General features: G+C 63.6%; 86 protein-coding genes and 4 tRNA genes (2 of these 90 running past the window's edge). 61 read left to right on the top strand and 29 right to left on the bottom strand.

The genetic code is table 11. The annotated features are described in order from the left end of the window. The 3 genes from ACRQEC_RS05110 to ACRQEC_RS05100 form a co-directional block, all read right to left on the bottom strand. On the bottom strand, window positions 1-184 hold the beginning of the coding sequence (locus ACRQEC_RS05110; protein WP_284889347.1) for a DNA-methyltransferase. Its footprint begins 686 nt before the window's first position; 184 of the gene's 870 nt are visible here — the first part of the coding sequence; its start codon is at window positions 182-184; its stop codon lies beyond the left edge, outside the window. A 229-nt stretch (window positions 185-413) separates the two neighbouring features. Continuing rightward, entirely contained in the window at window positions 414-1,667 is a 1,254-nt protein-coding gene (locus ACRQEC_RS05105; RefSeq protein WP_284889345.1) for an alpha/beta fold hydrolase, read from the bottom strand. 131 nt (window positions 1,668-1,798) lie between these two features. Next, entirely contained in the window at window positions 1,799-3,898 is a 2,100-nt protein-coding gene (locus tag ACRQEC_RS05100; RefSeq protein WP_435734856.1) for a potassium transporter Kup, read from the bottom strand. 123 nt (window positions 3,899-4,021) lie between these two features. On the opposite strand from ACRQEC_RS05100, the gene ACRQEC_RS05095 reads away from it, so the two are divergent. The 7 genes from ACRQEC_RS05095 (at window position 4,022) to ACRQEC_RS05065 (ending at window position 14,629) form a co-directional block, all read left to right on the top strand. After that, a complete protein-coding gene (locus ACRQEC_RS05095; protein WP_284889342.1) occupies window positions 4,022-4,264 on the top strand; it encodes a hypothetical protein in 243 nt (80 codons plus the stop codon). 17 nt (window positions 4,265-4,281) lie between these two features. Beyond that, entirely contained in the window at window positions 4,282-5,919 is a 1,638-nt protein-coding gene (locus ACRQEC_RS05090; protein WP_284889340.1) for a M18 family aminopeptidase, read from the top strand. Continuing rightward, window positions 5,912-7,606 (top strand): class I adenylate-forming enzyme family protein, encoded by a 1,695-nt coding sequence (locus ACRQEC_RS05085; protein WP_284889339.1) that lies wholly within the window; start codon window positions 5,912-5,914, stop codon window positions 7,604-7,606. Before ACRQEC_RS05090 ends, ACRQEC_RS05085 begins: the two co-directional genes overlap by 8 nt. 490 nt (window positions 7,607-8,096) lie before the next feature. After that, window positions 8,097-9,881 (top strand): ABC transporter substrate-binding protein, encoded by a 1,785-nt coding sequence (locus ACRQEC_RS05080; protein ID WP_284889338.1) that lies wholly within the window; start codon window positions 8,097-8,099, stop codon window positions 9,879-9,881. A gap of 206 nt (window positions 9,882-10,087) precedes the next feature. After that, window positions 10,088-11,614, top strand: a complete 1,527-nt coding sequence (locus tag ACRQEC_RS05075; protein ID WP_284889336.1) for an ABC transporter permease — start codon at window positions 10,088-10,090, stop codon at window positions 11,612-11,614. A gap of 51 nt (window positions 11,615-11,665) precedes the next feature. Beyond that, on the top strand, window positions 11,666-12,817 hold the full coding sequence (locus ACRQEC_RS05070; RefSeq protein WP_026428354.1) for an ABC transporter permease: 1,152 nt from the start codon (window positions 11,666-11,668) through the stop codon (window positions 12,815-12,817). Continuing rightward, entirely contained in the window at window positions 12,818-14,629 is a 1,812-nt protein-coding gene (locus tag ACRQEC_RS05065; RefSeq protein WP_284889335.1) for an ABC transporter ATP-binding protein, read from the top strand. It begins immediately after the preceding gene. Between the two features lie 19 nt (window positions 14,630-14,648). Here the strand turns inward: ACRQEC_RS05065 and ACRQEC_RS05060 are convergent, their stop codons facing one another. Continuing rightward, a complete protein-coding gene (locus ACRQEC_RS05060; RefSeq protein WP_284889334.1) occupies window positions 14,649-15,452 on the bottom strand; it encodes a hypothetical protein in 804 nt (267 codons plus the stop codon). Then, window positions 15,449-16,027, bottom strand: a complete 579-nt coding sequence (locus tag ACRQEC_RS05055; RefSeq protein WP_284889333.1) for a PH domain-containing protein — start codon at window positions 16,025-16,027, stop codon at window positions 15,449-15,451. The genes ACRQEC_RS05060 and ACRQEC_RS05055 overlap by 4 nt, the downstream gene beginning before the upstream one ends. 255 nt (window positions 16,028-16,282) lie before the next feature. On the opposite strand from ACRQEC_RS05055, the gene typA reads away from it, so the two are divergent. From typA to fdxA, 4 genes are all read left to right on the top strand, one after another. Beyond that, window positions 16,283-18,205, top strand: a complete 1,923-nt coding sequence (typA, locus tag ACRQEC_RS05050; protein WP_284889332.1) for a translational GTPase TypA — start codon at window positions 16,283-16,285, stop codon at window positions 18,203-18,205. A gap of 107 nt (window positions 18,206-18,312) precedes the next feature. Next, window positions 18,313-18,864, top strand: a complete 552-nt coding sequence (locus ACRQEC_RS05045) for a hypothetical protein (RefSeq protein ID WP_284889331.1) — start codon at window positions 18,313-18,315, stop codon at window positions 18,862-18,864. Next, complete coding sequence (locus tag ACRQEC_RS05040) at window positions 18,840-20,654, top strand: VanW family protein (protein ID WP_284889330.1); 1,815 nt, start codon at window positions 18,840-18,842, stop codon at window positions 20,652-20,654. Before ACRQEC_RS05045 ends, ACRQEC_RS05040 begins: the two co-directional genes overlap by 25 nt. Before the next feature lie 51 nt (window positions 20,655-20,705). Beyond that, the gene (gene fdxA, locus ACRQEC_RS05035; RefSeq protein ID WP_126135113.1) at window positions 20,706-21,035 is read left to right on the top strand and encodes a ferredoxin; all 330 of its coding nucleotides are present in this window, start codon (window positions 20,706-20,708) and stop codon (window positions 21,033-21,035) included. Window positions 21,036-21,103: 68 nt separating this feature from the next. Here the strand turns inward: fdxA and ACRQEC_RS05030 are convergent, their stop codons facing one another. Together ACRQEC_RS05030 and ACRQEC_RS05025 are read right to left on the bottom strand one after the other, a co-directional pair. Continuing rightward, window positions 21,104-22,396, bottom strand: coding sequence for a Maf family nucleotide pyrophosphatase (locus ACRQEC_RS05030; protein WP_320756865.1), 1,293 nt, complete (start codon window positions 22,394-22,396; stop codon window positions 21,104-21,106). 19 nt (window positions 22,397-22,415) lie between these two features. After that, window positions 22,416-24,092 carry a DUF885 domain-containing protein gene (locus tag ACRQEC_RS05025; protein WP_284889328.1) on the bottom strand — a complete coding sequence of 559 codons (1,677 nt, stop codon included), beginning with the start codon at window positions 24,090-24,092 and terminating at the stop codon, window positions 22,416-22,418. A gap of 197 nt (window positions 24,093-24,289) precedes the next feature. Here ACRQEC_RS05025 and ACRQEC_RS05020 point away from each other — a divergent pair, with 197 nt between their 5' ends. From ACRQEC_RS05020 to ACRQEC_RS05010, 3 genes are read left to right on the top strand one after another with little or no spacing between them, the layout of a single operon-like run. Further along, entirely contained in the window at window positions 24,290-25,765 is a 1,476-nt protein-coding gene (locus ACRQEC_RS05020; RefSeq protein WP_284889327.1) for an adenylate/guanylate cyclase domain-containing protein, read from the top strand. A 53-nt stretch (window positions 25,766-25,818) separates the two neighbouring features. Then, window positions 25,819-26,490, top strand: a complete 672-nt coding sequence (locus ACRQEC_RS05015; RefSeq protein ID WP_026428345.1) for a response regulator transcription factor — start codon at window positions 25,819-25,821, stop codon at window positions 26,488-26,490. A 9-nt stretch (window positions 26,491-26,499) separates the two neighbouring features. Then, window positions 26,500-27,573, top strand: coding sequence for a sensor histidine kinase (locus ACRQEC_RS05010; RefSeq protein ID WP_284889326.1), 1,074 nt, complete (start codon window positions 26,500-26,502; stop codon window positions 27,571-27,573). 6 nt (window positions 27,574-27,579) lie between these two features. On the opposite strand, the gene ACRQEC_RS05005 is transcribed toward ACRQEC_RS05010, so the two are convergent. From ACRQEC_RS05005 to ACRQEC_RS04995, 3 genes are read right to left on the bottom strand one after another with little or no spacing between them, the layout of a single operon-like run. Continuing rightward, window positions 27,580-28,098, bottom strand: a complete 519-nt coding sequence (locus ACRQEC_RS05005) for a GtrA family protein (protein ID WP_284889325.1) — start codon at window positions 28,096-28,098, stop codon at window positions 27,580-27,582. Window positions 28,099-28,118: 20 nt separating this feature from the next. Beyond that, the gene (locus ACRQEC_RS05000) at window positions 28,119-29,528 is read right to left on the bottom strand and encodes an LCP family protein (RefSeq protein ID WP_284889324.1); all 1,410 of its coding nucleotides are present in this window, start codon (window positions 29,526-29,528) and stop codon (window positions 28,119-28,121) included. Between the two features lie 2 nt (window positions 29,529-29,530). After that, window positions 29,531-30,904, bottom strand: coding sequence for an LCP family protein (locus ACRQEC_RS04995; protein ID WP_284889323.1), 1,374 nt, complete (start codon window positions 30,902-30,904; stop codon window positions 29,531-29,533). 179 nt (window positions 30,905-31,083) lie between these two features. Between ACRQEC_RS04995 and ACRQEC_RS04990 the strand changes: the two genes are divergently transcribed. Next, complete coding sequence (locus tag ACRQEC_RS04990; RefSeq protein ID WP_284889322.1) at window positions 31,084-31,941, top strand: glycosyltransferase family 2 protein; 858 nt, start codon at window positions 31,084-31,086, stop codon at window positions 31,939-31,941. 174 nt (window positions 31,942-32,115) lie between these two features. Continuing rightward, window positions 32,116-34,497 (top strand): N-acetylmuramoyl-L-alanine amidase, encoded by a 2,382-nt coding sequence (locus ACRQEC_RS04985; protein WP_284889321.1) that lies wholly within the window; start codon window positions 32,116-32,118, stop codon window positions 34,495-34,497. Between the two features lie 118 nt (window positions 34,498-34,615). Here ACRQEC_RS04985 and ACRQEC_RS04980 read toward each other — a convergent pair whose 3' ends face one another. Both ACRQEC_RS04980 and rfbB read right to left on the bottom strand, forming a co-directional pair. Continuing rightward, window positions 34,616-35,782, bottom strand: coding sequence for a nucleotide sugar dehydrogenase (locus ACRQEC_RS04980; RefSeq protein WP_284889320.1), 1,167 nt, complete (start codon window positions 35,780-35,782; stop codon window positions 34,616-34,618). 226 nt (window positions 35,783-36,008) lie between these two features. Next, on the bottom strand, window positions 36,009-37,001 hold the full coding sequence (gene rfbB, locus ACRQEC_RS04975) for a dTDP-glucose 4,6-dehydratase (RefSeq protein WP_016443166.1): 993 nt from the start codon (window positions 36,999-37,001) through the stop codon (window positions 36,009-36,011). 216 nt (window positions 37,002-37,217) lie between these two features. Here rfbB and ACRQEC_RS04970 point away from each other — a divergent pair, with 216 nt between their 5' ends. After that, the gene (locus ACRQEC_RS04970) at window positions 37,218-38,489 is read left to right on the top strand and encodes a gamma-glutamylcyclotransferase family protein (RefSeq protein WP_284889319.1); all 1,272 of its coding nucleotides are present in this window, start codon (window positions 37,218-37,220) and stop codon (window positions 38,487-38,489) included. A 12-nt stretch (window positions 38,490-38,501) separates the two neighbouring features. Then, window positions 38,502-39,287, top strand: a complete 786-nt coding sequence (locus ACRQEC_RS04965) for a hypothetical protein (RefSeq protein ID WP_284889318.1) — start codon at window positions 38,502-38,504, stop codon at window positions 39,285-39,287. A 75-nt stretch (window positions 39,288-39,362) separates the two neighbouring features. Here ACRQEC_RS04965 and ACRQEC_RS04960 read toward each other — a convergent pair whose 3' ends face one another. Together ACRQEC_RS04960 and ACRQEC_RS04955 are read right to left on the bottom strand one after the other, a co-directional pair. Further along, window positions 39,363-40,352 (bottom strand): glycosyltransferase family 2 protein, encoded by a 990-nt coding sequence (locus ACRQEC_RS04960; RefSeq protein ID WP_284889317.1) that lies wholly within the window; start codon window positions 40,350-40,352, stop codon window positions 39,363-39,365. 63 nt (window positions 40,353-40,415) lie between these two features. Then, window positions 40,416-41,717: an MATE family efflux transporter gene (locus ACRQEC_RS04955; protein WP_284889316.1), complete on the bottom strand. Its 1,302-nt coding sequence runs from the start codon at window positions 41,715-41,717 to the stop codon at window positions 40,416-40,418. A gap of 121 nt (window positions 41,718-41,838) precedes the next feature. Between ACRQEC_RS04955 and ACRQEC_RS04950 the strand changes: the two genes are divergently transcribed. After that, window positions 41,839-42,726, top strand: coding sequence for a glycosyltransferase family 2 protein (locus ACRQEC_RS04950; protein ID WP_284889315.1), 888 nt, complete (start codon window positions 41,839-41,841; stop codon window positions 42,724-42,726). Window positions 42,727-42,787: 61 nt separating this feature from the next. Here ACRQEC_RS04950 and ACRQEC_RS04945 read toward each other — a convergent pair whose 3' ends face one another. The 4 genes from ACRQEC_RS04945 to ACRQEC_RS04930 form a co-directional block, all read right to left on the bottom strand. After that, window positions 42,788-43,867, bottom strand: a complete 1,080-nt coding sequence (locus ACRQEC_RS04945; RefSeq protein WP_087070498.1) for an acyltransferase family protein — start codon at window positions 43,865-43,867, stop codon at window positions 42,788-42,790. An 87-nt stretch (window positions 43,868-43,954) separates the two neighbouring features. Next, window positions 43,955-45,022, bottom strand: a complete 1,068-nt coding sequence (locus tag ACRQEC_RS04940) for an NAD-dependent epimerase/dehydratase family protein (protein ID WP_087070499.1) — start codon at window positions 45,020-45,022, stop codon at window positions 43,955-43,957. A gap of 32 nt (window positions 45,023-45,054) precedes the next feature. Beyond that, window positions 45,055-45,429 carry a DUF2304 domain-containing protein gene (locus ACRQEC_RS04935; protein ID WP_234984475.1) on the bottom strand — a complete coding sequence of 125 codons (375 nt, stop codon included), beginning with the start codon at window positions 45,427-45,429 and terminating at the stop codon, window positions 45,055-45,057. Then, window positions 45,404-46,159, bottom strand: coding sequence for a glycosyltransferase family 2 protein (locus ACRQEC_RS04930; RefSeq protein WP_284889314.1), 756 nt, complete (start codon window positions 46,157-46,159; stop codon window positions 45,404-45,406). The genes ACRQEC_RS04935 and ACRQEC_RS04930 overlap by 26 nt, the downstream gene beginning before the upstream one ends. Window positions 46,160-46,285: 126 nt before the next feature. Between ACRQEC_RS04930 and ACRQEC_RS04925 the strand changes: the two genes are divergently transcribed. Next, window positions 46,286-47,704, top strand: a complete 1,419-nt coding sequence (locus tag ACRQEC_RS04925; RefSeq protein ID WP_284889313.1) for a glycosyltransferase family 39 protein — start codon at window positions 46,286-46,288, stop codon at window positions 47,702-47,704. 114 nt (window positions 47,705-47,818) lie between these two features. Here ACRQEC_RS04925 and ACRQEC_RS04920 read toward each other — a convergent pair whose 3' ends face one another. Both ACRQEC_RS04920 and ACRQEC_RS04915 read right to left on the bottom strand, forming a co-directional pair. Further along, the gene (locus tag ACRQEC_RS04920) at window positions 47,819-50,266 is read right to left on the bottom strand and encodes a glycosyltransferase (RefSeq protein ID WP_284889312.1); all 2,448 of its coding nucleotides are present in this window, start codon (window positions 50,264-50,266) and stop codon (window positions 47,819-47,821) included. Continuing rightward, window positions 50,263-51,774 (bottom strand): hypothetical protein, encoded by a 1,512-nt coding sequence (locus ACRQEC_RS04915; protein ID WP_284889311.1) that lies wholly within the window; start codon window positions 51,772-51,774, stop codon window positions 50,263-50,265. The genes ACRQEC_RS04920 and ACRQEC_RS04915 overlap by 4 nt, the downstream gene beginning before the upstream one ends. 240 nt (window positions 51,775-52,014) lie before the next feature. Between ACRQEC_RS04915 and ACRQEC_RS04910 the strand changes: the two genes are divergently transcribed. From ACRQEC_RS04910 to ACRQEC_RS04900, 3 genes are read left to right on the top strand one after another with little or no spacing between them, the layout of a single operon-like run. Next, window positions 52,015-52,941 (top strand): ABC transporter permease, encoded by a 927-nt coding sequence (locus ACRQEC_RS04910; RefSeq protein WP_087070504.1) that lies wholly within the window; start codon window positions 52,015-52,017, stop codon window positions 52,939-52,941. Between the two features lie 24 nt (window positions 52,942-52,965). Continuing rightward, entirely contained in the window at window positions 52,966-54,216 is a 1,251-nt protein-coding gene (locus ACRQEC_RS04905) for an ABC transporter ATP-binding protein (protein ID WP_284889310.1), read from the top strand. A 54-nt stretch (window positions 54,217-54,270) separates the two neighbouring features. Then, on the top strand, window positions 54,271-56,109 hold the full coding sequence (locus ACRQEC_RS04900; protein WP_284889309.1) for a glycosyltransferase family protein: 1,839 nt from the start codon (window positions 54,271-54,273) through the stop codon (window positions 56,107-56,109). A gap of 32 nt (window positions 56,110-56,141) precedes the next feature. Here the strand turns inward: ACRQEC_RS04900 and ACRQEC_RS04895 are convergent, their stop codons facing one another. Continuing rightward, the gene (locus ACRQEC_RS04895; RefSeq protein ID WP_284889308.1) at window positions 56,142-58,193 is read right to left on the bottom strand and encodes a glycosyltransferase; all 2,052 of its coding nucleotides are present in this window, start codon (window positions 58,191-58,193) and stop codon (window positions 56,142-56,144) included. Between the two features lie 304 nt (window positions 58,194-58,497). On the opposite strand from ACRQEC_RS04895, the gene ACRQEC_RS04890 reads away from it, so the two are divergent. The 3 genes from ACRQEC_RS04890 to ACRQEC_RS04880 are packed head-to-tail and all read left to right on the top strand — an operon-like array spanning window position 58,498 to window position 61,699. Further along, complete coding sequence (locus ACRQEC_RS04890) at window positions 58,498-59,616, top strand: glycosyltransferase family 2 protein (RefSeq protein ID WP_284889307.1); 1,119 nt, start codon at window positions 58,498-58,500, stop codon at window positions 59,614-59,616. Further along, a complete protein-coding gene (locus tag ACRQEC_RS04885) occupies window positions 59,613-60,779 on the top strand; it encodes a glycosyltransferase family 4 protein (protein ID WP_284889306.1) in 1,167 nt (388 codons plus the stop codon). The genes ACRQEC_RS04890 and ACRQEC_RS04885 overlap by 4 nt, the downstream gene beginning before the upstream one ends. After that, on the top strand, window positions 60,776-61,699 hold the full coding sequence (locus ACRQEC_RS04880; RefSeq protein ID WP_284889305.1) for a lysylphosphatidylglycerol synthase domain-containing protein: 924 nt from the start codon (window positions 60,776-60,778) through the stop codon (window positions 61,697-61,699). Before ACRQEC_RS04885 ends, ACRQEC_RS04880 begins: the two co-directional genes overlap by 4 nt. Here ACRQEC_RS04880 and ACRQEC_RS04875 read toward each other — a convergent pair. The 4 genes from ACRQEC_RS04875 to ACRQEC_RS04860 all read right to left on the bottom strand — a co-directional run bounded on the left by ACRQEC_RS04875 (window position 61,613) and on the right by ACRQEC_RS04860 (window position 66,419). Then, window positions 61,613-63,247, bottom strand: a complete 1,635-nt coding sequence (locus ACRQEC_RS04875; protein ID WP_284889303.1) for a glycosyltransferase family protein — start codon at window positions 63,245-63,247, stop codon at window positions 61,613-61,615. The genes ACRQEC_RS04880 and ACRQEC_RS04875 overlap by 87 nt on opposite strands. A gap of 57 nt (window positions 63,248-63,304) precedes the next feature. Next, window positions 63,305-64,780 (bottom strand): DUF2142 domain-containing protein, encoded by a 1,476-nt coding sequence (locus ACRQEC_RS04870; RefSeq protein WP_284889301.1) that lies wholly within the window; start codon window positions 64,778-64,780, stop codon window positions 63,305-63,307. 86 nt (window positions 64,781-64,866) lie between these two features. Continuing rightward, window positions 64,867-65,799 (bottom strand): glycosyltransferase family 2 protein, encoded by a 933-nt coding sequence (locus ACRQEC_RS04865; RefSeq protein ID WP_284889299.1) that lies wholly within the window; start codon window positions 65,797-65,799, stop codon window positions 64,867-64,869. Between the two features lie 2 nt (window positions 65,800-65,801). Beyond that, entirely contained in the window at window positions 65,802-66,419 is a 618-nt protein-coding gene (locus ACRQEC_RS04860) for a dTDP-4-dehydrorhamnose 3,5-epimerase family protein (RefSeq protein ID WP_284883091.1), read from the bottom strand. Between the two features lie 166 nt (window positions 66,420-66,585). Here ACRQEC_RS04860 and ACRQEC_RS04855 point away from each other — a divergent pair, with 166 nt between their 5' ends. Together ACRQEC_RS04855 and rfbD are read left to right on the top strand one after the other, a co-directional pair. Next, the gene (locus tag ACRQEC_RS04855; protein WP_284889296.1) at window positions 66,586-68,280 is read left to right on the top strand and encodes a DUF2142 domain-containing protein; all 1,695 of its coding nucleotides are present in this window, start codon (window positions 66,586-66,588) and stop codon (window positions 68,278-68,280) included. Between the two features lie 38 nt (window positions 68,281-68,318). Then, window positions 68,319-69,176 (top strand): dTDP-4-dehydrorhamnose reductase, encoded by an 858-nt coding sequence (gene rfbD / locus ACRQEC_RS04850; protein WP_284889294.1) that lies wholly within the window; start codon window positions 68,319-68,321, stop codon window positions 69,174-69,176. A 144-nt stretch (window positions 69,177-69,320) separates the two neighbouring features. Here the strand turns inward: rfbD and rfbA are convergent, their stop codons facing one another. Further along, on the bottom strand, window positions 69,321-70,211 hold the full coding sequence (gene rfbA / locus ACRQEC_RS04845; protein WP_087070516.1) for a glucose-1-phosphate thymidylyltransferase RfbA: 891 nt from the start codon (window positions 70,209-70,211) through the stop codon (window positions 69,321-69,323). A 301-nt stretch (window positions 70,212-70,512) separates the two neighbouring features. Between rfbA and ACRQEC_RS04840 the strand changes: the two genes are divergently transcribed. The 3 genes from ACRQEC_RS04840 to ACRQEC_RS04830 are packed head-to-tail and all read left to right on the top strand — an operon-like array spanning window position 70,513 to window position 75,293. Then, complete coding sequence (locus ACRQEC_RS04840; RefSeq protein ID WP_425319833.1) at window positions 70,513-70,863, top strand: WhiB family transcriptional regulator; 351 nt, start codon at window positions 70,513-70,515, stop codon at window positions 70,861-70,863. Between the two features lie 36 nt (window positions 70,864-70,899). Continuing rightward, window positions 70,900-73,914 carry a glycosyltransferase family 2 protein gene (locus ACRQEC_RS04835; RefSeq protein WP_284889292.1) on the top strand — a complete coding sequence of 1,005 codons (3,015 nt, stop codon included), beginning with the start codon at window positions 70,900-70,902 and terminating at the stop codon, window positions 73,912-73,914. Further along, on the top strand, window positions 73,914-75,293 hold the full coding sequence (locus ACRQEC_RS04830) for a DUF5719 family protein (RefSeq protein WP_435734857.1): 1,380 nt from the start codon (window positions 73,914-73,916) through the stop codon (window positions 75,291-75,293). The genes ACRQEC_RS04835 and ACRQEC_RS04830 overlap by 1 nt, the downstream gene beginning before the upstream one ends. Here the strand turns inward: ACRQEC_RS04830 and ACRQEC_RS04825 are convergent. Beyond that, window positions 75,290-75,658: a metallopeptidase family protein gene (locus ACRQEC_RS04825; protein WP_081689970.1), complete on the bottom strand. Its 369-nt coding sequence runs from the start codon at window positions 75,656-75,658 to the stop codon at window positions 75,290-75,292. The two genes, ACRQEC_RS04830 and ACRQEC_RS04825, sit on opposite strands and share 4 nt — an antisense overlap. Window positions 75,659-75,763: 105 nt before the next feature. Between ACRQEC_RS04825 and ACRQEC_RS04820 the strand changes: the two genes are divergently transcribed. The 13 genes from ACRQEC_RS04820 to ACRQEC_RS04760 all read left to right on the top strand — a co-directional run bounded on the left by ACRQEC_RS04820 (window position 75,764) and on the right by ACRQEC_RS04760 (window position 88,403). Then, window positions 75,764-76,153 (top strand): DUF3499 domain-containing protein, encoded by a 390-nt coding sequence (locus tag ACRQEC_RS04820; RefSeq protein ID WP_026428308.1) that lies wholly within the window; start codon window positions 75,764-75,766, stop codon window positions 76,151-76,153. 170 nt (window positions 76,154-76,323) lie between these two features. Next, window positions 76,324-77,007 carry an MtrAB system response regulator MtrA gene (mtrA, locus tag ACRQEC_RS04815; RefSeq protein WP_026428307.1) on the top strand — a complete coding sequence of 228 codons (684 nt, stop codon included), beginning with the start codon at window positions 76,324-76,326 and terminating at the stop codon, window positions 77,005-77,007. Further along, complete coding sequence (gene mtrB / locus ACRQEC_RS04810) at window positions 77,004-78,932, top strand: MtrAB system histidine kinase MtrB (RefSeq protein ID WP_435733281.1); 1,929 nt, start codon at window positions 77,004-77,006, stop codon at window positions 78,930-78,932. The genes mtrA and mtrB overlap by 4 nt, the downstream gene beginning before the upstream one ends. After that, window positions 78,929-80,650, top strand: coding sequence for an LpqB family beta-propeller domain-containing protein (locus ACRQEC_RS04805; RefSeq protein ID WP_284889289.1), 1,722 nt, complete (start codon window positions 78,929-78,931; stop codon window positions 80,648-80,650). Before mtrB ends, ACRQEC_RS04805 begins: the two co-directional genes overlap by 4 nt. Before the next feature lie 137 nt (window positions 80,651-80,787). Then, window positions 80,788-81,822, top strand: coding sequence for a ComF family protein (locus ACRQEC_RS04800; protein ID WP_284889287.1), 1,035 nt, complete (start codon window positions 80,788-80,790; stop codon window positions 81,820-81,822). Between the two features lie 187 nt (window positions 81,823-82,009). After that, complete coding sequence (gene hpf, locus ACRQEC_RS04795; protein ID WP_284889285.1) at window positions 82,010-82,663, top strand: ribosome hibernation-promoting factor, HPF/YfiA family; 654 nt, start codon at window positions 82,010-82,012, stop codon at window positions 82,661-82,663. A gap of 935 nt (window positions 82,664-83,598) precedes the next feature. After that, a complete protein-coding gene (locus tag ACRQEC_RS04790; protein ID WP_284889283.1) occupies window positions 83,599-85,020 on the top strand; it encodes an FAD-dependent oxidoreductase in 1,422 nt (473 codons plus the stop codon). 63 nt (window positions 85,021-85,083) lie between these two features. After that, complete coding sequence (locus tag ACRQEC_RS04785) at window positions 85,084-86,133, top strand: lipoate-protein ligase small subunit (RefSeq protein ID WP_284889282.1); 1,050 nt, start codon at window positions 85,084-85,086, stop codon at window positions 86,131-86,133. A gap of 295 nt (window positions 86,134-86,428) precedes the next feature. Next, window positions 86,429-86,510: transfer RNA gene (locus tag ACRQEC_RS04780), tRNA-Tyr, on the top strand. A 97-nt stretch (window positions 86,511-86,607) separates the two neighbouring features. Next, window positions 86,608-86,680, top strand: a tRNA-Thr gene (locus tag ACRQEC_RS04775). 27 nt (window positions 86,681-86,707) lie between these two features. Beyond that, window positions 86,708-86,781, top strand: a tRNA-Met gene (locus ACRQEC_RS04770). Window positions 86,782-86,820: 39 nt separating this feature from the next. Next, window positions 86,821-86,991 (top strand): 50S ribosomal protein L33, encoded by a 171-nt coding sequence (gene rpmG / locus ACRQEC_RS04765; protein ID WP_016443127.1) that lies wholly within the window; start codon window positions 86,821-86,823, stop codon window positions 86,989-86,991. Between the two features lie 245 nt (window positions 86,992-87,236). Continuing rightward, a complete protein-coding gene (locus ACRQEC_RS04760) occupies window positions 87,237-88,403 on the top strand; it encodes a UDP-N-acetylmuramate dehydrogenase (RefSeq protein ID WP_284889281.1) in 1,167 nt (388 codons plus the stop codon). 16 nt (window positions 88,404-88,419) lie between these two features. On the opposite strand, the gene ACRQEC_RS04755 is transcribed toward ACRQEC_RS04760, so the two are convergent. Further along, on the bottom strand, window positions 88,420-89,445 hold the full coding sequence (locus ACRQEC_RS04755; RefSeq protein WP_284889280.1) for an adenosine deaminase: 1,026 nt from the start codon (window positions 89,443-89,445) through the stop codon (window positions 88,420-88,422). Between the two features lie 199 nt (window positions 89,446-89,644). Here ACRQEC_RS04755 and ACRQEC_RS04750 point away from each other — a divergent pair, with 199 nt between their 5' ends. Both ACRQEC_RS04750 and phoA read left to right on the top strand, forming a co-directional pair. Continuing rightward, on the top strand, window positions 89,645-91,063 hold the full coding sequence (locus ACRQEC_RS04750; RefSeq protein ID WP_284889279.1) for a phosphotransferase: 1,419 nt from the start codon (window positions 89,645-89,647) through the stop codon (window positions 91,061-91,063). A gap of 197 nt (window positions 91,064-91,260) precedes the next feature. Continuing rightward, on the top strand, window positions 91,261-95,049 hold the full coding sequence (gene phoA / locus ACRQEC_RS04745) for an alkaline phosphatase (protein ID WP_284889278.1): 3,789 nt from the start codon (window positions 91,261-91,263) through the stop codon (window positions 95,047-95,049). 202 nt (window positions 95,050-95,251) lie between these two features. Here phoA and ACRQEC_RS04740 read toward each other — a convergent pair whose 3' ends face one another. Beyond that, the gene (locus tag ACRQEC_RS04740; RefSeq protein ID WP_284889276.1) at window positions 95,252-96,466 is read right to left on the bottom strand and encodes a pyridoxal phosphate-dependent aminotransferase; all 1,215 of its coding nucleotides are present in this window, start codon (window positions 96,464-96,466) and stop codon (window positions 95,252-95,254) included. Between the two features lie 195 nt (window positions 96,467-96,661). On the opposite strand from ACRQEC_RS04740, the gene ACRQEC_RS04735 reads away from it, so the two are divergent. The 15 genes from ACRQEC_RS04735 to tuf all read left to right on the top strand — a co-directional run. Next, window positions 96,662-96,734 (top strand) — tRNA-Trp (locus ACRQEC_RS04735). Between the two features lie 55 nt (window positions 96,735-96,789). Continuing rightward, window positions 96,790-97,029 (top strand): preprotein translocase subunit SecE, encoded by a 240-nt coding sequence (secE, locus tag ACRQEC_RS04730; protein ID WP_016443121.1) that lies wholly within the window; start codon window positions 96,790-96,792, stop codon window positions 97,027-97,029. 42 nt (window positions 97,030-97,071) lie between these two features. Beyond that, complete coding sequence (gene nusG / locus ACRQEC_RS04725; protein WP_284889274.1) at window positions 97,072-97,923, top strand: transcription termination/antitermination protein NusG; 852 nt, start codon at window positions 97,072-97,074, stop codon at window positions 97,921-97,923. A gap of 237 nt (window positions 97,924-98,160) precedes the next feature. Beyond that, window positions 98,161-98,595 (top strand): 50S ribosomal protein L11, encoded by a 435-nt coding sequence (gene rplK, locus ACRQEC_RS04720; RefSeq protein WP_016443119.1) that lies wholly within the window; start codon window positions 98,161-98,163, stop codon window positions 98,593-98,595. Window positions 98,596-98,771: 176 nt separating this feature from the next. Next, on the top strand, window positions 98,772-99,473 hold the full coding sequence (gene rplA, locus ACRQEC_RS04715; protein WP_087070531.1) for a 50S ribosomal protein L1: 702 nt from the start codon (window positions 98,772-98,774) through the stop codon (window positions 99,471-99,473). Between the two features lie 174 nt (window positions 99,474-99,647). Next, window positions 99,648-100,979, top strand: coding sequence for a glycosyltransferase family protein (locus ACRQEC_RS04710; protein WP_284889272.1), 1,332 nt, complete (start codon window positions 99,648-99,650; stop codon window positions 100,977-100,979). A 336-nt stretch (window positions 100,980-101,315) separates the two neighbouring features. Further along, entirely contained in the window at window positions 101,316-101,837 is a 522-nt protein-coding gene (gene rplJ, locus ACRQEC_RS04705) for a 50S ribosomal protein L10 (RefSeq protein WP_026428294.1), read from the top strand. 182 nt (window positions 101,838-102,019) lie between these two features. Next, window positions 102,020-102,409 (top strand): 50S ribosomal protein L7/L12, encoded by a 390-nt coding sequence (rplL, locus tag ACRQEC_RS04700; RefSeq protein ID WP_026428293.1) that lies wholly within the window; start codon window positions 102,020-102,022, stop codon window positions 102,407-102,409. Between the two features lie 423 nt (window positions 102,410-102,832). Further along, on the top strand, window positions 102,833-103,849 hold the full coding sequence (locus ACRQEC_RS04695) for a GNAT family N-acetyltransferase (RefSeq protein WP_284889271.1): 1,017 nt from the start codon (window positions 102,833-102,835) through the stop codon (window positions 103,847-103,849). A gap of 436 nt (window positions 103,850-104,285) precedes the next feature. Next, window positions 104,286-107,783, top strand: coding sequence for a DNA-directed RNA polymerase subunit beta (rpoB, locus tag ACRQEC_RS04690; protein WP_016443113.1), 3,498 nt, complete (start codon window positions 104,286-104,288; stop codon window positions 107,781-107,783). A gap of 45 nt (window positions 107,784-107,828) precedes the next feature. After that, window positions 107,829-111,716: a DNA-directed RNA polymerase subunit beta' gene (locus tag ACRQEC_RS04685; protein ID WP_087070534.1), complete on the top strand. Its 3,888-nt coding sequence runs from the start codon at window positions 107,829-107,831 to the stop codon at window positions 111,714-111,716. Between the two features lie 286 nt (window positions 111,717-112,002). Continuing rightward, window positions 112,003-112,377 carry a 30S ribosomal protein S12 gene (rpsL, locus tag ACRQEC_RS04680; RefSeq protein ID WP_016443111.1) on the top strand — a complete coding sequence of 125 codons (375 nt, stop codon included), beginning with the start codon at window positions 112,003-112,005 and terminating at the stop codon, window positions 112,375-112,377. Next, on the top strand, window positions 112,377-112,847 hold the full coding sequence (rpsG, locus tag ACRQEC_RS04675; protein WP_016443110.1) for a 30S ribosomal protein S7: 471 nt from the start codon (window positions 112,377-112,379) through the stop codon (window positions 112,845-112,847). The genes rpsL and rpsG overlap by 1 nt, the downstream gene beginning before the upstream one ends. A gap of 42 nt (window positions 112,848-112,889) precedes the next feature. After that, window positions 112,890-115,016, top strand: coding sequence for an elongation factor G (gene fusA / locus ACRQEC_RS04670; protein ID WP_026428289.1), 2,127 nt, complete (start codon window positions 112,890-112,892; stop codon window positions 115,014-115,016). A gap of 104 nt (window positions 115,017-115,120) precedes the next feature. After that, window positions 115,121-115,343, top strand: the 5' portion of a protein-coding gene (gene tuf / locus ACRQEC_RS04665) for an elongation factor Tu (protein ID WP_026428288.1). 968 nt of this gene lie beyond the right edge of the window; only the first 223 of its 1,191 coding nucleotides appear in the window; its start codon is at window positions 115,121-115,123; its stop codon lies beyond the right edge, outside the window.

Genomic DNA, 115,343 nt, shown 5'->3' with positions numbered 1-115,343 from the left:
CTTTGAAACCAATACGATCCCCGGTGGTGGAACGCCGGGTGACCACCGTGGAGCGGCGCTGGGGCCGGCCGGTATTAAAAGGAGGATCGAGGTAAATAAGCTGGAATGACTCGGCCGGTAGGGCCCGGAGTACCGGTAGGTTATCCCCGAACACCACAGCGTCCGTATCCGCATCATTCCACATATATGTATCCTCACTTTCGTACCGCCGGCCCTCCCGCGCGCGGGCCGGCCATTATTCCTGGAGCGCATGCCCCGTACCCAGTTGTCCGGAAATCCCGGACAACTGGGGGAGCAGCGCCGGGCACCCGCCTAGCGGAGGCCGGTGCACCCTACTAACGCAGCCCAACGCATCCGGCTAGTGCAGCTCAGCGCGCCGGCTAACCCAGCCGTGGCGCGCCCGCCACGCATGATTAGCGCAGCCGCGTGCCATCCGCCAATTCAAAGAGCGTGCGTAGCACCGCCCCGTTACTGGAACGCAAACCGCTGTGCTCGTGGGTGGAGGTCACGTACCGGTGGATCCCGGGAAGCAGCGCCCCCGTTTCAAGGGAGAACTCGAGGGGCACATAGGCATCATTCACGTAAACCGCGGCCGCCCCGCGCGCCCCCGATTCCCGCAGAGCTTCCGGGAAGTAGAGCTGCGGCCACTCCCAGGTGGCCAGTTTTTCAACTACATCTTTCCATGGTTGGAAGGCCGGGACGGTATCCGCCCATTCCGCCCACACGTGTTCGCCGTAGAGGAGCGAGGTATCGGTGCAGAAATCTTCCGGTTGGGTGCGTTCCGCACTCCAGTTGGTGACCACACCATCCGCGTAGGAAGATTCGTGCAGCACGTAGTAGAGCGGGTTACGCCCATCAAAAGGCATGGCCGCGGCCAGGTCATAACGGAAAGCTGTGGACGCCGGATCCTTTTCCAGCAGATAGTACAGTTCCCGCCACCCGTTATCCGAACCGAGGAGGTGCCCGAGGGAACGCAGCCGCGAGGGCGAAACGATTTCTCCGGTGGGTAAATCGATGGCACCGCTACCCGCCAGCTCCACCAGCTCCCGCACCCGGTCGCGGTGCGCGGGGAAACGCCGGTAGTACTCTTCACTGTGCTCGCGCATCTTTTCCCACGTGAGGGAATAGACATCATCAGCGCTGCGGCGCACCGCGGTAAGCCCGCCGGTGAGGAAGGCCTGGTCGATATGTTCGGGCGCTACCGAAAGGTAATGCACGGTGGTGAAACCACCGAAGGACTGCCCGAGGAGGTTGATTTTCTCCACCCCGAGTTCTTGGCGCAGCGCCTCACAATCGCGCACGATGCTATCGGCACGCATATGGCTGAGGTATTCGGCCACCTCAGCGGTGCTTCCGGTGCTGAGAATATCTTCCCCGACGGGTGTGGAGCGGCCCGTGCCGCGTTCATCCACGAACACAACCCGGTAGCGCTCCAGGGCCACGTTCAGCCAGGAGGGCTCCAGCGGGGAGAGGCTGGGCCGCCAGGCTTCATAGCCCGGCCCGCCCTGCAGATAGAAGAGATAGGGGAGCGATTCCCCGCCCGGGCGGATAGCGATACGGGCGAACACCTCAATGGTGCGGGTATCTTCCCGATCCGCGGTGAGCGGGACGGTGAGGGTAAGTTCATCGAGGCGAAGCTGCTCGAGGTAGTGCGTTGTTGTCGTCATACTAGGAACGCTACCAGGCGCTTCGACATTATCAGCGGGCGGGAGGCCCACGCGCCTCGCTTCGCACCGTGAGCCTCCCGCCGAACCCGTGAGCCCCACCGAATCCGTGAGCCTCCCGCCCCGAACCTCACCTACACAATGACCTCGCGGGAAATCTCCACGGTGCGATCCGCCGGGAGGCTCTTCACCCAGGCCGGCGAAGCGGAATGCCGCGCGATGTGCGCGAAAAGCCAGGCCTGCCAGCGGGGCAGCTGCGGAATATCACTGGCGTTACCAGAGTCCGCGCTGTTGCCAGAGTCTGCACCGTTGCCAGAGCCCGCGCTACCAGAGCCCGCACTGCCAGAGCCCGCACTGCCGAAGCACGCACCCTTGCCAGAATCCCCACCGCCGCTAGCTGCGTCGTCGTTCTTCCCGCGCGAACGGACCCCCAGGTGGCTGAGCACCCACTGGGCCTCGCTCAGCTTCCAAGAACCCCACCCGTATTCGCGCTGCGCCCATTCCAAGTCGGCCGGAATATTGCGGATATCCATGAAGCCGTAACGCATCGTGAGGTGAACAACGCCCTCCACGCGCGGGTTCACCTGCGTGCGGGTAATGCGCTCGGCGCGCTCAATATGGGCCTGCGGGGCCGTTTTGATGGAGAGAATAATAACGTGGTCGCGCATACTGCGATGCAGCTCGGTGGTGGCCCGCAAAGCCGCCGGAACCGTGGTAGCCAGGGAATGCGGATAAATAACCGTGCCCGGAACTCGCCGCAGCGGGTTTTTCTGCAAGTGCGCCGCGAACTCGGCGAGGGTGCCTTCGGTGCGCGCCCGGGTGGCCGCCACCACCGCCTCCCCGCGCCGCCACGTGAGCATCACCACCATAAGAACGAGGGCGATGAGCAGGGGCAGCCAGCCACCCGTCACCAATTTCGCGGCATTAGCGGCGAAAAGCGGCACTTCCACCACGCCCAGCACCACCGCCAGCGCGGCGCTCTGCCACCAGCGCCAGTGCCAACCGATCACCGTAAGAGCCAGCAGCATCGCGGTCGTCAGAAGAAAATCGGTGGAGACCGCCAGTCCGTAAGCGGAGGACAGCCGCGCCGAATCGCGGAAAATCACCACCACGGCCGCCACTGCCACCACCAGCAGCCCGGTGATATCGGGCAGGTAAATCTGCCCCGCCCCGCTCGCGGAGGTATAGCGAATCCGCAGGTGGGGGAGGTATCCGAGCCGGGACGCCTGGCGGGCAATGGAATAGGTCCCCGCGATCACCGATTGCGAGGCGATGACCGTGGCGCCGGTCGCCAGCAGCATGAGCACCAGGGCCCACTGGGAAGAAACCAGGTGGAAGAACGGATCGGCAATGGCCTCCGGGTGCTCGAGCAGCAGCGCGCCCTGCCCCAGGTAGTTACACACCAGCGCCGGCAGCACCACCGCGAACCACACCGCGGAAATGGGGCGCCGCCCGAAATGGGCGATATCGGCGTAGAGCGCCTCGGCGCCGGTCACGGCCAGCACCACCGCGCCCATGGCGAGGAAACCGATAGTCGGGTGCCCGCCCACGAACATCAGCGCCTGGTGCGGGGAAAGTGCCGCGATAATTTCCGGATGCGCGGCAATATGCGGGAGTGCGATCAGCACCAGCCCCGTGAACCATAGCAGCATGAAGGGGCCGAAAATCTTGCCTACCCGCCCGGTGCCGTAGCGTTGCATCCAGCCCAGGGTGAGAAGAATCACCAATGCGATGGGCACGATGAGGGTGGAGGGGAAGGTTGGCAGCGCCACCCGGATACCTTCGATAGCGGAGAGCACTGAAATGGCTGGGGTGATGACGGCGTCGCCGAAAAAGAGCGCCGCCCCGAACATGCCCGCCACCGTGAAAAGCGCCGCGGCGCGCGGCCGCCCACCGCTGAGGGTGCGCAGCAGGGTGGCGAGGGCAGTGATGCCGCCTTCGCCGTCGTTATCCGCGCGCAACACAAGGATCACGTATTTGAAGGACACGATAAGAAGGAGCATCCACACCACCAGGGAAATCACTCCGTAAATCGAGGCGTCCGTAAGCGGAACGGCCCCGCCGTGCACGGTGAAAACCGCGCGCACAACATAGAGCGGACTGGTCCCGATATCGCCGAAAACCACCCCGAGAGCGGCCAAACCAAGACCGGCGCGGGCCAGTGCCCCGCCACGGTGGGCACTGTGTTCCCCACCGTCACGCCGCAGCGACGCAGCGCGAAAAATTTTTGTCATGAGCGGGAATCCTAGCCACCCTCGCTGACGAAAATGCATCGAAAAGGTCCGGTGTGATGTTCTAGTCACCCGGTGTACCATCGTCCCAGGAAGCTAATCGTTGCGGTGAGGAGTTCAATAACAATGATGGCAATGCACGGTGGCGCCCAGCTCGCCAATAGCGGGGCGCAGGTCCTCGCCTGGGTGGTTATTAGCGTGTTGGTACTGGCTCTCGGGATTCTGCTGCTGTTCCTGGCGCGCCGTCACGCCGCGCGCGGCACCATGGAGGTCACGCCCGCGGAAGTTGCGGCCGGTGCCGTTTCGGAAAATGATGGGATGGGGAACGACGGCGCAGCTGAGGCCGCCGGCGAACCTGGCAATCACTAGACTGGGAGGCCATGAGCATGTCTGAGTTTGCTGAGTCCACGCCCGATGCCGCGCAGGTGGATACCGCACTGGCGGGTACCGCACCAGCGGATCCGGCGCAAGCAAAGGGGAGTACCGCTGCTGATCGCCACGCCCGCGGATACGCGCAATTCATCGCGGCATCTCCGTCCTCCTACCACGCGGCGGCGCAGCTAGCTCAGATTCTGGAAGCCCACGGTTTCACCGAACAGCTTGAAACGGAAGCCTGGGAGGCACGCGGAGCACGCTATGTGCGGCGCGGCGGGGCGCTCATCGCCTGGGTGAGCCCGCGGGGCGCGGGGAACGGTGAATTGGCGCCGTTCCGCATCCTCGGCGCGCATACGGATTCGCCCACTCTCAAACTCAAGCCGGCCGGAACTTCCCGCCACGGGGGCTACACCCAGGTGGATATGGAGGTGTACGGCGGGCCGCTGCTCAATTCGTGGCTCAACCGAGACCTTGGCCTGGCCGGGCGCATTACGGATATGGATGGCCGGGAATATCTGGTGCGCACCCCGGCCTGCATGGTGATCCCGCAGCTCGCCCCGCATCTCATTTCCGGCAACCGGGATACCCTGAGCTTGGATCGCCAGCAGCATCTCCACCCGATATTCACTGGGGCGCACGCGGAAGCCTGCTGTGCCGCGGGCGCGGATTGCGCCGATAACGCTGCGCACGCGGATTGCGCGGCGCACGCGGAAGCCGAGGCGGACTCCAGCCTCGGCACCGATAGCGATCTTTTTGAAACCCTGGCGCGCTACGCGAAGCCGGGGCCGGCGGGCCGGGAAGCGCCCAGCGCCGAATGGATCGGCTGGCACGATATTTACGCTTATGATGTTGAGCCGCCGCGGCGCAATGGGATGTACCTATCGGCCGGGCGCCAGGATAATTTGTCCTCCGTATACGCCGGGCTGCGGGCACTCCTCGACGGAGTGGCGGCCGCGGGGCACGCCGCAGGCGATACGCGGCAGACGGCAGAAAACGGCGCCGAGCTCCCGTACTTCCCGGTTTTCGCCGCCTTCGATCACGAAGAAGTCGGCTCGGGAACCACCAGCGGAGCCAGCGGGCCCTTCCTGGAAACCGTGCTGGCCCGCATCGCGGAAAGCTTCGGGGTGCGCGGGGATAGCTGGTACCAGTTACTGGCCCGTTCGGCCTGTATGTCCGCCGATGCCGGCCACGCCCTCAACCCCAATTACGCCGAGTTTTACGATCCGGATTCCGCCCCGCGCGCCGGTGCCGGCCCGCTCATCAAAATGAACGCCCAGCAGCGCTACGCCTCGGATGCGGAATCGGTGACCCTCGCCCTGCGCGCGGCCAGCGATGCCGGCGCCACCTACCAATTCTTCATCTCCCGCAACTCCATCCCCTGCGGAACCACCATCGGCCCGCTCACCGCCACCCGCCTGGGTATCACCACGGTGGATGTGGGCGTGCCCCTCCTGTCCATGCACTCCGCGCGCGAACTCTCCCACGTGGAAGACCTCTACCAGCTGCGCCGCCTCATCCGCGGTTTCCTCTTCGGTGAGGGCGCGGCCACTCTTCCAGACGCGGATCTCGCGGACATCGCGGATCCCGCCGATCTCACGGATACCGGTGGGGGAGCGAGCCCGAGCGCAGAAAGTGAGCGCAATGAGTAGCGTCCCCGTCACGAACGTTGCCTATCTGCTTGATCGCACCGCTTTCGCCAACCCGGATCGCACCTGCCTCCACTACGATGCCACCACCCTGACGGTCGGCGAAGCGCGCGATACCACCTCCCGCCTCGCCCAGCTGTTCGTCCAGGCCGGCGTCTCCCACGGGGACCGCGTCATGATCGTGGCCCATAACTCTCCCTACCACTATCTGGTTGCGGTGGCCTGCGCCCGTATTGGTGCGGTTTTCGTTCCGGTGGACGCCCGCCTCCATCCGGTGGAAATACAACGCCTCGTCGATTTTGCGGCCCCGCGCGTCCTCATCGCGTGCGCGGAAATAGGCACCGCCGGCGCCTTCACCTCCACCGGCACCCCCATTCATTTTGTTATCGACGACGACGTCCTCGCGCCACCCTTCACTCCCGCCCTCACCAACGGCTATATTGCTCTGAGCGCGGCAACCGGGAGTTTCACCGCTGATTTCGTCGCCGATGGCACCGCCGGGAATCCCGCTTTTAATACCGAGGGCTACCCGAGCGGAGTGGCCGTCATGATGTTCCGGCCCGCGCCCCCGGAAGCACCCCGGGCCCTCGAACTCACCCACGATAATTTGTGGTGGGCGGATCGTATTTTCCACGATGCGTTGGGCTACGGGCGTGATGACATTTTCTTACACAGCGCGCGATGTTCCTCTATTGCCGGCTTCAACGGCGGCACGCTCTTCCACTTCGCGCGCGGGGGCCGCATTGTTATTGCGCGCACTCCTTCCCCGGCCGGCCTGTTGCACCTCATTGAAGAACACCGGGTCACCACGATGTTCGGCACCCCCACCACCTATTCTTTTATGCTCGACGACGACACCTTCCTCACCCGGGACCTTTCCAGTCTCCGGTACTCCTTCGTGGGCGGGGCGGCGGTTCCGCCGGCTCTCATGGGGCGCCTGGATGCGGCGGGTCTCCATCCTCTTAATATGTGGGGGTCTGTGGAAACGGGCGGCGTCGGCCCCTATCTTCCTACCGCGCGGGTGGCGCACAAAGCTGAAACGGTGGGGCGCGCTATGCCCCACGTGGAGATTCGCCTGGTAGAGCCAGGTACCGATACCCCGGTGGCGCCCGGGGAGATCGGAGAAATGCAGCTGCGCGGGCCGAGCATTTCAGCCGGATACTGGCACGGGGATAATTACCAGCGTTCCTCCTTCGCGGGGGAATGGTTCTGCTCTCAGGACCACGCGCGGGTGGATGCGGACGGGTATATCAGCCTGGTTGCCCGGGTTACCGATACCATCAAAACCGGGGGAGATACCGTTCACCCCGAAGAAATTGAGCGGGTGCTCCACCAGTACCCGGGGGTGCGGGCCGCCCTCGTGACGGGCGTGCCCGATCCGGTATGGGGCCAGGTGGTGGGTGCCGCCATCGTCATGGATTCCCACGAGTCCAGCCCCGAAGATTTCGCCACCCCGGATCCGGCCACCGGCGGTTTCGCGGTGGTGCCCCAAAGTCTGCCGGTGCCCAGCCTCGATCAGCTTCGGGCTTTTGCCGCCCAAGCGCTCGCTTCTTTCAAGCTTCCGCGTCTGCTCGTGGTTCTCGATGAGCTCCCGGTGGACGATGACGGGAAGCTATCCCGGGCGCGGCTGCGCGACCTCTTCGGGCACGGTACCGCCGCGCCGGCTCCCGCGGCGCCGGCAGCCTTCTAAAACGGCTCCGCACACCTTCAGCCGCGGCCGCGGTGCCTGTGGACGCTTCGGCAGCGCCCTAAAACAGCGCCGCATCTCGTTTCTGGAATGATTTTGAGAAAAACTATCTCAGCATATGAGATATGCGCGGCGTGAGACGTGACTCCTTCCTGAAAGTGTCCAGACTCTCGCAACTTAGAAAAACGGCTCTACGCTGCGGATTTCTCCAATTTTTGCGGGCGTGAACATTCGCACATGAAAAAAGCCTGAGCCTAAACGTAAAGAAATCGTCAAGACTCGTGTAGGCTTTTTCCATGGTTAGAGCGGTGGCGCTGGCTATCCGCACAGGATGTCAATGCGTGTTCCATCCTGTGGAGATCGTCAACGCACCGGATTCTTGAGAATCCGGCACCGCTTTTGCATATTCCACGCGCCCACAGCGCGAACATGATCACTCCGTACCGGGGGACTGCCCCCGCGGTACGGAAACAGTCAATGAGGAGGTTCCTTCGTGAAGAAGACCGCTTATCCCTTGGTGGCCGGAGCAGCCGCGCTTGCTCTGGTCATGACTGGTTGTTCCTCCAACGGCAAGGGTGGCCCCACCCAGGTCGAAGGAAATGTCAACCGGACCGCTTCGGTCACCGTCGGTGCCGATGAATTCCTGGGCTACAACGGCTTGACGCCCACTACCTACAGCTCAGCCAACTCCCTTGTTGTTGACCGCATGATGCCCGGCTTCGGCTACTACTCCGCCAATGGCGAGTGGAAGCATGGCACCGCCCTCGGTGACTACGAACTGGTTTCCGAGAATCCCCTCACCGTGAAGTACACCTACAACGATGAGGCCAAGTACCAGGGTGGCGAACTTATTACCTGTGAAGATGCCTACCTGGACTGGGTTTCCCAGAACCCGAAGTGGATCATGGACGGCCAGGCTGCGGCCGGCTCCGATGAGCCGCTGTTCAACCACGTGTCCAGCCCGGATACCTACGCGGACGGCGTTCCGGAAGGCCCCCAGTGCAATGCTGGCGACCGTTCCTTCACCATCACCTACGCCGAACCGAACCCGGATTGGCAGCTCGTTGTTTCCGGTCAGCTTCCCTCGCACGTGGTAGCCAAGAAGATCGGCATGTCCAAGAAGGAGCTTTTCGAAGCTCTGAAGAACAAGGACTTCGAGACCGCTAAGAAGGCCGCTGAATTCTGGAACAACTGGAATTCGCCCACCCCGGGCCAGCTGCCCTCCGCGGAAGATGCCCCGTCCTTCGGTCCCTACACCCTCAAGGAAGGTGGCTGGGAAGCCGGTCAGTACATCACCATGGTTCCCAACCCGGATTGGTGGGGTGAGAAGCCCGGCCTTGATGAGCTCGTGATCCGCTTCATCCCGCCGGAAGGCCAGGTTCAGGCCCTCGCCAACCAGAACGTCAACGTCATTGAGCCGCAGGCCACCAAGGACACCCTTGATGCCCTCAACGGCACCCAGGGCGTGACCGTCCTCGAAGGTAACACCATGATTTGGGAGCACTTCGACTTCAACTTCAAGCCGGGCTCCATCTTCGCCAATGACAAGGGCGGCCTCGCGCTGCGCCAGGCCATGGCCTACTGCATCCCGCGCCAGCAGATCGTTGATTCGCTCATCAAGCCGCTCAACGCTAACGCTGAAGTCCTCAACTCCCGCGAATACTTCCCGGATAACCCCGAGTACAAGGAAGTTGTGGCCGCCTCCTACAACGGCGAATACGATAAGGTCGACATCGAAAAGGCCAAGGCCAAGGTTGCTGAATCCGGTATCGCCAACCCGGTGGTCCGCATTGGTTACAACCAGCCCAACCAGCGCCGTTCCGATGAGGTTGCCCTCGTGACCTCCTCCTGCGCCCAGGCCGGCATCACCGTCCAGGACGTCGGGGCCCAGGGCTTCATGGCCCCGGGTGGCGGCTATGAGAGCGGCGACTTCGATATGGTGCTCTTCGCCTGGTCCGGCTCCGGCCAGATCGTTTCCGGCGCGAATATCTACAAGTCCAACGGTGGCCAGAACCAGACCGGTTACAACAACGCCACTGTTGACACCGAATGGGACAAGGTTTCCTCCAGCCTGGATCCGAAGGTCCAGAAGGAAGCCAAGAAGGTGATTGAGAAGGAACTGTGGAATGACCTCTTCGGTATCCCGCTCTTCACCCACCCGGGCATCGCGGCGTACACCACCGGTATGGAGAACGTTGAGCGCAACGTCACCCAGTCCGGTATCGCCTGGAATGCCGAAAAGTGGAGCTGGGGCTCCGCACCCGCCAAGGCTGAGTAATTAGCCTTATGCATAGGAAGTAATAGTTATTTTCTAGCTGCACCGGAGGGGCCGCGCTTGCGGCCCCTCCGGGCGTGCAGTTTTATCACCTTCCTGTGTCACATCCCACGTCCCATTTCGTCTGGAAATGCTTATGTACTATAGTCACCGAGTAAAATTGTCCGAACCGGCGCCCATCGGCACACAGAACGGAAAGAAGTCTCGCGGTGTATAAATTCATCGCCAAACGAATTGGCATCTCAGTACTTATCCTCTGGGCCGCGTCGCTCCTTATCTTCGTTCTTACGATTAATTCGGGCGACCCCCTCGAGGACCTTCGCGAATCCAATAACCCGAATCGCGAAAACCTCATGCAGCAGCGCTCCTCCTTCATGGGCCTCGATCTGCCCTGGTACGAGCGCTATTGGACCTGGCTGACCGGAGCAGCAAAATGCTTCATCGGCCAGTGCGACCTGGGCGTCAATCGTTCCGGACAGTCTGTCAATGACATGCTCGGTCAGGCCGCTTCCGCCACCTTGCGCCTCGTGCTGGCGGCCACCTTCCTCGCGATCTTCTTCGGAATCTTCTTCGGTGTTATGAGTGCTATCCGCCGTTACACCGGTTTCGATTACGTCGTGACCTTCCTCGCCTTCACCTTCTACTCACTGCCCGCCTTCGTCTTCGCGGTGCTCCTGAAGGAATACGGCGCTATTCGCTTTAATGACTGGCTGGCAGATCCAACAATCTCACTGGTTACGATCGTCATATTTGCCGGTATTTTTGCACTCTTTGTGCAGGCCCTCGTGGCCGGCGGCCCGAAGCGGCGTGCCATGGCCGCGGGCATCAGCTTCGCTATCGCCTTCGGCGTTATGGAATACATTTCCGTAACCCGCGCCTTCCTGGAACCCACCGGCGGGCTGTGGATCGAAGCCCTCATGGGCCTGGCCGGCACGGTGCTCTTCACCGGGCTGTTCCTCGGCTTCTCCAATAAGCGCGGCTTCGCCGTGGTGGGCGCCAATGCCGCAATTATGTTCGTCATCGTGGCGGCCTGCTCGAATATGCTCTGGGAGCCCACGTGGGGCTTCCTCTTCCTCATCCTGGCTCTCGGTGTCGCCGCCTCCGTGGGGGTGTCCTACTTCTTCGGTGGCTACGCCCGCCGCTCGGTCACCTGGGCCTCGATCTGGGCCGTGTTCTCAGTGTGGATCGCGATTATCTTCGATTTCGCCGCCCGGTACTGGTCCACCTACCTGCCGCTCACCCAGAACCGCCCGATTTCCACCATCGGTTCGATGACCCCGAATTTCCAGGGCAGCCACGTCTTCTGGCTCAGCTTCCTGGATTCCTTCACCCACCTCCTGCTGCCGACGATCTCGCTGACGCTCATGTCCATTGCGTCCTATACGCGCTATACGCGCTCGTCCATGCTGGAAGTGCTCGGTCAGGATTACATCCGTACCGCGCGGGCCAAGGGCCTGCCCGAACACACGGTTATCACCCGGCACGCGTTCCGTAACGCCATGCTGCCGCTGCTCACCATTATCGCTTTCGATTTCGCGGGCCTCATCGGTGGCGCGGTTATTACCGAAACGGTCTTCGGCTGGAAGGGCATGGGTGAACTCTTCCGAACCGGCCTGGCCCAGGTAGACCCGGCCCCCGTCATGGCCTTCTTCCTGGTCACCGGCGGAGCCGCGGTGCTCATGAATATGGTCGCGGACATCATGTACGCCTACGTCGATCCTCGGATTAGGCGGTAAGCATGAGCCTGACTACCCCCATGAATCGTCACCAAGCCCGAGGAGAATCCGATGAGTGAGAATCGCTCGAAAACAACCGTCGCGTCGCTCGACCCGGAACACGTTGTTGAGGTCGACGACGCTCAGCTCGCTTCCTCCAGCCCCTCCTATTCCCAGGGGCGCCTGGTGCTGCGCCGCTTCCTGCGGCATAAGCCCGCGATGGTATCCGCCGTCGTTCTTATTCTTGTGACGCTGGTGGCCTTCCTGTCCATTGGCTGGAATATGAGCTTCTTTGGGCTGCACTGGCATTTCTCCGGTTTGTGGCGCCACAATTACACGGATGTTCTGGAAGTCGTCAATAACGGCAAGCCGACCCTGACCTGGACCTCGCTGGGCGAACACCCCTTCGGGCAGGACAATATCGGTAAGGACTACTTCGCCCTCACCATGAAGGGCACCCAGATTTCTATTATTATCGCCTTCGTCGTCGGGCTGGTTTCCACCATTATCGGCACGGTTATCGGCGCGGCCGCCGGGTACTTCCGCGGCTGGACCGAAGCGATCCTCATGCGCATCACCGACCTCTTCATCGTGATCCCGCTGCTCATCCTCGCCGCGGTTATCGGCAAGATGGTGGGAAGCCAGGGCATTTTGTTCCTCGCGGTCATGCTGGGTGTGCTCTCTTGGACGGGCTTGGCGCGCCTGGTGCGCGGCGAAGTGCTCTCCTTGCGCGAACGCGAATTCGTGGCCTCGGCCCGCGCGCTGGGAGCCTCCCCGTGGCGTATTATTTTCCGCCACATCCTCCCGAACTGCCTGGGCACAATCATTGTTTCGGCAACCCTGTCGATTTCTTCGGCCATTCTGCTGGAAACGTCGCTGTCCTTCCTTGGTTTCGGGGTGCGCCCGCCGGCAACTTCGCTCGGCTTGCTTATTTCTACCTACCAGACCACGTTCTCGACCCGCCCCTGGCTCTTCTTCGCCCCGGCCGGTCTGATCCTCATCATCGCGCTGTCCATTAACTTCATTGGTGACGGCCTGCGTGATGCCTTCGATCCGCGCCAGCGTTCTGCGGTTTCGCGCCGCAAGATGAAGGCCCTTGCCGAAGGACATATTGAGAACGACGTCGAAGCTGATCTCATGCCGGTGACCACCGCGGCCACCACCGCGACGGGTGGCGAGCACGCCGCTCCCGCATCGGACGCCACCGAAAGGAAGGGCGAATAAATGCGTCTCGGAAAACGCGCTGCAACAACGCACGATAAAGCTGCCTCCGCGGCCACGCTGAAGGCCGACCAGCCCGTCGTCACCCCGCACCCGAAAACCGATAAGCCGGTGCTCGGCTTCGGTGAACTGGACGTCAAATTCGCCACCGAATTCGGTGCGGTTCACGCCGTACGCGGCGTAAGTATTGATGTGCGCCCGGGCGAAGTGGTGGGCCTGGTGGGTGAATCCGGTTCCGGCAAGTCCGTCACCTCCACCACGGCCCTCGGCCTGCTCCCTTCCAATGCTGTTATTAGCGGGAGTGTGCAGGTGGCCGGGCGGGAAGTGCGCGGGATGACCTCGCGGGGCATGCGCGCCCTGCGTGGTGCCGAAGTGGGCATGGTGTTCCAGGAACCCATGACCGCCCTCAACCCGGTGCTTACCATTGGCCGCCAGATGACGGAAGGTCTGGAAACCCACGGGCTCGCCTTCGGGGAAGATGCCCGCAATCGCGCGGTTGCCATGCTCAAGGCCGTCGGGCTGCCCGATGCCGAAGAGCGCATGAACCAGTACCCGCACCAGCTTTCCGGCGGGCAGCGCCAGCGCGTAGTCATCGCGATCGCGCTCATCGCCAACCCCTCCGTCATTATTGCGGACGAACCGACCACCGCCCTGGACGTGACCGTCCAGGCCGATATCCTCGACCTGCTGCGCTCCCTCAAGGACCAGCTCAATACCGGCATTCTGCTTATTACCCACTCCATGGGTGTTATTGCGGATATGGCCGACCGGGTCCATGTGATGTTCAAGGGTGAGATTGTGGAATCGGGCGACGTCGTTCAGGTTCTTAACCACCCCAAGCACCCGTATACGCGCCGGCTGCTGGAAGCCGTGCCGCATCTGGGCCAGGGCCGCGAGCAATTCGGTTTCTCCCTGGAAAAGGAAGCTTCTATCGACCTCAATAAGAAGGTGCTGGAAGCTAAGGACCTCGTTATCGAATACGAGATTCCCGGCAAGGAGCCTTTCCGCGCGGTTGATCACGTGTCCTTGGATGTTGCCGAGCGTGAAATCGTGGGCCTCGTGGGCGAATCAGGTTCCGGTAAATCTACCATCGGCAAATGCGTGCTCGGGCTCATCCCGGCAGCTTCCGGTGAGGTGAAGATCTTCGGTGAGGACCTCGTGGGTGCTTCGCGTAAGCACGCCCAGGAGCTGCGTCAGCACGTGGGTGTGGTCTTCCAGGATCCGGCCGCGTCCCTCGACCCGCGTTTCCCGGTGGGCGATTGCATTATGGAACCGCTCGATGTTCATAAGGTCGGCACCAAGGCGGAACGCCGCCAGCGCGTGTACGACCTGCTCGATGCAGTGCGCCTGCCGCGTTCCTCCTTCAACCGCTACCCGCATGAGCTGTCCGGTGGCCAGCGCCAGCGCGTGTGCATCGCCCGCGCCCTGGCCCTGCGCCCCAAGCTCCTCATCGCGGACGAACCGACCTCCGCGCTGGACGTGTCCGTCCAGGCCCAGGTCCTCACCATGCTCTCCGAACTCCAGGACGACATGGGCTTCGCCTGCCTCTTCATTTCGCACGATCTTGCGGTGGTCGATATGCTGTCGCACCGCGTGGTGGTGCTGCAAAACGGCAAGGTCGTGGAAGCGGGTCAGCGCGAGGACGTCCTCCACAACCCGCAGGAAGCCTACACTCAGCGCCTCCTGGCCGCCGCTCCGGTTCCCGAACCGATTGAGCAGCGCCGCCGCCGCGAAGAACGCCACGCGCTGCTGCGCAAGCAGGGCCGTGAAGTCTCGCGTTTGCGTTTGAATGAGAACGACGACGCCGCCAACTAGGCGAGAGTTACTCTGGCGCTCAGGTGAATGCCAGGCCGCAGGTCGCGGCTAGGCAAGCCACCCACGCCACACACAGAACCGCTCGGTTACGATCCACGGATCGCACCGGGCGGTTTGTGCTAGGTGCACTCGGCGCTGGGCTGGTCTCCGGTGTGCATGGGCCGGCATCTACACCCGTGCCGCGTTGCCGGCCGGTTTCCCGCTTGGCTGCGCCGGCCGTGCCAGCCGCGCTTTCTTGCGCTGCCCGCAGCTGCTCCGCGGCTCGGGCGAGCGTGACCCAGCGGGTGCGGGCAGCTGCGCTGCGCCCGGGCAGCGCGGGAAGATCAGCGTGGCGAGCGGCCGCCGGATGCCGGGCGGGAAGAAGCCGGCGCCCGGCCGCCAACGCGCCGCCGGCAGGGAACGCCGCCGCATCCCAATGCTGACCGCCCCGGGCGTGGGTGGTGAGATAAAAGCGAGTGGTGAAGCTTGCCACCGCGCCCCAGGGCAGGTAGATCGTGCGCAGCGGGTTAATAATCGTCAGGCCCGCGGCGCTATAGCGCAGCTCGGGAAGGAAGAAAAAAGAATAGGCGGCCCCGGTAACCCCGGCCCCTAGGAAAGCGGCGGCAAGAGCGGAGAGCGGCATAGGAACCCCGGCCGCAATGAGAATCAGGGGCGCGAAGCCAAGGCCACTGAGGAGGCCGCCTTTAACGATCTGGCCGCGCGAACGCAGGGTCACCTCGCCCGCGTGACGCCTCGCTCCGCCGTGCCCGGCCGTTTCGCTCCCATGCCCGGTCACTTCGTTTCCGCGGTGGTCCTCGCCCGCGTGCGTACCTTCCGCACTCACAGCGCCACCGACCAGGCAATACCGCCGAGCACCCCGAGCACTCCGGCCACCGCGAAAGCGAATCGATCCCAGGCCCAGTGGCGCTCCACCCGCGGATGCTCGCTAGGGGCACCCGCGGGAACATAACGGGAGGCCACCGACTCAATGAACTTCCGTACCGGCAGCGTTGCCGTGGTGACCGTATGATCCCCGGAATCGTGGACCGGGACGGCGCGGCGAGTATCCGGGGTAGGGCGCCCGACGGAGCCGAAGGCGCGGGCGTGAATGGCCGCCCCGTCCGTCGTCGTTATAACAAGACCGTACCCGGATTCGACCGCACGTAAACGAGGGAACGGAATCCGCAGGTCGCGGAAGGTATTGCGTATCGTCACCCCGGAACCGTCCACGTCCACGCTGGGCAAATAGAAGAGCGCGTACCCGGCTAGACACATGCCGGCGGCGAACACAGCCGCGGGCGGCAAATAACCCCACCCGCCCTGCCACACCTGCATGACCAGGGCGATGATTCCGATAGCGCCGCACAGCCCGGCGGCGGGGGCGGCCGAGGCGCCGCGAAGACGATAACGTGCAGACATAAGCATATTTTCCCACGTTCGCGCCCCGATTGCCGAAAACTGCGGCCTGGCCACCGTTCGCTGCGCCCCGGTCACCGCCGGCCGTGCCGCAATCACCGCCGAGCGCGCCCCGATCACCGCCCGCCGCGGCCGGCGGTGGTGATTCTTGACATGGTGGCGTATACGGCGGCGGCCAGGCGAGTAACATTGCCAGGGGTTTGCGCTCGCGCAGCCCGTATGTCACAACGCCGGCGCGGGCCGGCAGGGAAGTAGGTTATGGATAGTCGCAACGATCTTCGCAACGTTGCCATTGTGGCGCATGTTGATCACGGGAAAACCACTCTCGTGGACGCGCTCATGTGGCAGGCCGGGGCTTTCGGAGAGCGCGCCACCGTGGAGAAAACCGGGGAGCGCGTCATGGATTCCGGAGAACTGGAACGCGAAAAAGGCATCACCATCCTCGCGAAGAACACCGCGATCCATTACCGCGGGCCGGCCGCGGCTGCGGCTGGTGCACCTGAGGGCATCACTATTAACGTGATCGATACCCCCGGCCACGCCGATTTCGGCGGGGAAGTCGAACGCGGCCTGTCCATGGTGGACGGCGTTATTTTGCTCGTGGACGCCTCCGAGGGCCCGCTTCCGCAAACTCGTTTCGTGCTGCGCAAGGCCCTGGAAGCCTCGCTGCCCGTCATTATTGTTATTAATAAGGTGGATCGCCCGGACGCGCGCATCGCCGAGGTGGAATCCGAAACCCAGGATCTCCTCCTCTCCCTCGCTTCCGACCTGGATCATCCCGATCCGGATATGCTCGATTCCCTCCTGGAAACCCCGGTGATTTACGCTTCCGCGAAGGCCGGGCGCGCGAGCCTGAGCCGCCCGGCGGACGGCCAGCTGCCCGAAAGCACCGATCTGGAGCCGCTGTTCGAGGCGATTGTCAACTACATTCCCGCCCCGCATTTCGAGGCGGACGCCCCGCTGGCCGCCCAGGTCACCAATCTGGATGCCTCGCCTTTCCTCGGCCGTATCGCGCTGCTGCGTATTTATTCGGGCACCATTAAGAAGGGTGCGACAGTTGCGTGGGTACGCGCTGATGGTACGACGTCGTCGGCCCATATCTCGGAACTGCTCCTCACCGAAGGTCTGGAACGTAAGCCGGCCACCTCTGCCCGGGCCGGCGATATTGTGGCGATCGCTGGTATTCCGGATATTACGATCGGTGATTCTCTGGTGGATCCCGAGGATCCGCGCCCGCTGCCGCCCATCCACGTGGATGACCCGGCTATTTCTATGACCATCGGTATTAATACCTCGCCGCTGGCCGGCACCGAAGGCAAGGGCCATAAGCTCACCGCGCGGCAGGTCAAGGACCGCCTCGATCAGGAACTCGTGGGTAATGTGTCCATCCGGGTCCTCCCCACCGGCCGCCCTGACGCTTGGGAAGTGCAAGATCGCGGGGAACTGGCTCTGGCGATTCTGGTGGAGCAGATGCGCCGGGAAGGCTTCGAGCTGACGGTGGGCAAACCCCAGGTCGTCACCCGCACCATTGACGGAACCGTATGCGAGCCGATGCAGCGCACCACCATTGACGTGCCGGAAGAATACCTCGGCGCGGTCACCCAGCTTATGGCCGCCCGCAAGGGCCTCATGGAAACGATGGCGAATCACGGCACCGGCTGGGTGCGCATGGAATTTGTGGTGCCGGCCCGCGGCATGATTGGTTTCCGCTCCGCGTTCCTCACCCAGACCCGCGGCACCGGCATTGCCGCCTCCATTTCGGAGGGCTACGCCCCCTGGATGGGTGAGATTTCTTCGCGGGCCACCGGCTCCCTGGTCTCCGACCGGGCCGGGCAGGTCACCGCCTACGCCCTCCAGCGCCTGGAAGACCGCGGCACATTCTTCGTCACCCCGGGCCAGGAAGTATATGAGGGCCAGGTCGTGGGCGAAAACCCGCGTGATGAGGATATGGACGTCAATGTGGTGCGCGCCAAGGAAATGACAAATATGCGCTCGGCCACCGCCGACGTGTTTGAGACCCTGCAAGCGCCCCGACGGCTTACCCTAGAAGAAGCTATGGAATTCGCTGCTGATGACGAATGCCTGGAAGTAACCCCGGAATCCGTGCGGGTGCGCAAAGTTGTGCTCAGCGCGGTGGAACGCGGCAAGATCGCCGGGCGGAAGAAGCGCGCGAAGAAGTAGCGCCCGCCCGCGGTGCGGCGTGAACGGCTCGCATATAGCGGCTGTTCTACCCGCCCGCGGTTACGGCCCGGCCTACCAGCGGCGCGCCCGCCCAGACAAGGAGTGAGATGAGGAACCGCACCCCGCGCCCGAACACGCCCCGCGTCTCGGGGGACGCCTCGTCCCATACGGCGCGCCCGGTTCACGCGGCGCGCCCAAACGCGCTGGGAACCGCGCTGCGGACGTGCGCGAAGCTCGCCACCGGCCTGCTGCTCGGTGCCTTCGCCGGAGCGCTGGCCGCGGTCACCCACGCGGGGCTGGCGGGAATTCCCGGCCTGGCCACCGATATTGTGTGGGTCGGCCCGCTCCTCGCCACGCTGCTCATTGCCAGTGGCGCATCTTTCGCCCGCGATTGGCTAGGATCATGGTGCTGGGCTGGATTCTGGCTGGGTGAAGTGGCCCTTACCTTCTGGGCATTTGCCGCCCCCGGCTACGGCGACATCGTGGCCTTCCACGGGGTGGCCGCGAATCTCTGGCTTATTCTGGCTCCGCTCGCCGGGGCATTCCCGCTGATCGGCGCCCTGGTGCGCCGCCGGCATTCCACGCCTCCGGGCCCACACCCGCAGGCCAACCAGGATCAACCACAGGAGGACGCATGCGACCTGAGCACACGCCGCTGAGCTTCGACACCGGGGAATTCCGGCAGGTGGAAGCTACCCGCAAGCTGCGCTGGCCCTGGATTGTTTCCGGGGTTATTGCGATCTTGCTTCTCGCTTACGTGGGTTATGCCTGGTACAGCGCCGACCGGGTGGCGCGGGGCACCACGGTGGCCGGTATTGAGATCGGCGGGATGAATACCGCGACCGCCACCGAACACCTCAGCGGCGAGGTCGCCGCGCGGGTGGCCCGCCCGGTCGAGGTGGTTGTGGAAGGCACCAGCGTGAGCGTCAACCCGGGCGATTACTCCCTGGGCGTGGACGCGGCGGCCACGGTGGAGAGCCTGACCGGTTTCACCCTCAACCCCGTGGAGATTTTCCACCAACTCACGGGCAAGGGTGAGGTCGCCCCGAAGGTCACCGTGGACGATGCCGCATTATCCGCCCAGGTGGATACCGTTCGTAATAGCACCGGGGTGGAGGCGCGTAATGCCACCCTCGTGATGGAAGGTACGACGGCGCAGCTCAGCCCGGCGCAAGCCGGGCGCGCCGTCGACCCGGAGGCCACCCGGGCCGCTCTGATTGAACAACCATTGCGCGGCCAGGAACGCATCGAACTGGAAGCGGTACCCGCCGAGCCGGCCATTAGCACCGAAGCTGCCGAAAAGGCGCGCGCGGAGCTGGCCGGGCCGCTGGTCTCCGGCGATCTCACCGCGAAGGTGGGGGACCGGGCCGTGAACCTCAGCCCGGCAACTTTGGCGCAGGCGGCGTCCTTCGTGCCGGAAGGTGCGGCGCTCCAGCTTAAGCTGGACGGTAAAGTGCTGGGCGATGCGGTGCGGGCCGCAGCTCCGGACCTGCTCAAACCGGGTGTGGATGCCCGCATTGAGATCGTGGACCACACCACGCCCAAGATTATTCCCTCCCAGGACGGCGTGGGTATTGACGACGCCGCCCTCGCCTCCGGCGCCCAGGTGGCCGCGCTGCGCACCGCTGCGGCCGAGCGCCTCGTGGAACTGAGCCCCGCCCCGATTCCGGCGGCTTTCAGCACCGCGGATGCGGAAAAGCTCGGGGTGAAGGAAGTGGTCTCGGAGATTTCCACCCCGCTCACCAGCGATTCGGTGCGTACCACCAACCTGCGGGTGGGAACCCGGAAAATCACCGATACCCTGGTCAAACCCGATGAGACGTTCTCCCTGGAAGCAGCGCTGGGCCCCATCGAATACTCGGAAGGCTTCGTTTCTTCCGGGGTGGTTATGAACGGCTTTAATAACGAGGCCCTGGGCGGCGGGCTTTCCCAGCTGGCCACAAATGTTTTCAATATTGGCTACCTGGCCGGTTACGAGGATGTGGAGCACCGCCCCCACACCAAGCATTTTTCCCGCTACCCCATGGGCCGCGAATCGACGCTGTGGTCCGGTTCCATTGACGTGAAATGGAAGAATACCACCCCGTACGGCGCGGTGATCGACACCTACCTTGAGGGCGGGTACGTGGTCACGAAGCTGTGGTCGACGAAGTATTACGACGTCGAAACCTGGACCTCGGAACCGCGCAATTATCGCCAGCCGGTTATGACGGAAGGTAAGGGCCCGGATTGTGAACCCCAGGGTCTGGGCGATCCCGGATTTACTGTGACGGTATCCCGCACCGTGAAATTGGGGGATAAGGTCGTTGAGGATTCGTCCTATGACTGGACCTACCAGCCCGATCACGGCCGCACCTGCCCGAAGCCGGAGCCGGCTACCCCGCCCGCACCCGCTCCGCAAGCCGAAGGGGCTCCCGCACCAGCTCCAGCCCCTGCGCCCGGTCACTAGATTTGGTGCTGGGCGTGAGCTCGGATTACGGTAGAGGAGGAGGTGACACCGGTGGCTTATGTCATTACCTTGCCGTGCGTCGATACCAAAGATCGGGCGTGCGTGGACGAATGCCCGGTGGATTGCATTTACGAAGGGGATCGTACCCTCTACATTAATCCGGACGAATGTGTAGATTGCGGGGCTTGCGAACCGGCCTGCCCGGTGGAAGCCATCTATTACGAAGATGATGTTCCCGAAGAATGGTCAGTATTCACCGCCGTCAATGCGGAATTCTTCTCCGAATTGGGCTCCCCGGGCGGGGCGCAAAGCCTGGGGCCCACCGGCACCGACCACCCCTATGTGGCCGGCCTGCCGGCGAACGTTAACGACGAGTCCTGAGCCGGAGACCTGCTCGACCACGGTTTCCATGCAGCGCTAATTACGCGCGGGAGAGTGATCGCGCGGCGCTAGCCGCGCGCGCCGTCGTTCCAATCGAGGGTGGTGCGGGCCAGCTCGCGCACCTGCGGCCAGGTGGCCGCGAAGGAAGGAAGCAGCGGGTAGGAGGTAACATTCTCCACGTTCACCCAGCGCAACTCCATGGACTCCCCGTCGGCCACCGCCTCGAGCCCATCGCGGCAGCGCGCCACGAAACTGGTATAGGACCAATCCGCATGCGCGGTGGTGAGCTCCCCGCCGCGGCGCAGATCCGTGGGAGCCAGTGCAGTCTCCTCCGTGAATTCGCGCAGGGCGCCCTCCCAGGGCTCCTCGTCCCATTCGCGCGCCCCACCCGGGAAAGCCCAGGTAGCGCCGCCGTGGCTCCAGGGGGAGCGGTGCTGAAGCAGGATCTGGATGCGCCCGGCGTGGCGCCGGAAAGCCGCGATCCCGGCCGCCCCGTTCATCCCCCAATGGCGTTTCCCGCAACCGCATAGCAGGAAACCGTCCGCGCCGTGATGAACCGTGCCGTGGTGGCTATCGGCCAGGAAACGCTGCGCGGCCTCCGGGAGCACCCCGAGGGCCGGGCGGGCCGGCTTCGCCCAGAACTGGGTAAAGGACAGACCCAAGTGCTCCACCAGGGAACGCAGCAGCGGTAGGGAAATGCCCACCACCCCGTGGTAATCACCTTCGAGGCGGTCAATGAAGGGGCCGCCCAAGCCGTCCGCGGTAAAGGAACCGGCTACTTCCAGGGGCTCCCCGGTGGCGATATAGGCCTCGATCTCCGCTTCGCTCAGGTGCGCGAAGGTCACCTTCGCGCGGGAAATCCCGGCCAGGGAACGCCCGGAAGGAACATGGACCAGGCAGTGCCCGGTGTGGAGAATCCCGGAATTGCCGGACATGCGAGCCAGGCGCTCGCGGGCCACCTCCGGGGAATGCGGTTTCCCGTAAACCTCGCCCTCGAACTCGAACATGGAATCGCAGCCCACCACAAAATCGGCGCGCTGGGCCGGCCCGGGGGTGGCGGCCACATCGCGGGCTTTAGCCGCGGCCAGCGCCAGCACCCCCTGGGAAGGACCCCCGTGCACCCGCGCGAGCAGCGCATCTTCATCCACGTGCGAGACCTGCACCAGCGGCTCCACGCCCGCGGCCCGCAAGGTGGCCAGGCGGGCGGGGGACTGGCTGGCGAGAGCCAAGGTAAGGGAGGGCAGCGCGGGCATATGCGGTGCAGGCGCGTGCCCAGCGGACGCGCGGCCTGCGGGCATATGCCCCGCGGGCGTGCGCCCAGCAGCAGGCGTATGCGCCGCGCCGCCCCCGTCATGAATCATCGGCATAGGAAAGACCGGCCTAGCGCGAAAGCTCGCTGCGCAGCACGTCCAGGCCCACCCCGCCCAGGCGCAGGGCCTTCATATGCCACGCCTTGAGGTCGAAACCGGCACCCGCGCGGGCCCGGGCTTCCTCACGCAGTTCCTTCCAGATCCGCGCACCCACCTTGTAGGCGCTGGCCTGCCCCGGCCAGCCGAGGTAACGGTCCAGCTCGTAGGAGAGGAAGGACTGTTCCATGGCAACATTCGCGCGCAGGAAACGCCAGGCGGCGTCGTGATCCCAGGCGCCGGTGCCGAACTGCCCGCCGGCCACCTTCCCGGCGTCCTTACCCAGGTGCACGCCCATATCCACCACGATGCGGGCCGCGCGCAGCCGCTCGGAATCGAGCACACCCATGCGGTCACCCGGATCCTCGTGGAAGCCGAGCTCGGCCATGAGGGCTTCGGCGTAGAGCGCCCAGCCTTCCCCGTGCCCGGAAACCCAATAGGCCTGGCGGCGCCACGCATTGAGCTGATCCTTGAGGTAGACGGCCAGACCCAGCTGGAGGTGATGACCCGGCACCCCTTCGTGGTAGACGGTGGTCTTTTCCTGCCAGGTGTGGAATTCGGTCACGCCTTCCGGCACCGACCACCACATGCGCCCCGGCCGCGAAAAATCATCGGAGGGCCCCGTGTAGTAAATACCGCCCGAATTCGAGGGCGCGATCATGCATTCGATGGTGCGCATCGCCTCGGGAATATCGAAGTACTGCGTGGCCGCGGCCATGGCATCATCCGCGGTGTGCTGCATCCACGAGCGCAATTCCTCCACACCGTGCAGGGTGTAGCGTTCCTCCTGATCGAGGCGGGTGAGGGCCTCGTTCACGCTCACGCCCTCCCCGTACAACTCGCGCGCAATGGCTTGCTGTTCCGCGTCGATACGCTCCAGTTCGTGGATACCCCACTCGTATGTTTCATCCAGGTCGACGACGGCGCCCAGGAATTCGCGCGAATGCAGCGCGTAACGATCCCGGCCCACCGCATCATTTTCGGTAGCACCCGGGAGCAGACCCCGCAGGGTTTCCGCCAGCTCCCCGTAAGCGGCGCGGGCCTGAGCTGCGCCCTGCTCCAAAGCTCCAGCGAGCTGCGGGGCTACGGCCGCCCCGCGCTGGGCCAGGCCGGCGAAACTACCCGAATCAGAGGCGGCAGCGAGGGCCTGCTCCAGGCAGCGCTCCACCTGCCGGGCCGCAAACACGGGGCCGGACGCGGCCCGCTGGGCCAGGGATTCCCGGTAGCCGGCCATGGCCCGCGGCACATCGCTCAGGCGCTCCGCGATGGTTTCCCAATCGGAAGCACTGTCCTGGGGCATCACATCAAAAACATCACGAATTCCCTGAAGCGGGGATTCAATAACATTGAGCTTGCCGACTTCTTCGCCGGCTTCATACAGCTCAATTTCCAGGCCGAGGCGATCACGCAGGCCGGCTGCGGTCACCCGATCCGTGGCATCGCGCTCTTCAAGGTGATCGAGGGCCGCCAGGGTCTCCCGCACGTTATCGATATGCGCGGCAATCCCGGCGGGGGAGTAATCATCAAGTTTGGTTTCGGGGGCACCGGGCAGGCCGGTGAACGTCACCGTTTCGGGTGAGGTATCGAGGACGCGCTGGAAATAGCGGTCCGCGAGGGCATCAATATCTGTGTGTTCTCGTTTATTCTCCACTGCTCCAGAATAGCCCGCGGCTACCCGCCACTCCACTCCCAGCAAAATCCCCGGATGAAAACATGGACGTTAGTGTCAAGGACGACTAGTATACTGTGATGGAAGGCACTTTATTTATAGCCGGCGGTTGGCGCTCCCCGTTCTCCTCACCTGAGGTGGCGCTGCGCCGGTGCTAAGCAGCTAGGGAAGGGGCGAGTGTGGCTGAGCAATTCGCTAGCGCGCCGCGCCCCGCACCCCAATCCGAAACATCACCCGGAACCGGGGCCGGGGCGGGCCGGAGTGCGCGGGAACGCTCCAGCATCGGCCCGGCCATGAGCCCGGATCTCATCGCCTACCTCCTCGGGGGCGGGGCCCAGCCGGCCGCTAGCGCGCAGCTCAGCGCGGATGATATGGCCCAGTTGCGGCGTAATACCGCAGCTGATCTGCCCCTCGGTCCCGAATCGGGGGTGCCGCGCTCCGGGACTGCCGCCCGTATGGAAGCCCCGGTGGATCGTAATTTTGTGCCGAGCCGAGAAACCGCGGCTCGCACCCCGCAGCGTTCGCGCACCTCCCTCCCGGATACTGGTAGTCGGCCCGGGGGCGCCACGCGCGCTTCTCAGTCCGCACTGCCGGCTGCGCCGGCGTCGTTGCCGCACAAAGAACCGCGCAATGAGCCGCAGCCTGCGGAAACGGAAGGCACCGCGTTCTCCGCCTATATGGAACACCTCGAGGGCGGGCTGCCGCGCTATACCCTGCGCCAGGCGGCGGAGCTGACCAATATGGATACGGAAGGGGTGCGGCGTTTTTGGCTGGCCCTCGGTTTCCCCTCCATCGTGGATGAAGATAGCGAACTCGTGTTTACGGACGGGGATATTCGGGCGATGCGGGCGATGGCGGAATCGCTCGGGGAATCCCCGCTTACCGAATCGGCCCTCACCTCGCTGCTACGCGCCAGTGCCCACAACGTGGATCGCATGCTGCAATGGCATGTGGAAACGCTCCTGGAGCTGGCCGAAACTAGCGGCGGGCTCGGGCCGGTGGATGCGCGGCGCTGGGTGCTCGATCATTTCCCGGATATTGAAGAATTTTTGCGGCGCACCGCCGCCTACACCTGGTCGCGGCAGGCGGCCGCGCTGCTGCGCCACACGGAAGCGGAAATCGCGCATATTAATGAGGATGATGCGATCCCGCAGCTGCCGCGCGCCGTCGGCTTTATCGATATCGTGTCCTTCACGAACCGGACCGAACGGATGACATCGCGCCAGTTCATGGAGTTTATTGAGCGTTTCGATTACACCTGCCGGGCCGTGATTACCGGCGGTGGCGGGCGCGTGGTGAAATCCATGGGCGATGCTTTCCTCTTTATCGCGGACGACATCGTCACCGGGGCGGATATTGTGTGCGATGTGACCCAGGCTCTGCGCGATACCCCGGAGATTCCGGCGGTGCGCGCCTCCCTCACTTGGGGGCCGGTGCTCGGGCGTTTCGGTGATGTATTCGGGCCCTCGGTGAATATGGCCTCCCGGCTGGCGGATGTGGCCTCCCCGGGTACCGTGCTCACCTCGCGGCCGGTGGCTACCGCGCTCAAGGCGGTGGGGGAGAATCGCTTCACCACGATCTCGGTGGGGACTCCGACCTTGCAGGGCCTGGGGGCCACCGAGGTGCTGGAATTGCGCCGCATCCGGGCGCATTAGGAGCGTTTGCCTTGACCCCTGAGTGAAAAAAGAAAATAGCTTAGACTTTCAGTGTGACTACTTTGCTTCTTGTTGAGGATGACGCCGCTATTTCCGGACCGCTGGCCCGTGCGCTCGCGCGGGAAGGATATGCCGTGACGTGTGTTGATACCGGGCTGGATGCTCTGGAACAGCTCGCCCACGGAGTAGATATTATGGTTTTGGATCTCGGGCTGCCGGATATGGACGGCCTGGACGTGGCGCGGCAGGCCCGCGGGCGAGGCCACACCTTCCCCATCCTTATTCTCACCGCACGCGCCGAAGAAGTCGATATGGTGGTGGGCCTGGATAGCGGGGCGGATGATTACGTCACCAAGCCGTTCCGGCTCGCGGAGCTGCTAGCCCGGGTGCGGGCGCTGCTGCGGCGCACCGAACAGGGCACCGATCATTTCACCGCCCAGGATATTTCGGTGGATACCGGGGCGCGCCGGGCGACGCGTGCGGGCGTGGAGCTGGCGCTCACCGCAAAAGAATTCGAATTGCTCACCGCGCTCATTCGCCGCGCGGGGGATGTTGTATCACGCGAAGCGCTCTTCAGCGAAGTGTGGGGGGACGAAAAGGCGTCCGCTTCGAAGAAACTCGATATGCATATTTCGTGGTTGCGCCGTAAATTGGGCGACGACGTTGACAGCCCTCGCTATATCTCCACGGTGCGGGGACTGGGCTTCCGTTTCGAAACACGCTAAGAAGAACCCATGCGCGCACGTTCTTTGCGGATGACGATCCGCACCGCGCTGGCGGCCATTTTGCTGGTCGGTATTCCGGCGCTGGTCATGGGCGGGGTGACGATCCCGCGCAATGCCCTCGATGAAGCGCGGGCCCGCCGCGATATGCTGCTTTTCCTAGGCGCGGAAATCCTGGCGATTATCGTGGCGATTTTGGTGGCGGTGGGGATCGCCATGCGGGTCTCGCGCCGTATCTCCGCGCCGCTCATCTACCTGGCTGCCGCCGCGGAACAGCTGGGTGCGGGAACCACCCGCCCGCAAATGGCACCCTCCGGCATCGAAGAAATCGACCTGGTTTTTGAGGAGATCGCGCGGGCCGCGGATCGCATGGCCGGGCGGCTTTCCGCCGAACGCCAATTCGCCGCCGACGCCTCCCACCAGCTGCGCACCCCGCTCACCTCGCTATCCATGCGGCTGGAAGAAATCCAGTACCTGAGCAACGATCCGGACGTCAAAGAAGAAGCCACCCGCTGCCTGGAACAGGTCGAGCGCCTCACCGGGGTGGTCACCGATCTGCTCCACGCCTCACGCGCCCAGGAAAGCGCCACGGAAGCGGTGGCGCTACAACCGATTTTCACCCAGCAGGGCGTGGAATGGGAGCGTGCTTTCGCGGCCGCGGGTCGCAAGGTGGTTTTCACGGTGGGTGATCACGGCCCGGTGCTCTCCGATCCCGGGGCGCTTTCTCAAATTATTGCCACGTGTGTGGAAAACTCGCTGAAATACGGGGCGGGAACGACGACGGTCACCTCGCGCCCAGCCGGCCGGGGCGTCATTATCGATATTAGCGACGAGGGAGAGGGGGTAGCCCCTGAATTCGTGGAAGCTATTTTCACGCAGGGATTCTCCCTGGGCGGCTCCACCGGATTCGGCCTGCCGCTCGCCCGCCAACTGGCCGAACGCAACGGCGGGCGCCTGGAATTATCCCAGGCCCAGCCCCCTATTTTTTCGGTGGTCCTCGCCGCGCTCCCGGCGGCCCTCGACCCGGCGAAAGTTTTCCCCGCGGGCGGGGAAATTTCGGTGGGGGCACGCCGCCGGCGTTTCTAAAATCTGCTACTCGCGCACCCGAAACACCACGTAGCGGTAGAGCACGTAGCGGCAGGCGGTGCCCAGAATCAGCCCCACCACATTGGAAGAAATATTATCGGCCAGCTGGGAGCGCATATCCAGCACGTAGCGAGAGAACCACAAGCATCCCAGCTCAATAGCCATCCCGCACAGGTTCACCGCCACGAATTGCAGGAATTCCCGCATTTTTTCCGCCGAACGCTGGGTGCGGAACGTCCACAGCCGGTTCGCCACCCAAGAAAAAATCACGGACAGGGTAACGGAAATGACTTTCGCGGTCATGGATTGATCGCCGGGCAGGCGCACCAGCCCGGTATGCGCCAGCAGATTAAAAATACCCACATTGACGATATAGGCACCCAGGCCCACCGTGCAGAATTGCATGAATTCCACGAGCCACTGCCGGAAGGTTTGGCCTTTGAGTAAACGGCGCATGAGTTTGTCCACCCGGGCGCGGGCGGAGGAACGCGGTTCTGGTGTTGGCTCTGGTGCTGGGCTAGTCATCGCGCTGAGACTATCACGCTTTAGAAACTGGGAAGCATATCGGCGGGAGTCAGGGTCCCCTCGCGCATCTTCCGGAAGAATTCCGGGGTGCGCTGCGGATCGAGGAGCACATTGGACTGCCCGTTGGCCCGGTAGTCCAGATCGGCAATCGGGGGAACCCCGGCCAGACCGCCCTCGCCCAGTACGCTTCCGAGCGCCAACCCGGCCCGCCCCACGTTATACAGCGAGGTCCCTTCATCCACCGTAAGAATGGAGCCGGCGGTGCCGACCATGCGCCGCTGCAGCGGGAAATTCACCAGCGTTGCCGGGGTTTTCAGCTTGCCAATCAGGGAGGAGACCACCTGGCGCTGCCGGTTGGTACGCCCCAGGTCACCCAGCGGATCGGATTTACGCATCCGCGCGAAAGCGAGGGCTTGGGCGCCGTTGGTATCGTGGCAGCCAGCTTCCCACACCATGCCCGAGTCCGCATCGTCTACGTCGGCGTCGTAGCACAGGCGCACCCCGCCGGCGGCGTCCACAATCTGCTGCACCCCGGCCATGGAAATTTGGATGTAGTGATCCACGGTCATCCCGGAAAGTTCCTCCACCGTTTCCACCAGCAGCCGCGGCCCGCCCAGCGCGAAGGAAGAATTGAGCTTTTGCTCGCCTTCCCCGGGCACGTTCACGTAAGAATCACGCGGGAGGGAGACCAGCGCCGGCGCTCCGGATTCGGGCACGTGCAGCAGCATAATGGTGTCCGCGCGCTCGCCTTCGGTCGGGTCATCAATGCCGTCTGCCTCGCGCACATCCGAGCCCACAATCAGGTACGTGGTCCCGCTTGTTGCCGCGGCTCCACTCAGCGCATCCGCGCGGGTGAGCTTGGAGTTGCCGTAGAAGAACAGGTAGGTAGGCCAGGCCACCGCGAGAATAAGAAGAACGACGACGACGCCAGCGACCCAGCGCCACGGATGGCGGCGCCGTGCGCGCCGGGCAGGCGCACCCATTCCGGGCACCTCCGGTGCGGGTTGCCCAAAATCGCTGGGCTGCGGGAAGCCGCTGTGCTGCGCAAAGCCACCGTTTGGAGTGTGCGGAGCGTAGCCGCGGGCCTGCGGCTGGGAAGCCGCAGGCGGATAGGAGGGCGCCTGTTCGAAAGATTCTGCCGGACGAGCGGGCGCTACCTGGCGCTGCGGCGCAAAACTGGGGGGCTGCACGGGAGCGGGCCGGCGCGGCGCCCCGGCATTGCGGGTGGCTCCGGCAGCGGGGATAGCACCGGCGGCGGGGGCAATCCCGCCGCCGCGGGGGTCCCCGGAAACATCAGGATGCTGTTCGCGTGCCTGCGGGGGCACCGCGCGGCCGCGGCCGACCGGCTGCGCGCCCTGCGCGGAGGGCCGCGGAAGCCTGCGCTTAGGCGGGAAGGACGGTGGTGGGGTAGCCCCATGGAAACGGTTCATGCTCAGGGAATCGCATTCTCTCGGGTGCACACGGGTGCGGACTCGGTGCTCTGGGCGGTGGTGGGAGAAGTGGCGGAAGCGGTCTCATCCGCGCCGGGAGCGGCCGGCGTAGACGTGCTCTCGGAATTCGCGTCTGCGGTGCCGGTATCACCCTCGGTGCTGCCCGCGGCTCCGGACGCTCCTTCGCTGCCCGCAGCGGCGCTGCCGGCACTTGGCGTAGCACCCGCGGCGGTACTGGGAAGAGCATCGGGGCTACCTTCCGGGGGAAGGCCAACGAAAACGCCGTCGGCATTCTTTTCCGCACGTACCGGAACGTCGCGGCGCAGCGCCTCCCACACGTATTCGGCGCTATCGGTGGCGACCACGCGGTTACCGGCCCACGCGAAAGGCATGGTCCAGAAGCGGATATTGGCCGGGTCAATGGAACGCAGCGAATTTGCCAGGCCCACAATATTGCTGATGGAGCCGATCTCCTGGGAGGTTTGCAGGGATTGGGTGGCGGCGTCGAGCAGGCGCATGAGGCGGCCGAAATCGGTGAGGAGATTGGAGCGGAGGGCCTCGGCGGCCACCGCGCTCACCAATTCGTGCTGGCGCCCTATACGGGAAATATCCGAGCCGTCCCCCACACTGTAGCGGGCCCGGGCCAGGGCCAGAGCCTGGGTGCCGTTGAGGAGGCGGCACCCGGAAGCAATATCGAGGCCGGCGCGCTCGTCGTACAAATCATCCGCGAAGTACATAGGAACCCCGCCCAGGGCATCCACGGTGGAAATAAAGGACGCGAAATCCACCACGATATAACCGTTGAAGGTAATGCCGGTCATCTGGTGGAGGGTGGTCATGGTGCAGGCGGCTGCGCTGGCAACATCGCCGTACTGGCCGCCAATAGCGAAGGCGGAATTGAACATGGTTTCGGGGGCGGGGCGGGTGGTGACCGTTTCCGAGCCCCCGGAAGAGGTACGAATCGTGCAGGAGGGAATATCCACGAGGGTATCGCGAGGCACGGACACAATATCCACGCGGCTACGATCAGCGCTGATATGCATGATCATGGTGGTATCCGCGCGCATCCCCCCGACTTCGCCGGATTCTCCAGCGTTATCAATATCGGAAGCCCCGCTGCGCACATCCGAACCGAGAACAAGAATATTGAGCGGGCGGCCCGCGGAAGGATCCACCGGCTCCGCCGCGGCGGCGGAAGGAACCAGATCATCAATATCCGCCCGGGTGATATTCCCCTGGTAGCGCGCCCACGCGGACCACAGGGCCGTGCCGAAGGTGAGCAGAAGTGCAAGCAGCACCAGCACCACGACCCGCCACCACGAAGAGGTACGGCGTCCACCGATCAGATGCGCTGCGGCGCGTGAGTTTTTTGCCACCACCTCATCATAGGGGTTCGGGCGCGTCGCCCGCTGGAAGAAGCGCCGCACTGCGGTGTTAAGCACGGTGGCGCGGGCGGGTGCTAGCGGGTGCGCGGCGGTGTGTGGAAGCGGGCCCGTGCCCCCGCCTCCACGCGAGTGCGGCGGCGGGCAGCGGCGCGCTCGGCTAGGCTAGGACCATGCGCATTCGTGTCATCACCGTGGCTTTCAATCCCGGGCCGGAACTGGAAGCTTTTCTCGCCTCCCTCCCGGCAGCCCTGCGGGAAGCCCACGAATGCATCATTGTGGATAACGGCTCCGAGCACGCCGAAGTGGATCGGGTAGCCCGCGCCCACGGGGCGCAGGTGGTGCGCACCGGCGAAAATATCGGTTACGGCCGGGCCGCCAACCGCGGAGCCCGGGGCTTTACCGGTGAGTGGCTGGTGGTAGCCAATCCCGATGTGGTGTTTACCCCCGGCTCCCTCGACGCCCTGGTGCGCGGGGCGGAACGCTTCCCGCGGGCCGGTGCGCTCGGCCCGCTCATTCGCACTCCGGAAGGGGAGATCTACCCTTCGGCTCGCCAATTCCCGCGGATCATTTCCGGGGTGGGGCACGCGCTGCTCGGGAATATCTGGCCGAATAATCCCTTCTCCCGCTCCTACCGTTCCAATGCGGATGTCACCCGCGCCCACCCGGTGGATTGGCTTTCCGGGGCCTGCCTGCTGCTTCGCAGGGAAGCCTTCGAGGCCGTGGGGGGTTTCGATGATTCCTATTTCATGTTCTTCGAGGACGTGGCCCTGGGGGAGGCCCTGGCTCGGGCGGGCTGGCACTCGGTTTTCCTCCCCGAAGCGGAAGTGATTCACTCCCAGGGTGCTTCCTGGAAAGACCAACCGGCCGCCATGCTGCGCGAACACCACCGCAGCGCGGCGCACTATATCGATAGCGTGTACGCGCGCCCCTGGCAGGCGCCCTTGCGCTGGGTGATCCGGGGCGGGCTCGCGCTGCGGGCGCAGCTGCACGTGCGGGCGGCGCGCGCGGCGCGTCGTCGTTCCAACTAACTAAAACGTATTAAAATCACATCGGAGCTGCGAGTATCCGCGAGGCGGCTCCACCCCTCACTCCGCGACCTCAATCGAATAACACCGATGTATTTTTATGAGGTTAAAGTAAAACGGAGTTAAGGGTGTGAAAATTGGGACTTTTGCCGTAAGGTAAGTCTGGAAGCTGCCCGTATGAGTTCTCATCGTGGCGGGCGGCGTGAACCGGAGGAAAAAATGACCAAACGTCGCGGTCTTGTTCTAGGAACCGTGCTGGCGCTCGCGAGTGCGGGCCTTGCCGTCCCGATTGTGGGCTACGCTTTTGCCGAGAACGATGATGCACAGGGCAGTATTGTTATTCCGCTAACAACCGAAGCGGGGGATCTCACCACCACCGCCACCGCACAAATTGACGAAGAAGCGGAGAGTAAGCCTGGCTCCTCCAAGGAAGCCGAGCCGCGCGAGGCAGCGCACCCCACCGAGGCCTCGCACCCCACCGGGGAAGCCGAGCCCGCCCAAGAAGCGAGTGCCGGGCGCGCGGGCGGCGTCGTACCGAATGCGGTGCGCACGAATGTTCTGCGCGCCGTGGGAACCGAAAACAAAAGCGCCGAAAACGGAGCCGAGGATAGTGCCCCCGGCGCGGAGCTGGCTGATAACTACGCCGTCTTCACCAGCCCGGTGCGGGTGGACGAACCCTTCGCGGTGGCCGGGCTGACCTGGAACCGCGGGGAGAGCCTGCCCGAGGGTGCCTCCATTGAGATGCGCACCCTGGATGGGGAGCAGTGGTCGGATTGGTACGAAGTGGGCGAGGAGTCCCAAACCGAGCGCGAACGGCCCGGCACGGAGTACAACGTCTCGGGGGAATCCACCGGTATTCAGGTGCGTATTACCCAGGGCGAGGGCCCGCTCCCGGCCGGCCTGCGCATCGATATTGCCTACACCGCCGAGGGTGACACCGTGGAGGTGGAGGAGGCTGAAACCGCGCCGATTCTGCCCGAACGCGGGACCGAAACCGATCCGGTGGTCAATCCCGAAGAGGGTGAAGAAGAGATTCCGGCCCTGGGGGCTTCGCTTTCCGCCGCGCGCGGTGGGGGCACCCTGGAGCAGGGCAGCGTGGTGGCGAACGGCCTGCTTCCCACCGCCCGCGATTGGACCAACCGTATCGGCACTCGTGGGATCCACACCCGCGCCGATTGGGGCGCGGACGGCTCCCTCATGACCTGGCCGGTGGAATACGCCACCTTCCAGGGCATGGTTATCCACCACACCGCCGGCTCGAATAACTACACCCAGGCCGGGGTACCGCGTGTTATCCGCGGGATTTACGCGTTCCACGCCGTGACCCGCGATTGGGGCGATATTGGCTATAACGTGATCGTCGATAAATACGGCGGGAAGTGGGAAGGGCGCTACGGCACCCTGCAATCCCAGGACGGCACCATGGCCATTGGTGCGCACGCTGCCGGGCGCAATACCGGAACCATGGGCGTGTCTGTGCTCGGCACCTTCACCGCGGACCACCGCCCCTCGCAAACCATTCTTAATACCCTCGCGGATGTGGCCGGCTGGAAATTCGCGCTCGCGGGCCTGGATCCGCGCGGCACTACCTCGCTGACCATTCCGCAGCGCAATAATTCGGCGCGCTACCGTTCCGGCGAAGCGATGCCGCGTATCGTGGGGCACCGCGATGTGGGCAATACTTCCTGCCCGGGCACGATTTACGATTCCATCGGCTCCATTCGTGAGAACGCCTACCGTATCTATACGCAGCTGCGTTCCGGTGGTGGTACGACGACGCAGCCCGCGCCACGCCCCACTCAGCCACCGGCACCGCGCCCGCCCGCCCCGCCGGCTCCCGCGCCGAGCAATCCGCGCCCGTCCTCCAATGTGGCACCTTTCCCACCGCGCTTCTTCCTCGCTAATGGCTGGGGGCGCACCGCCGATATTGTGATGGACTACGGCCTGCGCGGCGATGAAATCCTCACCGGCGACTGGAATGCAGATGGGCGCGATACCCTGGCGATTCGCCGCTCCAATATTTTCCACGTGCGCGATACCCTCACCTCCGGGGTTGCCACCCGGGTCTTCAGCTTCGGGCGTGCCGATGACGAGGTGTTCGTAGGCGACTGGGACGGCGACGGCGTGGATACCTTCGCGGTGCGGCGCGGCAACCTGCTGCTCGTGCGCAATTCCCTCACGTCCGGCCCGGCCGATGCGGTCTACTGCTTCGGCAACCCGGGGGATACCTGGCTGGTGGGCGATTGGAATGGCGACGGCGTGGACACCCTGGCGGTGCGGCGCGGCAACGTCTTTATCTTCACCGATAACCTGGCCACTAGCGCGGTTTCCGGGGAAATGGCCTACGGGAACCCGGGCGATGAGGTGCTCGCCGCGAAGATTGAGCCCCAGCGCTCCACCCTCGTGGTACGCCGCGGGAATGTGTACGTGGTGCGCGGCCCGCTCAGCGGCCCGGAGGTGACCGAAGATGTTACCTACGGGCGTCACAGCGATATGGTCATCTTCGGTGATTGGGATGGCCGGGGCGGCCAAACCCTCGGGGTGGTGCGCTCGCGCTAAGTACCGATAGGCACGAGTTTCGGTCAAGACATACGGGCTGGGGATATACCGCTATGAAGCGGAAATCCCCGGCCCGTACCTCTAGGCGCAAGCGCGCCGCTGCGCTTGAGCGCCGGTTTTAGTCCCGCCCGAAAATATCGCGGGTGAGCACCGGGGTGGAGGTTTCCGGCATGGTGCCATCCAGGCGATTCGTGATAATCACATCCGCGCGATCCTGGAATTCCTCCCAGGAATCCAGCACCGGAATATCCCCGAGGCCGCCCGGTTTCAGCGCCGGATCGTAAACAAGCACCCCCACATCCCGCGCCCGCAAGTGCGCCGCGAGGCTGAGGGCCGCCGAAGCCCGGTGATTATCCGAGCCCGATTTCATGGCGACCTTGTAGATCCCCACCGTGGCGTAGCCGGCCCCGGCCAGGCGGGTAGCCAGGAACTCGATCCGGGTGTCATTCGATTCCACGATAGCGGACATGAGGTTTTCGGGCACGCCTTCGAAATCGGCGCGTAATTCCTTCGTGTCCTTGGGCAGGCAGTAGCCGCCGTAGCCGAAGGAGGGATTATTGTAATGATCCCCGATACGCGGATCGAGGCCCACCCCGCGGATAATCTCCGCGGCGTTGAGGGAGCGCGCCATCGCGAAAGAATCCAGCTCGTTGAAATACGCCACCCGCATGGCTAGATAGGTATTGGAGAAGAGCTTAATCGCCTCGGCTTCCCGGGTTCCCACCTGGATAATAGGGACGTCGCGCGCTTCAGCTCCCTCACTCAGCAGCTGGGCGAAATGGGCAGCTGCGGCGTCGTCGCCCGAAACAACAATGCGCGACGGGTTGAGATTATCGTGTAGCGCCTTGCCTTCGCGCAAAAACTCCGGGGAAAAGACGATGCGCAACTGCGGGAACGTTTCTTGCATCCGCGCGGTAAAACCGATGGGGATAGTGGATTTAATAACGACGACGGCACCGGGATTCGCCTCAGCTACCTGCGCAATCGCACTTTCAACAGAGGCCGTATCGAAGGCATTGGTCTCCGTATCGTAATCGGTAGGGGTGGCGATCACCGCGTAATCAGCACCCGTAAGCGCCTCAATATTCGAGGTGGTAGCCCGCAGCGAAAGCGGCTTCGTGGCGAGGAACTCTTCGATTTTGGCATCCTGGATCGGGGACGTGCGGGCGTTAATCGCATCCACTTTCGCGGGATTGAGATCCGATCCGACAACATCGTGGTGTTGGGCAAGAAGGACGGCGTTGGCCAAGCCCACGTAGCCCAGCCCGATCACAGCAATCTGCATGATGCTCCTAGCTCTTGGGTTGCGTTCAGTATAGCCGGACTGCCGCGCGGCGGCTCGGTGGGACACGGAAGGGGGGCCGCGGCGAGGCTCCCACGCATAGCGCAGCCCCGCTCGCGCTCCTCGCGGCACTCAGGGTGCGCATCGGAGAAGTGCGAACGGGGCAGCGGAAGGCCGGCTCATGCAGGCAGCTCATGCTGGCAGTGCCGATGGGCCGGGGCGGGGCGCTTTAGTGGCCGGTCTTGGCGTACTTGGCCTCCACGGCTTCCTTCTGCGGGCGCCACCACTCTTCATTGGCCTTGTACCATTCCACGGTGTCATGCAGACCCGCGGCGAAGTCCTTGAACTTCGGCTGCCAGCCGGTTTCTTCCACCAGCTTGGAGTTATCAATGGCGTAGCGCTGATCGTGGCCGGGGCGGTCATTCACATGATCGAAATCATCGGGTTCGCGGCCGAACTCCTGGAGGATCATCTTGACGACCTCGAGGTTATTCTTTTCGCCGTCCGCGCCGATGAGGTAGGTTTCCCCGATCCGGCCCTTATTGATGATCTCCCATACCGCCACGTTGTGATCGCGCACGTGGATCCAATCGCGCACCTGGAGGCCGGTGCCGTAGATACGCGGGCGGATACCGTCCAGGAGGTTGGTGACGGTACGCGGAATGAACTTCTCCACGTGCTGGTAGGGGCCGTAGTTATTCGAGCAATTGGAAATGGTGGCTTCCACCCCGAAAGAACGCACCCAGGCGCGTACCAGCAGGTCAGAGCCGGCCTTGGAAGCCGAATACGGGGAGGAAGCGATATAGGGATCGCCATCCTGGAAGCGGCGCGGTTCGTCAATCTCCAGGTCCCCGTACACTTCGTCGGTGGAAATGTGGTGGAGGCGTACTCCGTGGCGGCGTACCGCTTCCAGAATCGTGTAGGTACCCACCAGGTTGGAGCGAATGAAGGGGGAGGGATCAACAAGAGAATTATCGTTATGGGATTCCGCCGCGAAATTCACCACCAGATCGCAATCCTTGACCAGGGGATCAACGGTATCCATATCCGCAATATCGCCCTGGACCAGGGTAACGCGGTCCAGGCCCTCAATGGACTTGGGATTACCCGCGTACGTGAGTTTATCCAGGACGACAACTTCGGCATCCGGATAATCCTCGACAGTTTGGTGAACGAAATTCGCGCCAATAAATCCGGCACCGCCGGTAACCAGGACACGCATATTATTCCTTTCGTGGGTCAGTTCCTGGCTAATTCTACCCGGAACTGCGGGGTAAGGAGTCAGCCCATTCCGCCGCGCCACAATGTGCGATGCGAGGGCGACACAGGCGATCTCCACAATTGTGCCGCTCGGAGGGTTTAGGCTGGAAGCATCGTCCACGCATCGCGGCCTGGATTTAGCACCACTCCGGGGCGCGAACAACTCGAGGAGGTTCTCTTGAAGAGGTATTCATACGCGCGCGCCCGCACCCCCGGGCTGATGGTTGGCGTGATCGCAGCGCTGGCGCTGATCGCGAGCTCGCTGGGGCTCATGCCGGCAGCGCAGGGTGCGCCCGCTCTGGACGAGGGCGCGGGAAACTACTATTTCTTCAAAAACTCTCTCACCTCGGGTACGGCCGATATGGAGATGTCCTACGGGCGGCATACGGACGTGGTGTTTTCCGGGGATTGGAATGGTGACGGGCGGGACACCCTGGGCGTGAACCGCGGCTCCGATTTCTATATGAAGAACACTTTCTTGTCCGGGGACGCGGATATCCACTTCAAATTCGGGCTGCCCACCGATCAATTCCTTATCGGCAATTGGGATGCGGTAGTGGGCGATACGGTCCTTATTCGCCGCGGCAATACGTATTTCGTGCGTAATGAGCTCACCACCGGAGGCGGGGAACATAGCTTCACTTTTGGTGAACCCGATGATGAAGTGATCGCGGGGGATTGGAACGGGGACGGCACCGATACCCTGGCCATTCGGCGCGGCAATATGTTCTATGTCAGCAATGTGCTCGACGATGATGAGAACTTCACGGTCTTCTCCTTCGGGCGCCACGGTGACACGGTCCTCGTGGGTGACTGGGACGGGGACGGCATCGATAGTTTCGCGGTGCGCCGCGGCAATATGTACTACGTCAATAACTCGACCGTGTCCGGTGGGAACGCTTCTACCGAATTCTCCTACGGGCGGCACGGGGATAACGTTCTGGTGGGTGACTGGAACCGCGACGGGGTGGACACCCTGGCGGTGCGCCGCGATTATGTGCCGCCGGCTCCCAATAGCGAGCGCCCACCCAACCTTGATCCTAATTCCGGCGGGTACCCTATCCTGGTTTACGGAACGCTGCGCCAGGGCGAAGAAGCTGCCTTCGTGGTCAATAACTACTCCGGTATCAAAGAAAGCTGGGTGCCGGGTTATGAACTGTGGATCACTGGCCCGCGGTGGAATCCGTGGCCCTGGGCTCTTCCCGGCCCGCATGGGCTGCGCGGCGACCTCCTGAAGTACGGACCGTGGAATTACGATGCCAAAGTGGCCCAAATGGATGATTGGGAAGGCTATGTTCCGGGTAAGAACCCTGCCTATATGAATTACACCCGTGACCTCGTGACCACCGTGGACGGGCCGGCGTGGATGTACGTGGCAACGAAATGGCGGCAGGATTTCGCGCGGCGCTGGGGCTACGTTGTACCCCACGGCGATTTCCACCGCTTCTAAGGGGATGACGTCATGAAAAAGAAAGACGATGAGACGATGCAGAATTCTCACACCACTCCTTCTTCCATCCCTGGCCTGCGCCGCCGGGCACTAGGAAGCTCGCTCGCCATTATCGGCGCGGTAGCGGTTCTTGGTTTAGGCGGATGCTCCAGCGTTGCGGTGGGGGATCCTGACCCGGTGACCCCGATTCCGGTGGCTACCGCCGCGCCGAGTATGCCGGGAGTTTCCGGGGCGTCCGGTACCGGGAATCGCACTATGCAAGACCGCGCCGCCGTAACCGACGGCTCTGACGGTTCTGACAGTTCTGAAGGTGGCCGCCCGGTTACGGTTGCGCCCAGCGGGGACGTGGAAGCTCAGCTTGGGGTGCCGGTAGGTCTTTCGGTCGACGGCGCCACTCGGGCGGCCTTCACTTTGACAGTCACGGATATTACCCGGGCACAGGAGTGCCCCTCGCGCATCGCAGATCCAGCTGTTTTCACTCCTGAGAACGGCACCTTCCTCGTGGTTGATCTCAGCGCGCAGATGGCAGCTGATTATGCCGCCTACGACCCGGATGCTCCTTTCCTCACCCTGGATCGGGATGCTTTCCATCTCACGGACCGGGAAGGAAATATCCAGGAAGATAGCCACACGGTGGCATCCTACGGGTGTTATACCACCGCGGAGCTGGTCACTCCCTTTATCAATCCGGGGGAAAGCGCGGCCGGCAAGGTGGTCCTGGAAACCTCCCTGGAGCACGGTTACCTGGTCTACAATCCCTGGGGCGTGCCGGGATCGGGATGGCGCTGGGCTTTCTAAGCGCCGCCCGTCATCCGCTCCTAGTCCGCTCCCAATTCGCGCTTAAGCCGTTCCTACTTTGATCGCAATCCGCTACTAATCCGCGATGGCGTAGGTGCTGCGCACGTAGCGCAGGTAGATCTTGCGGTAGAGCGCCGGGCAGGTACGCAGCAGGGCGGCTCCGGCCGCCAGCTGCGGGCGGGCCTGCGCGGTAGCGCGCAGCATGGGCAAGCTAATAGCACGCCGCGCCGCGCGCACAATATCGGCGGTGTCTTTCTCCGAACGCATGGCCGATTGCGCCAAGATCATCATGGCGAGGGTGCGGTACACCAAAAAAGCGGAAAGGTTCTCCGGTTCTGCCATCCATTCCGGCCCGAGTTGCTCGGCTAGGAAACGTGCGGCATCCTCGTATTCTTGCGGATCGGGAACGCGACCCCAGGTGAGAGACTGGGTGCCCACCACGTAATTGGCCAGAGCATCGGGAATTGAGGTGACGCGCCGGGCCCGGGAGAGTGCTATCGCGGCAACAACCTGGTCTTCCCCGCGGTGAATATGCTCCGGGAAACGTAGATCCTGGAACGTGGAGGCGGCGAAAAGTTTATCCCAGAGGAACGGGGTGAGGTTATCGGTAAGGAAGGCACGTACCGCCTCCGGGCCCGCCAAGGTGCCGAGGAAACGGGAATGTTCGGTGCGCGTCTGGCCATTGGAGAGGTGAATGGTGCGCCCGCAGCACACCACATCGGTATCGGGCACGTTTTCTACCTCACGTAGCATGCGTTCCAGATAGGTAGGTTCCCAGTAATCATCCCCGTCAAGGAAAGCAATATAGTCCCCGGAGGCGCGCTCAAGGGCGGAGTTGCGGGCCCCGGATACTCCGGTATTGTTCTCGTGGTAGATCACGGTGAGGCGGTTATCGGCAAGTTCTTTTTCCAGGTCACGCAGCACGCCGGCAGTGTTATCCGGGGAGTGATCATCCACAACGATGAGCTCCACATCGGGCATGGTTTGGCCCAGGACCGATACAACCGCGCGCCGAATAGTGTCCTCACCGCGGTAGGCGGGAGTGATAACGGATATCCGTGCCATGATTCCTCCTAGGTCAGCTCAGTAGTCTCCATGGTACCCGCGCGCCGCTCCGGTGCTAGCTCGCTATCGAGTGCGGCGCACCAGACCGAAGATATGGCAGATGCTCCCCAGCAGCGGGCCCACCACCAGGGAGGTAACCGTGCGCGTTTCCAGGCAAACGGGGAGGAGCATAATGGCGACGGAGACCACCAGGGCCACGCACCACCCCAGGATATTGAGCCGGTGGTGATCAGCAGCCAGCGCCACCGCCCCGGTCAGGGTAAGAAGAGCCAGGCAGGCCGCGGCAAGCACCAAGAAGCCCAGGATCAGGGGCGTATTCGCATAAGCCGGCCCGAAAATAACCGCCATGAGCCACGGGCCGCACACGGCAGCAGCCAGGGCGCCAATCCCGCCAATTCCGCCCACAATAACGGCCAGGCGCAGCAAATAGCCGCGGGTGCGTTCGGGGTGCTGGACAAAGACCGTGATCACCATGGACTGGAAAGCCACCAGGGGAAGCATGAGGGGAGCCCGAGTCACGGACACCGCTTGGATAAGCGGGGCCGCCTCAGAGAACACCACCGGCTCGGTGGTCAGGCTCATGAGGAGCGGAAAACCGTTAATAAGAAGCGCGCTGGCCCCGGTCGCGGCCATGGCCAGCAGGAGGCGGCGCACCAAACCCCGCGGCGCAATATTAATGCGGGTGCGTGCCAAAGCCCGCACCCCCGGCGCGGCGCTGAGCAGCAGCCAGGTACCGCAGGCCAGCACGCAGGCGAGGGCGTAGAGGTGGAGCGCAAGGCTGAGATATCCGGCCACCGCAATGAAGAGGAAACGCAGGGCCGGCTCCAGCGACGTGAGAGTACCGAAAATCTTCCACTTCCCGCGCCCCGCGAAAACTCCGAGGAGCCCTAAATGCACGCTATTGAGAAGTACCCCCAGGGCGATAAAAGCAATGAGGAGCCCGCGCCCGGAAAACCCGTGAAAGACCCGCAGCCACAGCGGCGTGGCAGCTAGCACCAGGAGCGCGGCGCATACACCCACCCCCGCGCAGATGAGCACCGGCGAGGTGCGGTAACGCGGGCCCGCGGCCCCGGAATCCACACCCGCGCGGCTTTCTCCGGCGTCACGGTTGTCCACGCGTTCGCAGCTTTCCACCCGGTCCCGGCGTACCGCCCGCGTCACTTCATTTTGAAGGCCCGCCACGATGGCAATAATGGCGAAAAGGGCAGCCCAGAAGGTCAAAAACAGGGTGTTATCGGCAGGGGAGAGCGAGCGCGCACTCACCACCGTAATAAAGAAACCGGAGAGTGCCCCGGAGGCACCCCCTAAGGCAACGGGCAGCGCAGCCCCGGCAGTTTCTGAGCTCTGGCCAGCGGCGGTGGACATCACGGATGGCCTTTCTCTTCGCAGGATTTCTTAAGTATAGGGTGCGCCCGTGCCATAATAGGCGCTAGTACGGATGGCGGCGAAACGGAAAGTCGCTTCGCCACAGAAAGGATCACGCCCGATGCGCCTCGATATCATGCTGCCCTTCTGGGGGAACCCGGACTACCTCTTCCAAACCGTGGAATCGGTCCTGGCCCAGGATAGCGATGAGTGGAAGCTCACCGTGGTGGACGATTGCTATCCCGATGAGAGCGTTCCCGACTACTTCGCCCAGCTGCATGATGAGCGCATCACCTATATCCGCAACGAAACGAACCGCGGCATTACCGAAAACTACGAAACCTGCCTGAAGCTGGCCACCGCCGAGTACATGATGTTCATGGGCTGCGATGACATCATGGAACCGAATTTTGTTTCCACCATCCAGGCCGCTATTGCCGCCCACCCCACCATCGATATTATTCAGCCCGGGGTGCGCCCCATTGATGCGGAGGGCACCGTGATTTCTCCGCTGGGGGACCGTATTAAAACCTCGCTGCGCAAGCGCTCCACCCGGATGGGCAATGTGATTTCCGGGGAAGGTGCGGCCGCGGTACTCCTCACCGGGGATTGGCTTTACTGGCCCTCGCTCGTTTTCCGCACCGAGACCATTCGCGCCACCCCCTTCCGCCCCGGCTTCCCCCTCATCCAGGACCTCGCTATCGTCGTCGATATGCTGGCCGCCGGCGCCTCCCTGCTCGTGGAGCCGACCGTGTGCTTCCGCTACCGCCGCCATGATTCATCCGCCTCCGCCTCCAAGCTTCTGGACGGCACCCGCTTCGCCGGGGAACGGCGCTATTTCGCGCTCGCGGCGGAGGAGATGAAGCGCCGCGGCTGGACCAAGGCCCAGCGGGCGGCCCGGCTGCACGCCACCTCGCGCCTCTACGCCGCCACCTTGCTGCCGCGGGCCCTCAAGGAGCGCAGCTCCACCGGGGTACGTACCCTGCTGCGTTACCTGCTCGGCAGCTAGGCCCGGCGTCGTCGTTCTTAGTACGACGACGCACGCACCGCAGCGCGCTTCTTCGCACCCACTAGCGCGCCGGCGCGCGCAACTCCCCGAAGGGATTCTTTTTGCCGCGCGAAGCCCGCATGGCGGGCCGTTCCACCAGGAACCAGGAGAATGCCGCGCCCAGGGCGGTGAGCACGAAAAGAACCGCGCAGAAAACCAGGTAGGGCGCCGCGTCGGCCAGTCCGAGGCGGGTGAGCAGCTGGGTGAGCGGGAATCCCCAAATGTAGATGCCGTAGCTGAAATCGTGGACTTGGAAGAGGCGCGGGGAGGGGAGCGTCTGCCCGATCCACAGCAGCACGTAAGTGAGGAGCGGCGCGGAAATCTGCGGCCCGGAATGCGGGGCCACCACCATAATCGCCACGGCCGCAACCGTTGCCCCCAGCGCACCCCAGGTGGTGAGGCTGAGGCGGTCTTTCGCCAGGAAAAGTAGCGAGCCACCGAAGAAGAAAGGCAGCAGCCGCGAGAGCTGGTCGAGGGTGCCGTTCATGGTACCCAGGTAGACCGTGGCGGTGGGGAGGAAGACCCGCAGCGCGCAGGTGCCCAGGAAAATCACGGCCGTGGGCCAGATATGCCGCTTGAAGAAGGGGATGGTGAGCAGCGCGCCCACAATGAGGTAGCACACGAACTCGTAGTAGAGCGACCACAGCGAGCCGTTCCAGGCAATGGGGTAGGGGACATTGTGGAGGGTATCCGCGATGCCCCACTGGTTCATGTAGAGGAAGAAATTGCCCAGGATATAGCTGATCGGCGTGGGGCCGGTGGTGAGGTAGCCATCCAGGGTGCCGTGGTCAAGGATGTAGACGAAGGGCGCGAGGAGGAACGCCGTCACCACATTGATAAACAGGAAGGCCGGGAAAATCCGGACCACGCGGTTCTTGAGGTAGCGCCCCACGTCTGAACGCAGCCGCGCCGCGGTAATGAGATACCCGGAAATCATAAAGAAACCGAAAACAGCCCAGGCACCCACAGATTCGCCGGGTGTGATCTCGAATTCCCCGACGAGCTGGGTTACCGGCCCCACGTGGTGGAAAAGTACCATCAGCGCAAAAACAAGCCGAATCAGATTCAGCGAATTATTGCGGGGGTCAAGCCATGTGCGCATACGTTCCTTCGCGTGGTCCCATCGCGGCGGGGCGACGACGCCGCTGGTGCCGGGTCGTCGCCGCACGCCGCGCTGCGGTTATCGGGTTTAGAGATACTGGGTCTGGGTGTTAATCCAGGAAGCAAGGCGCGTGAAGCCTTCTTCCACGTCCACTTCGGCCTCGAATCCGAGGAGTTCGCGGGCAGGTGCCGGATCCGCCCAGGCGTGGCGTACGTCGCCGTGGCGCCACTGGCCGGTGATCTTCGGTTCGGGAGCTCCGTAAATCTTCGCGATAATCTGGGCCGCTTCGAGGATAGTGGTGTAGTGGCCCGCCCCGATATCCACGGAGACTCCCGGGCACTTTTCAATTTCGATCATCTTAATGAGGGCGCGGGCCACATCATCAATAATGATGAAATCGCGGCGGATAAGGCCGTCTTCGTAGACGGAAATTTGCTGCTTATTGTAAGCAACCCGGCAGAAGAGGGACATGATCCCGGTGTAGGGATTGGAGGGGGTTTGGCCCGGGCCGTACACGTTTTGCAGGCGCACGATCCCGATCTCACAGCCGAAAGCATCGCCCCACATGCGTAGGAGCTGCTCCTGGGCGATTTTGGTGACCGCGTAGACCGAGGACGGGTGCGGTTCCACCAGGGCGGCGTTCATGGCCACCGGCTCGGCCTCCGGGAAATCCCACTCTTCTTTTTCAAACATGGCCACGGTACGTGAACCGGGGTAGAACAGCTCGCCGGCGTGCTCTCCGGAGGTGTGCCGCCAGGCACCTTCACCGTAGACCGCGCGCGAGGAGGCAAGAACAATGCGCTGCGGGATGACCTGGTGACGCGCGAAGGCATCGAGCATCGTGGTGGTGCCCACCACGTTCACGGAGGCGTGCCGGGTGGATTCGGTCAGGGACTGCCCGGTTCCGGTTTCCGCCGCCAAATGGACCACAACATCCGGGGTGAAGCGCTCCAGCAGGGTATCCCAGGCGGCCGGGTCGGTCACATCTGCTTCGTAGAGCTCCACGCGCTTATCGAAGCCGGCTGTGGGCTGGTGATCCGGGTGGATCTGCGGATGCAGGTTATCGAAAGCGATAACCTGCTCGTGATGGTCGGCGAGGTACGTTGACATCGCCGCTCCGATGAAACCGGCACCACCGGTAACAAGAATGCGCATGGAAGTCCTTCCTGTATTGATGCACATGAAGTTTACGCCTCGGCTGGGGGCGCAGCGCGCTCCGCGCGCAGTAAAGCTATTTCTTCAGCCAAACGCCGCCGGTCTTCTTCCAAGCGGGAGACGGCGGTGGACAGCTGGATCGTCACCATAAGAAGCACCACGCACGCGATCACCAGAATCATATTGGAGGCGCGTTTGAAGCCGAGGGCTTGGGAGACGAGGAAAACAACCTGGGGCCAGATCGAAATAACGAGCAGGCCAATGCCGATAAGGAACCAGATATACACGTAGGTTTGTTTCATCCGCCGCGAGCGCAGCAGGATGAATAGGTACACGAGGAAGAGGATGCTCGCGGCGATCGGCAAGAGGCGGTAGAGCACGTTATTGCCTTCCTTCGGTTCCGTCAAGATCTTTTTGGCCGGGGCGGGTAGAGGCTACCGCCATGGCGATAATACCGCGCAGCAGCAGGCGCGCGGCTTTCAGCGGGTTATGGGAGGGGGTGCCGCCCTGCCGTTCGCGCATCTCCACACCCACCTGGGTAACGCGCAGCCCGGCTTTGCTGGCGATAATAAGAGCCTCGATGGTATCGCCTAAATATTCGGCCGGGAGTTCATCGGCGAGTACCCCGATGGCCTTTCGGTTCGTGAGCTTGAAACCCGAGGTGGTATCCGTGAGCCGGGTGTGATGCACGCGGGAAAGTACGCGGGAGAGGAAGCGCATGGCCCAGGCGCGCGGGCCGCGCACCCGATAGGAGCCCCGTTCGGCGAAACGTGCCCCGATCACAATATCGGCACCGGTAGCGTCCATTTTTTCGAGGAGGCGGGCAATATCTTCGGGGCGGTGCTGCCCATCGGCATCCACCTGCACGGCGCGGTCAAAACCGTGGCGCCAGGCGTACAGGTATCCGGTGCGCATCGCCCCACCCACACCGAGGTTAATGGGCAGGTTGAGGACTGTTGCCCCGCCGGCCGCGGCCACTTGGGCGGTGGCATCCCGGGAGCAATCGTTAATGACCACGAGGGATGCGTGCGGTACTGCCTGGCGTAATTCGGTGAGAACCGCCGGCAGCGCCTCTTCTTCATTCCAGGCCGGAATGAGGACGACGAGACGTGGGTGCCTGTCTTGCTCAGAAGTCATTCTTTGATTTTAGGCCATTTAAGCCCGGGCTTGAATGAACGCCCGTGCTGTGTGCCCTATATGAGGGGCGGTACTTCGCGATAAGATAACGCGGCAAGTGAAACGTTGTCCATCTCAAGGAAATCCATGGTTGCAGCCACACACGCAGATGTCCGGGCACCTCAGGCCGCTTCGTCTTCTCAACCCTCGACGCATCGGGCGGCTTTGGTATCGCGTTTGCGCAGAATCAGTGCCGGACGCCCCTGGGTGGTGTGGTTAGCCGTTCTGGTGTTCTTCGGGATTCTGGGCGGGGCACTCAATCTGCACTTCATCATCACCAATCCGCACCTGTCTCCCTTCGATGAATACGTGTACCTCGATGCGGTTGATAAGGCCGGTCGCGGGGTCGTGGTGCGTGACGGCATGACCACGGATGCGTACGCCCGTGAGGTGCTGGCCTGCCTCGGTTTTGGTTCCAATCCGGTCAGTTCGGCAACTATCGGGGTGTGCGGGGGTGATTTCCCGGATGAGAAACTCCCCTTCGCGGGCTACACCACCGCCGGGGTGCATTCCCCGGTCTACTACTTCCTCACCGCCTGGCTGGCTAAGCCGTTTATGATGCTCGGGATGGGCTTGCTGGGCAGCGCTCGCCTCACCAGCGTGCTGTGGTTGGTGCTGGGGATGACGGTCCTTGCCTGGGGAATGCGCCGCGTTGGTGCCACCTGGGCGATGGCGCTCACGGTGCCGCTCCTCATCACCTCCATGCCCACCTTCCGCACCACAAACTGCTATATCACCCCGGATGCGCTCAATCTCCTGGTGGGCACCCTCATTCTTTTCGGGAGTATTTTCTACGCGCGCCGGCAATGGTCTCTCGGCTGGCTGCTCCTTATTGCCGCGGTGGCCTGCGTGGTGAAAATGCAAAATATTTTCGCGGTGGTGGCGGCCCTTATATTCCTGGTGTGGTACCGGATGCGGCCCGGAAACGGCTGGGGGAAGAAAGCTGCCACTGAGCCCGCCACGTTACCGCGCTGGTGGGAAATTGGCACTCTCGGGCTGGTGTCCGCGGTAGCGGGCGGGGCATGGTTGGTGATTCGCCCCTTCATTACGGTGGCACGCCCGGATATTGTGGTGGATCCAACCGGGGTGCTCGATCTGCGCCAGTTGCCCTATATGACCGATGATGCGCTTCAAATTGTTTTCGCCGGGATTGGTGGGACAGCCGAGCAATACCCGAAGTCACCCTTCGCGAGCGTGGCGCTCTGGCTGGGAATCACCGCCATTGTGAGCGTGGCCTGGATCCTGGAACGCCGCTCTACTATGGAGCAGCGTTTCTGCCAGGCAGCCGCGGTGTCCTTCCTCGGTATCGCGCCGGGGGTGGTGCTCGGTTTCAATATCCTCGCCGGCTCGCTCACCTTTATGCAGCACCGCTACGGGATGGTTCTTATCCCGCTCTTCTGCGCGGCTGCTGCCTGGATTAAGCTGCGCAATTCCGTAACCTGGGGCCTGGCAATTGTGACCGCCTGCATGTACGGCTACGCCCTCATTATTCCCTCGGCAACGTAGGGCGGCAGCGCGGCAGCTTGCCCACAATGCCAGCGGCATGAACATGAAGATGCCCGCGGAACGCAACGAGCGTCCGCGGGCATCTGTGCACCTGCCGCAGGTGCACGAGGCGTCCTAGATGTACTTGCGCAGCCGGGACTTCACCTTGGAGGCCAGCACCTTCGGGCCGCCGGTGCGCAGGTAATCCACCACGAGTTTGAGATCGCGCACCGGGTTGAAACCGGGGTCGATAAAGCCGAGCATGGTTCCCGGCACATCGTCGCCGGCGCGGAAAGCCAGATCCGCGGCCCGGCGCGGGTGCCGGCAGAACTCCAGCAGCGGGGCCAGCGCCCGATCCCAGTGGAACTGCTGGGCGAAACCGGCAATATTCGCACGTGCGCGGGCCGCTGCGGCGTCGTCGTATAACAGCGTTTCGAGTGCGGCGGCGAGGGCCTCCACGTCGCGCGGAGGGACCGAGATGCCGATGCCTTCGCTATCGAGGGCGTTCCCGAAGGAATCCCCGCTGGTCGCCACGATCGGCAGGCCCGCCCACAGGTAGTCGAGGATGCGGGTGCGGAAGGAGAACTGGGTTTCCACGTGCTCGAAATGGGTGGAGACCCCCACGTTTGCGTCCAGCAGGTAGTTCTGGCGTTCGTGGTAGGGGACCCAGTCGTGGTTGAAGAATACAAAGCGGTTGGTGAGCTCCAGCTCATCGGCCAGGGCCACCGCCTCGGAGGCGACCCGCATGGCCGGCACCCCGGGATTCGGGTGTTTCATCCCCAGGAAGTAGAGGCGCACATCCGGGTGGGTGCGGGAAAGCTGGGCGACCGCGCGGATGAGGGAGAGCGGGTCGAACCAGTTATAGACCCCGCCGCCCCACAGGATCACCTTGTCATCCATGCCGATGCCGGGAACCTTCCCGCGGATGGCGTGCTCGGTTTGGCGGGGCGCTTCTTCGCCCAGGCCGAAGGGCGCAATATCGATGAGGCTGCGCACATCCGCGCCGTCGGGGAGGACGTTGCGGTTGATGCGGCCCATGCTCGCCAGCTGCCCGAGCCAGAAATTGCGCTGCTTATCCGAGGCGCACAGGAATTTATCGGCACGGGCCAGCTGCCGGTTGAGCACTCCGGTCACCCCGGTAATGGAGCGTTCGCGGCCCTCCGGGCCCTGGTCGCGGGCCTGCTCGAGCTGCTCGAGGTGCATGGGATCGTAAATATCGGCCACGATGATTTTTTCCGAGCTCATGAGCCACGGGGCGCTTTCCAGCAGGAAGCCCTGGAAAATAATGACATCCGCCCAATCGGTGCAGGCGCGCAGGGTATCGGTATCGCCATTGTGGATCTCAAAAGCCTGGGGGGCTACCTTGCCAACACCGGCCGTGGAACACAGCCGCACCGGGTGTTCGAGCGCCAGGCGGGTGCACATCTCCCAGGCCCGGATAGCCGGCCCGGCCATTTTTTCCCCGATGGGTTCACCGGTCACCACCAGCACCTTCGCCTGCCCGGAAAAACGCTTCGCGATGCCGAAGAACCGCGCCAGTGCCTCGTGGAGGTCCAGGTAGCGCGGCAGCGGATAGGCCGGCTCCATGGCATTACGCATGAGGGTAATAATTTCCGCATCGGATTTCTTGCGGCCGGCCTGGATCTCCCGGCGTGATTCCACGAGGGAGGGCAAAATATCGCGGAAATACGACACCGCGTAAGGGGCGGTGGCCGCCATTTTCGTGATGGTACCTTCTGCGGCACGGTAGGAATCCGGGCCGCGGCGCTCCTCCACTTCGCTGCGTTCCGCGCTGCGCTCCAGGGCGAAAGCGAGGGCGGGAGCGAAAACCGTGCGGAGCAGGTCATCGCCGAGATTCTTGTACAGGCAGGCCAGCGCATTGCGTTCCAGGAAATACGTTTCTCGGAAATTCCCGAACTTCTTCATGGTGACGTGGTGGCGGTGGTAGGCCACCGACTCGGGCACGTAGCGCACATCGTATCCGGCCAGGTTAGCGCGCCAGCCGAAATCAGCATCCTCGTAGAACATGAAGTAGCGGTCATCGAAACCGCCCAGTTCCTCGAAAACGTGGCGCGGCACGAACATGGCGGCCCCGGTGGGGAAGAGCACATTCTTCGGGGTATCCCAGGCGCCGGTATCTTCCCGCTCCGCCTCGCGCTTGTAGCCCATCCCGAACCACGTCATCGAGGAATCGACGAAATCGATTCTGTCGCCTTCCCAGGTGAGCACCTTGGAGGCCACGCAGCCCACCTTCGGGTCTGCCTCAATCGCCTCCACCGCGGCGCGAATCCACGTCTTACCGGGCCGGGCATCATTATTGAGGAACGCCAAAATATCTCCGCGCGAATGCTCCACCCCGAAGTTGCAGCCCCCGGTGAAGCCCAGGTTGGCGCCCGATTGCAGTACCTGGCAGTCGGGTAGTTCGGCGCGCAGGCGCTCGTAGGAACCATCCCCGGAATTATTATCGACGACGACGATCTCTAGATCCTGCGCGGGCCAATCACATTCACGCAGGTAGTGCGCGGCGGCAATCGTATCTTCCGCCCCGCGGAAATTGACAAGAATAACGGAAACAGAGGTCACTTGCGTTCTCCCTTGAGAGTGCTGGCCAGACCGCGCAGCGCGCGGCGCAGGTGGGGATGCTTGCGGGCACCGGGCTTGCCGGGCTCCTCGTATAGCTGGGTGGTTTCCACCCGCTCATAGGCGTGGATGGGGGAGTGTAGCGCGGCGAGGGCCGCTGCAATACCGCCGTTTTCCTGGGCGACGAGGCTGGTGAGAGAGTGATCGTCGTCGTACGTATTCTGATCCAAACGATAGTTCCCGGACAGGGCCCCGAGCACAAAATCACGCTGGGCGGTATCCGCGGTGATCACGCGATCCGCAACGCTAAGCGTTTCGTTGAGGACGCTGGCGTTCGCGCCCACACTTTCGGTGCCGGTCACCCCCACCCAATCGGTGCGGACCATCGCGGTGAGATTCGCGGTGGTGACATCGGCAATGACCACCCCGTGGGTTCCGCTCCAGGGAACGGCGCGGGCAGGGAGATTGAGAATATAGGTCACGGCAATTGTTTCGACGGCGCTGGCCATATCGCGGCGCGCCGCTCGGAACGGTGCGGTGGGATCGGCGCTGCGCTCGCTCAGCTCTTTGCTTTCCGGATCCCACAGGTAGAGCGGCTCGGGAAGAGCGCCGGCAATCTGCTCGAAACGGGCGCGGGCCGCGGTATCGGAAGCCGCCACCGCGAAAGCGATCCTCGGCTCATCATCGCGGCGCACATCAGCGAAAGCGGTTTCTAGGAAGTCCCGTTCGGCGGCGGGAATACCGGCGCTGGCCCAGACCCGGTCCAGGAAATCGGCCATATGGGGCAGACGGCGATCCGGGATACGGGCGGCGGCGGTGGCCGCGGCGTGCCGATCTTCCAAGCCGGCCAGGGAAGCGCTCCAGTCGCGTACCACCTGGGCACCGCTGAAGGTGGTGGAGGGGACCGGGAGGGAGGGGACGTCGTCGTTCCCGGGGCGGCGGGCAAGATCCAAGGCCGCGGTATCCACCCTGGAGCTGCGGATCGGGTGATCGATCAGCGCGGTGAACAGCGGGGCGAGGAATTCCAGCTGGTAGGCCGGGGAAAGATTCTTCGTGAGGACACGCAGGTAATCGGCGGTATCCAGATCTTGGGTGCCGGCTTCGAGGAGCGCGGTGGTGCGCTGCTCACCCGGTACTCCGGCGGCGCTCAGGCGCCACTGGGCATCCACGGCCAGGGCCGGAAGCGAGAAAGCGGTATCGAGGCCGCCGCACAGGTGGAGCGCCCGCGAATCGAAAGTGTAGACCGGGGCGGGAACCGCGAGGACATTTCGGGACGCGGGGGTTTCCGCAGCCGCACACCACGCGGTATTGCGCCCCGGGCTGGCCAGGAGCTGCGCGAGGGCAGTTTTCGTGACGGCACCGGGAGCGGTCACTACCGCGGTGATCGTTTCTCCCGCCGCGAGATCCGCGCGCGGGGCGGGCTGGCCCGGAATGAGCTCCGCAACACGGTAGGGGAGAGCCCGCGCTAAAGCCGGCCCGGCTCCGGCGGGAACAAGAACACAAACACTCATGACTGCCTATCATCCTCCGCGGGGCGGCAAGCGCGGCTCGCGTAGCCGCGGCGGCTCCCGGGTGAAACTTACTTTCTCTATCGTACAAGGCGACGCGAGGTAGCGCTGACGGTGCGCGGCTGCGCGCGGCTGTGCGCGCGGCTCTGCCTCCAGCTAGGTAATATGAGACAGATAGGTGCATACGCGCGGCTAACCCGGGTGGGGAGCCATCAGCGCGCATGCCGGCAGGAAAGGTCGGGTATGGCAGCAGAGCGCGAACGCGAGGTGAGCCCCGAAGCGCAAGCACGCTTCGAGAAACTCGCCAGCCAGGATCTCACGCGCGTGGCTATTGACACCGGGTTCTTTAGCGGGTGGCGGGCTTCCGTCCGCGATATTTTCGACCATCGCCACCTCCTGGGCCTGCTCACCCGGCGCGAGCTCAAAGCACGCTACAAGGATTCGGTGCTCGGGTACGTCTGGACCTTGGTGCGGCCCCTCATCAACCTGCTCATCTACTACTTCGCCATCGGCAAGGTACTGGGCGCCGAACGTGCCATCCCCGATTTCGCCATCTATGTTTTCGCAGGGCTGACCGCCTGGGGGCTTTTCTCCCAGATCGTGGCGGCCTCCACCGGGGCGATCGTGAGTAATTCCGGGATCGTCAAGAAGGTCTATCTCCCGCGTGAAATCTTTCCGCTCTCCGCGGCCGGTGCGGCTTTTGTGGACTTCCTCTCCCAGCTGGCCATTCTGGTATGCGGGGCCCTCATTATTCGGGGGGTGCCGTGGGGGAGCGCCCTCATCTACTTCCCGATTTCCCTGGCCGTGGTGGTGGTGTGGGCGGTGGCCTTCGGGCTTTTCCTTTCCGCCGCGAATGTTTATCTGCGGGATGTGCAATACCTCGTGGAAGTCATTCTCCTCATCGGATTCTGGCTCACCCCCTCCGTCTATTCTTTCGCGATGATCGCCGGGGCGGCCCCCAGCTGGATGATTAACCTCTACCTCCTCAACCCCACCTCGGTGGCGGTTATGGGCTTCCAGCATTCCTTCTGGGCGGCCGGGCAGGATGCCCTGCTGCCCTCCCATCTGCTCACCCGCCTGGGGATTTTCCTTATCATCGGGCTGGTGCTTCTCTGGCTCGCGCAGCGCTACTTCGCCCGCATGCAACGCAATTTCGCGCAGGAACTCTAAAAGAAAGGCGAGTCAAGGATTCTCATGTCACGTCCCGACGTCATTCAAGTTGATGGAGTTTCAAAGAAATTCATCGTCCACAAAGATAAATCCCTCAAGGAACGCCTGGTCAATGCGGCTCGTTCGCGCACCCACGCGGAAGAATACTGGGCGCTTAAGAACGTGTCCTTCAACGTGGCCGCCGGGGAATCGGTGGGCCTGGTGGGGGCGAACGGTTCGGGTAAATCCACCCTCCTCAAAGTGATCGGCGGGATCCTCACCCCCGATGCCGGGCAGGTCCGCACCCGCGGGCGTATGGCCGCGCTTCTCGAATTAGGTGCCGGTTTCCACCCGGATCTCACCGGGATGGAAAATATTTATCTCAACGCTTCCATCCTGGGCCTGTCCGAAGCGGAGATCGACGCCCAGCTTGATTCCATTATTGAGTTTTCCGGGATTCGGGATTTCATCCACACCCAGGTGAAGTTCTATTCCTCCGGGATGTACGTGCGCCTCGCTTTCGCGGTGGCGGTGCATTCCGACCCGGATATCCTGCTTGTGGACGAAGTGCTCGCGGTGGGTGATGAGCCCTTCCAGAAGAAATGCATGGAGAAAATTCGCCAATTCCAGCGCGAAGGGCGCTCCATTATCCTGGTGTCACATTCCGCGGCCCAAGTGATCGAGGTGTGTGATCGCGCCGTCGTTCTGGATAAAGGCGCCATGGTTATGGTGGGGGATGTGCGCGACGCGATGTCCCGCCTCCACCAGGGCTACCAGGAACAAATGCTCGCTGAACTCGCGGAAAAGAACGGCGGGGTGCTCACCGCGGTGGATACCCACCCGTGCAGTATTGACAATGCCGCGATTGTGGACGGCGTGCGTACCTCCGACGACGGGCTTTTCGTGCATATTTCCGGTGATACCATGCGCATTGCCTTCGACCTGGTGGCCCACGAACCCATGCGCGATTACGGCGTGGTGGTAGAAATCGCCACCATGAACGAGGGCACCCCGGTTTTCGGGATGTCCAGCCGCCGCCTCCAGCTTCCCCTCCCCGCGGTAGAAAAAGACCGTGCCACCATCATGGTGGTGCTTCCCGACCTGCATATCGGGGAGGGCGATTACATCGTCAATCTCGCGATTCTCAACAGCGCCGATATTGAAATCGAACGGCGCAATAGCGTTGCACTCTTCACCACCAAATCCGATGGCATGACCACGGGATTCGTCAAAACCTTCCCCGAAGTCTATGTTCACAATGTTAAGATCGAGGCGGGGAGCGGAACCGAGCAATAATACCGTTCGCGGTCACCACCGCTCCCGCGGATAGAGCGGATAGAGGGGAACCACGTGCCAGTTATCGAAGCCCACCCACGCAGCGTGCCGCTGCGGTGGCGCACCCGCGGCTTCGCGGGCCTGGGCGCCCTCCTCTACTCCATCGCCCTGTCCTTTATCTACGGCGTGAACGCGTGGGCCATCGGCCCGGTACACGCCTGGGTGGCCGACCTCGGGCGCCTCCAATGCGGAACCGAATTCCCGCGCCTGTACCTGCAAGAAGGCCGCTGCCCGATCATCGGTTTCCCGGAAGGTACCGCCACGGTCAACGGTGGTATTTTTAGCCGCGCGGCCACCTTCTTTGCACTTATTTTTCCTGGCGACGACGCCGCCGCGCTCTCTGCGTGGTACCTCATCTGGATCCTCCTGGCACTGGTGGGCGCGTACGGGCTGTTCTTCTGGCTCACCTCGCACCGCCTGATCGCCGGGATAGCGGCTGCGGTATGGATGATCAACCCTTCCGTTATCGGCATGGGGAATTTCGGTACCACCTTCTGGGGTGCGCTACTCCTACCCGCCACCGTCTACGTGGGCGTGGTGCTGCTGCGGCTCTGGCTGCGGCCACCCTGGTGGCGCCGGCTTCTCGCTGTGGCTGGCTGGTGCGGGGTTCTCACCTGGGCTGTTTTCCTTGACGGTTATTCTTTCGTCATGCTCGGTTTCACTGCCGGGGTGGTGGTTATTGTGCTACCGCTGCTGCGCGGGCGCAGCGGCCTGCGGGATGCCGGTCTGGGCTTTGTTTATATGGCGGTGGCCAGCGCCGTGGCGCTCATGGTCTATTACCGCAGCGCCGGTGGGACCCTGGCCGGTATGGGTACCAGCGAAGATTTCTTCCGTTCCATGGGCGTGGATATTGCCACCACGGTTATCCCCACCTCGAGCGTGTGGTGGGCCGAGCTCTTTGGAATCGGGCTGGATGCGGATCTGCTGTGGGGAGACGGCACCAACGTCCGCTGGAATTACATCGGCATCACTGCGCTGGTGTTGCTTGTCTGTGTGCTGGTGTGGGCGCGCGGGTCGCGCCGCTACGTGCTGCTGTGGGTGGGCGTGGCGCTCGTGGCCTTTGTTATTGCCCTGGGGCCCTCGCTGAAATGGTGGGAAATTCGCGGTCCCCTAACCCCACCGATTCAGGTGACTGATTATCTTATGCCCCGCGCGGAAGCCTTATGGACCTTCCCGTGGGCACCGCTCTACGAGGAACTTCCCGGCCTTGATCTCATGCGGGCTATCTACCGCTGGATGCTGGTGGTTCGCCTGGCCCTGCTCGCGGCGCTCGCGAGCGGCATCAGCGCGCTTTTGCGCCGGGAAGCACGAGGCAGCTGGCGGCGGGTGGCCTGCGGAATCTTGGCCGCGCTGGCGGTGCTGGCTTCCGCCCCGAACCTCGCGGGCTTGGCGGTAGGCGCTAGCGACCGGGCCACCCATCTTGAGGAGCTTATCGGTGAGATTCCGGAAAAACTTGATGCTGCCTTGCCAGACGATGCCGTGGTGGCTTTCAGTTCTCCGGTCTCGGGCGGTAATGATTTCCTAGCCGGGGTGATCGCGAGCGAATCTGATTTGGTCCTCTACAACACTTTCGGCGATAAAGACGTGGCCCGAGCTCGGGAAAACTGGACTCCGGAAATGCAGGACGTGATCGGCTCACACGCGAACTTCGGGCATTCGGTGTGGCAGGTGCTCTATACCGGGCAGGTGCAAGCGGTGGTCATCCCGAATTTTGATTTCCGCTGGGGAATAGAACAGGGATCCACGGATACTTTCGCCGCGGAAGCGCAGACCCTGCGCGAGCAGATTGCTTCCGACCCGCGCCTGCGGATAGAGCCGCACGCGGACTTCACCATCGTCACGCTCGCGGAGTAACGCACTGGTGCACTAGTGAGCAAGCGGCACGATCAGGCGCGCGTGATTCCCGCAAAGTCAAAGGCGGCCGCGAGATCCTGGTGGAGGCGGGGCACGCCCATAATCTCCTGAATATGGCGTTCACCCGCGGTAGAGAGGCGTTCCCACAGCTCATCATCACGCATACCGTCCACAATGGCCCGCGCGAAGTCCTCTGGGCTATTGGCGATCAGTGCGGTGCGGCGGTCATCTAGACCCATGCCTTCCGCACCGATATCGGTGGTCACAATAGGCACGCCCCAGGAAAGAGATTCTCCAACCTTGCCCTTCACGCCGGCACCGTAGCGCAGCGGCGCGATAGAGAGCCGAGCCGGATTATACACATCAGCTAAATCAGCGGCGTAGCCGCGTAGCTTCACGCCGTTCCCCTCGAAAACGCGCAGCGATTCCGGCGGGTTCTTCCCGTACACATTGACCTCAACATCGCCCAGTTCCTCGCGGACCAGCGGGTGCACCTCAGTGAAATACCAGTGCAGGCCATCCGCGTTCGGGGGATGGGCGAAAGAACCAATAAAACTAATGCTGCGCCGCCCCCGCAATCCCGCGGGGTGCTCCACCGGGACGTGCACATTCCCCACCACAAAGACCGGAAGCTCGGGATGGTCCGCATGCAGCATCTTCGCTTCCTCGGAAGAAACAACCAGGGTCGCGGTGCTGGCCCGCATCACCCCGAGCTCCAATTCCTTGGTTTGATGCGCGGCAGTGATAAGGGCATCATCACCGGCCAGTTTCGCTTCGCGTAATTCGCGGGTGCCGTGCAGGTCCACCGTGTCAAAAATAACGGGGACGCCCGGAAGTGCATGGGTGATGGGGAAGATGCTTGCCGCGGCTACTCCGACCCGGGAGAGTATCACCCCGCGCACATTCCCGCGCAGCAAGATGGTGAGAGCTTGGGCGCTAATATTCGCGCGTCCCATATCGTTATAGGTGTCGTAAACAACCTGGATGCCGTATTTAGTTAGGTTGCCGACATAAGGTTCGTGACGGGTTTTGTTTTGCGGAATGAAGACGGGTTGGTATCCGAGCCGGAGCAGTTCCAGCAGGATTTGTTCCATCCGCACCGAGCCGGAGTCCAGATCCGGGGTAATAACAGCGCCGTCGCACACAATAACAACATTTTTCGTATGCACGGCGCGTTCAATCTCAAAATCGGGGTCCTCTTCGGGACTCAGCGGCTGCGAGGCCAGTTCAGCGGCCCATTTTTGCCGGAACTTATCCCGATTGATGACCTGGTAGCGTTTTGTTCCCGACGAGGTTTCGGTGCCATTCGATACACCCTCGTGGTGAACAACAAGGGAGCGCGGTTCATAAACGGTGCGGTAGCCCAGGCGCCGCACTTCAAAAGCCAGATCAGTATCTTCGTAGTAGGCGGGAATATAGCGCTCATCGAAGCCACCCAGCTCATCAAGAATCGACTTGCGCACCGCCAAACAGGCACCGGAGCAATAATCCGCATCCCGGAAATAGGTATAGGAATGATTCTCGGGATTATCGCCTTTGCCGTAATTCCAGGCACTACCGTCAGAAAAAACGACCCCGCCCGCTTCCTGCAATGTTCCATCGGCGTACACCAAGCGCGCTCCCACCAGCCCGATGCTGGGATCTTCCAGGCGTTCCACAATGGGCAGGAGCCAGCCGGGATTCACTTCGGTGTCATTATTGAGATAGACAACGATCTCACCACGAGCATGCTGGAGGCCGGTATTACAGGCCCGAATAAAGCCGCCGTTTTTCGGCATATGAATAACCCGCAAGCCAATAATGCGATCCAGTTTCTTACCGGTGGAATCCGGCGAACAATCATCCACCGCGATGATTTCATAAGGAATATTCCCCGCGGTTGCCGCCAGTGCCTTGAGGCAGGCAAATGTTTCCTTCCAATGCCCGTACACCGGAATAATGATGGACACTAGGGGCCTCTCCGAACAGGGAACCCGGTAGAGAACCTTCTGGAGCACTTTGCGACCGGCAGCTTCCGCACCCGGAACGTGGCGGAGCACGGAGCGGAGGGCGGCCTTGGCCGAGGAAGAAGAAATATTCGTCACGGCGGAATCCTTTTGTTGAAGAGGCGGCATCGGCTTTCTGTTCTTGAATTGTACTGTAGCGGCCCCGCGGCACGCGGGAGGCGAGGACGTGGCGGTGCCGCGGAGGGGGGAAGCACAGGTATAGCGATGCCGCGGCGGGTGAAGAACGGCCACGGCGCGCGAGGAACGTCGGTGCGGTGGCACGTGGGGAACGTCGGTGCGGCGCCCGCCGCACTCGCGGCATGCAGCAGCGTAGCTCCGCGTGAGAGCCCGCGGAGCTTGTTAGGCTAGGTGCTGGATCATCGCGACTGCGGCGGAGAGGGATATGAAACTATTTGTGCAGGTTCCGTGTTTGAACGAGGAAAAGACCTTGCCCCTGGTACTGGAATCCATCCCTAAGGAAATTCCGGGCATCGATAGCATCGAGATCCTCATTATTGATGACGGCTCCACCGATGCCACCGTTGAGGTCGCGAAATCATACGGGGTGAAACACTTTGTGCGCCACGCCCGCAACCAGGGCCTGGCCCGCTCCTTCCGCGACGGGGTGGAATACGCGCTCGCGAACGGCGCGGATATTGTGGTGAATACCGACGGCGATAACCAGTACCCCCAGGAAGCCATCCCGGAACTGGTAGCTCCTATCGTGGCCGGGCGTGCTGACATCGTTATTGCCGACCGTCAAACCTCAAAAATCGCGCACTTCTCCCGCTTCAAGAAGCTCATGCAGAATGTGGGGTCCCGGGTGGTCAATCGGGCGGCCGGCACCAAGCTCCCGGACGCCGCTTCCGGTTTCCGGGCCTACTCCAAGGGCGCACTCTACCGCCTCAATGTGGTCACCCAATTCTCCTACTGCATGGAGACCATTATCCAAGCCGGAAATAAGCGCCTGCGCATCGACTCCGTACCCATCACCACCAACCCAAAAACCCGCGAATCGCGCCTGTTCTCCAATATTTTCCAGCACATGTTCAAATCCGGGACCGCGATTGTGCGTTCCTACCTCATGTTCAAACCCCATGTGCCCCTGGGCTGGACAGCCGCAATCACCGGGATCCTGGGCGCGATCCCCTTCATTCGCTTCCTCATCTTCTACTTCATGGGGCAGGGCGCTGGCCATATCCAATCCCTTATTTTCGGTTCGGCCATGATCGTGGCCTCGATTATCTCCATCACCATCCTCATCATCGCCGACCTCCTCAAAACCAATCGCGTCCTCCTCGAACAGCAATTAGAGGGCATCAAAGCCCTGCGTTTCGGCCCGCCGCGCCCGCTCGCTGCTGCCGCGAGTACCGACCAAGCCCCCAATGCCCTTGAAGCTTCGGAAGCAGATCACCCCGGCGCTCTGAATACCCCGGAAATCTTGGAAAATCCGGATCATCCACATGACCCGGATTACCCACATGAACCGGCCGCCGCCGCGAACGGGGGAGCCGCCCGGTGAGAATTCTCGGCTTTGGCACCTACAACACCGCGAACCACCCCCGGGTAGGGGTGCTGCTGCGCGGGCTGGCCGAGCACGGCCACACGGTACGCGAACTCAATATTCCCCTCGATACCGGCACCGCCGGCCGGGTAGCGGCCCTCGCCAGCGCCCGCGGGGCGCTTTCCTTCGGAGCGGATATTGCCCGGCACTGGTGGCATCTGGTGCGCGCTTCCCGGCGTTTCCGCGGCCCGCACGCCCCGGACGTTATCGTGGTGGGCTACCTCGGCCACTTCGATGTGCTCCTGGCCCGCCTCCTCTTCCCGCGCACCCCCATTGTGCTCGACCACCTCATTTTCGCCTCCACCACCGCCACCGACCGCGGCCTCAACACCAGTATCAAAGACCGCCTGCTGCGCACCCTGGATAGCGCCGCCATCCGTGCCTCCACCATCACGGTCCTAGATACCCCCGCGCATCTTGCGCAGATGCCCGAAAGCCTGCGCGCTCGCGGCGTCGTCGTGCCAGTGGGCTCGCCCGAAAGTTTCTTCGCGGCCCGCAGCCCGCATCCGGTTCACACCCCGCCCCGCGTGGTGTTTTACGGCCTTTTCACCCCGCTTCAGGGCGCCGTCACGATTGCGCGCGCCCTGCGCCTCCTCGAGGAGCGCGGCGTAGACCTCGAGGTCACCCTCATCGGCACCGGTCAAGATTACGCCGAAGCGCGCGCGATTCTGGAAGGCGGAGGCACCCACGTGCGGGTAACGTGGCGGGATTGGGTCGACGCCGTCGCGCTACCGCGCGAAATCGCCGGCCATGACCTCTGCTTGGGCATCTTCGGGACTTCGGATAAGGCCCAGCGCGTGGTTCCCAATAAGGCCTACCAGGGCATGGCCGCCGGCCTGGCGCTCATCACCTCCGATACCGCCCCGCAGCGCGATATGCTCGGGGATGCCGCCCGCTATGTTCCCGCGGGGAATGCGAGTGCCCTTGCCGATATGCTGGAGAGTTTCGCCGCGGATCCCGAATCCATCGCCGCGGCCCGTACCCGAGCCAGCGAGCGCGCGGATCACGCTTTCCACCCTGCCCACGTGGTACGCCCTCTCCTCGCGGCCCTCGACCGGGTACCGGGCAGGCGGGGTACGGGCGCGGCCACCCACCACGCCAAGGAAAAGAGCCCCCGGTGAAGAAAATCCTCAGCGTCCTGCAAGCACCACCCGTGCGGGCCGGCTTTATGCTCCTCGCGGTTGTTGCCGCGATCTGGGCAATCGTGGCTAACCGGGAAGCGGTGGGGGAGGCGCTCGCGGCGCTGCCCTGGTGGGTGACCCTGGCCGGAATCGCGCTCTCCCTGCTCTACGTGGCCTGCACGATGGTTTCCTGGCGCTATCTTCTCAATGACGTGGGCCAGCCCGTGCCCGCGCGGGTGGCCCGGCGCATTTTTTATACCTCCCAGGTGGCGAAATACCTGCCCGGCGGAGTGTGGAATTTTGTGGCCGCCGCGGAAATGGGCGCGGCGCATTCCATCGCCCGGCGGCGCTCCTTCGTGGCGCTGCTTCTCTCCATGGTGGTCTCTATCGTGACCGGCCTGGTGCTGGCGGTCCTCGCACTGCTCCTGGGCCCGGCCGGCCTCATGGAAGATTACGGCTGGCTCGCCCTGGCCATTCCCGTGGGCGTGGTGGCTCTTATCCCGCCTGTCCTCAATAGGATCATTAGTCTGGGCTTGAAAATTCTGGGGCGCGGGGCGCTGGAAGCCCAGCTGAGCTGGCGGGGTACCGGCCTGGCGGCACTGTGGGCCGCGGCCGGATGGCTCCTCATGGGCGCCCAACTGTGGCTCATGCTCATCTATCAGGGCATGGCCGCTTCGCTGCCCACCTTCCTGCTCGCCACCGGAGGTTACGCACTCGGCTGGACCGTTGGCTTCCTGGTGTTCTTCGTCCCGGCCGGGGTGGGAGTGCGGGAATTGGCTCTTGCCGCAGTACTGTCTACCGCGGTTGGAAGCGGGCCGGTTGTCGTCGTCGTACTACTTTCGCGTGTTTTCACGACCCTCGCGGACGTGAGCCTCGGACTCCTCGCCGGAATCGCCGCGCGCCGTGCGGCCCGCAGCTAAGGTTTGCGGATGCAGATACTCGCGCCAGGCGCGGCGTAGCGCGCTCAGGTGCGGGCGGTAGCGGCGCACCACAAGATACGCAACCGCGCAGGAAAGTCCCGCGCACAAAAGGAGACCCAGCATGGCGCGGGGCGGCGTCGTCCATACAACCGCGAAAACAGGGGTACGCAAGCCCACATAAAAACGCCAGGCCATTCGCACCGTGAAATCAATGGTCGTCACGGCGAAAAGCAGCGCCCCGGCCAAAGAAAGCACCGGGATCAGGCGCGAGTCGCGGGCAGAATCGGTACGTTCACGCAGCTCGTGGTGCTGGAGAAGAGCCGCCGCGCAGGTCACCAAGAAGGGGAAGAAGAAGGGGAACCAGTAGCGGCCCTGCCACATGACGAGCGGGATACGATCCGCCACCGCAGTATTGAGGAGCAGGGCGCTGAAGGGCAGCACTACCACCCCGAAAATAACCGCGCGGCGGTGGTGGCGCGCCCCGGCTCGGTAGACCGCAATGAGCAGGCAGGCGAAGAAAATCACGTAACACACGGAGACCGGGCTGCTCGGCTCAACATTCCGCCAGCCCGCGGTGCCGATAGTTTCGTGAATGTAATAGGGCATGGTCCCCAGAATTTGCAGCCCCATGCGGAAAGCGCCCTTATTGGCCACCGGATCGGGTGCTTTCCCGTAGGTGGAGGCCAGGTAATTCCACCCGAACCAGGCCAGGCATCCCAGGGCACACAGCCCGAGGAAAATCCAGAATCCGGGGGTGCGCAGGTAATGCCGCACCGCCACGCGCCCAAAAATAATTGCGAAAAGTAAACAGAGCAGGATCGCCCAGTAGGGGCCTACCGGGCGCGCGCAAATGAGGGGGATGGCGGCCAGCCCCCCGCCGATCCACCGCCACAGTTCTTCGCGGGCGGGAACCCGGTTGAGGAGGGGGAGGAGGAAACCGGTGAGGGCCAGGGCCGCCCCGATTTCCATCGACTGCGGATTGGAAAAACCGCTGAGGGAATAGAAACCCGGGGCGAGCAGGCCGATGGTGAGATAGGGGAGCGCGGCGCTGCGCAACCCCGCGTACAGAGAAGAAAAGCCGAGCGCTGCCAGCCCGGCAAACAGCCCGGCGGAAAGCACCCGGATACCCCACAGCACGTATTTCCCGGAGGCCAGCAGCAGCGGCCAGTGGGTGAGGTAGTAGTAGAGCGGCGGGTAATTAACCGCGGAGGTGCCCTGGGAGATAAGTTCGTCATTCGTGGTGAAAATGCGCGAGCAGAAGGCGGTGGCAGCCGGGTCGTGGCGCCAGCAATCCGGGGCGCCGCGCCGCAGAAACGCGGGGGCTTCCACGCGAATACTTTTTTGGGGGATTTGCCCGGTGACCACCGCGTAACCGTAGATTTCGTGCTGGGTTTCATCGGGGCCGCCGTTGAGCGGGGTGAGCAAACTGAGCCCCATCGCATAGATAAAGAATCCGACGAATGCGAGGAGGAACATTTTCCCGTGCACTACCCGCCGGCGGTCCTGCGAAAAATCGATGGAACGCGCCTCAGCAGCATTGCCGCCCATGATCACCTCGATGAGTTATTGATTGACGTACATCTCATAACAAATAAGCCCCTGGAATTATATGACGGGCGCGGGCGAATCGGCACATCTGCGGGTGGAGCGCCACGTAAGCACCAGGTACGTTCCTGCCACCGCGATAGCGAGCGCGGCGCCGATAAGGGCGTGCGGTGGGGTATCGGTGAGGACCCGCCACAGCGGCGCCGTGGTGATACCAGCATAAAAACGCCAGGCCATCCGCACCGTAATATCAACGGTCGCCAGGAAAAAGAGAGTGGAGGTTGCCCGCGCCAGAGCCCTGCTTATATTGGTACGACGGCGCCCGGAGGTTGCTATAACAGCCACGCACACCCAGAAGAGCGGGAAGAGGAAGGGGAAGCCGTAGCGGCCCTGCCAGATAGGGAAGGTGGTACGGCTGAGCACTAGGGTGTTCATGAGGACGGCGCTGAGCGGCAGGGAAATAAAAGCCAGGGCGATGGAGAGGCGGTGCCGCCGCTGGCCCCAGTGCCACGCGGTGGCCACCACGGCAAAGAGGACCGCCCAGTAGAGCACCGTGACCGGCACCGAGGTAGTCACGGAGCGCCACCCGCCTGTGCCGATCGTCTCGTGCATGTAGTAGCGGAAATTCCCGAGCAGACGCAGGGTGAGGGCACTCCAACCGTCATTGGTAACTTCGGTGGGGGTGGGGCCGTAGATAGTGGAGATGCGGGTCCACGCCAGCCAGGCCAGGCAGCCGGCAGCGCACAGGGCCATGAATAGCGCGAAGGCGCGGGTGCGAATATAGGTGCGTACCCGCTCGCGCCCGAATACCCCGGCCAGGAGCAGGCACATGGCAATAGCCCAGTACGGGCCTACCGGGCGCGCCATGATGAGCAGCAGCGCCGCGCAGCCCCCCGCGATCCAGCGCCGCGCCGTTTCCCGTGGGGGCAGGGGCCGGAGGAGCGGGATGAGGCATCCGGCCATGGCGAGGGCCGCCCCGATTTCCAGACTTTGGGGATTGGAAAAACCGGCGAAAGTGAAGAACGCCGGGGTGAGCACAGTGAGGGCAATAAAGGATTCGAGGCGGTGGGGTAGACCGGCCGCGAAAGCCGATACGCCGAAAGCTGCCAGCAGGGAAAAGAGGAGCGCCGAACACAGTCGCACGGCCCAGAGCGCCGCCGCTCCGCTGAGGAAGCGCAGCGGCTGGTGGGTGAGGGCATAGTAGAGCGGCGGGTAATTGACCGCGCTTGTGCCCATTTCCCGCAGGGTGGCGTCCGAGCTGAGCGGGGGCGAACACCACGCGGTCTGGGCGCGGGTGGTACGCCAGCAATCGGGCGCACCCGAGCGCAGGTAGCGCGGGGCGAGTACCCGTTCCGATTCGAGGGGAATATTTCCCGTGACCACCTGGTAGCCGTAAATTTCATGCACGGGTTCATCCGGGGAACCGTGCAGCGGGGTGAGCAGGCTCAGGCCGGTGGTGTAGCAAAGAAAAGCGAGGAAAGAAAAAAGGAAAACCCGCGGGGACCACAGCCCGCGGGAGGGTGATGCGGGCGGCACTGGCGGGTCAGCTGGGTGAGCTGAGTTACCTGAGTCAGCTGGGCGAACTGGGCGAGCTGGGCGAGCTTGGCGGTGCGGGCGCGGTGTCATACTGCCGGGTCACCTATGCGCCCGCCGCGCCGCCGCCGCGCATCACGTAAACCTTGGCGCATAAGCTGGCGCCGCTCGGCCCCGCGGTCCAGGAGGAAGCCGTTAAAGGCCAGATATTTCGCCAGCCACCAGGCATAGCGCACCCGCCACTTCCCCGGGAACAGCGAACTGCCAATAACCCGGGCGGTATTGCGCACCAGGTAATAATTGCGGATCGGGGCGTGCACGTGCACCGGCTGCGTGCGTCCGGGAAGAAGAACGACGGCGTCACCTAGGGAATGGTAGAGCCGGGCAGCCGTTACGCACACCAGGCGCCACCCCTGGCTCCGGGCTCGCACGCCCCACTCCAGATCCACATGGTCAATAAAGAGAGCGGTGCCCATCCCACCCACGTCATCAAGTGTGTCCATCCGAATGAGGCACCCGGAGGCAATAAGGAAAGCAACGTCAAGCACCGGGCGTTCCAGCTCGGCCGCGGTGGCACGCTTGGGAGCCCACTCGCGGGCAACGTAAACCAGCTGATCCTCCCCCTCGCGTTCTTCGCTGGGGAGGGGGCCGGCCGCACCGATCTGCGGATTGCCAGCCAGCACCTCAAGCAGGCGGGCCACCATATCCGAGCCAACCAGGGAATCCTGATCCATGAGCAGCACGAAACGAGCCCCGCGAGCCCGCGCCTGCTCGATACCGATATTCGTGGCCGCCGCAATCCCGAGATTCTGGGCGAGCGAAATGAACTGGGCACCCACCGCACGAGCACTTTCCGCTACGGCTGCCCGGCGCGATTCTTCCGAACCGTTATCAATAACCACCACGTGCCCCACCTGCAAGGCCAACGCGGTAAGACGGGTTTCGCAGTTCCCGTCCGGGTTATAGGTAATGACCACCGCGGTGACCTGGTTAGCGAGGGCGGACAGTTCAGCCCGCGTCATATTTAGCTCCGCAGGGTGGCGAGGAAAGCCTGGACATCCTCATAGCGGGGGAGGAGCCCGCTGCGTTCAGCCTCATCCAGATCGGGAGCATCGGTATCCTTCGGGGAGAGCAGCAGCTCAAGCTTCTTACCCTGGCGATCAGTTTCCGGGAAGACCAAACCCACCTGCGAGCACAGCGGATTCACCCCGTGTTCTCGCCCGGGAGCATATTGCGCCGAGCACAGGTAAACCACGGTGGAATCATCTTCCAGCGCCACGAAGCAGTGGCCCAGGCCCTCGGAAATATAAATGGCCTTCCGGGTGTCATCATCGAGAAGAACAGAATCCCACTTCCCGAAGGTGGGGGAGCCCACCCGAATATCAATAACGAAATCGAGAACCGCCCCGCGCGGGCACATCACGTACTTCGCCTGGCTGGGCGGCACATCGGCGAAATGGATACCGCGGACGGTGCCGGCCTTCGATACCGAGGTATTCACCTGGCGCACATCCAAACGGTGGCCGATTGTTTCTTCAAAAACAGAGGATTTGTAGGCTTCTAAGAAAATACCGCGTTCATCGGGGAAATGCTTGGTGGTGATTTCCCATGCTCCCGCAATCGCTAATTCCCGAATCTCCATAATGTTCCCTCACTCGGCTAGTCGATGTACGGGAACTACGATACCTTCTCCGCGCCGGTGATGCGGAAGCTAGACTGGGATAACCAGCGCGCTTCCCGCGGCCCTACAGGTACCATCCGGTGAGGAGGGGATCGTCGGGCGCCCAGTGAACTCCCCGAAGGACCGTATGCGAAACAGTGATACCACCATGAGCTCACGCCGTTTCTATACGTGCGCGGGACTCCTCACGGTTCTTTTCCTCATCTGGCAGATGCTCTGGGCGCTTGCCAGCCCGCCGCTGCGCACCCCGGATGAACCTCACCACCTCAATTCCGTTATTCGACTCGAACAGACCGGGCAGTGGCCCGATCCGGGAACAAGCTGGCTCTACCGCGATATTTTTGAAGCTTCCCGGGCCAGCGGCCTGCTGGTGGAAGGAGCTCCCAGCTACTCCCTGCACTACCGCACCCGGCTGGGGCGAGATGCCTGGATCGGCGCGGATCCGGACTCCTACCGCAGCCAGAAACTCCTCCCGCACGAGCAACGCCGCTCCCCGCGTGCTGAAGGAACAGTTCCTATTTTGGATCAGATGACCCAGCACCCCCCGCTCTATTACGCCGGCGGGTCCCTGGTGTTGCGCGCCACCGGAATGACGGATGCCCCCTGGGATCGCCAGATTCTTATCCTGCGGCTCTACTCCATTGTGCTGACCTCGCCTCTGGTGCCCTGCCTTATTTTCGCGGCGCGGCGCACCGGGCTGAGCCGGCGCGGTGCGCTCCTGGCTTCCGGCACGGTATACGCCATCCCCATGCTCAGCTTTATCTCCGCTTCGGTGACTAACGACGCCCTCTTCATCGGGGCCGGGGCGCTCACCATAGCGGCGGTGAGCTCGGCCATGTTCGGTGCCGGGCGGTGGCGCACCGTGCTCGCAGCCGGGCTCGCCTTAGGGCTGGGTCTGTGGAGCAAAGGAACCTTCATCCCCATGGGACTGGTGGTTTTCCTCGCCTTCCTCACTAATCCTCGTATAGGCGGGTGGAGGCGGCGCCTGGCCCAGGGGCTGAGCGCGGGACTCATCGGTGTTCTCACCGGCGGCTACTGGTGGCTGCGTAATATCGTGCGCTACGGGGTGATTCAACCCGATGGTTTCCAGGCCCAAGCCACGGAGCCGGGCGCCGATATTGGCTTCTTCGCCGAGCGGGTGACCACCTCCTTCGTGGACTCTTTCTGGTCGGATTTCGGGTGGCTGGATATTACCTTCGCACCGCTCCTCCTCATTCTCCTCTCCCTCCTCACCGTTCTTTTCCTCGCGCGTGCCCTTGGCACCCACCCGGATAAGCGCTGGCGCCTCCTTCTCTTCACCGCGAATATTGTGCTGGTTCTGGGCATGCTCATCGTGCAGGCCTACAACCAGTACCGCGGATTGGGAATTATCGGCGGAGTGCAGGGCCGCTATCTTTTCGCCGGAGCCCTGGGCTTGCTCGTGGTTATTGCTATGGGGGCAGCCGGACACCATTGGGATCCGCCGCTCACCGCGCCCACGGGCCGGCCGCGCTACCGAGAAGAAGCCGGATGGCGCAGTTTCCTCCTGCCCGCGGTGGTGGCCGCAAGCATGCTGCTCTCCGCGTACGCGATGCTGCTGTGGTTGCGTTCGTGCTACCCGGGAGCATTTTTCGGGATGAATGTGGAGCGCTGGGCGCTCGCGGCGGGGCTGCCGGTACCTGTACTCGGCGCGGCACTGGCGCTCGGATACGCCGCGCTCCTGGCTGCCGGCCTAGTGTGCTACCGGCTCACCCGGGCGGAACTACTACCGCAGTTTCGCCCCGCCGGGCTGGCGCCCCGCCCCGCCGGCTCCTCCCACCCTGCCGCGGCTGCGGTCCAATGAGTACAATAACGCGGGTATAGACCAAGGAAAGGACACCCATGCGCTGGATGGTTACCGGAAGCCGGGGAATGCTCGGCCAGGATCTCGTTGCTCTGCTGGCACAGCGGGGGCAGAACGTGCTCGCCGTGGATAAGAGCGAGCTGGATATTACCGATCCGGCCGCGGTGGCGCACCTGGTCGATAAGGTCGACGTCGTCGTTAATGTTGCTGCGCATACGGCCGTAGATAAAGCCGAAAGTGAGGAGGCGGCAGCCTTCACCATTAACGCAACCGGCCCGCAAATCCTGGCGCGGCGCACCGCGCAGATCGGCGCGAAACTGGTGCAGGTCTCCACCGATTACGTATTTTCCGGCGACGCCGTGGATCCGTACGAAGAAAATGATGTTATGAACCCCAAGGGTGCCTACGGGCGCACCAAAGCGGCCGGGGAGTGGGCGGTACGCGCCGAAACGGAGGACTACTACATCGTGCGGACCGCGTGGCTGTACGGCGCCCAGGGCAATTGCTTCCCGAAAACCATGGCGCGCCTGGCCTCCGAACGCGATGCGCTCTCCGTGGTGACCGATGAGGTGGGGCAGCCCACCTGGACCGTGGACCTGGCCGATCTCATTTACCGCATGGTCGAGGCGAATATTCCCTCCGGGACCTACCACGGCACCTCTTCGGGGAAGACGAACTGGTGGAATTTCACTCGCGAAATCGTTGCGACGCTCGGCAAAGACCCCGCGATGGTGGGGGAGACGACGGCGGCTGCCTTCAACCGGCCCGCCCCGCGCCCGCATTTCTCGGTGCTGTCCCACGGTGCCCTGCGCCGGGCCGGTATCGAGCCCATCGGGGATTGGAAGGAACGCTGGGAGGCCGCGGCCCCGAGCGTGCTCGCCGAGTACCTCGGCTAATTATGTGAGTTAGCGCGAGAAACGAACGGGGCGGCCGACACCATGTCAGCCGCCCCGATTGTTTGGTTTGAATGGGCCCGAGCTGCGCGCCCGCCGCGTTCGCGCGCCCGACGCGCTTGCTTGAGTAGCGCTTGAGCGAGCGTCCTAGTAGCTCGCGGAAGGGATATCGTGCTGGGCTTCCAGCAGCCCGAGCAGGTAATCCCCGTACCCGGACTTGCGCAGCTTCTCACCGCGTGCTCGCAGCTCCTCATCGCTGAGGAACCCGCGCCGCCACGCCACTTCCTCCGGGCAACCCACCGAGAGACCCTGGCGGGCCTGGATGGTGCGCACAAAGCTGGTGGCATCCGCGAGAGAATCGAAAGTGCCGGTATCCAGCCACGCGGTACCGCGGTCGAGCACCTCAACCTTGAGCTTGCCCGCCTCCAGGTACTTGCGATTGACGTCCGTGATTTCGTATTCCCCGCGTGCGGAGGGTTCGAGGTTCCGGGCGATTTCGATAACGTCATTATCGTAGAAGTACAGGCCCGGCACCGCGAAATTGGACTTCGGGTGGGCGGGCTTTTCTTCAATGGAGATCGCCTTGAAATTCTCATCAAATTCGACGACGCCGTAGGCTCGCGCATCCGAAACATGGTACGCAAAGATAGCGCCACCATCCGGATTGGTATTGCGTTCCAAGCGGCGCCCCATCGTGGGGCCGTAGAAAATGTTATCGCCTAGCACCAGGCCGGCCGGTTCGTTACCGATGAAATCGGCGGCGATGGTGAAGGCGGTGGCCAGGCCGTTAGGAACTTCCTGTACCGCGAAAGAAATACTGATGCCGAACTGGCTGCCGTCCCCGAGGAGCCGGTGGAACGCCGGGGCATCTTCGGGAGTTGTAATAACCATGACATCGCGAATCCCGGCGAGCATGAGCGTGCTCAGGGGATAGTAGATCATCGGTTTGTCATACACGGGTACCAGCTGCTTGGAGGTGCCCAGCGTAACGGGATGAAGTCGAGTGCCGGAGCCTCCGGCCAGAATGATTCCACGCATAGGGTCATTTTTGCTTATTTGCAGGCTGGGCGCCACCGGCCGGGCCGGTGGCGGGGGCTGCCGGCTTGGTTTGAGCGGTGCCGGTCGCGTTCGAGGGCTGCTGGGCCGGGCGTGAATACTGCCGGCCGGTTACGCTCCTCGTGATTGTGAGCAAATCGCTCACGTGGCCTAAAGCGCACCTGGCCGCGGCAACACGCCGGACTCGAACGAAAGTTCGGGTGGGCAATATACCGCTTTCGCTTGACTTTTTGGGTATGACACGCTTGTAATTTACAAAGAGACCTTGGTTAGAGGAGGACATGTGCGGAGGATTAACCCCGGCTTGCGCGTCGCGGGGAGCGGCGGATTGACGCCGCAGGACGCCCAGGACGCCATGCTCGATATCTTCGACCTCGGTTACGATAAAGCTGATTCGGCATCGCTGCACTGGCGTGAATCCGCGCTGTGTGCCCAAACCGATCCCGATATTTTCTTCCCCGAAAAAGGCGGCTCCACCGCACCCGCCACCTCGATCTGCCACGAATGCCCGGTGCGGGAGGAATGCCTGGAATACGCCCTCCAGCATGATATTCGTCACGGTATTTGGGGTGGCATGTCGGATAATGACCGCCGGCGCCTGAGCCGGCAACGCCGCCGCGTCGGCGAGGCATAACCGTCCAACGCCCGCGCTGGCGTAGCATCAACAGCAATGCAGTTCAGAATTCGCGCTCTCGTTATTACCCGGCCGGGCTCCGCCTATCTGGAGGACACCCTCACCGCGCTGGAAGCCTCCACCCGAAAACCCGATGCCATGAGCGTGCTCACCGGAAAACTCGGGGCGGCCGTCAATGAGGCAGTTGCCGCGGATGCCCGCGATTCAGGCAATGAACCACGCGGTACCGGCGAGTCTGCCGCGGCTGAATCGACTTCCGCGGAATCCACCACTGACACCTGTGATGCCTACTGGATCCTGCACGACGATAGCGCCCCCGCCCCGGACGCCCTCGCGAACCTCGCCCGCACCCTGGAAAACGCCGCCAATATCGGCGCGGTGGGCTGCAAACAGGTGGATTGGGCAGACCCGGGCGCCCTTCTGGAAGTCGGCATCCGCGCCACCCGCAGCGCGCGGCGAGTCCCGGAAGTCGCCCTCGATGACCGCGACGGTGGGCAGCTGGACGGGCGTTCCGACGTACTCGCGGTGGGAAGCGCCGGCATGCTCGTGCGCGCCAGCGCCCTGCGCGAGGTGGGCGGTTTCGATACCTGGCTGGGGCCCTTCGGGGACGGGCTCGAACTCTCGCGGAGGTTGCGCGGAGCGGGCTGGCGCGTCGTCGTTGAACCTTCCGCCACCGTACGCCACGCGCGCGTCTCCCTCGGCAACGACGGCCGCGATTCCTTCGCGGCCCGCCGCGGCGCGCAACTCTACAACGCGGTGCTCGCCGCCCCCGCGCTGCTCGCGCCCTTCCTGTTCCTCGGGTACGTGCTGCTCGGCCCGGTGCGGGCACTGGTGCGGCTGCTCGGCAAAGAGGCACGGCTCGCGGACGGTGAAATACGCGGGGCCGCACGCCTGCTCGGGAGCCTTCCCGCGCTGATGCGGGCCCGGCGGCGGCGCCGGCGCACCGAAAAAAGCCGCGCCGGACTCGCGGCCCTCGAAGCGCGCGGGCGTGACGTGCGCGCGGCACGGCGCGAAATGACACGCAGCGAACGGGAGAAAATCCGTTTGGTGGCGCGCCCGAATCCGCTCGAAGAAGCAGAACGACGGCGCTGGCACCGTTCCACCGCACGTGCCCGGCGCACCGTCCTCCTCCTGACCGCCCTCGTGGCGGGGGTAGCGGCCTTCCCGCTGCTGCGCGGCGGGTACCTGAGCGGCGGGGCACTGCTCCCCGATGCCCTCACCGGAACCGAAGCGCTGCGTGCCAGCCTGCCCGGCTGGCTCGCGGTGGGGGACGGCAGCCCCGGGCGCATCGACGCGCTATGGACCCTGCTCTCCCCGCTCGCCCTGGCACTCCAGCCCTTCGGAGGCACCCTGGGGGATGCCGCGGTGCTCCTGCTCCTATGCGCCCCCGTGCTGGCCGGCATGACGGCTTTCTGGGCGGCCCGCACCCTCACCTTCTCCCCGCATGTGCGCGCGGTGGCCGGCCTGGTCTGGGCCGGGGCCGGACCCCTGGTGGGGGCGCTGAGCGCGGGCCACGTGGCCGGGGCGCTCGTCCATATACTTGTGCCGGTGCTGGCCGCCTCGGTGCTTTCCGTATGGCGCCTGCCCCGCACCCGCGACCGCATCGAATCCACCGCGGGCCTGGGCACCGCGGCGCTCGCAGGTATCTACCTGGCGGCGGCCGCCCCGGTCATGCTCGCCGTGCTGCTTCTCATTGCCCTGGTGGGGGCGCTGCGCTGGCGGCGCCTGCGCTGGCTGTGGGTGGCGATCCCCGCGGCCGTGGTGGTTATTCCCGGGCTCGAGGCTTCCTGGCGGCTGCTGTTCGCCACCCCGGGAGAGCCTTTCGCGGCCCGCCCGAGCACCCTCGACCTCCTCTCCTTCTTCCCGCTTTCCCAACTCGAAGCCCTTCCGTGGCTCGGGGAGGTCGCCCTCGTCTGCGCGGCCTGCCTCGTGGTGATCGCGGTACTGGCCCTGGGCCGGGCCCGCAATTGGCAGCGCATCCGCGCCGGCTGGCTGATTGCCGCGGCCGGTTTCGCCTGGGCGATTGCCTCCACTCGCGTATCCGTGGCCCAGGTGTACGACGGCGCCACCGCACTCAGCGCGCCAGCCTGGAGCGGTATCGGCTTGAGCGTGGCGCTCGGCGGGCTGTGGATCGCGCTGGTGAGCGCCGGGGACGGCCTGCGCACCGATATGAGCGGACGCTCCTTCGGGCTCTACCAGCTCTTCGGCCTGGGCTCGGTTGCGGTGCTGATCCTTAGCGCCCTGGCCGGATCGGGCCTCTACCTCAGCCGGGCCCTGACCGGCACCACCGAGCTACAACAGGAAAGCGGGAGGCCGGTGCCGGCCGCCGCCACCCTCGAAGCCTCCTCCCCGGATCGGGTGCGGGTCCTCGCCCTCTACCCGGCGGAGAACGGTATTCGCGCCGAAATCTGGCGCGGGCCGGGCCGCCAACTCACCGATAGCACCATGGCCGGGGCGCTCGCGGCCCTGGAAGGAACCTACTCCGGGGATGCGGCCGCGGCGGAGCTGGCCAGCGCCGTCGCCGATATGAACGCCGGGAACCCCCGCGCCGCGGATATCCTGGCCGAACACGCCATCTCCTACGTGGTAATCCCCGCCCAGGCACCCCGGGCCGGGGAGCTCGCCCGCGCCCTGGGCTCCACCGGGCGTTTCGATATGATCAGCGCCACTGAGCAGCAGCTTTCCTGGAGACTGACCCGTAGCGAGGCGAGCGCCGTGGATGCCGCGCGCCTCACCCTGGACGGCAGCGCGCTACCCGCCGGGCGCTACGGTGTGGACACCGAATTGCCCGCGAGTGCGGGCCGCAGCGGCGGGATTGTGCGGCTGGCCGAACGCCAGGATCCGCTGTGGGAAGCCCGTCTGGACGGCGAGCGCCTCCCCGCCTATAACGCCGGGTGGGCCCAAGCTTTTGAGATACCGGCCGGGAGCTCCGGGCGCCTGACGATTACCTATAACCGCACCGGGGACGCCCTGGTGGCCGCCGCGCGGATCCTCGCCGTGGCTGCGGCGCTCGTGGTAGCTATTCCGGTGCGTCGGAAGGTGGTGGAGTGATGGAGCAGGTTCGCGATGAAGCCGAAGTGGGGCGTGCCGGCGGGCGCGGGGCGCGCTGGCGCCACCTCACGGTGCGGGCCGGTAGCGCGCTCGCGGTGCTGGGAATCGCCGCCGCGGTAGCGGCGGCCGGCGTCGTTCTTCCCACCGGGGCGCCGCGCGCGGTAGAAGCCGAGGTGGCGAGCGCGGGAGAAGCCCCCACCCAGCTGCTGTGCGGGGGCGGATTCGAACAAACCATTTCCGCGGGTATGACCGTGGAGGGCACCCCCGGGGGGACCGCGGAAAATATTGCCACCCAGGTGCTGCTTTTCGGGACCGCGGATAAGGAAGCGCGCGCAGCGCTTCCCACCGGCACCATCCTCAGCGCCGATCCCGGCGAAGTTCTTTCCGGTGCGGTCGCCTATAGCGCCCAGGGTGGCAACGGGCGCGGCCTGGCCACGAATACCTGCGTGAGCGGGGCGGGAGACCTGTGGATCACCGCCTCGGCCACCAGCGTGGGGTACTCCAACCAGCTCCTCCTCACCAATCCGGGAGCCGCACCCATCACCGTGCGGGTGGACGGCCTAGGCGGGGCCGGGCCGCTCGGCACGGTGCGAGTGGCGGTACCCGGGCGCTCCACCGTACGCCACAACCTGGACGGCCTGCTCGCCGAAGATTCCCGCCTCGCCCTCCACCTGAGCACCCAGGCCGGCACCTTCGGAGCCACCCTGCAAAACCAGCATATTTCCGGGACCAGCGGGGCTGGGGTGGATTTTGCGACCGGTGCCCCGGCCGCCACGGAGCTGACCATTCCGGGAATCCCGGAGGGCTCCACCCTGCGCATCGCCAACCCCGGAGAAGCCACCACCTTCACGGTGCAGCTCACCGGGGAAGATGGCACCACCCGCACCCTGCCCGGTGGGGAAGACGTGGAGATCGCCGCGAATTCCGTGATGGACCTTACCCTGGCGGGTATCGACCCGGGCACCTACGCGGTGCAGGTGCGCGGGGCGCAGCCCCTCGCCGCGGGCGTGTCACTGGCCGGTGGGGGAGATTCAGCGTGGGCCAGCCCGGTTGCCCCGGCCGCCCGCACCGCGGGAAACTTCGGGCCCGGCCCGGCCCGCCTGGCACTTGCCGGGCGCGGCCACGTAGACATCACCCCGGTGGGAGCCGACGGCGTGGACCTCGACTCCGTGGACGCCCAGGTGCGCGGATACGCCACGGTGGAGCTACCGGAGGCGGCTCGCGGCTACCGCATCGAGGCGGAAAACCCGGTGAGTGCCGCGGCGCTGATCCTCGCTCCGAACGGGGAAGCCGGCGGGGCCAGCGGAATTGATTGGGTGAGCGCGGTGGCCGACCAGCGCGAAGCAATCTCCGCCCGCGTCGCGGTGCGCCAGAACTAAAATCCGCGGCGCAAAAAATCGATGTCTTCGGGGTGGCGGGAAATCGCCGCGGCGAGCTGCTCGGTAACGATATCGTGGATGACGATACGCGGGAAGGGGCTGGCCATCGCGGTGCGCATCATCGGCATCCGGTAAAACAGCAGTCGCGCCCGCACCGCGCCGCCGCGTTCGAAAGGCAGCAGGCGCGCGAGCGGCACACCGTCCTCCCACGGCGAGGGATCCGAGGCCGGAACGTCCATCACCGCGAAATCAAGATCGCGCATATCCTCACCGAAATGGGTGCGGTAGGTGGCCAGTTCGGCGGCGATAATATCGTCGAATTTATCGGCGCGGGTGCGCCAGGCCGGCAGGGTGTAGGGGATCACCGGTCCTCGAATGCCCCGTCCGTGCCGATCACGGCGGCGGGGGCGAGGCTGGGAAGGAAAAGTGTCCATACCCCAAGGTTACACGGGCGTGCTAACGTCTAAGGCGTGAGTCCGTTGAGAAAGTGTTCCCGCACCACGTGCCAGCAGCCGGCCGTTGCCACGTTGACGTACCAGTACGCGGAAGCAACCGCCGTGATCGGGCCGCTCTCACCGGTGGCCTCCCCGGGCACCTTCGACCTGTGCGAAGCCCACGCCGAATCGGTGACCGTCCCGCGCGGCTGGCAGATGATCCGCCTGCGCACCGAATTTGAACCGGCCCCGCCCTCGGATACCGACCTCATGGCGCTCGCGGACGCCATCCGCGAAACCGCCACCCGCCAGCCACCCGAACCTACCCGCGCTACCCGGCGCGTGAGCCGCCCCTCCGATGTGGCGGTGCGCCCGCGCCTGAGCGTGGTGCGCAGCGAAGAGCCGGAAACGCCGGAGGAGAAGTAGGGCGCCGAAAGACAGCTAGGGGTACGACGACGCATCTTCGGCCCCGCGCCCCGCGTTCCGCCACCGCAGGCCCCGCCGTGCGCCTTGCGCCCCGCAGCCGCCGCGCGCAACCGCGCACGCCATTCGTGCGTTTTTCTGCACGATTGGCGTGAACGTGAGAAAATGGCGCTATGACTATGCGCGTTCTTGTGGTCGATGACGATCCCGGTATCTCTGAAATGGTGGCAATCCTGCTGGAATCGGAAGGATACGCCGTGACGGTGTGTGCCACCGGCACTAACGCCCTGCCTATTTTCCGGGCGGAGACACCGGATATTGTGCTGCTGGACGTCATGCTGCCCGGAATGAGCGGGGTGGAAGTGGCCCGCCAGCTGCGCGAAGAAAGCGATGTGCCCATCATTATGATGAGCGCGCTCACCGATTCGGTGGACGTGGTGGCCGGCCTGGAAGCCGGGGCGGATGATTACGTCACCAAGCCTTTTGAGAACTCGGTGCTGCTGGCCCGCATTAAGGCGCGGCTGCGGCGTACCGAACCGGAAGCGGAAACCCTGCGGGTTGCCGATCTTGTGATCGATCCGCGCGCCCACCAGGTCACCCGCAACGGCGAGGATCTGCACCTGACACCCCTCGAATTCGAGTTGCTCACCACCCTGGCGCGCAAGCCCTACCAGGTGTTCTCCCGCGAAGAACTCCTGGAACAGGTGTGGGGCTACCGCCACGATTCCACCGATACCCGCCTCGTCAATGTGCATATCCAGCGCCTGCGCTCCAAGGTGGAAAAGGATCCGGATAATCCCGAGGTGGTTATTACGGTGCGCGGGGTGGGCTACCGGGCGGGGGCAACCCAGGAGTGAGTCAATTTTCGCGGCGCGGCTATATCCATCGCAGCCTCGGGAGCATGGGGCGTGGCGCCCTCACCTCATTTTCACAATCGTGGCGCACCTCCCTCAACGCGCGGGTGGTTTCCGCAATTGTGGCGATCGGGGTGCTCACCAGTATCGTCACCGCGGTAATTGTTGCCAACCAAACGCGTTCGCAACTCTATGAGCGCGCGGTGAGCGCCGCCACCGAACAGTTCTACGGTGCCCGCTCCCAAGCCCAATACGTTTTTGACTCCGCGAACGCCCAAACGTCCGGGGCGGTCCAAGAAATCGCCAACGCGCAGGTGCGTTCCCAATTTGAGCCGATCCGCGGGGTGGTGGGTACGGCCCTCATTCGCTCCCCTGGGCAAAATACCGGCAACTACCTGGTGGCCGATGTGGGGGCACCCACCCCGGCAACCGTTATGGATGTGCTCACCCCCGAATTGCGCGAAGCCGTGCAGGAATCCTCCATCCCGCAATGGCAGGCGGTGGCGATTGCCAAGGGGGAGGAATACACCCTCCCCGGGATTCTCATCGGCGCGACCGTGCGGCTGCCCAATGCTGGCATGTATGAGTTCTACACGCTCTATTCCCTGGAAAACGAGGAAGTGACGGTGGCGCAGGTTTCCCGGGTGCTGATGCTCGCCACCATCGCCCTGCTCACTATCGTGGCGGTGGACACCGGGGTGCTCGTGAATGTGGTCTTGAAGCCGGTGCGGGCGGCGGCGGAAAATGCCCGCCAGCTGGCCGGGGGCGCTTTTGATGTGCGCATGGACGACCGCGGGGAAGATGAACTAGCCCAGCTCGGTTCCGCCTTCAACCAGATGGCCGAATCGCTCCAGGACCAATTCACCCGCCTCGAGCGGCTTTCCCAGGTGCAGCAGAATTTCGTATCCGCGGTCTCGCACGAATTACGCACCCCGGTCACCACGATCCGGATGGCCGGCCAGCTCATTTACGATAAGCGTTCCGAACTGCCCTCCAGCCTGCGCCGCTCGGCCGAACTCCAGCATTCCCAACTCATTTCCCTGGACACCATGCTTTCCGACCTGCTGGAGATTTCCCGCTTCGATGCGGGTTCGATGGTGCTGGAAACCAGCAAAATCGACGTCGTAGAAATTGTGCGGCGCGTGATCATCTCCCAGGCGCCTCTGATCGAAGCGAACGGGGTGCCGGTCACGCTCTCCGCGCGCGGGGAAACCGTGGCGAGCGTGGACTCGCGCCGCATCGAACGCATCGTCCGCAACCTCGTGGTGAACGCGGTGGAGCATGCCGAAGGCGGGCCCGTCAAAGTGCGGGTGGTTGGTTCGGATACCGCGGTGGCGGTGGAAGTATCCGACCGCGGTATCGGCCTGAGCCCCGAGCAGGCCGCCCATGTTTTCGACCGTTTCTGGCGCGCGGATACCTCGCGGGTCCGCAAATCCGGGGGAACCGGTCTGGGCCTGACCATCGCCCGCGAGGACGCCCTGCTCCACGAAGGGCGCCTGCAAGCCACCGGTGAATTGGGGGTGGGATCCACCTTCCTCCTTACCGTGCCTCGCACCCAAAAAGCGGCTTTCACCCCGCCGCTGCCCCTGCGGGTGGCGGCCGCGGAAGACTGGCAGGACAGCGGGGATATTCCTATTGAGATCGCGCGGGCGGATACCACCGGGTCCCTGCCCGCGGTGGGTACCACCGGCACGATTCCAGCTATTCGTGCAACTGCGGTGGCGCCGGTGGACGCAAGTAGCGGGGCCGCTGCTGCGGCGTCGCCGAAAAATGCGGTACCGGGCACGGGCGTTTCCGGTACGACGACGCACACCCCGAGCGCGCCCACCGGTTCGGCGGCGCCTACCGGAACAGTGGCGCCTACCGGAACAATGGCGCCCACCGGTTCTGCGGCGCCTACTGGTTCGGCGGGGAAGGAGGACGCATGAACGCGCACGTGCTGAAGAAAGCGGGGCGGGGGCGTGCCCTCGCGGTGCTGCTCAGCGTGGTGATCTTGGCGCTGGCCGGCTGCGGGCGGCTGCCGCGCTCCGGGCCGGTCAATGAGGCGAGCGTGCCTCCCACCGAAGAAGCTGTTTTCGGTCTCACCCCGGCCGGGCCGGCCACCGGTGCCTCGCCCGAAGAAGTCATCCGCGGTTTCCTGCTGGCCGGAAGCAGCGGGGCGGGCGACGATTACGCCACCGCCCGCCAATTCCTCACCAAAGAAGCCGGCCGCACCTGGAACCCGCGCTCCCAGGTGCGGGTCTACCCGAATTCTCAAAATATTTCCCCCACCCAACGCGAGGACGGCACCTACGTTATTTCGGTGACCGCGCAGGGAACCGTGGACACCGGCGGGCGCTACACCGAGGCCTCCACGGACGCCATCCACTCCACCACCTTCAAACTGGAGCGCAACGCCAGCGGCGAATGGCGCATCGCGGAACTGGAAGACGGCATCATGATGACCGATAGCCTCTTCGCCTCCATGTACGTGCGTACCCCGCTGTATTTCATCGGCCCGGGCTCGGATACCATGGTGCCCGATCTGCGGTTCTACCCGCGGATGACCTTTATTTCTTCCACGATTGCCGGGCTGCTGGCCGGGCCTTCGCCGTGGCTTGCCGATGCGGTGCACTCGGAAATTCCCACCAGTTTGCGCATGGCCTCCAGCCCGAAACTGGACAGCGGGGTGCTGACCTTGGATGTCACCGCGGAAATCTCCACCCTGAGCCGGGAATCCCAGGCGCGCGCCGTGCAGCAAATCCAGCGTTCCTTCACCGGCCAGAGCGTGGTGCCGGTGCATTCGGTGAATATTACGGTGTCCGGCGAGCCGCTGGATACCATCGCCATCGCTGACCTGCCCACGTATCCGTACGGGGCTTATGACCTCACGGTGCTGGAAAATAACCGGCCCTACAAGGTGGAAGAGGGCAAGACCCGCCCGGTCTTCAGCAGTGGGGTGTTCGACGATATCCAGGTAGCGCGCATGGCCGGGAACTATTCCGATTCGGTGGCGTCCTACGCCCTGCTCACCGCGCAGCGCGATGCCCTGGTGCGGGTGGGAAGCGATGGTTTCCAGCCCTTCACGATGGTGCGCGGGGAACGCCTGGTGGAGCCCTCGTATGATTACTGGGGCTGGGTGTGGACCTCCGAAACCGATAATAAGGGCGTGGTGCTGGCCGCGGCCGATGACGGCCGGGTGCGCGAACTGACCGCGCCGTTCCTCAAGGGGGCGCGGATCCGCGAGGTGCGGGCTTCGCGCGAGGGCGCGCGCCTGCTCATCGTGGCGCAGGTGGGGGATACCGTGCAGATGCTCATTGCTCCCATCCAGCGCGATGCCCGCCACGAGCCGACGGCGCTCGGCGACCCCCTGGAAGTGGGGCAGCGCCTGGCGGATGTGAGTTCGGTGGCCTGGATTTCCAGTACCGATATCGCGGTGCTCGGGCGCGCCACCGCCGGCACCGACCCGCTGATTTTCGCGGTTCGAGTGGGCGGGCCCATGGAACGCCTCAACGTCACGCCCTATCCCGGTTCGGTGCGGCTGACCGCCGGGCGCGGGGAACAATCCATCGTGGTCCTCACCGACCAACAGGTGGTTGCCACTCGCGACGGCGGGGCGTGGCGCCCGGTCGCCACCGGCGTCACGGATATCGTGCTGCCGGGGTAGCTGGGTTTCTCGGGACGCTGGGTTTTCGGGTAGCTGCGCCTTTCGCGGAGGTGTCCACAAGTTCCCAAACGTCGCGCGTATCCACAGACCGCGCGGGGGTGGCTGCGTTTTCGGTGCACGTGCGGCACGCTGGAGCCATGTTTATTGGTACGACGCCGCCCCCACAGCCCCGCGCCCGGTTAGCCCGTGACGGTGGCGCTGGTCCGCGCGCTCATCGCGGTTCGGGCACCGGTGCGCTTGGTACCCGCGGTGGAGCTAGCGCGCCTGCCCATCGCGGTGGCGCTACCGGTGCACTGCGCTCCTGGGCCGGTGCCCTGGGCGACCTCATCTTCCCGCGCTGGTGCGCCGGATGCGGGGCCTGGGATGCCACCCTGTGCCCCGCCTGCACCCGCGCGGTAGCCGGCAGCTGGCGCGGCGGGGAAGGCCGCGCCCCCGCCCTCATGCAGATCCTCCCGAGCGGCGACGAAGAAGCACTCTTCCCGGTTTTCGCCCTGGGGGAATACGTCGGGGTACGCCGGCAAGCACTCCTCACCTGGAAACACGGGAACGACGCCGCACTCACCGCACGCTTCGCCACTCTTTTTGCGCAGCGCTGCCGGCAGCTCGCCCCGCTCTGGGAAGGCACGGCGCTTAGCGTTATTCCCGCGCCCTCGGGCCCGGCCCGCCACCGGGCCGGGCGTTTCATCGCCGGCCACCTGGCGCAGGCCGCGGCACGAGGGCTGGTTGCCGGGGGAGTCGATGCGCGGGCCGCGCCGGTGCTCATCAGCGGGGAAAGCGCGGGTAGTGGGCTGCTCGGCGGCATCCTGCGCGGTGAAGGAGCTGGCGGCAGGGCACTCGCCGCGCTTCCGGCCCAGCTCCTGGCCCGCGCAAAACACGCGGCGGAAGAAAAGCGGGCCCGGGCCGGGCAGCGCCACCTTGCCGGTCAGCGGGAGCGGGCCGCAAAAGGCCGCGGGATTCGGCTGAGTCCGGGCATCACCATTCCCGGGCGGGTCATTCTTATTGACGATGTTCTCACCACCGGATCTACCCTGGCCGGGTGTGCCCGAGCCATCGCGCAGGCGGGAGGGCAGGTGGTTGCGGCATTGGTCCTAGCCCTCGCTCCGGATCCGCGTCCAGCGAACTCGCGCACAGCATTATCGCTGTTCCAGCCCTTTCAGAATGTTGTGAACTGAACTACACTTAATGCCAAGAAATAACGGTGCCGGCCGCGCGAGCGGGCGAAACGAGCAATGGTGAACGTTGAGCCGCATGCGTGCCGGGTGACCCAGGATAGGGGGTGGTGCCTCTCTTATCCGCGTGAGAAGCGGGCATTTTTTTCAGCGGGCCGCGCGCCCGCCACTACATCCCAAGGAGGACACCGTGGAGATTATCGTCAAGGGTAGGAACACTGAAGTTTCGGACCGTTTCCGCAATCACATTGAAGAAAAAATCGCGAAGGTGGAACAGTTCGCTCCGCGCGCTCAGCGCGTTGAGGTAGAGGTGTCGAAGGAAAAGAACCCCGCCCAAGCGGATAACTCGAAAGTTATCGAAATCACGGTTATTGATAAGGGCCCGGTTATCCGGGCTGAGGCCTCAGCTGCTGATCAGTACAGCGCCCTCGATCTAGCATCCGGAAAGCTTTTTGAGCGGCTGCGCCGCTCGCGTGATCGCCGCAAGTCCCATCGGCGTGTGGTTGAGAAGGTGGGCGAACCGCTCACGCTCACCGCGGAGGACCTCGCGGCAGAAGCCCAGGCAGAGCCCGCGCCCGAAGTCGAGGTGGAAGCAACGCATCCCACTCGCCCCGAAACTACCGGGGAAGCGGTAGAAACCCAGCTGGGGGATTCCCCGGTTGTGGTGCGCGATAAGCTCTACGAAGCCAATCCCATGTCCGTGGACCAGGCTCTCTACGAAATGGAAATGGTGGGCCACCCCTTCTACCTCTTCATCGACGAAGAAACGAAGCAACCGTGCGCGGTCTACCTGCGCCACGGCTGGACCTACGGGATTATTCGTCTCGACACCACGGTGCACTAAAGACTGCACCCCGGTGTGGCCCGCGCCATGCATCTCGCACTGAGTAGCGGGATAGCAGCGGACCATCAAACGGGCCGAAGCTACGAATACACACCAAGGCGAGGGACCGAGCATTATGTCTCGGTCCCTCGCCCTATGTTCGGTCCCTCGCCCTATTTCCCGGATCGTAACTGACCATGCGCAGCCGCCTCCGGAAAACAAAGTGCGCGTAAGAACACCGTTTTCACCCGGTTTCGTGTTCCTTACGCGCACCTGACGGGAGCCATGGTTCGAAATGCGCACTTCGAGGAGGAGAGAGACCGGCCGGCTAACAGGATGTACGCGGCTGACAGTTTTTCCGCTGTTTAATGTCCGTGGCGTACATCCTGTGGCCCTAACAGTCTGAAATGCACGCTTTGCAGCCTTGACGCTCGAGAATGACTCACTCCACCTGCCCCGCCCGGCGGGAGGGCGGTCTACGGAATGCAGGGGTATTGGCTCGAGCTGATACCCACCCCGGCGGGAGGCGGGGTGTTTTTCCGAGGTGTACTTCGCATGTACGACATTTGCACTACAGCTCGGAGAATATACGGCGGCCCGGCAGGGGCTCGTGTGACTATTGGGGTATGCGAGGCTCGTGAGATTCGCGCGGTCCGGTCGTCTTCTCTGCCGGAAATCAAAGTGCAACGACAGCTACATTAAGAAATTGTTTTGATGTCGTGAGGTTGCATCCTGAGAGCCGCGATGTCGAGGGGTTGCTTTTTGGGAGTTCCTCGGCAGAACTGACCGCCTATTCATCAGGCCGGATAACAAAATGGTACTGGAGCTACAGCCAATCCCCGATTTTCTGTCGTGCAGTACCACTCTGTGCGGCTCGATGTTCCCCAGTACCACTCTGCCCGCCGTGCGCGCGGCTCGCTAAGATAGGGGAGGTGAACGCAGAAGGAGAGTTAGCCGTGACACATGCATCCCCCGCCCCCGAGCAAGCCACCCCGGAACGCCCCTATCGGGTAGCGGTTATCGGCGCGGGACCGGCCGGGATTTACGCCTCGGATATCCTCAGCAAATCCGATATCCCGGTCAGCATTGACCTTTTCGATAAGCTGCCCACCCCCTACGGCCTGGTCCGCTACGGGGTTGCGCCTGACCACCCGCGCATCGGCTCGATTATCAAAGCCCTCCACGCCATCCTCAAGCGCGGCGATATTCGCTTCCTCGGGAATGTGAAAATTGGGGAAGACGTTCACATGTCCGAGATTCACGAGTTTTACGATGCCGTCGTCGTCGCCACCGGCGCCGATCAATCCGTACCTCTCACCATCCCGGGCGCCGATCTTCCGGAAGTCTACGGGGCCGCGGATTTCGTTTCCTGGTACGACGGCCACCCGGATGTGCCGCGCACCTGGCCCCTGAATGCCCGCAACGTCGCGGTTATCGGGGTGGGGAATGTGGCCCTCGATATTTCCCGCATCCTCGTGCGTTCCGCCGATGACCTGCGCGCCCACACCGATATTCCGGAGAATGTGGAGCGCGGGCTGCGCGCCAATCCCGTCGAACACGTGCATATCTTCGGGCGGCGCGGTCCGGCCCAGGTGAAGTTCACCCCGCTTGAGCTGCGCGAATTGAGCGAAGTGGCCGGGGTGGATATCCAGGTCTACCCCGAAGATTTCCAATACGATGCCGGCTCTCAGGAAGCCCTCGATTCCTCGAAGATGACCCGCCAGGTAGTGGACCTTCTCACGGATTGGGTTTTCAACGATCCGGAAGAAATGACCGCCCCGCGCCGGATCCACATCCACCTCATGCAAGCGCCGGTGGAAATCCTCGGCACGGATCACGTGACCGGAATCCGCATGGAACGCACCCAGCTCCAGGGGGATGGCACCGTTGCCGGCACCGGCGAAACCGTGGATTACCCGGTGGAAGCCGTCTATAGCGCCATCGGCTACGCCTCCGAACCGCTGGACGGGCTGCCCTGGGATCCCATCCACCGGGTTATCCCGAACGAGGAAGGGCGCATCGTCACCGATGCGGGGGAGACCATCCCCGGCTACTACGTGACCGGGTGGATTAAACGCGGCCCCGTGGGCCTGATCGGCTCCACGAAATCCGATGCACGCCAAACCATCCGCCACCTCGTTGCCGACGCCCAAGCCGGCATCGCGCGCGCCACCGGGGACGGCTCGGGTGGGCGCGGGCTCCTCGATCTCCTCACCGAGCGCGGCGTGAAATGGACCACGTGGGAAGGCTGGGAACTCCTGGAAGCTTTCGAGGAAAACCTCGGCGCCCAGCAGGGCCGCGCCCGCGTCAAGGTGGTCAATCGTGACACGATGACCGCGATTTCCCGCGGGGAGTCGCACGACGGCGCACTTCTCTAACCATCCGCTCATCCGTCACCCTCCGCTTACCCCTCACCTTCCGCGACAGAAAGAAGAACGCTTATGCACGGCGAATACAAGGAACTCGGCCAGAAAATGGCCATTGTTGACCTGGACGTGGTCGATAACAAACTCGCGAATGTTCGCCTCTCCGGCGATTTCTTCATCGAACCGGATAGCGCGCTGTGGCGCATCACCGATGCTATCGAGGGGCTGAGCGCGGATGCTTCCGCGGAAGATATTGCTCAGGCGGTGGAAGTGGCGGTGCTCCCTACCGATAACCTCTTCGGGCTGAGCCCGCGCGGGGTCGCGGTGGCGGTCCGCCGTGCCGTCGGCCACGCCCTGGCCTGGGAGGATATCGATTTCGAGGTTCTCCACACCCCGGTTATCCACCCGGTCCTCAATATGACCATGGATGAAACCCTCCCCGAAGCGGTGGCCCGCGGGGAACACAAGCCCTTCTTGCGTATCTGGGAATGGGACCGCCCGCTCGTGGTCATGGGCTCCTACCAGTCCTATTCCAATGAGATCAACCAGGACGGGGTGGATCGCCACGGGATCACCGTGGGCCGGCGCATTACCGGCGGGGGCACCATGTTCATGGAGCCGGGCAATTGCATCACGTATTCGCTGGTGGTGCCCACCGCGCTCGTGGACGGGATGTCTTTCCTGGAGTCCTATCCTTTCCTGGACGCCTGGGTGATCGAAGCCCTCGCGCGGGTGGGGGTGAAAGCCCACTACGTTCCCCTCAATGACATCGCCTCCGACCGCGGCAAAATCGGCGGCGCGGCCCAGAAGCATTTCGCGACCGGCTATATGGTTCATCACGTCACCCTCGCCTATGACATTGACGCGGACAAAATGATGGACGTGCTCAATATGGGCAGCGCGGGCAAAAAGAACCGCGGGCACCGCTCCGCGAACAAGCGCGTGGACCCCATGAAGAGCCAGACCGGGATGGAGCGCGACGCCATTATCGAGGTATTCAAGGACGTATTCACCCAGAAATACGGTGCGAGCCAGGGGGAGATCACCGCGGAGGACCTGCGCGTGGCCCAGGAACGTTACGAGGCGAAATTCTCCACGCCCGAGTGGATTCACCGCCTGCCCTAAGTCCGGTTGCGGTGCGTGTGCGCGCTATTGCATTGCGTACGTGCACGCGAGCGTACCGGCGCATATGCGTGCGTGCTCCTGCACGTGCGTGCGCACCCTTGTACGCGTAGGTACGACGGCGCAGCTAGCGGTCGGCGCGCCCGCCGGGCAGCCGGGGAGTGGTGGTGGCCACGTTCCCGCCTCAAAAGTTGACAGTAACTTTCCTCCCTGGGTAATCTCATCTGGTGCCTTACGGAAGGGCGGCCACGGAGCCTCTCTTCCGCAGGGTGAAAAACACTTCTTCGGAAGTCATATTGGCGGGTTTCCCGAGCGGCCAAAGGGACCTGACTGTAAATCAGATGCGTTACGCTTCGTAGGTTCGAATCCTACACCCGCCACGAAATGCCGAAACGGTTGATCCGTTTCACATTTCTCGCATTGTTGGTTTTTCAGCGTGAATCGAGTAAGCTTGGTACTCGTTGCGAAATCGGCATCGCCCCGATAGCTCAGTCGGCAGAGCGTCTCCATGGTAAGGAGAAGGTCAAGAGTTCGATTCTCTTTCGGGGCTCCGTTGCCGCCTCATGCGGTGACATGAGGCGGGGTAGCTCAGATGGTCAGAGCGCACGACTCATAATCGTGAGGTCGCGGGTTCAATCCCCGCCCCCGCTACTGACTACCAGTAGGGCACAACCTTGAGGAGAAAAAGGAATGGCTAGCAAGTCTGCTGACGTGCGTCCCAAGATCACCCTCGCCTGCGAGGTGTGCAAGGAACGTAATTACATTACGAAGAAGAACCGCCGCAACGATCCGGATCGTTTGCAGCTGAAGAAGTACTGCTCGCGGTGCAATGCCTCCACGAACCATCGCGAAACCCGCTAATAGCGCGGTAGCGTGACGGTATCCCACCCGGGGTGAACCCCGGTCGGGATGCACAGCTCAAGGGAAGCCTGAACGGGCTTCCCTTTTTGCGTATCTGGTGGTCCCAGCTGCGCCGTCGTTCCGCTAACGCGGGGCGGGCTGGAGCTGCGCCGTCGTTCTACTAACGCGCGGGCTGAAGCTGCGCCGTCGTACCAATCGCGCGCGCAGCGCATGCGCCGTCGCCGTGAAAGCCGTAGGCTAGAACAATGAGCTGTACTCTTCCCGAACCACCCGAACCGCATCACGTCAGCGCGCCGGTGCTCTCCACCCGGGCCCGCAGCGGAGCTACCACCCTCGCCGAGCTCACCACCATCGGCGTGGGCGGAACCTTCACCGAACTCGTGGAAGCCACCACCGAAACCGAAGTGGTGGATACCATACGCCGGGCGGACGCGGCCGGTACCCCGCTCCTCGTTGTTGGGGGCGGCTCGAATATCCTCCCCGCGGATAGCCATTTTGATGGGATCGTGCTGCGCGATATGCGCTCCGGGATCGTGCTGGATTCGCTGGGCAGCTGCGAAGGTGCGAATTTTTCCGCGCTGCCGGGCACCCCGTGGGATGACCTTGTGGTTCACGCGATTTCCCAGGATTGGGGCGGTTTCGAAGCGCTCTCCGGGATTCCGGGAACCGTGGGCGCGGCGCCGGTGCAAAATATCGGGGCCTACGGGCAGGAAGTCGCCGCGACCCTCGCGCGTCTCAAGGTTTATGACCGGCGCGAAGAACGCATCCGCACGCTGTTCCTCGCGGATATGCGCCTGGGGTACCGCACCTCAATCCTCAAGGAAACCATCGGGGAATACGGGCCGAGCCCGCGGTATATCGTCCTTGAGGTGACCTTCCAGACGAAGCTGTCCAATGTGTCCGATCCCATCGGCTACGCGCAGCTGGCCCGCCACCTCGGGGTGGAGCTCGGGGCGCGGGTGCCTTCAGAAACCGTGCGGGAGGCGGTGCTGGAGCTGCGCGCCGGTAAAGGCATGGTTCTCAATAATGCCGACCGCGATACGTATTCGTGCGGTTCTTTCTTCACGAACCCGGTGCTCACCACCGCGCAGGCGCAGCGCCTCCCGGAAGATGCCCCGCGTTACGAGGTGCACGACGCCGCGCACGCAACTCTGAGCGGCGGTGTTCCTGTAGTCGACGGGCTGGTCAAGACCTCAGCCGCTTGGATGATTGAGCATGCCGGGTTCACCCGGGGCTACGGGCACGGGCCGGCGCGGCTCTCCTCCAAGCACACGCTGGCGCTCACCAATGCCGGGGGAGCCACCGGTGCGCAACTGCGTGCCCTGGCCCGGGAAATCCAGGCGGGTGTGAAAGATGCCTTCGGGGTGGTGCTTCATCCCGAGCCGGTGGTGCTCGGCGGTTTAGGAGCGTAGCGGGCGGCCTGGAAGCTTAGTCTTCTTCCTCTTCCTCCAGCCACGCATCAACCTCCGCGAGCCAGGTCCGCTTCGAGGAAACGGAGGCGAAGGAAGCACGGATCGAGCGGCGGGCCAATTCGGCCAGCTCCGCATCGGAGAAGCCCTGCCGGCGCGCGATTTCGTACTGGTCATTGAGGCGGGCCAGGAAGAGCAGCGGGTCATCGGCACCCAGGGCGATGATTGCGCCAGCATCGAAAAGGGTACGCAGGGGAACATCATCATTTTCGCGGAATACCCCGAGCGACACATTCGAGGCTGGGCATACCTCCAGCGCGATTCCGCGTTTCACAATCTCGCCGATGAGGGCGCGGTCCTCGGCGGCCCGCACCCCGTGGCCGAGCCGGTCCGGATTGAGGTGCGTGATGACCTCGCGCAAATGCTCGGGGCCGAGTAGCTCCCCGCCGTGGGGAACCGAACGCAGACCGGCCCGCTTGGCGATGCGGAAAGCCGCCTCGAATTCCGCGGTGCGCCCGCGCCGCTCGTCATTGGAGAGTCCGAAACCCACGACCTCGCCGGGCGCGTCTCCGGCGTAGCGGGCTGCCAAGCGGGCGAGGGTGCGTGCGTCGAGCGGGTGGCGGGTGCGCGAGGCCGCCACAATAACACCCACCTCCACTCCGGTATCCCGGGTGGCCGCTTTCGCCTCGTCGAGAACAATTTCGAGGGCCGGGGTGATACCGCCAACGTAAGGTGCGTAGGAGGTCGGGTCGATTTGAATTTCCAGGCGCCGCGATCCTTCCGCCCGGTCGGCCCGCGCCGCTTCGCGTACGATTCGCCGCATCGCTTCTTCAGATCGAACGACGGCGCGCGCGGCATCGTAGGCACGTTGGAATCGGAACCAGCCGCGCTGGTCCGCGGGCACCTGCATCGCCACGTTATCGGTGAGGTTCTCAGGCAAGCGCACCCCGGCGCTGCGGGCCATATCCACGAGGCTGGGCACGCTCAGCGAACCGGTGAAGTGCAGATGCACATGGGCTTTGGGAAGGGCAGCAAGGTCACGCACCCCTCCATCTTCCCACGCCGGCGGCGAGCGTGGCGCGCGGCTATCCGCACGTGTGCCGCGCGCGGGCCACCCGCACGTGTGCCGCGCGCAGGTCGTGCCCGGTGGAGTCCGGTGCCGCCGGGCGGTGCTGGATGGGGCGCGCGTCGGCGGGCCGCGCGCCCGCATTGTGCCACCGGGGTGGATGCGGCACTATTGTTCTATGGCTGCATCTTCGGAAAGCGCTGATTTAGCGCTGCTGACCGGCCCGGACGCCGGGTCGATGCTCGCCACCGCGCTTCCCGCTTGGCAGCTCATCTCCTGGGCGGTCCACCGCGTCAATCACCGCCCCGGGGCCGGCGTGACCGTGAGCTACACCGTGACGGTGCGAGCCCGCGGAGAAGGCGGGCGCCCCACCGGCCAAGCGCGCGAAAAATACGTGTGCGCATCCACCGCGCAGCTCTCCCAAACTTTCACCCCCACCCTCGTGCGCCTCACCCACCGGGATACCGCCGTGTGGGTCTGGGAATACCCCCATGACCCCGAGCTTCCCGCGCTCCCGCTGGCCGTCACCCCGAGCAGAATGTCGGCATTCCTGGGAGAAAAAGTCGCGGTGGAGCTCAAAAGCTACCGGCCCACCAGGCGCGCCGTCGTCAAAGTAACTACCGGGGGTGGCGGGAGTGCCTTCGCGAAAGTGCTGCGCCCACCCGCCGCGCAGTCCCTGGCCAAACGTCATCGCATGCTCGGCCAGGCCGGGGTGCTCGCCCCGCGGGTGGTGCGTGAAGACCCGAACGGTCTGGTCCTTATTTCCACCCTCCCGGGCGAGCCGCTGGCCAATTGGCTGGCCCGCGGGCTGGGGGAGCAGAGCGTCGCGCTTTTCGATACCCTGTGGAATCTGCAAGAAAGTCTGCCGGCCGCGGCCATCCACCTCACCCACCGGCCGGCCTGGGCGGATCGGGTGGGCCATTACGCGCACGCCGCCGCGGTAGCCCTCCCCGGAATCGCGGCTCGCGCCCACGCGGTGGCAAGCGGAGTCACGGAGATGATGGCCAGCCTCGATCCCGGGCCTATCGTTCCCGTGCACGGCGATTTTTACGAGGCCAATATTTTCGTGCAGCACGGGCCCGCGACGGTGCAGCGCGGGCCGGCGGTAGGCGCGCCCGCACCAACGGGGCCTGCGGTAGGCGCGCCCGCGCTAACGGGGCCTGCGGCGGGAAGCCCTGCGGCAGTGGCCTCCGGGAGGGCCGCCCTACCACCCGTGCCAGCAGGCCCCGCGCCCAGCCCCACCGGCTGGAGTGCCGGCGTTATTGACGTGGATTCCCTCGGCCCGGGCTACCGCGCCGACGACTGGGCCTGCCTGCTCGGGCATATGAGCGTGCTACCCCACCTGGCCCCGGCCGCCTACCCGCACCTGCGTTCCATCCTGGGGCAGTGGTGCGCTTTGCTAGAACAGCGTTTACCTGCCGCACCCGTGTACGCGCGGGCAGCCGGGGTCACGCTCTCCCTCGTTGCCGGGGCCGCCCGCACCGACGGCACCCGCTGGGAACACGATGCCCTCGGGAGGCTGCGCGAAGCCGAATACTGGCTCTCCCGGGCTCGCTACCTGGCCGGATACGGAGGAAATGCCTACCCGCGGGGCTAGCAGGCGCGCCCGATACACCCGCTGGCCGGCGGGCGGCGTCGTCGTTAAAACCCCGGAATTTTCGTAACCTGGCAGTGCCGCACCCATCCCGCACAAACAATACTGTTCACCCGCTCGTTACATTGTGCTTGCTTTCCGGTAAATGAGTTAAGTGAACCTTAGAGGGCCCACGTTCTGTTAGAAGGGATAAAAGGACAATGGGATCCTCACATTTCACTGCCCGGCGCGCGGTGGCAGCAGCAGCTGTGGCCGCCGTCGGCTTTTCGGCGCTCGCGGGAGGTGCCGCTTCGGCGGAAAATACCACCTACCGCACCGCAAACGGGCCGGAAAACTGCGTTATTTTTGATTCGCAAGGAAACGTTATTCCGCCCAAACCCGGCGATTGCGCGCAATTCGGCAAGGCGGGCCAGGGCCGTTCCAACGCCAAGGCCCGTAACGTCATCCTCATTATTGGTGACGGCATGGGCCAGTCGGAAATCACCGCGGCCCGTAACTACCTCAAGGGTGCCTCGGGGCGTTTCGAAGGTATTGACGAACTCACCTCCGAAGGTATGTACACCCACCATTCGGTCAATAAGGATGGTTCGTTCAACTACGTGACTGATTCGGCCGCCTCGGGAACCGCCTGGGCCACCGGTACGAAGACGTACAACGGAGCCATCGGCGTGGATCTGGCCGGCAAGCCGGTGCAGAACCTCATCGAGCAGGCCAAGAACGCCGGGATGCGTACCGGCAACGTGACCACCTCCGATATTCAGGACGCCACCCCGGCCGTCATGGGTGCGCATTCCACCAGCCGCAGCTACTACGCTCCCTCCGGTAACTCGAAGCCGGCCAAGGGCGCGGACCTGCGTGAAAACGGCGGGCTCGGCTCCATCTCGGAGCAGATTGTGGATACCCGCGCGGATGTGACGCTGGGCGGCGGCGCAAAGTACTTCGACGCCATGGTGACCACGGCCTCCGGGAATACCAACCCCTTCCTCGAGGGAGCGGCCAAGTACAACACCCAGTGGGAAGCCAATAAGTCGGTTGTGGATAACGCCCGCGCGAATGATTTCCAGGTGGTGACCACCGCCGACGAACTCGCGGGAATCACCAAGGCGAACCAGGATTCCCCGGTTCTCGGGCTGTTTGCGCCCTCGAATATGACCACGGCCTACAAGTCCTCCCAGGCGAAGGTCGGCGGGGCGAAGGCCGATCCGCTCACCTGCGAAAAGCAGGATATTGGCACCGAGCCTGAACTTGTGGATATGACCCGCAAGGCCATTGAACTTCTCGATGATCCGAGCGCGGAGAAGGGCTTCTTCCTCCAGGTCGAATCCGCTTCCATTGATAAGCGCGATCACGCTTCGGATGCCTGCGGGCAGATCGGGGAAACTGACCGCCTCGACCAGGCAACCAAGGTTGCCCTGGACTTCGCGAAGAAGGACGGGCAGACCCTCGTTATCGTGACCGCGGACCACTCGCATACCGCACAGATTGTGTCCGACGGCGACGACCACGTGGGCCCCGTGACCCGCCTGACCACCGCCGATGGTTCGCCCATGTCCATCCTTTACGGCACTACTCCGGTGCGTGAGGATGGCACGAATGCCGGTTCCCAGCAGCACACCGGCGCGCAGCTGCGCGTGGCCGCCTACGGCCCCGGTGAAGAAAATGTGCTGGGCCAAACCGACCAGACCGATCTTTTCTACACCATCGGTAATGCACTCTCCCTCAACGCCGACGCCTCCACCGCCGCCAGCGATGCCAATCTAGCCAAGCCGGTCGCCGGCGGGGCCAAGATGGCCATCGCCGTGGACGAAAACGGCAAGGTGACCGTGCCGGCCCCCGGTGATTTCGCCCAGTACGGCGAGGACGGCGAGCAGCGCTCGGATGCCAAGGCCAAGAACGTGGTGCTCTTCATCGGTGACGGCATGGGCGATTCGGAAATCACCTCCGCCCGCAACTACCTGTACGGGGCGAACGGGCGCCTGCCCGGTATCGATAACCTCGACTACACCGGGTCCTACACCCACTTCTCCATTGATCGCGACGGCGCCATTAACTACGTGACCGATTCGGCCGCTTCGGGTACCGCCTGGGCCACCGGCACGAAGACCTACAACGGCGCTATCGGCGTGGACCTGGCCCAGAAGCCCCAGGAGAATCTCCTGGAGAAGGCGAAGCGGGCCGGGCTCAAGACCGGTAATATCACCACCTCGGAAGTGCAGGATGCCACCCCGGCGGTCATGGGTGCTCACGTGACCAGCCGCTCGCATTACGCGCCCTCCGGGAACGCGAAGCCGGCTAAGGGCTCCGATCTGCGTGAAAACGGCGGGATGGGTTCGATTTCCGAACAGCTCGTGGATACTCGCGCGGACGTGACGATGGGCGGCGGCGCGAAGTACTTCGATGCCGAAGTTCAGGTGTCCGGTACCTGGGGTGAGACGACGCGGTGGACGGCCGGTAAGTCCGTGCTGGAAAACGCGCGTGATAATGACTTCCAGATTGTGACGACGGCGGAGCAGATGGCTGCCCTGACCGAAGCCAACCAGGATAAGCCGGTTCTCGGCCTTTTCACCCCGGGCAATATGCCGCGCATGTTCAACGAGTCGGTGCCCACCCCGGGCAAGCCGACAACCTATGAAACCTGCACGATTAACGAAGCCCGGACCGCTGATGTTCCCACCCTGGCGGCCATGACCCAGAAGTCCATGGATCTGCTCAAGAACGACGCCGGATTCTTCCTCCAGGTGGAAGCCGCCTCGATTGATAAGGCTGATCACGGGGCGGATGCCTGCGGTCAGATTGGCGAACTGGACGATTTGGACCAGGCCGTTGCGGTGGCGCAGCGCTGGGCCAAGGAGAATGGCGAACCCACTCTTATCCTCGTGACCGCCGATCACGCCCACACCTCGCAGATCGTGGGCGCGGGAAGCACGACCTCCGGCGTGAACACCATCCTCAAGACGGTGGATGGCGACTACATGCAGATGTCCTATAACACCGCGGCCTCCAACGAGGTGGCGCGTGGCGGCCAGGGCCACACCGGTGCACAGCTGCGTATCGCGGCCTCGGGCCCGGGTGCGGAAAACGTCATCGGGCGTACCGACCAAACCGACCTGCACTACACCGTGGCGAATGCGCTCGGCCTGGATAAGGAATCGCAGCCGGTTGTCAATCAGTTCGTCAAGGAAGGCGAGAAGCCGGAGCCGAAACCGGAGCCCAGCGTTGATCCCAGCGCGGACCCGAGCGTGAATCCGAGTCCGGAACCGGGTACGGATCCGAGCGCGGATCCCACCGTTCCGGCCGGGCCGTCCGATAACGGCAACACCTTCTACGTATCCAATAACTGGACCGCCACCGTGGCCCAGGCGGTCTTCAGCTTCGGGCGCGCCGGCGACGACGTGCTCGTGGGCGACTGGAACGGAGATGGCAAGGATAGCTTCGCGGTGCGCCGCGGGAACACCTTCTACGTCTCCGATACCCTCGCGGGCGGCAAGGCGCCCATCGAATTCTCCTATGGTAAGGCCGGTGACACCGTGCTCGTGGGCGATTGGGATGGCGACGGCAAAGACACCTTCGCGGTCCAGCGCGGCAACACCTTCTACGTGGCGAACTCCCTCAAGAGCGGGAACGCGGATGAAGTCACCAGCTACGGCCGCTACGGGGATACCCCGCTGGTCGGTGACTGGGACGGCGATGGTAAGGACACCTTCGCGGTGCGCCGCGGCAATGTCATCTTCGTCAAGAACGCCATTGTCTCGGGTAACGCCGATACCCAGTTCTCCTACGGCAAGGCCGCAGACGAAGTCTTCACCGGAGATTTCGACGGGAACGGCACCGATACCTTCGCGGTGCGCCGCGGCAACGCGCTGCTCGTGAAGAACTCCCTCAACGCCGGCCCGGCCGATCTCACGCTCCACTACGGGCGCGTGGCCGACGAGCTCTTCGTTGGTGACTGGGACGGTAACGGCACCGATACCCCGGCGGTGCGGCGCTAAATACCGGCGCTAAGTACCGGCACTGTACGCCGGCACTATAAACACGGCACTGCGCACCGGCGCTACATACCGGCGCTCAGCTGCCTGAATAACGGGTCAAACACTGTGGGCCGCGGCGGAAACGTCGCGGCCCACATGTGTTGGGAGGCTGCCGGATTGACCATGCGGAGCACGGCCCGCCGGCTAGGCAGCTCTGCGGCTGCTAGGCGAAGTAATCGCGCAGCCGCGCCATGCCCTCGGCTAGCTCCGCATCGGAGAGCGCGTAGGAGAAACGCAGGAAACCGCCCACCCCGAAGGCTTCCCCGGGCACCGCGGCAACATTAATATCGCTCAGGAGCTGATCAGCCAGCTCCAGGGAGCTCGTGGCGCGGCGGGGGCCCGTCCCGCCCAGCAGGCCTGCGACGTCGGCAAAAACATAGAAAGCGCCATCCGGGGGCGCAACCTCGATCCCGTCAATACTGGCCAGTTCGCTCACGATGCGGCCGCGCCGCCGCGCAAAGCCCTCGCGCATCTCCTCGATGCGGTCGCGCGGGCCGGTGAGTGCAGCGATGGTGGCGCGCTGCGCCACGTTATTGACGTTCCCGGTCAGATGCGAATGCACCCGCTTGACCGCGGCCATTACATCCGCAGGGCCGTAGAGCCACCCAACCCGCCAGCCCGTCATCGCGAACGACTTCGAGACCCCGCCGATCACCAGCGTCTGCTGGGCCAGCTCGGGCACTTCGGCCAGCGGGTAGGCGGTGCGCACGCCGTCGTAGGTGAGGTGTTCGTAAATTTCATCGACCACCAGCCAAATCCCGTGTTCAAGGGCCCAAGCGCCGATAGCGCGCACTTCTGCGGCGCTGTAGACCGCGCCGGTCGGATTGGTGGGCGAGCACAGCAGCAGCGCCTTCGTTTTCTCGGTGCGGGCGGCCTCGAGCTGCTCCACGCTCACCTTGAAGCCCTGCGCCGGGGGCGCGTACACCTCGGTGACGGTACCGCCGAAGAGCTTAATGACTTCCGGGTAGGTCACCCAGTAGGGGGAGGGGAGGAGCACGTTATCGCCCGGGTCGATCAGCGCCGCCCACGCTTCGAAATTGGCCTGTTTCGCGCCATTAGTAACGACGACGCAGCTCGGGTCAATTCGCACCCCGGCATCGAAAGCGACTTTGGCGCAAATCGCCTCGCGCAGCTCCGGCAAGCCGTTGGGATCGGAGTATTTGTGATTGCGGATATCGCCGGTGGCGGCAGCCGCGGCGGCAACAATATGATCCGGGGTGGGGAAATCCGGCTCCCCGGCCCCGAAGGAAATAATGGGGCGGCCGGCGGCCCGCAGCTCACGCTGGCGGGCATCCACCGCGAGGGTGGCGGAGGGGGCAAGGGCTTCCAGGCGCGCGGAAACGCGGCGCGGGGTACGGGGGCTCGGTGTAGTACTCACCCTCCCATTAAACACTGTCCCGGCCGCGGCTGTGACCTTTCTCCAAGGGAAGTGCTGGAAGTGGACGGCCGGGGCGTTATCGACTATGCTATTCCGGGTATGACGGCCTCGCGGTCGTGATACTCCAACGTCCACCTGGCGGCCGGAGCTCGCGGAGCACCCCGGTTTCAGGCATAATGGTGGAGTTGCCAACCTAGGGTAGTGGCGCAATTGGTAGCGCATCGGTCTCCAAAACCGGCGGTTGGGGGTTCGAGTCCCTCCTACCCTGCTCCTGCCCCGCCAATACTGACGGGGCATTGTTACGACGAGGAAAAGGACGCACTGTGAAGGAAGTTGCAGCATCCAAGTCCTCCAAGGGCGCTGCGGAGAAGAAGGGCTTCTTTGCCCGGCTCGCGCAGTTCTTCCACGAAATCTTCGGTGAATTGAAGCGCGTCCAGCGCCCCTCCCGGGAGGAACTGGGGCAGCTGTTCACCACGGTGGTGCTCTTCATCCTCGCCGTGATGGTCTTTATCGGAATCTTCGATCTTATTTTCGGTCGCGCCACCGTCTGGATCTTCGGGTAGGTCCAGAACCAGGGCCGGCCCCAAGAACAGTGAGGGAACAGCGTGTCTGAGAACAATACCGCGCACGACGATCTTTTTATGGAACCGGGTGCAAGCGCGCCCGCTGAGGAGGCTGCTCCCAGCGCGGATTCCCTCACCGATACCACCACCCCGGAAAGCGTAGCCGCGGAAGAAACCGCTGGCCTTGCTTCCGAAGAAGCGCCCGAATCCGCTGCTGAAACCGGCGAGCCCGCTGAGGAAGCCGCTCCGGCTTCCTCCAAGAAGGGCAAGAAGAAGGACGGCATCGTTACCGAAGAAGAGGTGCGGGCCAAGCTCAAGGGTCTGGAAGGCCGCTGGTACGTTCTCCACACGTACTCCGGTTACGAAAAGCGCGTCAAGCAGGACTTGGAAGTCCGTCTTGTCTCCATGAATATGGAGGACTACATCTTCCAGATCGAAGTCCCCATGGAAGAAGTCTTCGAAGTGCGCCGCGGGCAGCGCAAGCTGGTATCGCGGGTGCGCATGCCCGGCTACGTGCTTATTCGCATGAACCTCACCGATGACTCCTGGCGCGTGGTGCAATCCACCAATGGCGTGACCGGATTCGTGGGCAACGGCCGTACCCCGGTGGCCCTCACCTTTGATGAGGTTGTCACTATGCTGACCCCGGTGGTGGAAGCCGCCGCGGCCGACGAAGCACGCGCCGCGGGCCTGCCCACCGGCGCCACGCCGGAAACTATCGCTCCCTTCGAAGTGGGCGATCCGGTTACCCTCACCGCCGAACCGTGGGCCGGAATGCCGGCCACCGTCTCGGAGATTGACGCGGAAAATCAGCGCCTCACCGTGATGATGACGCTCGTCGGTCAGGAAACTCCGGTGGAGCTCTCCTTCGCCCAGGTGCGCAAGGAAGACTAAGTTCCACGCGGCCGCTGCGGCGTCGTCGTACTTCCGTAACCTGCGCACTCATAGACGTGAGGGCGCAGAAACGAGAGCACGGTGGCAACGCAGGCTCGTATCTCGCGCAATTTAACACAAGCTCCGCGGTGTGTCTCACACAGGCGGGGCTTTGTGCATCGCTCACTTTCCCGTAATATAGATAGGCGTGCCGTCGCTAGCCATTGCGACGGCTGTTCAATGAGAAAAGGACCAGATATGGCACCGAAGAAGAAGGTTGCAGGCTTCATCAAGCTACAGATTCCTGCCGGCCAGGCCACCCCGGCCCCGCCGGTTGGTCCGGCTCTCGGTCAGCACGGCGTGAACATTGTTGAGTTCACGAAGGCGTACAACGCCGCGACCGAATCCCAGCGCGGAAACATCGTCCCGGTGGAAATCACCGTCTACGAAGACCGCACATTTGATTTCGTTCTCAAGACCCCGCCGGCGGCGCAGCTCATCAAGAAGGCTGCCGGGGTGCAGAAGGGTTCGCCCACTCCGCATACCCAGAAGGTTGGGCACCTCACGGCCGATCAGCTTCGCGAAATCGCGAAGATCAAGGAGCCGGACCTCAATGCGAATGACATTGACAACGCCGCCCGTATTATCGCCGGCACCGCCCGCTCCATGGGCATCACCTCGGACGCTATCTAAATAGCGCGTGGCTGGAAGGCGGCTGCGCCGTCGTTCCACCGCAATCCGAGACCACAACGTAACCGGAGCTGAGAGCATCGAGCAACCACGCTCTTAGACTCCGCAGGTTCCCGAGTGGAACCGTGGAAGGGCCACGCAGGCTCGTTGACCACACCTGCACTAAAGGAGAAGCAGAAATGGCAAAGCGCTCGAAGGCATACCGCGCCGCAGCAGAAAAGATTGCGCCCGGTGTGCTCTACACCCCCGTGGAGGCCATGCGCCTCGCGAAGGAAACGTCGGTGACGAAGTTTGACGCAACCGTGGAAGTTGTGTTCCGTCTCGGCGTGGATCCGCGTAAGGCGGATCAGATGGTTCGCGGTACCGTGAGCCTGCCCAATGGCACCGGCAAGACCGCCCGGGTGATCGTCTTCGCCCAGGGCGAGCGCGCCCAGCAGGCTATTGACGCCGGCGCGGACGAAGTTGGCAGCGACGAACTCATTGAACGCGTTGCCGGTGGCTGGACCGATTTCGATTCGGCGGTGGCCACCCCGGATATGATGGGCAAGGTCGGCCGCCTCGGCCGCGTGCTCGGCCCCCGCGGCCTCATGCCGAACCCCAAGACGGGCACCGTCACCATGGACGTGGCGAAGGCCGTCAGCGATATCAAGGGCGGACGTATCGAATTCCGCGTGGACAAGAACTCCAACCTGCCCTTCATTATCGGCAACACCTCCTTCACCGAGCAGCAGCTCCTGGAGAACTACGCCGCCGCCTACGAGGAGATCATGCGTCTCAAGCCTTCCTCCTCGAAGGGCCGCTACATCCTCAAGGCCACCGTGTCCACCACGATGGGCCCCGGCATCCCGATTGATGCCACCAAGACTCGCGCCGAAGCCTAAGGGCCGGTTGGCGATTAGGCGGTTATACGCGTAACGCGAAGGGCGGGGATCCTCACGGGTCTCCGCCCTTTGTTACGTGTACGGCGGTTCGCGTAACTGCGCGCATACCTGGCTGTGGCGGGCGCGCGCGTTCCGCCGTTTTTTCTTGTCGTAACCGTGCTTTAGGCTAGAGCCGTGACTTTCCATCCGCGCGTACGTGACGCTGTGCTCGCCTGCCTCCTCATGCTGCTGTGCCTGGGGTGGGCGGCGTGGGCCTTTGCGCACAACCCGTCCATCAACCCGGTGGGGGAGTGGACCTACCTGGACTACTCCCTCAAGGCATCCAGCGGCACCATCCCCGCCCCCGGGGATGTCATGGCCCCGCAGGCCCGCCAGGCCTGGTCCTGCCATGCCCCGGCCGGAACCGCCATCACTCCACCACCCTGCGATGCCTGGGATCAGGTGGCCCCGGCGGATTGGCCCTATCGCGCGGAAAACTACAATGCTTTCCACCCGCCCCTGTATTTTTTGGCCGACGGCGCCATCGCGCGCCTGGCCGGCCTGGCAGGATTGAGCTTCCTCACGGGCGCGCGCCTGGGTTCGGCCGTGCTGGTAGCTGCAGGGGTGGGGCTGTTCTACGCCGCGCTGCGCGCCTGGCGGCTGAGCCCGGCGGTGTCCTTCGCGGCGGCGCTCTTCTTCCTGGCGGTGCCATCGGTGGCGGCCAGTGCCACCATGGTGCATAACGATGCCGTGGGCCCGCTGGCCGGCGCGGCCGCGGTATGGCTGAGCGCGCGCATCGTGGTAGGCAAGAAAACCGGCTGGGTGCTGCCCGCGCTGATAACCGCAGCTATCTGCCTCTCCCGGGTCATTTCCATTACCGGAATTCTCGCGATTCTGGTGCCGGTCGCCTTGGCGATTTGTTGGCCGGGCTTGGTGGGCTTCGAGCGGGCGCAGCGGCGCCCCCTCGCGGTGCTGCTCGGTACTCAGGTGCTCACGGTGGCCGCCTGCTACCTGGGATGGGATGCCATCCAGGGCGCCCGTACCCCGGAAGGCTACGTGCCGGCCATCAACGCGATTTCCACTTCCCCGGTCAGCGAAGCCAGTACCGGGCGCCTCCTTCTTAGCCTCATCAACCCTTACGGTCTGACTAATCCCGGGGCCAAGTACCACTTCTCCCCGGAGCTCATCTCCGCTCCCACCCAGATTTGGGGAACCGTGGCGTATGCTGTTCTGCTGGCCGGGCCGCTCCTCGCGCTGGTGGCGGGGCTGCGCTCGGTACGTGGGCGGGTGCTCGGTCTATCGGGCGCTACCGGTCCACTTATTGTGGGCGTGGTGGTCCAGGCGCGGGAAATTATCAACGGCGGCCTCTACTTCCGTTCCATTCCACGCCGCTACGGGATCGCCAATGTGGCCGGGGCTCTGGCCGCTATCGCCCACCTGGCAGACCGGCCCATCTGGCGCGGTGTGCTCATGGGGGCCGGGGCGCTGGGGTACCTGTGTTTGCTCGCCGGGCCGGTGTGGGCGTAGCTGCGCCGTCGTACCTATATGGACGGGACCGGCGCACGTAAGCGCGGGGTCGGTGCACGTAAGCGCCGGGCCGGTGCTCGTTCAGGCATGTGTTGGTCAATCGCGTCCGTGAGGCAAGCCACGCTGATCGGCCTTGGCTGAGCCGCGCGAAAACGATAGACTAACCGATGCCAAAGACCGCAGGTTCCAACGGGATCAAACTCGCACCGCGAGGCCAGCGCAGGTAAGAACAGAGCTGAATGTTGCCGTGCTCACGGCAGGTCATCCAAGCCCCGTGCCTTACCGCGCGGGGCTTTTTCGTTGCCGATCCTGCGGGTAAGACCGGAAGGAGGCCCCATGGCACGGACCGATAAGTCTGCAGCGATTGCGGAACTCAAGGAGCTCTTCGAGAACTCCACCGCTGTGCTGTTTACTGAGTACCGTGGCCTGACGGTCGGCCAGATGAAAGATCTGCGCCGGTCGTTCCAGGGTGGAGCTGTCTACAAGGTCGCCAAGAACACCCTTCTTGATATCGCCGCGAAGCAGGCCGGAGTCGAGGTAGCGGAGGGGACCTTCCAGGGTCCGACCGCCGTTGCTTTCGTGACCGGTGAAGCTCCGGAAGCCGCGAAGGCCCTCAAGACCTTCGCCAAGGAGAACGAAGCCCTTATCCTCAAGGGCGGCGTGATGGACGGCGCCCAGCTGTCCGCAGACGACGTCAAGCAGCTCGCGGAACTCGAATCCCGCGAAGTCCTGCTGGCCAAGTCCGCCGGTGTTCTCAAGGCGCTCATGTACCAGGCAGCGTACGTACTCAACGCGCCGGCCACCAAGGCCGTTCGCACCATCGACGCCTTGCGCGCCAAGCAGGAAGCGGCTGCGTAGCCACTTCCACCTCGGAATATCACGGATATCGGATAGCGAGTATCACGGATATTTCGGAGTTTTCGCGGCTCGGCATACGCGTCGCGGAGCGGCCCCCAGCCGCGCACCCAGTTAGATCTGCACGGCAGGAACATCTGCCCATCAGATAGAGTCTGCTCGCTAGAGCGGAAAGGAAGGCCATCATGGCTAAGCTCTCGACCGAAGAGCTCATTGCAGCTTTCAAGGAGCTCACCCTCGTTGAGCTCAACGATTTCGTCAAGGCGTTCGAAGAGGAATTCGACGTCGAAGCCGCGGCTCCCGTTGCCGCCGTTGCCGCTCCGGCCGCTGCCGGTGGCGACGCCGGTGCTGCCGCCGAAGAGAAGTCCGACTTCGATGTTGTTATCGAAGCCGCTGGCGACAAGAAGGTTGCGGTCATCAAGGAAGTCCGCGCCCTCACCTCCCTCGGCCTCAAGGAAGCCAAGGACCTCGTGGACTCGGCCCCCAAGGCCGTCCTCGAAGGTGTGGACAAGGACACCGCCGAAAAGGCCAAGGAAGCCCTCGAGGGCGCCGGCGCCACCGTTACCCTCAAGTAACACGGCACGCCGAAAACTCGGCTAGTCGGCTGAACAATCAGCCATCGGCGCGCGGGCATTACGCCCGCCCTCCACTCCACAAGCGGATACGCCCTGGCGTATCCGCTTGTTTGGTTTCCGGGCTGGGAGACCCCGCGATGCTGGCCTCGTGTGCTCGGGCTCGGCCTATCCACTCACAAAGTGCAACGCTATCTACATAATTAATAGGATTTCATGACGTGGAGTTGCATCCTGTGGACCCCGATGTCACCAGGTTGCACTTTGCAGAGAGTACGCAAGAAGGTTGTCGCCGGCTACACTGGCACGGGTGAGCATCGGCGCATAGGCGGATGCGTAGCCCGAGGCGCGGTCGGAAACTGACATCAGCTCACCCCGGAAGCGCCTCGGAAACGAGCTGAGACGAGCCCGGATACAAACTCAACGATGATAACGAAGACGAACGTGAAGATGACGCAGGAAACGACGACGAATCACAGCCCCGAATCGATCCAGAACGAGAGCCCGAACCAGTGCTCAAGCGAAGCCCTGAGCTGGCGCCCCCTCGCGCCGAGCGACATCCCGGCCTGGGCCGCGCTGGGCGCCGCGGATCCCTCCCTGCTCCACTCCGCCGCCGAGCGCGATCTGCGCGATTTCCTCGCTAATCCGGAGGTTGATCCGGCCACCGAAACCCTCGCGCTCTACCGCGGGGAGCAGCTCCTTGCCGGAGCCACGGTGTCCACGATGGGCGACGTCGATCAAGATGATGACCTGGACATTTATATCGGCTATGCCTGCCTGGACCTCGAGTACCTCCCCGAACTCCTCAGCCGCTGCGAGCAGCTCGCCATCGGGCTCGCCGAGCGTTCCGAAACCCGTTACTCCGGGCTGTCGGTGCAGGTAGCGCGCGATGATGACGCAGAAGAAACCAACGCGGCGCTGGGGGAGCTCGGCTACCGCCTCACTCGAAAATACGAAGTGATGCGCCGCCCGGCCGCGCAGCTCCCCACCGTCCACATCGATGGCGTGACTTTCCGCGCCCCCACCCTTGCCGACGAAGAACCGCTGCGCCTCGCCCACGCCGAAGCTTTCCGTGACCACTACGGGCGTTACGATTACGACGCCGCCTCCTGGCACTCCTTCCTCACCGGGTGGCGCATGCGCCTGGACTGCTCCGTCGTGGCGCTCAGTGAAGAAACCGGCGCGGTGGTGGGCTACGCGCTTGCCAATGACTACGGCACCGAGCTCTATATCGAATACCTCGGCTCGCTGCGGGCCGTGCGCGGGCGCGGGGTGGGCGGCCAGCTCGTGGACCGCGTCATCACCAATGCGGCGCGGGCCGGGTACGCCACCGTTGGACTGGACGTGGATACCCATAGCTCCACCGGGGCCGGCCGGCTGTACACCGCCCACGGCTTCGAAGGCTACTGCGCTGAGGTGACCCTCGAAAAACGCTTGCGCTAGGGGAGGTGACCACGCGGGACTGCGGCGTCGTCGTGCTACCGGAATGCCCCGCGCAACGGTGCCCGGCGCACGCGGACTCGCCGTCAAGCCCCGGCCGCTCCACGTACGCACGTGCCCGCAGACCTGCGCGAACACACCGCGCAACGGTGCCCCGACGCGCCCGCACTTGCATGTACGCCGTTCTTGTGCGAAAGTACTTTCGGACGATGAAGTTCGGACGAGATACCGGCACCGCCTAGCGCTGGTATCCCTATGTGTGACCCCTCGCATAGGCCGGGGGTCTTGGTTCTTGCCGTTAAAACGTGTAGTGTAGAAACTTGCGTTGACACTCCTATGCCCTTGATCACCTCCGCAGCGCTTTTTGGCGTGATATCGCGGTTTTTGGTGAGGGTGACTGGATTGTCCTTCTGCCAGATTCGTCAGGGAAGGATCCACTTTGGCTGCTTCGCGCACATACTCGCTCGCTGCACATAACGGCAAGCCGGTTGTTGACCGCGTATCTTTCGCGAAAATCCATGAACCACTGCAAGTGCCGAATTTGCTCGGCCTCCAAACCGATAGTTTCGGTTGGCTGATCGGCTCGGATAAATGGGTCGCGGAAAACCCCGGCGCTCAGTCCGGGCTCGAAGAAATCTTCGAAGAAATTTCCCCGATCGAAAATGCCGCGCAAACCATGGGCCTGGTGCTCTCCGCCCCGCATCTCGAGGAACCGAAGTACTCCATCCTCGAATGCCGCGAACGTGACCTCACCTACTCGGCACCCCTGTACGTCACCGCGGAATTCCAGAACTACGAAACGGGTGAAATCAAGTCGCAGACCACCTTCATTGGCGACTTCCCGCTCATGACGGACCGCGGTACCTTCATCGTGAACGGTACCGAGCGTGTGGTTGTTTCCCAGCTGGTACGTTCCCCGGGTGTGTACTTCGAACGCACCGCGGATAAGACCTCCGATAAGGATATTTACAACACCAAGGTCATCCCCTCGCGCGGTGCCTGGCTGGAATTCGAAATCGATAAGCGCGATGCGGTGGGCGTGCGCGTGGACCGCAAGCGTAAGCAGTCCGTGACCGTATTCCTCAAGGCCCTGGGCATGACGGAATCGGAAATTCGCGAAACCTTCTCCGAATTCCCCATTCTCATTGACACCCTGGAAAAGGACACCGTCCACAACCAGGAAGAAGCGCTGCAGGATCTGTACCGCAAGCTGCGCCCGGGTGAACCGCCCACGGCGGAAGCTGGCCGTACCCTGCTCAATAACTTCTACTTCAACCCCAAGCGCTATGACACCGCGAAAGTGGGGCGCTACAAGATCAACAAGAAGCTGGGCCTGCCGGAAGATAACACCGCCCGCCAGCTCACGCTCACGGATATCACCGCGGCGCTGCGCTACCTCCTCGCCCTCCACCAGGGCATGGACCGCATGGGGGAGGATGGCGAATTCCCGACCATCCTCTGCGCTGAAGGCGCCACCCCGGTGCGCGTCAGCACCGATGATATTGACAACTTCTCCAACCGCCGCGTGCGCGCGGTCGGTGAGCTCATCCAGAACCAGGTGCGCACCGGTTTGGCGCGCCTGGACCGGATGGTGCGCGAACGCATGACCACTCAGGAAGTGGAAGCGATTACGCCCTCCTCGCTCATCAATATCCGGCCGATCGTCGCTGCGATTAAGGAGTTCTTCGGAACGTCCCAGCTCTCGCAGTTTATGGATCAGAACAACCCGTTGGCGGGCCTGACCCACAAGCGCCGCCTGTCGGCCCTGGGCCCGGGCGGTCTGTCCCGTGATCGTGCCGGCATGGAAGTGCGCGACGTGCACCCCTCGCATTACGGGCGCATGTGCCCCATCGAAACGCCGGAAGGCCCGAACATTGGCCTCATCGGTTCGCTGGCCTCCTTCGCGCAGATCAATTCCTTCGGCTTCATCGAAACGCCCTACCGGCGCGTGGTCGATGGCCGCGTGACGAATGAGATCGATTACCTCCAGGCCGGGGACGAAGATAACCACAATATCGCCCAGGCCGAAGCGCCCATCGACGCCGACGGCCACTTCCTGGAAGAAGAAGCGCTCGTGCGCGTTCCGGGCGGCGAACCGGCCCTCGTTCCGGTGGACGAAATCGACTACATGGACGTGTCCGCGCGCCAGATGGTTTCCATCGGCACCGGCATGATTCCCTTCCTCGAGCACGACGACGCCAACCGCGCCCTCATGGGTGCGAATATGCAGCGCCAGGCCGTGCCGCTCATCCGCCCGGTTTCCCCGTACGTGGGTACCGGCTGGGAGATGCGTTGCGCGGTTGACTCCGGTGACGTGACGGTGGCCGCGGCCCCCGGCGTGGTCACCGAAGTGGATGCCGACGCCGTGCACGTGGAGCAGGACGACGGCCGCCACGTCATCTACAAGATGTCCAAGTTCGAGCGTTCCAACCCCGGCAACTGCATTAACCAGCGCGTGGTCGTTTCCGCTGGGGACCGCCTGGAAGCGGGAACTCTTATTGCCGACGGCGCAGCTACCGAAGGTGGCGAACTCGCGCTGGGGCAGAACTTGCTCGTGGCCTTCATGTCCTGGAATGGCTACAACTACGAGGACGCCATCATCCTCTCCGAGCGCTGCGTGCGCGATGACCTGCTCACCTCGATCCACATCGAGGAACACGAGGTCGATGCGCGTGATACCAAGCTCGGCCCGGAGGAAATCACCCGCGATATCCCCAACGTGTCCGAGGAAATGCTCTCGCATCTCGATGATCACGGGATTATTCGCATCGGTGCGGAGGTGCGCGCCGGCGATATCATCGTGGGCAAGATTACCCCCAAGGGTGAAACCGAACTCACCAGCGAAGAGCGCCTGCTGCGCGCCATCTTCGGGGAGAAGGCCAAGGAAGTTCGCGATACCTCGCTGCGCGTCCCGCACGGCGAATCCGGCATCGTCATCGATATCCGCCAGTTCGATAAGGAAAATAACGACGAACTGCCCTCGGATGTCAACGAGACCGTTCGCGTGTACATCGCCCAGCGCCGCAAGATCACGGTGGGCGATAAGATGGCCGGCCGCCACGGAAATAAGGGTGTTATCTCCCGCATTCTTCCGGTGGAAGATATGCCCTTCATGGAAGACGGCACCCCGGTTGATATCATCCTCAACCCGCTGGGCGTTCCCGGCCGTATGAACCTCGGTCAGGTATACGAACTGCACCTGGGCTGGGTGGCTTCCCGCGGTTGGGATGCCAGCGCCGCCCGGGAAGCGGGCGAAGAATGGGCCCTGCGCCTGCCCGAAGATACCGTCAAGGCCGCCCCGGGTACCCGGGTTGCCACCCCGGTATTCGACGGCCTCCAGGCCGATGAGCTGGACGGGCTGCTCCAGTCCACCCTCCCGGATGCGGAAGGCCACACTCTGGTCAATCGCTTCGGTAAGGCCCGGCTCTTTGATGGGCGCACCGGCGATCCCTTCCCGGATCCGGTCTCGGTTGGCTACATGTACATGCTCAAGCTGCACCACCTCGTGGACGACAAGATCCACGCTCGGTCCACCGGTCCGTACTCGATGGTGACCCAGCAGCCCCTGGGCGGTAAGGCGCAATTCGGCGGCCAGCGCTTCGGCGAAATGGAAGTGTGGGCCCTGGAAGCTTACGGTGCCGCGCACACCCTGCAGGAAATGCTCACGATCAAGTCCGACGACACCGTGGGCCGCGTCAAGGTATACGAAGCCATCGTCAAGGGCGATAACGTCCCCGAAGCTGGTATTCCGGAATCCTTCAAGGTTCTTATGCAGGAAATGCGGTCGCTGTGCCTGAATGTGGCAGCTCTCGATGCATCCGGGCAGGTCATTGACCTCCAGGATGCGGAAGAAGATCGCATGCGCGCTGCGGCCGGCCCGGAGGAGCCCGTGCTGCAGACCGGTCTGGAGGATCTGTCCACCGGAGCCGACTTCTAAACTCTCAAATCTTCTTAGTGGCGCACAACATCGGAAGTAGGAATCTTGCTCGACGTTAATCGTTTTGACCAGCTCCACATTGGTCTGGCAACCTCGGATGATATCCGTGCCTGGTCGCACGGTGAGGTGAAGAAGCCGGAAACTATCAACTACCGCACCCTCAAGCCGGAAAAGGACGGCCTGTTCGGCGAACAGATCTTCGGGCCCACCCGCGATTGGGAATGTGCCTGCGGTAAGTACAAGCGGCCGCGGTTCAAGGGCATCGTCTGCGAACGCTGCGGCGTGGAAGTCACCCGCTCGAAGGTGCGGCGCGAACGGATGGGCCATATTGAGCTCGCCGCTCCCGTCACCCATATTTGGTACTTCAAGGGCGTGCCCTCGCGCCTGGGCTACCTCCTGGACGTGGCCCCCAAGGACCTCGAAAAGGTCATCTACTTCGCCGCCTATATGGTGACCGAAGTTGACGAAGAGGCCCGCCGCGCGGATATGCCCACCCTCCAGTCCGAATACGAACTGGAGCGCCGCGCCCTGGAAAAGAACCGGGATGTTGCCCTCGAAAGCCGCCAGCAGGAGCTCGAAAAGGAGCTCGCGCAGGCCGAAGAAGATGGCGCCACCGATTCCCAGAAGCAGAAGATCAAGCGCGCGGCCGATAACGACCTCGCCAAGATCCGCAAGAATACGGATCGCGAACTCGAGCGCCTGGAAACCATGTGGGATCGCTTCACCAAGCTCAAGGTGGGGGATCTGGAAGGCGATGAAGACCTCTACCGCGAAATGGACGCGCATTACGGCGACTACTTCAAGGCCGCCCGCGGTGCGGAAGCGATCCAGGCCCGGCTGCGTTCCTTCGACCTGCAGGCCGAACATGACCGCCTCGTGGAGGTCATCGAATCGGGTACCGCCCAGCGCAAGGCCCGCGCTCTCAAGCGCATCAAGGTGGTGAACGCCTTCCTGCACTCGGATACCAAGCCCGAATCGATGGTGCTGGATGCCCTCCCGGTGATCCCGCCGGACCTGCGCCCCATGGTGCAGCTGGACGGTGGCCGCTTCGCGACCTCCGACCTCAACGACCTCTACCGCCGCGTGATCAACCGGAATAACCGCCTCAAGCGCATGCTGGACCTGGGTGCTCCGGAAATCATGGTCAATAACGAAAAGCGCATGCTCCAGGAATCCGTGGACGCGCTCTTCGATAACGGCCGGCGCGGGCGCCCGGTGCAGGGCGCGGGCAACCGCCCCCTCAAGTCGCTCTCCGATATGCTCAAGGGCAAGCAGGGCCGCTTCCGCCAGAACCTCCTGGGTAAGCGCGTGGACTACTCGGGCCGCTCCGTGATCGTGGTGGGCCCCACCATGAAGCTGCACCAGTGCGGGCTGCCGCGTGTGATGGCCCTCGAACTGTTCAAGCCCTTCGTGCAAAAGCGCCTGGTGGACCTGGAAATCGCCAAGAATATCAAGGCGTCCAAGCGTTTCATCGACCGCCAGCGCCCCGAAGTGTGGGACGTTCTCGAAGAGGTTATGCGCGAGCACCCGGTGCTCCTCAACCGTGCACCTACCCTGCACCGCCTGGGTATTCAGGCTTTCGAGCCGCTCATGATTGAAGGCAAGGCGATCCGCCTGCACCCGCTGGTGTGCTCCGCCTTCAACGCGGACTTCGACGGCGACCAGATGGCCGTGCACCTCCCGCTTTCCGTGGAAGCCCAGGCCGAGGCGCGCATCCTTATGCTCTCCTCGAATAACATCCTCAAGCCCTCCGACGGGCGCCCCGTGACCATGCCTTCGCAGGACATGGTGATCGGGCTGTTCTACCTGACATCTCAGGTCGACGGCGCCACCGGGGAAGGCCGCTACTTCACCTCCATTGATGAAGCGCAGATGGCCTATGACATGGGCAGTCTTGACCTCAATGCGAAGGTGAAGATTCGTTTCGAAGCGGACGTTGTTCCCCCGCGCGGCTGGAAGGCCCCGGAGAACTTCGAAGAGGGTGACCGGCTGCTGCTGGAAACCACCCTGGGCCGCGCGATCTTCAACGATTCGCTCCCGGTGGACTTCCCCTATGTCAATGAGACCGTCGATAAGAAGGTGCTTGGCGGGATCGTCAATCGCCTGGCCGAACGCTACGAGAAGGTCTACGTGGCCGCCTCGCTGGATGCCCTGAAATCAGCTGGTTTCTACTGGGCCGGGCGCAGCGGTGCCACCATTGCGGTATCGGACGTCGTCGTACCCGAATCGAAGCCGGAAATTTTGGCGGAAGCCGAAAAGAAGGCCGCGGTTATCGAAAACCAGTTCCTCACCGGCCGTATCGAGGACGAGGATCGCCGCCGCGACCTCGTGGACCTCTGGTCGGAAGTGACGGACGCGATCGCCGTGGAGATGCGCGAAAACTTCACCGCGGATAACACCGTGAACCGCATGGTGTCCTCCGGGGCGCGCGGTAACTGGGAACAGGTCCGCCAGATCGCGGGTATGCGCGGCCTGGTAGCCGACCCGAAGGGCGCGATTATTCCCCGCCCGATTACCTCGAATTACCGCGAGGGCCTGTCGGTTCTGGAATACTTCGTGGCGACCCACGGTGCCCGCAAGGGCCTGGCGGATACCGCGCTCCGTACCGCCGACTCCGGGTACCTCACCCGCCGTCTCGTGGACGTGGCGCAGGATGTCATCGTGCGCGAATCCGATTGCGGGACCAGCCGCGGCCTGACCAAGACCATCGCGGAGAAGGGCGCCGACGGCACCCTCATTCCCGATCCGCAGCTGGATACCTCCGTGTACGCTCGCACCCTCGCGAAGGACGTTGTATCCGAGGATGGCGAGGTGCTGGCGGCTGCCGGAACCGATCTGGGCGATGCGATTATCGAGCATCTCATCGAGAATGGCGTGACCCAGGTTTCGGTGCGTTCCGTGCTGACCTGCCAGTCGCGCACCGGTACCTGCGCCAAGTGCTACGGCCGCTCCATGGCCACCGGCAAACTCGTGGATATCGGCGAAGCGGTCGGTATCGTGGCCGCCCAGTCCATTGGTGAACCGGGTACCCAGCTAACGATGCGTACCTTCCACACCGGTGGTTCGGCCTCCGCGGACGACATCACCCAGGGTCTTCCCCGTGTGCAGGAACTCTTCGAAGCCCGTACCCCGAAGGGCGAGGCCCCGATCGCGGAAGCGGCCGGCATCCTCCAGATCGAGGACGGGGAGCGCGTGCGTCGCCTCATTATTCAGCGCGACGACGCCGAAGAGGACCTTGTCTACCAGGTCTCCAAGCGAGCCAAGCTCTTCGTTCCCGAAGGCGGCCACGTCAATGTTGGTCAGCAGCTCGTGGAAGGTAGCGTGGACCCCAAGAAGGTGCTGCGTATTTCCGGGCGCCGGGTGGCTCAGGAACATATCGTTTCCGAAGTGCAGGCGGTGTACCGCTCCCAGGGCGTGGAAATCCACGACAAGCACATCGAGGTCATCGTGCGCCAGATGCTGCGCCGTATTACCGTGCTGGAAGCGGGAACCACGAAGCTGCTCCCGGGCGAACTCGTGGACGTGGCGCGCTTTGAAGATGAGAACCGCGCGGCGATGGCCGAAGGTGGCAAGCCTGCCTCCGGGCGCCCCGAGCTCATGGGTATTACCAAGGCCTCCCTGGCCACGGATTCCTGGCTCTCGGCGGCCTCCTTCCAGGAGACCACCCGCGTCCTCACCGAGGCTGCGCTCAATTCCAAGTCCGATCCGCTCGAGGGCCTCAAGGAAAACGTTATCCTCGGTAAGCTCATCCCGGCCGGTACCGGCCTGGAGACGATGCGCTCGGCCAAGATCGAACCGACTGCCGAAGCTCGGGTGGAGTTCGAAAAGAACAACGGCTTTGCCGCCACCGATTTCGACATGTTCGATGACACCTTCCCGTATACCGACTTCCAAGAGTTCGATCTCGGAGCCGGCTACGGAATGTTCTCCTAAATAAGTTCCCCGGTAGCGGGGGAGTTCCCAGCGGGGCGGCCACGGTGTGGCCGCCCCGCTGCGGCGTCGTCGTAAAAAGAAGTGCCGGGGCGGGCCCGCAGCCCGTGTGTTTCCTAACACCTCAGCCCGCGAAGCTTTGACGGCTCCTCGCATTAACCGCTATTCTTGTTTAGGTTGCCTGTTTGCGGGTCTGTTGTGGCGGCCCTCGGCCGTCCCGTAATGAGCGGTGTGCGTTCGGGCAGATTTGGCAAACGTTATAATATTCATCTGTCTATCAGGAGAAGTAGTGCCTACAATTCAGCAGCTGGTCCGCGAGGGCCGCGCGAAGAAGAAGCGCGCTCCTAAGCGCCCGGCGCTTAAGGGGAGCCCCCAGCGTCGTGGGGTGTGCACCCGCGTGTTCACCACCACCCCCAAGAAACCGAACTCTGCACTCCGTAAGGTTGCCCGTGTTCGCCTGTCCTCCGGCATTGAAGTGACGGCGTACATCCCCGGTGAAGGTCACAACCTGCAGGAACACTCCATCGTCCTCGTTCGCGGCGGTGGCGTGAAGGACCTCCCCGGTGTGCGGTACAAGATCGTCCGCGGCGCCCTTGACACCCAGGGCGTGAAGAGCCGCAACCAGGCTCGTTCCCGTTACGGCGCCAAGAAGGAGAAGAAGTAATGCCTCGTAAGGGTCCGGTTAAGAAGCGTCCGCTGGTTAGCGATCCGGTTTACAATTCCCAGCTGGTGACCCAGCTGGTCAACCGCGTCCTCGTGGATGGCAAGAAGTCCCTGGCGCAGTCCATCGTCTACGGCGCGATGGAAGGCGTGGCGGAAAAGTCCGGGCAGGATGCCCTGGCGGTTCTCAAGCGCGCTATGGATAACATTCGTCCGCAGCTGGAAGTGCGTTCCCGCCGTGTTGGTGGCGCCACCTACCAGGTGCCGGTGGAAGTCAAGGCTGGCCGTTCCACGGCCCTCGGCCTGCGCTGGCTGGTGGAATTCGCGCGCCAGCGCCGCGAAAACACTATGACGGAACGTCTCCTCAACGAAATCCTCGATGCCTCCAACGGCCTTGGTGGTGCTGTGAAGCGCCGCGAGGATACCCACCGCATGGCGGAAGCCAATAAGGCCTTCGCCCACTACCGCTGGTAATCACCAGGGTTATCTGACCCGCGATATAGAAGAGAGCGAAAAGTGGCACAAGAAGTGCTTACGGACCTTTCTAAGGTTCGCAATATCGGCATCATGGCGCACATTGATGCCGGCAAAACAACGACCACCGAACGCATCCTGCTCTACACCGGCATCAACCACAAGCTGGGTGAAACCCATGACGGCGCCTCGACGACCGACTGGATGGAACAGGAAAAGGAACGCGGCATTACGATTACGTCTGCCGCTGTGACCGCGTTCTGGAAGGGTACGCAGTTCAATATCATCGACACCCCCGGCCACGTTGATTTCACCGTGGAAGTGGAGCGGTCCCTGCGCGTGCTGGACGGCGCCATCGCGGTGTTCGACGGTAAGGAAGGCGTGGAGCCGCAGTCGGAAACCGTGTGGCGCCAGGCTGATAAGTACCACGTGCCGCGTATTTGCCTCATCAACAAGATGGATAAGTTGGGGGCCAACTTCGACTTCTCCGTCCAGACCATTCGGGATCGCCTCGGCGCCCACCCGACGGTCATCACCTTCCCGATCGGCGCGGAGAATGACTTCTCCGGCGTGGTGGACGTTCTCAAGATGAAGGCGATCCGCTTCCCCGAAAAGGACGCCCAGGGTAATGACACCTGGGGCGCCGTGGTGGTGGAAGAGGATATCCCCGCGGAACTGCAGGCCAAGGCCGAAGAACTGCGCATGGCCGCCATGGAAGATGCCGCCGAAGCCTCCGATGAACTCATGGAGAAGTACCTCGAGGACGGCGAGCTGAGCACCGAGGATATGATCAAGGGTCTGCGTATCCGCACCATCGCCTCGGAAATCTACCCCGTGTACGCCGGTTCGGCCTACAAGAACAAGGGTATTCAGCCCGCGCTGGACGGCGTGGTGAACTTCCTGCCCGCCCCGATTGACGTTCCCGCTATCAAGGGCTTCAAGCCGGGTCACGAAGAAGACGGCGAAACCGAAGAACGCCACCCGAGCGAGAACGAACCGTTCTCCGCGCTGGCCTTCAAGATTGCGGTGCACCCCTTCTACGGCAAGCTCACCTACATCCGCGTGTACTCCGGTAAGGTCTCGGCCGGCACCCAGGTGCTCAACTCGGTCAAGGGCCGCAAGGAGCGCGTGGGCAAGATGTTCCAGATGCACTCCAATAAGGAAAACCCTGTCGAAGAAGCGCATGCCGGGCATATTTACGCGTTCATTGGGCTGAAGGACACCACCACCGGTGATACCCTCTGCGCCCAGGACGCCCCGATTATTCTTGAGTCCATGTCCTTCCCGGAGCCCGTGATTCACGTGGCGATTGAGCCGAAGTCGAAGGGTGACCAAGAAAAGCTTTCCGTGGCTATTCAGAAGCTCGCGGAAGAGGATCCGACCTTCACGGTTCGTCAGGATGAGGAAACCGGCCAGACCGTTATCGGCGGTATGGGCGAACTCCACCTCGATATCCTCGTCGACCGTATGAAGCGTGAGTTCAAGGTTGATGCGAACGTCGGTGCTCCGATGGTTGCCTACCGCGAGACGATCCGCAAGAAGGTCGATAGCGTCGAATACACCCATAAGAAGCAGACGGGTGGTTCGGGCCAGTTCGCACGTGTCATCGTTACGTTTGAGCCGCTTGACTCCAACGAAGACGGCGATACTTACGAATTTGTCAACGCCGTGACCGGTGGTCGCGTTCCGCGTGAATACATCCCGTCTGTTGATCAGGGTATCCAGGAAGCCATGCAGAATGGTGTCCTCGCCGGGTTCCCGGTGGTGGGCGTCAAGGCCACCCTGGAAGACGGCGCTTATCACGACGTCGACTCCTCGGAGCTGGCGTTCAAGATCGCGGGTAACCAGGTGTTCAAGGAAGGCGCACGCCGCGCCAACCCGGTGCTCCTGGAGCCCATCATGGACGTGGAAGTCCGCACCCCGGAAGAGTACATGGGCGACGTTATCGGCGACCTGAACTCCCGGCGCGGTATGATCAAGTCCATGGAGGATGCGACGGGCGTCAAGATCGTGCGCGCCAACGTGCCGCTGAGCGAAATGTTCGGCTACGTTGGTGACCTGCGGTCGAAGACCCAGGGGCGCGCGGTGTATTCCATGCAGATGGATTCCTACGCCGAGGTCCCGAAGGCCGTTGCGGAACAGATCATCGCGGAATCTCGTGGTGAATAGTCGCCGGTTTCGTTTACAATAGGTAACTGTTCGGAACAGACCGGATTATGCGCGAGCATCATCCACATAGCTGTAAGTAATTTCTAGAGTCCCAGGAGGGCCCAGTGGCGAAGGCCAAGTACGATAAGTCCAAGCCGCATATGAACATTGGCACCATCGGTCACGTCGATCACGGAAAGACGACCACGACCGCTGCTATCACCAAGGTTCTGTCGGATAAGTACCCGGATCTGAACGAGTACACCCCGTTCGATCAGGTTGACAACGCTCCCGAAGAGCGCCAGCGCGGTATTACCATCAACGTGTCCCACGTGGAATACCAGACCG

Source organism: Actinotignum saccati (assembly GCF_051265055.1).
Classification (GTDB): Bacteria; Actinomycetota; Actinomycetes; order Actinomycetales; family Actinomycetaceae; genus Actinotignum.
The sequence above is the reverse complement of the archived record's forward strand: the minus strand, read 5'-3'. Positions and strand labels throughout refer to the sequence as shown.

Bases quoted from the DNA above. Each gene is read 5' to 3' on its own strand.
- ACRQEC_RS04835 (WP_284889292.1), top strand. From the start codon at position 70,900: ATGCAGTTCAGAATTCGCGCTCTCGTTATTACCCGGCCGGGCTCCGCC.
- ACRQEC_RS04955 (WP_284889316.1), bottom strand. From the start codon at position 41,717: ATGTCCACCGCCGCTGGCCAGAGCTCAGAAACTGCCGGGGCTGCGCTG.
- ACRQEC_RS04785 (WP_284889282.1), top strand. From the start codon at position 85,084: ATGCACGGCGAATACAAGGAACTCGGCCAGAAAATGGCCATTGTTGAC.
- ACRQEC_RS05045 (WP_284889331.1), top strand. From the start codon at position 18,313: ATGAGGAACCGCACCCCGCGCCCGAACACGCCCCGCGTCTCGGGGGAC.
- ACRQEC_RS05055 (WP_284889333.1), bottom strand. From the start codon at position 16,027: ATGTCTGCACGTTATCGTCTTCGCGGCGCCTCGGCCGCCCCCGCCGCC.
- rplA (WP_087070531.1), top strand. From the start codon at position 98,772: ATGGCAAAGCGCTCGAAGGCATACCGCGCCGCAGCAGAAAAGATTGCG.
- ACRQEC_RS05100 (WP_435734856.1), bottom strand. From the start codon at position 3,898: ATGACAAAAATTTTTCGCGCTGCGTCGCTGCGGCGTGACGGTGGGGAA.
- ACRQEC_RS04985 (WP_284889321.1), top strand. From the start codon at position 32,116: ATGAGTTCTCATCGTGGCGGGCGGCGTGAACCGGAGGAAAAAATGACC.
- ACRQEC_RS04875 (WP_284889303.1), bottom strand. From the start codon at position 63,247: ATGGGCGGCAATGCTGCTGAGGCGCGTTCCATCGATTTTTCGCAGGAC.
- ACRQEC_RS04930 (WP_284889314.1), bottom strand. From the start codon at position 46,159: ATGACTTCTGAGCAAGACAGGCACCCACGTCTCGTCGTCCTCATTCCG.
- rplK (WP_016443119.1), top strand. From the start codon at position 98,161: ATGGCACCGAAGAAGAAGGTTGCAGGCTTCATCAAGCTACAGATTCCT.
- ACRQEC_RS05000 (WP_284889324.1), bottom strand. From the start codon at position 29,528: ATGAACCGTTTCCATGGGGCTACCCCACCACCGTCCTTCCCGCCTAAG.
- phoA (WP_284889278.1), top strand. From the start codon at position 91,261: ATGGGATCCTCACATTTCACTGCCCGGCGCGCGGTGGCAGCAGCAGCT.
- ACRQEC_RS04865 (WP_284889299.1), bottom strand. From the start codon at position 65,799: ATGACGCGGGCTGAACTGTCCGCCCTCGCTAACCAGGTCACCGCGGTG.
- ACRQEC_RS04945 (WP_087070498.1), bottom strand. From the start codon at position 43,867: ATGCGCACATGGCTTGACCCCCGCAATAATTCGCTGAATCTGATTCGG.
- rplJ (WP_026428294.1), top strand. From the start codon at position 101,316: ATGGCACGGACCGATAAGTCTGCAGCGATTGCGGAACTCAAGGAGCTC.
- ACRQEC_RS04960 (WP_284889317.1), bottom strand. From the start codon at position 40,352: ATGGCACGGATATCCGTTATCACTCCCGCCTACCGCGGTGAGGACACT.
- ACRQEC_RS04695 (WP_284889271.1), top strand. From the start codon at position 102,833: ATGATAACGAAGACGAACGTGAAGATGACGCAGGAAACGACGACGAAT.
- ACRQEC_RS04890 (WP_284889307.1), top strand. From the start codon at position 58,498: ATGAAACTATTTGTGCAGGTTCCGTGTTTGAACGAGGAAAAGACCTTG.
- ACRQEC_RS04950 (WP_284889315.1), top strand. From the start codon at position 41,839: ATGCGCCTCGATATCATGCTGCCCTTCTGGGGGAACCCGGACTACCTC.
- ACRQEC_RS04915 (WP_284889311.1), bottom strand. From the start codon at position 51,774: ATGAGTGTTTGTGTTCTTGTTCCCGCCGGAGCCGGGCCGGCTTTAGCG.
- rpmG (WP_016443127.1), top strand. From the start codon at position 86,821: ATGGCTAGCAAGTCTGCTGACGTGCGTCCCAAGATCACCCTCGCCTGC.
- ACRQEC_RS04980 (WP_284889320.1), bottom strand. From the start codon at position 35,782: ATGCAGATTGCTGTGATCGGGCTGGGCTACGTGGGCTTGGCCAACGCC.
- ACRQEC_RS04990 (WP_284889322.1), top strand. From the start codon at position 31,084: ATGCGCATTCGTGTCATCACCGTGGCTTTCAATCCCGGGCCGGAACTG.
- ACRQEC_RS04750 (WP_284889279.1), top strand. From the start codon at position 89,645: ATGGCTGCATCTTCGGAAAGCGCTGATTTAGCGCTGCTGACCGGCCCG.
- ACRQEC_RS05065 (WP_284889335.1), top strand. From the start codon at position 12,818: ATGCGTCTCGGAAAACGCGCTGCAACAACGCACGATAAAGCTGCCTCC.
- ACRQEC_RS05095 (WP_284889342.1), top strand. From the start codon at position 4,022: ATGATGGCAATGCACGGTGGCGCCCAGCTCGCCAATAGCGGGGCGCAG.
- rplL (WP_026428293.1), top strand. From the start codon at position 102,020: ATGGCTAAGCTCTCGACCGAAGAGCTCATTGCAGCTTTCAAGGAGCTC.
- ACRQEC_RS04805 (WP_284889289.1), top strand. From the start codon at position 78,929: ATGAACGCGCACGTGCTGAAGAAAGCGGGGCGGGGGCGTGCCCTCGCG.
- ACRQEC_RS05010 (WP_284889326.1), top strand. From the start codon at position 26,500: ATGCGCGCACGTTCTTTGCGGATGACGATCCGCACCGCGCTGGCGGCC.
- rfbB (WP_016443166.1), bottom strand. From the start codon at position 37,001: ATGCGTGTCCTGGTTACCGGCGGTGCCGGATTTATTGGCGCGAATTTC.
- ACRQEC_RS04965 (WP_284889318.1), top strand. From the start codon at position 38,502: ATGAAAAAGAAAGACGATGAGACGATGCAGAATTCTCACACCACTCCT.
- ACRQEC_RS05090 (WP_284889340.1), top strand. From the start codon at position 4,282: ATGTCTGAGTTTGCTGAGTCCACGCCCGATGCCGCGCAGGTGGATACC.
- ACRQEC_RS04925 (WP_284889313.1), top strand. From the start codon at position 46,286: ATGGTTGCAGCCACACACGCAGATGTCCGGGCACCTCAGGCCGCTTCG.
- ACRQEC_RS05030 (WP_320756865.1), bottom strand. From the start codon at position 22,396: ATGATTCATGACGGGGGCGGCGCGGCGCATACGCCTGCTGCTGGGCGC.
- ACRQEC_RS05105 (WP_284889345.1), bottom strand. From the start codon at position 1,667: ATGACGACAACAACGCACTACCTCGAGCAGCTTCGCCTCGATGAACTT.
- rpsG (WP_016443110.1), top strand. From the start codon at position 112,377: ATGCCTCGTAAGGGTCCGGTTAAGAAGCGTCCGCTGGTTAGCGATCCG.
- ACRQEC_RS05040 (WP_284889330.1), top strand. From the start codon at position 18,840: ATGCGACCTGAGCACACGCCGCTGAGCTTCGACACCGGGGAATTCCGG.
- ACRQEC_RS04760 (WP_284889281.1), top strand. From the start codon at position 87,237: ATGAGCTGTACTCTTCCCGAACCACCCGAACCGCATCACGTCAGCGCG.
- ACRQEC_RS05070 (WP_026428354.1), top strand. From the start codon at position 11,666: ATGAGTGAGAATCGCTCGAAAACAACCGTCGCGTCGCTCGACCCGGAA.
- ACRQEC_RS05005 (WP_284889325.1), bottom strand. From the start codon at position 28,098: ATGACTAGCCCAGCACCAGAGCCAACACCAGAACCGCGTTCCTCCGCC.
- ACRQEC_RS04940 (WP_087070499.1), bottom strand. From the start codon at position 45,022: ATGCGCATTCTTGTTACCGGTGGTGCCGGTTTCATCGGAGCGGCGATG.
- rfbD (WP_284889294.1), top strand. From the start codon at position 68,319: ATGCGCTGGATGGTTACCGGAAGCCGGGGAATGCTCGGCCAGGATCTC.
- ACRQEC_RS04855 (WP_284889296.1), top strand. From the start codon at position 66,586: ATGCGAAACAGTGATACCACCATGAGCTCACGCCGTTTCTATACGTGC.
- ACRQEC_RS04800 (WP_284889287.1), top strand. From the start codon at position 80,788: ATGTTTATTGGTACGACGCCGCCCCCACAGCCCCGCGCCCGGTTAGCC.
- ACRQEC_RS05085 (WP_284889339.1), top strand. From the start codon at position 5,912: ATGAGTAGCGTCCCCGTCACGAACGTTGCCTATCTGCTTGATCGCACC.
- rfbA (WP_087070516.1), bottom strand. From the start codon at position 70,211: ATGCGTGGAATCATTCTGGCCGGAGGCTCCGGCACTCGACTTCATCCC.
- ACRQEC_RS04860 (WP_284883091.1), bottom strand. From the start codon at position 66,419: ATGGAGATTCGGGAATTAGCGATTGCGGGAGCATGGGAAATCACCACC.
- ACRQEC_RS04905 (WP_284889310.1), top strand. From the start codon at position 52,966: ATGTCACGTCCCGACGTCATTCAAGTTGATGGAGTTTCAAAGAAATTC.
- mtrA (WP_026428307.1), top strand. From the start codon at position 76,324: ATGACTATGCGCGTTCTTGTGGTCGATGACGATCCCGGTATCTCTGAA.
- typA (WP_284889332.1), top strand. From the start codon at position 16,283: ATGGATAGTCGCAACGATCTTCGCAACGTTGCCATTGTGGCGCATGTT.
- ACRQEC_RS04830 (WP_435734857.1), top strand. From the start codon at position 73,914: ATGGAGCAGGTTCGCGATGAAGCCGAAGTGGGGCGTGCCGGCGGGCGC.
- ACRQEC_RS04910 (WP_087070504.1), top strand. From the start codon at position 52,015: ATGGCAGCAGAGCGCGAACGCGAGGTGAGCCCCGAAGCGCAAGCACGC.